Source organism: Longimicrobium terrae (genome assembly GCF_014202995.1).
Classification (GTDB): Bacteria; Gemmatimonadota; Gemmatimonadetes; order Longimicrobiales; family Longimicrobiaceae; genus Longimicrobium; species Longimicrobium terrae.
This window is the reverse complement of record NZ_JACHIA010000025.1, coordinates 1-99,419: the sequence shown is the minus strand read 5'-3', so window position 1 is coordinate 99,419 and position 99,419 is coordinate 1. Positions and strand designations below refer to the sequence as shown.

The 99,419-nt window shown below is 68.4% G+C and carries 80 protein-coding genes, 1 other RNA gene and 3 pseudogenes; 39 read left to right on the top strand and 45 right to left on the bottom strand.

Translation table 11 applies throughout. The annotated features are described in order from the left end of the window. Window positions 1–630: 630 nt before the first annotated feature. The 7 genes from HNQ61_RS25435 to HNQ61_RS25405 form a co-directional block, all read right to left on the bottom strand. Complete coding sequence (locus tag HNQ61_RS25435) at window positions 631–2,907, bottom strand: Tex family protein (RefSeq protein WP_240978867.1); 2,277 nt, start codon at window positions 2,905–2,907, stop codon at window positions 631–633. Window positions 2,908–3,231: 324 nt separating this feature from the next. Continuing rightward, window positions 3,232–5,316 (bottom strand): ATP-binding protein, encoded by a 2,085-nt coding sequence (locus HNQ61_RS25430; RefSeq protein ID WP_170038418.1) that lies wholly within the window; start codon window positions 5,314–5,316, stop codon window positions 3,232–3,234. Between the two features lie 16 nt (window positions 5,317–5,332). Next, complete coding sequence (gene kaiC / locus HNQ61_RS25425; RefSeq protein WP_170038420.1) at window positions 5,333–6,850, bottom strand: circadian clock protein KaiC; 1,518 nt, start codon at window positions 6,848–6,850, stop codon at window positions 5,333–5,335. Beyond that, the gene (locus HNQ61_RS29370; RefSeq protein WP_170038422.1) at window positions 6,847–7,152 is read right to left on the bottom strand and encodes a circadian clock KaiB family protein; all 306 of its coding nucleotides are present in this window, start codon (window positions 7,150–7,152) and stop codon (window positions 6,847–6,849) included. The genes kaiC and HNQ61_RS29370 overlap by 4 nt, the downstream gene beginning before the upstream one ends. A gap of 290 nt (window positions 7,153–7,442) precedes the next feature. Then, window positions 7,443–8,024 carry a fasciclin domain-containing protein gene (locus HNQ61_RS25415; protein ID WP_205762017.1) on the bottom strand — a complete coding sequence of 194 codons (582 nt, stop codon included), beginning with the start codon at window positions 8,022–8,024 and terminating at the stop codon, window positions 7,443–7,445. A 168-nt stretch (window positions 8,025–8,192) separates the two neighbouring features. Further along, window positions 8,193–8,609 (bottom strand): hypothetical protein, encoded by a 417-nt coding sequence (locus HNQ61_RS25410; protein ID WP_170038424.1) that lies wholly within the window; start codon window positions 8,607–8,609, stop codon window positions 8,193–8,195. A 116-nt stretch (window positions 8,610–8,725) separates the two neighbouring features. Beyond that, window positions 8,726–9,442, bottom strand: coding sequence for a ribonuclease HII (locus HNQ61_RS25405; protein ID WP_170038426.1), 717 nt, complete (start codon window positions 9,440–9,442; stop codon window positions 8,726–8,728). A gap of 320 nt (window positions 9,443–9,762) precedes the next feature. Between HNQ61_RS25405 and HNQ61_RS25400 the strand changes: the two genes are divergently transcribed. Next, window positions 9,763–10,038, top strand: coding sequence for a hypothetical protein (locus tag HNQ61_RS25400; protein ID WP_170038428.1), 276 nt, complete (start codon window positions 9,763–9,765; stop codon window positions 10,036–10,038). Between the two features lie 2 nt (window positions 10,039–10,040). Continuing rightward, on the top strand, window positions 10,041–10,661 hold the full coding sequence (locus HNQ61_RS25395; protein WP_170038430.1) for a hypothetical protein: 621 nt from the start codon (window positions 10,041–10,043) through the stop codon (window positions 10,659–10,661). A gap of 11 nt (window positions 10,662–10,672) precedes the next feature. On the opposite strand, the gene HNQ61_RS25390 is transcribed toward HNQ61_RS25395, so the two are convergent. The 7 genes and pseudogenes from HNQ61_RS25390 to ffh all read right to left on the bottom strand — a co-directional run bounded on the left by HNQ61_RS25390 (window position 10,673) and on the right by ffh (window position 17,289). Continuing rightward, on the bottom strand, window positions 10,673–12,373 hold the full coding sequence (locus tag HNQ61_RS25390; protein ID WP_170038432.1) for a potassium/proton antiporter: 1,701 nt from the start codon (window positions 12,371–12,373) through the stop codon (window positions 10,673–10,675). 12 nt (window positions 12,374–12,385) lie between these two features. Then, window positions 12,386–12,925 carry a DUF3124 domain-containing protein gene (locus tag HNQ61_RS25385; protein WP_170038434.1) on the bottom strand — a complete coding sequence of 180 codons (540 nt, stop codon included), beginning with the start codon at window positions 12,923–12,925 and terminating at the stop codon, window positions 12,386–12,388. A gap of 432 nt (window positions 12,926–13,357) precedes the next feature. Beyond that, on the bottom strand, window positions 13,358–13,708 hold the full coding sequence (gene rplS / locus HNQ61_RS25380; RefSeq protein ID WP_170038436.1) for a 50S ribosomal protein L19: 351 nt from the start codon (window positions 13,706–13,708) through the stop codon (window positions 13,358–13,360). 71 nt (window positions 13,709–13,779) lie between these two features. Then, window positions 13,780–14,478: a tRNA (guanosine(37)-N1)-methyltransferase TrmD gene (trmD, locus tag HNQ61_RS25375; RefSeq protein ID WP_170038438.1), complete on the bottom strand. Its 699-nt coding sequence runs from the start codon at window positions 14,476–14,478 to the stop codon at window positions 13,780–13,782. Next, window positions 14,478–15,020 (bottom strand): ribosome maturation factor RimM, encoded by a 543-nt coding sequence (gene rimM / locus HNQ61_RS25370; RefSeq protein WP_170038440.1) that lies wholly within the window; start codon window positions 15,018–15,020, stop codon window positions 14,478–14,480. The genes trmD and rimM overlap by 1 nt, the downstream gene beginning before the upstream one ends. Window positions 15,021–15,523: 503 nt before the next feature. After that, window positions 15,524–15,760 (bottom strand): annotated as a pseudogene (rpsP, locus tag HNQ61_RS29935) (30S ribosomal protein S16); the annotation flags it as partial. Between the two features lie 176 nt (window positions 15,761–15,936). Next, window positions 15,937–17,289 carry a signal recognition particle protein gene (ffh, locus tag HNQ61_RS25360; protein ID WP_170038442.1) on the bottom strand — a complete coding sequence of 451 codons (1,353 nt, stop codon included), beginning with the start codon at window positions 17,287–17,289 and terminating at the stop codon, window positions 15,937–15,939. Between the two features lie 687 nt (window positions 17,290–17,976). On the opposite strand from ffh, the gene HNQ61_RS25355 reads away from it, so the two are divergent. Beyond that, window positions 17,977–18,915: a protein kinase domain-containing protein gene (locus HNQ61_RS25355; protein ID WP_170038444.1), complete on the top strand. Its 939-nt coding sequence runs from the start codon at window positions 17,977–17,979 to the stop codon at window positions 18,913–18,915. Between the two features lie 194 nt (window positions 18,916–19,109). Beyond that, complete coding sequence (locus tag HNQ61_RS25350) at window positions 19,110–19,691, top strand: type 2 periplasmic-binding domain-containing protein (protein ID WP_170038446.1); 582 nt, start codon at window positions 19,110–19,112, stop codon at window positions 19,689–19,691. 113 nt (window positions 19,692–19,804) lie between these two features. On the opposite strand, the gene ssrA is transcribed toward HNQ61_RS25350, so the two are convergent. From ssrA to HNQ61_RS25330, 4 genes are all read right to left on the bottom strand, one after another. After that, window positions 19,805–20,178, bottom strand: a transfer-messenger RNA (tmRNA) gene (ssrA, locus tag HNQ61_RS25345). Window positions 20,179–20,644: 466 nt separating this feature from the next. Further along, on the bottom strand, window positions 20,645–22,150 hold the full coding sequence (locus HNQ61_RS25340; RefSeq protein WP_183685850.1) for a hypothetical protein: 1,506 nt from the start codon (window positions 22,148–22,150) through the stop codon (window positions 20,645–20,647). Between the two features lie 163 nt (window positions 22,151–22,313). Further along, entirely contained in the window at window positions 22,314–26,153 is a 3,840-nt protein-coding gene (locus tag HNQ61_RS25335) for a bifunctional RecB family nuclease/DEAD/DEAH box helicase (protein ID WP_170038450.1), read from the bottom strand. Between the two features lie 293 nt (window positions 26,154–26,446). Continuing rightward, a complete protein-coding gene (locus tag HNQ61_RS25330; RefSeq protein WP_170038452.1) occupies window positions 26,447–27,397 on the bottom strand; it encodes a hypothetical protein in 951 nt (316 codons plus the stop codon). Between the two features lie 200 nt (window positions 27,398–27,597). Here HNQ61_RS25330 and HNQ61_RS29360 point away from each other — a divergent pair, with 200 nt between their 5' ends. Beyond that, window positions 27,598–28,113 carry a hypothetical protein gene (locus tag HNQ61_RS29360; RefSeq protein WP_170038454.1) on the top strand — a complete coding sequence of 172 codons (516 nt, stop codon included), beginning with the start codon at window positions 27,598–27,600 and terminating at the stop codon, window positions 28,111–28,113. Between the two features lie 89 nt (window positions 28,114–28,202). Here HNQ61_RS29360 and HNQ61_RS25320 read toward each other — a convergent pair whose 3' ends face one another. The 7 genes from HNQ61_RS25320 to HNQ61_RS25290 form a co-directional block, all read right to left on the bottom strand. Beyond that, entirely contained in the window at window positions 28,203–28,898 is a 696-nt protein-coding gene (locus HNQ61_RS25320; RefSeq protein WP_170038456.1) for a hypothetical protein, read from the bottom strand. Window positions 28,899–29,554: 656 nt separating this feature from the next. Next, window positions 29,555–31,198, bottom strand: coding sequence for a hypothetical protein (locus HNQ61_RS25315; RefSeq protein WP_170038458.1), 1,644 nt, complete (start codon window positions 31,196–31,198; stop codon window positions 29,555–29,557). Further along, window positions 31,195–31,953, bottom strand: coding sequence for a DUF4159 domain-containing protein (locus HNQ61_RS25310; RefSeq protein ID WP_170038460.1), 759 nt, complete (start codon window positions 31,951–31,953; stop codon window positions 31,195–31,197). The genes HNQ61_RS25315 and HNQ61_RS25310 overlap by 4 nt, the downstream gene beginning before the upstream one ends. Then, the gene (locus HNQ61_RS25305) at window positions 31,950–34,253 is read right to left on the bottom strand and encodes a hypothetical protein (protein WP_170038462.1); all 2,304 of its coding nucleotides are present in this window, start codon (window positions 34,251–34,253) and stop codon (window positions 31,950–31,952) included. Before HNQ61_RS25305 ends, HNQ61_RS25310 begins: the two co-directional genes overlap by 4 nt. Continuing rightward, a complete protein-coding gene (locus tag HNQ61_RS25300) occupies window positions 34,250–35,632 on the bottom strand; it encodes a BatA domain-containing protein (protein WP_170038464.1) in 1,383 nt (460 codons plus the stop codon). The genes HNQ61_RS25305 and HNQ61_RS25300 overlap by 4 nt, the downstream gene beginning before the upstream one ends. Window positions 35,633–35,636: 4 nt before the next feature. Beyond that, window positions 35,637–36,533 (bottom strand): DUF58 domain-containing protein, encoded by an 897-nt coding sequence (locus HNQ61_RS25295; RefSeq protein WP_170038466.1) that lies wholly within the window; start codon window positions 36,531–36,533, stop codon window positions 35,637–35,639. A 484-nt stretch (window positions 36,534–37,017) separates the two neighbouring features. Continuing rightward, window positions 37,018–38,055 (bottom strand): AAA family ATPase, encoded by a 1,038-nt coding sequence (locus HNQ61_RS25290; protein ID WP_420816138.1) that lies wholly within the window; start codon window positions 38,053–38,055, stop codon window positions 37,018–37,020. A gap of 365 nt (window positions 38,056–38,420) precedes the next feature. Here HNQ61_RS25290 and HNQ61_RS25285 point away from each other — a divergent pair, with 365 nt between their 5' ends. The 5 genes from HNQ61_RS25285 (at window position 38,421) to HNQ61_RS25265 (ending at window position 42,692) form a co-directional block, all read left to right on the top strand. Continuing rightward, window positions 38,421–39,944, top strand: a complete 1,524-nt coding sequence (locus HNQ61_RS25285; RefSeq protein WP_170038468.1) for an APC family permease — start codon at window positions 38,421–38,423, stop codon at window positions 39,942–39,944. A 199-nt stretch (window positions 39,945–40,143) separates the two neighbouring features. Then, on the top strand, window positions 40,144–40,359 hold the full coding sequence (locus HNQ61_RS25280) for a hypothetical protein (RefSeq protein ID WP_170038470.1): 216 nt from the start codon (window positions 40,144–40,146) through the stop codon (window positions 40,357–40,359). A gap of 56 nt (window positions 40,360–40,415) precedes the next feature. Next, complete coding sequence (locus HNQ61_RS25275) at window positions 40,416–40,823, top strand: hypothetical protein (RefSeq protein ID WP_170038472.1); 408 nt, start codon at window positions 40,416–40,418, stop codon at window positions 40,821–40,823. A 98-nt stretch (window positions 40,824–40,921) separates the two neighbouring features. Next, complete coding sequence (locus HNQ61_RS25270) at window positions 40,922–41,992, top strand: 6-bladed beta-propeller (RefSeq protein WP_170038474.1); 1,071 nt, start codon at window positions 40,922–40,924, stop codon at window positions 41,990–41,992. A gap of 133 nt (window positions 41,993–42,125) precedes the next feature. Then, window positions 42,126–42,692: an RBBP9/YdeN family alpha/beta hydrolase gene (locus HNQ61_RS25265; protein WP_170038476.1), complete on the top strand. Its 567-nt coding sequence runs from the start codon at window positions 42,126–42,128 to the stop codon at window positions 42,690–42,692. A 72-nt stretch (window positions 42,693–42,764) separates the two neighbouring features. Here HNQ61_RS25265 and HNQ61_RS25260 read toward each other — a convergent pair whose 3' ends face one another. The 3 genes from HNQ61_RS25260 to HNQ61_RS25250 form a co-directional block, all read right to left on the bottom strand. Beyond that, window positions 42,765–44,870 (bottom strand): FG-GAP-like repeat-containing protein, encoded by a 2,106-nt coding sequence (locus tag HNQ61_RS25260; protein ID WP_170038478.1) that lies wholly within the window; start codon window positions 44,868–44,870, stop codon window positions 42,765–42,767. A 358-nt stretch (window positions 44,871–45,228) separates the two neighbouring features. Next, window positions 45,229–47,367 (bottom strand): FG-GAP-like repeat-containing protein, encoded by a 2,139-nt coding sequence (locus HNQ61_RS25255; RefSeq protein WP_170038480.1) that lies wholly within the window; start codon window positions 47,365–47,367, stop codon window positions 45,229–45,231. A 361-nt stretch (window positions 47,368–47,728) separates the two neighbouring features. Then, window positions 47,729–49,867, bottom strand: coding sequence for an FG-GAP-like repeat-containing protein (locus HNQ61_RS25250; RefSeq protein ID WP_170038482.1), 2,139 nt, complete (start codon window positions 49,865–49,867; stop codon window positions 47,729–47,731). 510 nt (window positions 49,868–50,377) lie between these two features. On the opposite strand from HNQ61_RS25250, the gene ytxJ reads away from it, so the two are divergent. Next, window positions 50,378–50,695, top strand: coding sequence for a bacillithiol system redox-active protein YtxJ (gene ytxJ, locus HNQ61_RS25245; protein WP_170038484.1), 318 nt, complete (start codon window positions 50,378–50,380; stop codon window positions 50,693–50,695). A 531-nt stretch (window positions 50,696–51,226) separates the two neighbouring features. On the opposite strand, the gene HNQ61_RS25240 is transcribed toward ytxJ, so the two are convergent. After that, window positions 51,227–51,436 carry a CsbD family protein gene (locus tag HNQ61_RS25240; protein WP_221305282.1) on the bottom strand — a complete coding sequence of 70 codons (210 nt, stop codon included), beginning with the start codon at window positions 51,434–51,436 and terminating at the stop codon, window positions 51,227–51,229. Between the two features lie 171 nt (window positions 51,437–51,607). Beyond that, entirely contained in the window at window positions 51,608–51,847 is a 240-nt protein-coding gene (locus tag HNQ61_RS25235) for a DUF4235 domain-containing protein (protein ID WP_170038486.1), read from the bottom strand. 240 nt (window positions 51,848–52,087) lie between these two features. Between HNQ61_RS25235 and HNQ61_RS25230 the strand changes: the two genes are divergently transcribed. Next, entirely contained in the window at window positions 52,088–53,866 is a 1,779-nt protein-coding gene (locus HNQ61_RS25230; RefSeq protein ID WP_170038488.1) for a DUF885 domain-containing protein, read from the top strand. Window positions 53,867–53,869: 3 nt separating this feature from the next. Here the strand turns inward: HNQ61_RS25230 and HNQ61_RS25225 are convergent, their stop codons facing one another. The 3 genes from HNQ61_RS25225 to carB all read right to left on the bottom strand — a co-directional run bounded on the left by HNQ61_RS25225 (window position 53,870) and on the right by carB (window position 58,549). After that, window positions 53,870–54,112 (bottom strand): hypothetical protein, encoded by a 243-nt coding sequence (locus tag HNQ61_RS25225; RefSeq protein WP_170038490.1) that lies wholly within the window; start codon window positions 54,110–54,112, stop codon window positions 53,870–53,872. A gap of 160 nt (window positions 54,113–54,272) precedes the next feature. Further along, window positions 54,273–54,764: an SRPBCC family protein gene (locus HNQ61_RS25220; RefSeq protein ID WP_170038492.1), complete on the bottom strand. Its 492-nt coding sequence runs from the start codon at window positions 54,762–54,764 to the stop codon at window positions 54,273–54,275. A gap of 545 nt (window positions 54,765–55,309) precedes the next feature. Then, window positions 55,310–58,549: a carbamoyl-phosphate synthase large subunit gene (carB, locus tag HNQ61_RS25215; RefSeq protein ID WP_170038501.1), complete on the bottom strand. Its 3,240-nt coding sequence runs from the start codon at window positions 58,547–58,549 to the stop codon at window positions 55,310–55,312. Window positions 58,550–58,792: 243 nt separating this feature from the next. Between carB and HNQ61_RS29930 the strand changes: the two genes are divergently transcribed. The 4 genes from HNQ61_RS29930 (at window position 58,793) to HNQ61_RS25195 (ending at window position 61,509) form a co-directional block, all read left to right on the top strand. Continuing rightward, a complete protein-coding gene (locus HNQ61_RS29930; RefSeq protein ID WP_420845255.1) occupies window positions 58,793–59,305 on the top strand; it encodes a DUF2752 domain-containing protein in 513 nt (170 codons plus the stop codon). Next, window positions 59,239–59,571: a TM2 domain-containing protein gene (locus HNQ61_RS25205; protein ID WP_170038505.1), complete on the top strand. Its 333-nt coding sequence runs from the start codon at window positions 59,239–59,241 to the stop codon at window positions 59,569–59,571. Before HNQ61_RS29930 ends, HNQ61_RS25205 begins: the two co-directional genes overlap by 67 nt. A gap of 373 nt (window positions 59,572–59,944) precedes the next feature. Further along, window positions 59,945–61,000, top strand: coding sequence for an AAA family ATPase (locus tag HNQ61_RS29355; protein ID WP_170038507.1), 1,056 nt, complete (start codon window positions 59,945–59,947; stop codon window positions 60,998–61,000). Beyond that, on the top strand, window positions 61,000–61,509 hold the full coding sequence (locus HNQ61_RS25195; RefSeq protein ID WP_205762035.1) for a cysteine--tRNA ligase: 510 nt from the start codon (window positions 61,000–61,002) through the stop codon (window positions 61,507–61,509). Before HNQ61_RS29355 ends, HNQ61_RS25195 begins: the two co-directional genes overlap by 1 nt. Before the next feature lie 17 nt (window positions 61,510–61,526). On the opposite strand, the pseudogene HNQ61_RS29970 reads toward HNQ61_RS25195, so the two are convergent. The 5 genes and pseudogenes from HNQ61_RS29970 to HNQ61_RS25175 form a co-directional block, all read right to left on the bottom strand. Further along, window positions 61,527–61,650, bottom strand: a pseudogene (locus HNQ61_RS29970) (carbamoyl phosphate synthase preATP-grasp domain-containing protein); the annotation flags it as partial. Between the two features lie 201 nt (window positions 61,651–61,851). Continuing rightward, window positions 61,852–63,471 (bottom strand): S8 family peptidase, encoded by a 1,620-nt coding sequence (locus HNQ61_RS29925; protein ID WP_420845256.1) that lies wholly within the window; start codon window positions 63,469–63,471, stop codon window positions 61,852–61,854. Between the two features lie 4 nt (window positions 63,472–63,475). Continuing rightward, on the bottom strand, window positions 63,476–64,315 hold the full coding sequence (locus HNQ61_RS25185) for a hypothetical protein (RefSeq protein WP_170038511.1): 840 nt from the start codon (window positions 64,313–64,315) through the stop codon (window positions 63,476–63,478). 136 nt (window positions 64,316–64,451) lie between these two features. Then, window positions 64,452–65,243, bottom strand: a complete 792-nt coding sequence (locus tag HNQ61_RS25180) for an AAA family ATPase (RefSeq protein ID WP_205762038.1) — start codon at window positions 65,241–65,243, stop codon at window positions 64,452–64,454. 368 nt (window positions 65,244–65,611) lie between these two features. Then, window positions 65,612–65,845: a hypothetical protein gene (locus HNQ61_RS25175; RefSeq protein WP_170038515.1), complete on the bottom strand. Its 234-nt coding sequence runs from the start codon at window positions 65,843–65,845 to the stop codon at window positions 65,612–65,614. Window positions 65,846–65,999: 154 nt separating this feature from the next. Here HNQ61_RS25175 and HNQ61_RS29350 point away from each other — a divergent pair, with 154 nt between their 5' ends. Both HNQ61_RS29350 and HNQ61_RS25165 read left to right on the top strand, forming a co-directional pair. Next, complete coding sequence (locus HNQ61_RS29350) at window positions 66,000–66,254, top strand: helix-turn-helix domain-containing protein (RefSeq protein WP_170038517.1); 255 nt, start codon at window positions 66,000–66,002, stop codon at window positions 66,252–66,254. A 132-nt stretch (window positions 66,255–66,386) separates the two neighbouring features. Beyond that, on the top strand, window positions 66,387–67,085 hold the full coding sequence (locus tag HNQ61_RS25165; RefSeq protein WP_170038519.1) for a YoaK family protein: 699 nt from the start codon (window positions 66,387–66,389) through the stop codon (window positions 67,083–67,085). Window positions 67,086–67,367: 282 nt separating this feature from the next. Here the strand turns inward: HNQ61_RS25165 and HNQ61_RS25160 are convergent, their stop codons facing one another. Then, complete coding sequence (locus HNQ61_RS25160) at window positions 67,368–68,849, bottom strand: metallophosphoesterase (RefSeq protein ID WP_170038521.1); 1,482 nt, start codon at window positions 68,847–68,849, stop codon at window positions 67,368–67,370. Between the two features lie 195 nt (window positions 68,850–69,044). Beyond that, the gene (locus HNQ61_RS25155) at window positions 69,045–69,878 is read right to left on the bottom strand and encodes a methyltransferase domain-containing protein (protein ID WP_205762040.1); all 834 of its coding nucleotides are present in this window, start codon (window positions 69,876–69,878) and stop codon (window positions 69,045–69,047) included. A 147-nt stretch (window positions 69,879–70,025) separates the two neighbouring features. Here HNQ61_RS25155 and HNQ61_RS25150 point away from each other — a divergent pair, with 147 nt between their 5' ends. The 4 genes from HNQ61_RS25150 (at window position 70,026) to HNQ61_RS25135 (ending at window position 72,730) form a co-directional block, all read left to right on the top strand. Continuing rightward, on the top strand, window positions 70,026–70,832 hold the full coding sequence (locus tag HNQ61_RS25150; RefSeq protein ID WP_170038525.1) for an AraC family transcriptional regulator: 807 nt from the start codon (window positions 70,026–70,028) through the stop codon (window positions 70,830–70,832). A gap of 142 nt (window positions 70,833–70,974) precedes the next feature. After that, window positions 70,975–71,400, top strand: coding sequence for a VOC family protein (locus HNQ61_RS25145; RefSeq protein WP_170038527.1), 426 nt, complete (start codon window positions 70,975–70,977; stop codon window positions 71,398–71,400). Between the two features lie 174 nt (window positions 71,401–71,574). Next, window positions 71,575–72,327 carry a DUF2314 domain-containing protein gene (locus HNQ61_RS25140; RefSeq protein WP_170038529.1) on the top strand — a complete coding sequence of 251 codons (753 nt, stop codon included), beginning with the start codon at window positions 71,575–71,577 and terminating at the stop codon, window positions 72,325–72,327. Between the two features lie 94 nt (window positions 72,328–72,421). Continuing rightward, window positions 72,422–72,730 (top strand): hypothetical protein, encoded by a 309-nt coding sequence (locus HNQ61_RS25135; protein WP_170038531.1) that lies wholly within the window; start codon window positions 72,422–72,424, stop codon window positions 72,728–72,730. Between the two features lie 65 nt (window positions 72,731–72,795). Here HNQ61_RS25135 and HNQ61_RS25130 read toward each other — a convergent pair whose 3' ends face one another. Further along, complete coding sequence (locus tag HNQ61_RS25130) at window positions 72,796–73,401, bottom strand: tetratricopeptide repeat protein (protein WP_170038533.1); 606 nt, start codon at window positions 73,399–73,401, stop codon at window positions 72,796–72,798. Window positions 73,402–73,882: 481 nt separating this feature from the next. Here HNQ61_RS25130 and HNQ61_RS25125 point away from each other — a divergent pair, with 481 nt between their 5' ends. The 12 genes and pseudogenes from HNQ61_RS25125 (at window position 73,883) to HNQ61_RS25070 (ending at window position 86,963) form a co-directional block, all read left to right on the top strand. Further along, the gene (locus HNQ61_RS25125) at window positions 73,883–74,350 is read left to right on the top strand and encodes a hypothetical protein (protein WP_170038535.1); all 468 of its coding nucleotides are present in this window, start codon (window positions 73,883–73,885) and stop codon (window positions 74,348–74,350) included. A gap of 462 nt (window positions 74,351–74,812) precedes the next feature. Further along, window positions 74,813–75,811: a hypothetical protein gene (locus tag HNQ61_RS25120; protein WP_170038537.1), complete on the top strand. Its 999-nt coding sequence runs from the start codon at window positions 74,813–74,815 to the stop codon at window positions 75,809–75,811. Window positions 75,812–75,916: 105 nt separating this feature from the next. Further along, entirely contained in the window at window positions 75,917–76,276 is a 360-nt protein-coding gene (locus HNQ61_RS25115; protein ID WP_170038539.1) for an Imm7 family immunity protein, read from the top strand. 132 nt (window positions 76,277–76,408) lie between these two features. Beyond that, window positions 76,409–77,608 carry an RCC1 domain-containing protein gene (locus tag HNQ61_RS25110; protein WP_221239730.1) on the top strand — a complete coding sequence of 400 codons (1,200 nt, stop codon included), beginning with the start codon at window positions 76,409–76,411 and terminating at the stop codon, window positions 77,606–77,608. Between the two features lie 135 nt (window positions 77,609–77,743). After that, window positions 77,744–78,082, top strand: a complete 339-nt coding sequence (locus tag HNQ61_RS25105; protein WP_170038543.1) for an MliC family protein — start codon at window positions 77,744–77,746, stop codon at window positions 78,080–78,082. Between the two features lie 434 nt (window positions 78,083–78,516). Next, window positions 78,517–80,196: a DNA repair helicase XPB gene (locus tag HNQ61_RS25100; protein WP_170038545.1), complete on the top strand. Its 1,680-nt coding sequence runs from the start codon at window positions 78,517–78,519 to the stop codon at window positions 80,194–80,196. Between the two features lie 3 nt (window positions 80,197–80,199). After that, complete coding sequence (locus HNQ61_RS25095; RefSeq protein ID WP_170038547.1) at window positions 80,200–82,245, top strand: helicase-associated domain-containing protein; 2,046 nt, start codon at window positions 80,200–80,202, stop codon at window positions 82,243–82,245. A 41-nt stretch (window positions 82,246–82,286) separates the two neighbouring features. Then, window positions 82,287–82,685: a hypothetical protein gene (locus HNQ61_RS25090; RefSeq protein ID WP_170038549.1), complete on the top strand. Its 399-nt coding sequence runs from the start codon at window positions 82,287–82,289 to the stop codon at window positions 82,683–82,685. Beyond that, window positions 82,682–83,413: an ATP-binding cassette domain-containing protein gene (locus HNQ61_RS25085; protein ID WP_170038552.1), complete on the top strand. Its 732-nt coding sequence runs from the start codon at window positions 82,682–82,684 to the stop codon at window positions 83,411–83,413. Before HNQ61_RS25090 ends, HNQ61_RS25085 begins: the two co-directional genes overlap by 4 nt. 95 nt (window positions 83,414–83,508) lie before the next feature. Further along, on the top strand, window positions 83,509–84,819 hold the full coding sequence (locus HNQ61_RS25080; RefSeq protein WP_170038554.1) for a toll/interleukin-1 receptor domain-containing protein: 1,311 nt from the start codon (window positions 83,509–83,511) through the stop codon (window positions 84,817–84,819). A gap of 186 nt (window positions 84,820–85,005) precedes the next feature. After that, entirely contained in the window at window positions 85,006–85,962 is a 957-nt protein-coding gene (locus HNQ61_RS25075) for an SGNH/GDSL hydrolase family protein (protein WP_170038556.1), read from the top strand. Between the two features lie 108 nt (window positions 85,963–86,070). Continuing rightward, a pseudogene (locus tag HNQ61_RS25070) lies at window positions 86,071–86,963 on the top strand (NmrA family NAD(P)-binding protein). Window positions 86,964–87,218: 255 nt separating this feature from the next. Here the strand turns inward: HNQ61_RS25070 and HNQ61_RS25065 are convergent. From HNQ61_RS25065 to HNQ61_RS25055, 3 genes are all read right to left on the bottom strand, one after another. Beyond that, window positions 87,219–87,902: an Ig-like domain-containing protein gene (locus HNQ61_RS25065; protein WP_170038558.1), complete on the bottom strand. Its 684-nt coding sequence runs from the start codon at window positions 87,900–87,902 to the stop codon at window positions 87,219–87,221. Window positions 87,903–88,105: 203 nt separating this feature from the next. Next, window positions 88,106–88,336 carry a hypothetical protein gene (locus tag HNQ61_RS25060; protein WP_221239729.1) on the bottom strand — a complete coding sequence of 77 codons (231 nt, stop codon included), beginning with the start codon at window positions 88,334–88,336 and terminating at the stop codon, window positions 88,106–88,108. A 112-nt stretch (window positions 88,337–88,448) separates the two neighbouring features. Beyond that, complete coding sequence (locus HNQ61_RS25055; RefSeq protein ID WP_183685848.1) at window positions 88,449–89,609, bottom strand: 6-bladed beta-propeller; 1,161 nt, start codon at window positions 89,607–89,609, stop codon at window positions 88,449–88,451. A gap of 469 nt (window positions 89,610–90,078) precedes the next feature. Between HNQ61_RS25055 and HNQ61_RS25050 the strand changes: the two genes are divergently transcribed. The 5 genes from HNQ61_RS25050 (at window position 90,079) to HNQ61_RS25030 (ending at window position 98,644) form a co-directional block, all read left to right on the top strand. After that, a complete protein-coding gene (locus HNQ61_RS25050; protein ID WP_170038564.1) occupies window positions 90,079–91,851 on the top strand; it encodes a multicopper oxidase family protein in 1,773 nt (590 codons plus the stop codon). Window positions 91,852–91,871: 20 nt separating this feature from the next. Beyond that, complete coding sequence (locus HNQ61_RS25045) at window positions 91,872–94,013, top strand: tyrosinase family protein (protein ID WP_170038566.1); 2,142 nt, start codon at window positions 91,872–91,874, stop codon at window positions 94,011–94,013. 193 nt (window positions 94,014–94,206) lie between these two features. Beyond that, entirely contained in the window at window positions 94,207–97,095 is a 2,889-nt protein-coding gene (locus HNQ61_RS25040) for a LodA/GoxA family CTQ-dependent oxidase (RefSeq protein WP_170038568.1), read from the top strand. Continuing rightward, on the top strand, window positions 97,092–97,526 hold the full coding sequence (locus tag HNQ61_RS25035) for a hypothetical protein (RefSeq protein WP_170038570.1): 435 nt from the start codon (window positions 97,092–97,094) through the stop codon (window positions 97,524–97,526). Before HNQ61_RS25040 ends, HNQ61_RS25035 begins: the two co-directional genes overlap by 4 nt. Continuing rightward, on the top strand, window positions 97,526–98,644 hold the full coding sequence (locus HNQ61_RS25030) for an NAD(P)/FAD-dependent oxidoreductase (protein WP_170038572.1): 1,119 nt from the start codon (window positions 97,526–97,528) through the stop codon (window positions 98,642–98,644). The genes HNQ61_RS25035 and HNQ61_RS25030 overlap by 1 nt, the downstream gene beginning before the upstream one ends. A 181-nt stretch (window positions 98,645–98,825) precedes the next feature. On the opposite strand, the gene HNQ61_RS25025 is transcribed toward HNQ61_RS25030, so the two are convergent. Further along, on the bottom strand, window positions 98,826–99,419 hold a 594-nt coding region (locus tag HNQ61_RS25025; protein ID WP_221305281.1), incomplete at its 5' end, for a transposase.

Sequence of the window (99,419 nt, the reverse complement as noted above, 5' to 3'; positions counted from 1 at the left end):
GGACGTGTTGCCTCCGGCTGACTCCACCACGGGGCGCCTGTTTACAAAAGCACTCCCAAGACCCGAATTGTCAATTTCAGAATCCCGCGGACCAAAGCCCGCTTCGTTCGTTCTGCTTCATGGCAACCAGACCAGTTTCACCCGGTCCGCCGCGTCCGCCCGTCGCCGCGGGCAGTCCTTCAAGCTAACAGCGTTGCCCTGCTTCGTCAACCCCTCGGCTTCAACAACTTTTTCGCTTTCGCGAAACCCGCCGTGCGCCGAACTCCTTCAAGCTACTGGGCTTTTCCGATTCCGTCAAGGGGCGGTTTTCCAAATTTTTTCTTTTCCGCCCCGCCGCCGCCATTCAGGCGACAGCCCTACAAGGTACATCACCCGCACCCCGTCGTCAACCCCTGATCGCGATCGCTTCGGAATCGCTTCGGCCGGGGTTCCGTGGAGGGCGCCAAGTATACACCGCGTACCGGAGCAGGTCAAGGGGTTTGTTTCCGTCGTGTCACCAGTCCGGCACAGGCGGGCACCATCTACACCGTTTCACGCGGAGGACGCGGGGGTGGCGGAGGGGCGCGGGGGAACTGATGGGGGGAACGGAAGAGGAGGAGAGCATCGGATCGCTCTCCTCCTCTTCTCGCGTCAGCGGCGGGTCTTGATGCGCATTCCGTTGGCCGCGACGCCATCCCGTGGCGGCTCAGGCTTGGGCGGCGCCTTCGGTTGCGGGCGCGGCGCGGGCTTCTCCTGTCCCCCGCCCTGCCGCGCCCCACCCGCGGAACGCTGCGCGCCCGGTGACTTCATCGACAACGCGATGCGCTGGCGCGGTACATCTACCGACAGCACACGAACAGTCACGCGATCGCCCACCCGCGCGGCTTCTGACGGATCGCGGATGAACTTGTCCGAGAGTTCCGACACGTGCACCAGGCCGTCCTGGTGCACACCGATGTCGACGAACGCACCAAAGGCGACCACGTTGGTCACCGTTCCCTGCAGCGTCATTCCCTCCTTGAGGTCTTCCACCTTCTGCACGTCGTCGCGAAAAGAGGGTGCCTCGAACTGCTCGCGCGGGTCGCGGCCGGGCTTGCGCAGTTCCGCCACGATGTCCTGAAGCGTGGGGAGTCCCACGCCGTTCCCGACATAGCGGGTCAGGTCGATGTGGCCGATTGACGCCTCGTTCCCCACGAGCGTCGTCATGTCCACGCCCAGATCGCCCGCCATTCGCTCTACCAGGCCGTAGCGCTCCGGATGCACGGCCGAGGCGTCAAGCGGATGGGCACCGCCGCGCACGCGCAGGAAGCCGGCGGCCTGCTCGAACGTCTTGGGACCCAGGCCCGGCACCTTCTTCACCAGCTCCGCGCGCGAGCGGAACGGGCCGGCCTGGTCCCGCTGCTCCACGATGCGCTGCGCCACGGTGGGGCCGATGCCCGCCACGTAGCCCAGCAGCGCGGCCGACGCCGTGTTCAGCTCCACGCCCACACGGTTCACACAGCTCTCCACCGTCTCGTCCAGCCGCCGCTTCAGCCGCGTCTGCGACACGTCGTGCTGGTACTGGCCCACGCCGATGGACTTGGGATCGATCTTCACCAGTTCGGCCAGCGGGTCCTGTAGCCGGCGCGCGATGCTGACCGCGGATCGCAGCGTCAGATCCAGATCCGGAAATTCGTCACGCGCGGTGTCGGATGCGGAGTAGACGGAGGCGCCCGCTTCGTTGACCATCACCACGGCGGGACGCGGATCGATGGAGGCGTCGCGGACGGCTTCGCGCGCCATGCGGTCCGATTCGCGGCTCGCCGTCCCGTTCCCGACGGCGACGAGCTCCACGCCGTGCTTTTCGATCAACCGTGTCAGTTCCCGCCGCGCGCGGTCTTCCTGGTGCAGATAGACGACGCCGGTCTCCAGCAGCGCGCCGGTGCGGCTGACGACGGCCAGCTTGCAGCCGGTGCGGTATCCCGGATCGACGCCCAGCACCGTCCGTCCGCCGGCGGGAGGCTGCAGGAGGAGCGCCTCGAGGTTGCTGCCGAAGATGGCAATCGCCTCCTCATCCGCGCGCGTCTTGAGCTCCATTCGCACCTCCACCTCCGCGGAAGGCGACAGCAGGCGGTTGTACGCGTCCTCTACCGCCAGGCCCATCTGCTCCGGCGCGCGGTGCCCGTCCAGAAAGCGGTTGCGCAGCGCCATGACGATCGCCTCGTCCGGCGCCAGGATGCGCGCGGTCAGAAAGCCCTCCGTCTCCCCCCGTCGCACGGCCAGGATGCGGTGGCTGGGAAGATCGCGGACGGGACCGGTGAAGTCGTAGTAATCCTGGAACTTGCTGACCTCGTTCTCCTTGCCGCGCGCCGCCTTGCTTTCCAGCACGCCGCGGGTGCGCACCTGCTCGCGCACGTATGCGCGCGCGGCGGCGTCTTCGGAGATGCGCTCCGCGGCCACATCGCGCGCGCCGGCCAGCGCGTCCGCCACGGTCGCCACGCCCTTGTCCGCATCCACGAACTCCGCGGCGCGCGCGGCGAGGTCGCGGTCGGACGCCGCGCCGCCCCAGAGCGCTTCCGCCAGCGGCCCCAGCCCCCGCTCCAGTGCGATGGTGGCGCGGGTGCGGCGCTTGGGCTTGTACGGGAGATAAAGATCTTCCAGCGCCGACTTGGTGACGGCGCCTTCGATGGAGGCGCGCAGCGCGGGCGTGAGCTTGCCCTGTTCGTCGATGGACTTGAGGATGGCGGCGCGGCGGTCGTCCAGTTCCGCCAGGTACTCGTGGCGGTCGCGCAGGTCGCGCAGCTGCACCTCATCCAGCTCGCTCGTGGCTTCCTTGCGGTAGCGGGCCACGAACGGAATGGTGTTTCCCGCCAGCAGCAGTTCCAGCGCGGCGGCTACCTGCGGCGCGCGCAGCCCCAGTTCAGCGGCGATTTTTTCAGCGTACGGCAACAGATTTCGTCCGGTGTGTGGTTCGGTCGTTCGCGGCGTCCCCTCCATCGCCGCGGGACGGAAACGTAACCGCGCACCGGTCCGCCGGGCTACGGTCGCGGGGCCGGATGTCGTCGTATGCGGATGATCGATCGAGGCGCGGCTCCCTTTCCGTCATCGATCGAAACCTCGCGAACCAGTTCCGGGCGAAACGGCACAATCGGCGGAGCCAGCAATCATCCTGGACCCTCGCGCAGCACGCTGGTCCACTTCCCGTCATCCACCGGAAACACCAGAACGGCCCCAACAAGTGCTGGGACCGTCGAAAGCGCAAGCCGGGCGGGCTCAGTCCGCCGGAGAGCGGCGAAAGCGCGACAGGCTGACCGCTTCCCCTTCCGCCAGCAGGCGGCTGAGCACCTCCACCGCGGCGGGATGGTCCACCGCCGGCTCGGCGGCCGCCACGCGCAGCACGATGTCGCGCATCAGGTCGTGCTCGCGCCGCAGGTCGTCCGCGTTCCACCCCAGGCGGATGCGCTGGTCCGCGTGCTTCCAGGCCAGCAGGCGCTGGATCTGGTGTCCGTCGCGCAGGAGGACGGGGTCGCCGCCCGCCTCATCCAGCGTCACCATCGTCTTGCCGACGTCCAGCAGGTAGGTGGCGAGATGATTCTCCAGCTCCATCCGCGTCAGGCGCGCGATGCCGGGCACGCGCAGCTCGCGCGGAAGCCGGCCCGCCAGTTCGCGCGTCACCCGGTCGGCGCACTCGGCGATGCGGCGGCCCAGCTCTCCCAGCCCCGGAACCTCCCCCGCGGCCGTGGGCCAGCGCGGCGCGGCGGCCGCCTCCTCCGCATCCTCACGCGGCTCCGAGACCTCCACGGCGGATCCCGGCGACGCGGCGGATCGAAGCCAGAGGGAAAAGCGCGAGCCCGCGCCGGCTTCGCTTTCCACCCGCAGGTCGCCGCCCATCAGCCGGGCCAGGCGGCGGCTGATGGCCAGCCCCAGCCCCGTTCCGCCCTGCTCGCGGGTGTGCCCGCCCTCCACCTGCACGAACGGCTGAAAGACCGCGTCCAGCTGCTCAGGCGCGATGCCGATCCCCGTGTCGTCCACCTCCAGCACCACCCACGCGCCGCCGTCGCGCAGCTCCGAATCCGGCGGGGGATGGAGAGCCGTGCGGCAGCAGAGCGTGACCGTGCCCCCCGGCGGCGTGAACTTGACGGCGTTGGAGAGCAGGTTGATGAGCACCTGCTCCACGCGGTCCGGATCGCCCAGGCATCCCTCGTCTTCCGCGCACTCCCACGCGCGCCGCAGCCGCACGCCCTTGGCGGAGGCCAGCGGCGCGACCAGGTCGGCCGCCTGCTCCCCCGCGTCGCGCACCGGCAGCGGGTCGCCCCGCACCACCATCTCCCCCGCCTCGATCTTGGACAGGTCCAGGATGTCGTTGACGACCACCAGCAGGTGCCGGCTGCTTTCCTGGATGCGATCCAGGTAGTTCTGCGCCGGCGCGCTCAGCGGCCCGGCCAGCCCGGCGTCCAGCAGGTCCGCGTAGCCGATGACGGCGTTGATGGGGGTGCGGATCTCGTGGCTCATGGTGGCCAGAAACTGGCTCTTGGCCACGTTGGCGGCCTGCGCGTCCGCGTACAGGCGGGCGCTTTCCACCGCGAGCGCCGCGCGGTGCGCAAGCTGCTCCGCCAGCACGAGTTCCGCGTCTCCGTACTCCCGCGCGGCCCCGGCGCGGCCCAGCGCGAGGACGGCGACCGCGCGGTCGCGGGCCATCACCGGCAGCGTGAGCCCGGCGGCGTCGCCGGCCGTCCAGCGCACCGCGCCTCCCCGCTCCACGCGCGCGGCGTCGCGCCCGGCATCCGCCGCCGCGGCCAGCCACCCCCGCCCCGGGCCGGGGGGACGCGCCGCATCCGCCACCCGCTCCACGGTTCCATCCTCGTGCACGGCGTGGACGGTGGCGAAGTCGGCCAGAAAGGGGACGGCGAGCTCCGCCAGGCGCGGCAGGGCGTCGCCGGCCTCCAGCGACGCGGCCAGCACGGCGCCGGCGCGGGCCAGGAACTCCGCGCGCTCCGTGGCGGCTTCTGCCTCCCGCTGCGCCGCGGCCGCGCGGATCAGCTGCCGCTCGCGCTCTTCCGCGCGGCGGCGTTCGGTGATGTCGCGCAGGCTGACCACCAGCGCGGGATCACCCTCCCAGTTCAGCGGCGCAGAGCGGATTTCCACCGACACGGCTTCGCGGCCGCGCACCACGTCCACCTCCGCCGACTCGCCCTCCAGCACGGGAAGCCCCAGGTCCGCGCCGGTGATCTCCTCGCGCGTGCGGCCGAACAGCGCGGCGGCGGCCGGGTTGGCGAACCGCACCCGGCCGTCGCGCTCCAGGATCAGGATTCCGTCCGAGCTGGCTTCCACCAGCGCGCGGAAGGAAGCCTCGTTCACGCGGCCCTCCAGCGGTTCACGCGCTTTCTCCACTCGCCACGGTGCTGGCGTCGTCGTGCCCCATGTGCGTGATGTTGCCGGACAGAATGCCGCTGGTGTTGCGGAACGGCTCGCCCAGGTGCATGCCGTTGCCGTCGATGGTGTACTCGCGGATGCTGGTGTCGTGGGCCGACCCGCGCATCTTGAGCACCAGCAGCCCGCGCTTGAGCTGGCCGAACGTTTCCACGTAGCGCAGCAGCAGGATGGTATCCGTCAGCGTGCTGATGTGCTTTTCCGTCACCGACGGCCCGCCGCTGATGCTGGTGGCGGTGGACGTGAGCATTCCCGCCGTTTCGCGGTGCTTGAGCATGCTGGTGAGCCCCAGGATGAACTCCCGGAAGCTGCGCATGGAGCTGATGCGCTCCAGCGCCGACAGGCTGTCCACCACCACGCGGTTGGGGCGGAACTCCTCGATGGCCCAGCGCATCCGCAGCAGGTGGTCTTCGATGGGCATGGCGTGGGGATACACGGGGATGATCTTGAGCGACCCCTCGCGCTCCATCGTCTCGAAGTCCACGCCCCACCCGCGCGCGTTGCGGATCAGCTGCTCGCGGCTTTCCTCGAAGGCGAACAGGAGCGACCGGTCGCCCGCGCGGTGCCCGCCGTCGATGAAGTGCGTGACGGTGAGCGTCTTGCCCGCGCCCGTCGCGCCGGAAAGGAGGATGACGCTGTCGCGGAAGTAGCCGCCGCCCAGCATCTCGTCCAGCCCCTCCACCCCGCTGGTCACCCGCTCCTCGCTGGAGCGCTGGGTGAGCTGCATGGCGGAAAGGGGGAGCACCACCACCCCGCGCTCCGCCGCGATGGTGAAGGGAAACTCGCCGCGCTGGTGGTTGGTGCCGCGGAACTTGACGATCTCCACCGTGCGCCGCCTGCGCTCCTCGTGCAGCGTGTTGCGCAGGAGGACGACGTTGTCGGCCACGAACTCCTCGATGCCGTGGCGCGACACCTCGCCGTAGTCGTCCGTGCGCTCGGAGGTGACGATGGTGGTGACGCCCAGGTCGCGCAGCGCGCGGCTCACGCGGTACAGCTCGGCCCGCAGCCGCTCCGGCTGCGGCAGGCGCGAAAAGAGCGCGTTCACCGAGTCGATGGAAACGCGCCGCGCGCCGGTGGCTTCCAGCGCGCGGGTGATGCGCACGAGCATGGCGCTGAGGTCGAACTCGCCCACCACTTCGGTGGCGTCCTCGTCGGGCGAGCCGTCCACGTACGCCCACTTGCCATCCCGCTCCCACTGCGGCACGTCCCAGCCGAAGGCCGCCAGGTTGCGCGACAGTTCATCCGGGCTTTCCTCGAACGTCACGAACACGCCCGACTCGCCCTGCTGGATGGCGGAGGCCAGGAACTGGGCGGCAAAGATGGTCTTTCCGCTCCCCGCCGTCCCTCCGATGAGCGTGGTACGCCCCCGCGGCAGCCCGCCTTCGGCAATGATGTCGAAGTCCTCGATGCCGGTGGGCAGCTTGGGAAACGGCAGCGGCTCGGCATTGCGCGGGCTGCTCATGGACGGGTCTCCGTCGGGGTGGAGGGGGAAAGGCCCAGGGCTTCGGCCACGCGCCGCCCGGCGCCAAGGTCGCCCACCACGCGCCGGGCGGGGAGCGGATGCTCGCGCACCAGCGTAGGGGTCAGCAGCACGCGCGCGGCGTCTGCCCGGTCCGGCTGGTCCAGAACGTCCACGATCTCCGCCTCTACCGGCTCGCGCACACCCCCGCCCTGCATCCACGCGAGCGTGTCGCGCGCGGAACGGGTGCGCGGCGTGTCACCAGCCACGTACAGGACAAGGCGAATGGTCACCGGAAGGGTCACGCGGACGGCGGAAAAGGAGGCGGGGAACGGTGGACCGCCGGCGGCGGCGCAACCTGGGAAAAGGCAGGCGCGGGCCGCCGGGGTTCTGGACCCGCGGGGACGCAAGAATTTCGCCGCCGCGCCGGGCAGGAGCGGGGCGAATGCTGGCCCGGAGAGTGATTTTCATGCGGGACATGCGTTTCCGCGAATGGGACCGGCGGAAGCCCGGGCGGCGGACCGTCGTTCCCGGAACGGCGAAGGGGCGCGCCGGAGATTCCGGCGCGCCCCTTCATCCATCCACCCGCCCGTGGTCAGTTGGGCATGAGCACGCGGTTGATGACGTGGATGACGCCGTTGGACTGCAGTACGTCGTACGTGGACACGCTGGCCACGCCGCCCTTTTCATCGCGCAGGACGACGTTGGCGGGGCCGTTCATCATCGCCGTCAGCGTGCCGCCGCTCACGGTGCGCAGCGTGGCCGTGCCGTTGCCCGCGCGGATCATGCGCATGATGTCCGCGGCGGTGTGGCGGCCGGCGACGACGTGATAGGTGAGGACCTTGGTGAGCGCGGCCTTGTTCTCCGGGCGCAGCAGCATCGCCACGGTGCCGTCGGGCAGGTTCTCGAACGCGTCGTTCACGGGGGCGAACACGGTGAACGGCCCGCGGCCCTTGAGCGTCTCCACCAGGCCGGCCGCCTGCACCGCCGCCACCAGGGTGGTGTGATCCGCCGAGTTCACCGCGTTGTCCACGATGTCGCGCGTGGGCAGCATGGCCTGCCCGCCCACCGTCACCGGCCGCGCCGCCGTGGCGTGCGCGCCCTGCGCCACCGCCGGAGCCGCGCTCACCACCGCGGCCGCCATCAACATCCCGATCATCCGCTTCATCGTCGTCATCCCGTCGTCTGGTTGATGATTGTCCAATCTTCGTACAAGGATACGCCGGGTGCGCGCGGATCGGATTCATCCGGTCAGGGTGGATGACAAAACGCGGCCCCGCCGGGATGGGCGGGGCCGCGCGATCTTCATCGATCAGACAACGTTTCCTGCGGATCCGGACGGCGGTCAGGGCCGGGGAACGGCTGCCCGCCCGGCGCGCGAGCCGATGTGCGCGCCCACCGCCGCGGCGATGATCTGCACCAGCAGCCCGCCCGCGTAGAGCGCCGGGTTGATGGTGTCCCACGTGCTGGCGTCAAACAGTTCGCCGACCAGGTTGGCCACGAGCCACACCACGACGGAAAACAGCCCCATCGCCACGCCGTGCAGGATGGGCGCGGTGCCGGTGCGTGCGCCGGTCAGGTATCCGCCGAGCGTGAATCCGATCAGGATGGCCACGACGCTCCATGCGCCGGTACCGCTCTGGTCGCTGATCATCCCCACCGCGCTCATGGCCAGCAGCAGCAGCGAGGTGACGGCCACGCTCACGAACCAGCCGAATACGACCCACGACGGACGGACGTTCTGCAGATGCTCGGTATGCATGCGATTCAAGGATCGTGGGACAGGCGGAGAAGCCCTCCGCATCGTTCAACGCCTGATTCACGCAGAAGGCATTCCGTCCCGCGACGCCGCCGCTCGCATACGTACGGATTCCGTTCTCAGGATGACGGGATGAGGATCTCCGTGGACGCGTCCAGCAGGTCGTCCGCCAAGTCCAGCTGGCAGGGCTGAAAACTGCGGCGGTGGTGCGGGGTGGCGCCGTGGCGGCCCAGCGCGTCCAGGTGTTCCGGCGTGCCGTACCCCATGTTGCGCTCCCAGCCGTAGCCGGGATAGCGCGCGGCCAGCCGCGTCATCAGCCGGTCGCGCGTGACCTTGGCCAGGATGGAGGCGGCGGAGATGCAGTGCACGCTGCCGTCGCCGCCCACGATGGCGGAGTGCCGCTCCAGCCCAAGCTCCGGCACCGCCAGCCCGTCCACCAGCAGATGGTCCGCGCCGCCCAGCCGCGCAATGGCCCGCTGCATGGCCAGCGCCGTCGCCCGGCGGATGTTGAGCCGGTCGATTTCCGCGGCGGACGCGGCGCCCACGCCAAAAGCCAGGCAGCGCTCGCGGATCAGCACGTCCAGCCGCGTGCGCCGCTCCGCGTTCAGCTTCTTGCTGTCCGCCACCCCGTCGATCCAGCAGTCCGTCGGGAGAATGACCGCCGCGGCCACGACGGGGCCGGCCAGCGGCCCGCGCCCCACCTCGTCCACCCCGGCCACGCGCATCATCCCCTGTTCCCAGCACATCCACTCACGCGCCAGCAGCTTGCGCAGGCGCTGCGGGGACGGCTTGCGCTTGCGCGGCGTTGCGGTCTTGGAAGCGGTTCTGGGTGACATGGGGGAAGTGCCTGCGGTGCCGGGTGTTGCGATGTGTGCACTGTGTACGCGTGAGGATAAGCGAAGTGCCGCTCGCACACAACCGTGCGGCGGCGGGAGTTCGGCTCCGCTTTGTCCTTTCAACGCGCACTCAGCGGGATTGCGAACCCTGGGACGGAGAAGAAAAGCACGTCCGTGTCGTAAAATGGACAGAGCTTGCGGCGAGGGCTGCAGGACTGCTAACTGGACAAATGGAACGGGAGGAGAAACCTTGACGGCCGTACGGCTATTGTCGTACATTGGAGGAGCATATGGGGCTGCGGGACGTAAGGGTTCTGTTGGTGGATGCGCTGGAAAGCGGGCGCTACCAGCACCAAGCTCGGCAGGCTCAGTCCGAGAAGAACCTGCTGGCCACGGAAGAAATATCCGCAGCCGAGGTGGTGGCGCTACTGCACCGGTGCCGCGGAAGCGAATACAGCACCAGCCCGCTGCACTTTGATCCGGCCACCACCTGCCATGTCTTCCGGCCGGTGCAGCGCGGAGAGCGCTGGTACATCAAGGCCTACTTCCTATCCAACGACGCAGTATTCATCAGCGTCCACCGAGCGGAGCACTAAGCATGCACTTCTGGAAGGAAGGCGATCGATCCGAAGCCATCTGCGAGCGCTGCGAAAAGCGGGTTGTCACCCGGTTCGAGCCGCGTACGCTGCGCCTGGAGCAGAGCGCCATCGATGTGCCCAACGTGCTGGTGGGCGTGTGCACCGAGTGTGGCGAAACGGCGTCGGTGCCCGCGCAGTCCACGCCCAAGATCAAGGAGGCGCGCGAGCGGCGGAAGGCCGAAACGCTGGAAGCGCGCATTCCCCTGCACTTGGACGACATGCTCCACGCGTTGGCGGATTACTTCCACACCGCGGTCGAGGGCTTCCGCGCCGACCTGCTTCGCTTCTACATGCGCGAGGTGGCAGATGACGCGGCGTTCGCCGAGCGCGTTCGCTCGCTCGCCTCGTCGGAGCTGGCCGGAGGACGGGCGCGATCACGCATCTCGCTCCGCGCGCCCACCGCGCTGCTGGAGCAAGCGCGGGCAAGTGCCGCCCAGGCGGGAATGAGCGACGCGGAACTGATCCGCGGCATCATCGTCGCCGCCAAGGAAGATGTGTTGGAGGCGGGCTCTCCCGCGCGGGTGGCGCGGCTGGGAGGCGCAGCCCAGGCGGAAGGGGCACCCCGGCTCGCCACCGTCTGAACCGCGAACGGTCAGAGCAGACGGAGGCCTACTTCGTCCACGCGGGTTCCGTGAAGGCGGCGGATGTGCAGCTTCACCTCGCCCGTGGTGATGCCGCGCCCCTCCGCCACGCGCTCGCCCAGGCGGGCGTGCATCAGGTCGTCCAGCGTCCACTCGGGGTCGGCCTCCACGTGGACGCCGTAGAACTCCTCCAGTTCCGCCAGCGTCGTATCGCCCGCGAGCGGAAACTCGGTGCCGCCTTCAGGCGCGGTGGCGTGGCTCCCCGCCAGCACGCGGTCCATCACCCGGCGCGCGCTGGAGTTCAGCACAAAGAACAGCCGGTCTCCCGGCTCCACCCGCGTGCTGCCGCGCGGCGGAATGATGCTTTCACCGCGCGTGATCATGGCCACCACGGCGCCCGCGGGGAGCGCCACGTCCCGCAGCGACCGTCCCGCCATCCACCCGCCCTCATCCACCGTGTACTCCACGATGTCGGCGTCGGCGTTGCGCAGGGTGGTGATTTCCAGCGTGGCGGGCGCGTTCGCCACACCGGGCTGCTGCAGCCCCAGGGCGCGCGCCACGGCCGGCAGCGTCCACCCCTGCGTGACGGCGGAAACGAGCACCACAAAGAACACGATGTCGAACAGGCGCTCCCCCCCGGGCAGCCCCAGCAGGAGCGGATAGGTGCCCAGCACGATGGGCACGGCGCCCTTGAGCCCCGCCCACGACACGAAGGCCAGCTCGCGCCCCGTGAACCGCAGGGGAAAGAGCGCCACCAGCACGGCTACCGGCCGGGCGATCAGCACGAGGACGGCGGTCACCAGCAGCCCGGGGCCGGCCACCTCCATCAGCCGGCTGGGGTAGATGAGCAGGCCCAGCAGCACGAAGAGGGTGATCTGCGACAGCCACGCCATCCCGTCCAGAAACTGCAGAATGCCGCGCTGAAAGGGGACGCGGCCGTTGCCCACCACGATTCCCGCCAGGTACACGGCCAGAAAGCCGCTCCCGTGCAGCTCCGCCGCCAGCCCGAAGGCCAGCAGCCCCGCCGCGGCCGCGAACACCGGGTACAGCCCCGCCGCGGCAAGCTCCACCTTTACCAGCAGAAGGTGCGCGATCCGGCCCACCAGCAGCCCCACCGCGGCGCCCACGCCCATCTGCATCAGGAACAGCCGCACCAGCGGCCAGCCGGGCTCAATCTGCCCCAGCAGCAGCTCCAGCACGCCCAAGGTCAGGAAGACGGCCATGGGATCGTTGGAGCCGCTTTCCAGTTCCAGCGTGTTGGCCAGGCGCTCGGGAAGGCGCAGCCCGCTGAAACGGAGGACGGTGAACACCGCGGCCGCGTCGGTGGACGCCACGATGCTCCCCAGCAGCAGCCCTTCCAGCGGCCGCAGCCCCAGCACGTACATGGCCGCGGCGCCGGTGATGGCCGCCGTCACCAGCACGCCCACGGTGGCCAGGGAAAGGGCGGGCGCCAGCGCGGGGCGCAGGGTGGAAACGTGCGTCCGCAGCCCGCCGTCAAAGAGGATGACGGCCAGCGCCACCGTCCCCAGCCCGTGCGCCAGGATGAAGCTGTCGAAGCTGATCCCCCCGATCCCTTCCGACCCCGCCAGCATCCCGATGGCGATGAACAGGGCCAGCGCCGGCATCCCGAAGCGGGACGAAAAGCGGCTGGACGCGATGCCGATGAGAACCAGCACCGCGCCGCTCAGAATCAGTCCTTCAACCGCGAACATCGGTTCCCCGGCTCAGTGGCGCACGAGGGCGCGGCCCTCGCTGACGAATGAAATGCCCTGCCCCGCCTCCGTGCCGATGTTCACCGCCTGGATCACCGGGTCCGTCACGCGGGCGGGCGCGCTCCACTCCACCAGAAAGCTGGCGCCCGAGCCGCCCTCCGTGTCCACCGCCTCCACCACGTACTCCGCCGCGGCCAGCGGGGCCAGCGTGCGCGGCGTGCGCTGGTAGGTGCGCACCAGCCGCCCGTCCGTCCCGTAGTACTGCACGCCGGCGATGGTGAGCGACCGCTCCGGATCGGTGTTGCGGATGCTGAGGATGACGGCCAGATCGAACGTGCGCCCGTAGTCGCGCGAGTACACGTGGGAGTACGCGGGAACGTACACCACCTGGCGCACGGGCCCGGCGCCGCTGTCCGCCGCCGCGGGCGGAAGCGCGGGCGGGCGCCCGGGAAGCGTATCGCCCGACGAGGCGGAGGCGTGCCGTCCCTCGCCGCCGCCGCGCGAGCAGGCGGACGCGAGCAGGAGCAGGGCGATGACGATGGATCTGGGCAAGGGCCGTCCCGCTTCGGGTGGGGGTGTGCGCTGACCGATCCTACGTTCCCGCGGTGCGGCGGGGCAAGGCGCGCGTCGGCGCGGGGGTGGATCGGCCGGCGCGCAGAACGTCGATGGCGGTCTGCGGATCGGGAGGACGGGAATGGGACACTCCCGATCGTGTGGCGGGATCTCGCTCATCGCCGGCCTGGGAGGCCCCTCTCCCGGCCCCTCCCCGTGCAAACTGCCGCACGGAGAGGGGAGAAACTCACGCCGGGTGACGAGATGTCGTGCGGGTGACGACTGACATGCGCTCGTGGGGTGTTCTGGCGTTGGCGCGACAGCATCGGCGCTTTCGCAACCGGCATAAAACGGCCGAACGTGGCGCAAAGAAAGAGCGGGGCGCGCCCGGTTGGGCGCGCCCCGCTCTTCATCCACCGGTACCGGCCGCGATCAGCGGACGACGCGGCGCTCGCGAATGCGGGCCGCCTTGCCGCGCAGCGCGCGCAGGTAGTACAGCTTGGCGCGGCGCACACGGCCGTGGCGCACCAGGTCGATGCTGCCGATCATGGGGGAGTGCAGCGGAAACGTACGCTCCACGCCGACGCCGCCGCTGATCTTGCGGACCTTGAAGGTCTCCTGGACGCCGCCGTGCTTGCGCGAGATGCACACGCCCTCGAACGCCTGGATGCGCTCCTTTTCACCTTCGCGGACGCGAACGTTCACCCGCAGCGTGTCGCCGGGACGGAAGTCCGGAACGTCGCTGCGAAGATATTCCTTCTGAGTCTCAAAAAACGGATGCATGAGTCTGGTCCTCGTCGCTTGAAAAGTGGAGAGGTTGGGACGGCCGGCTGCTCCGGCGAACGAACCCAACATCAACTGTGTTCCGGAGCCTCCCAGAGGTCCGGCCGCCGCTCGCGCGTCAGGCGCTCGGCCTGCTCGCGGCGCCACGCGGCGATGCGTGCATGGTCTCCGGAAAGCAGTATTCCGGGAACCTCCCGTCCGCGGTACACCGCGGGGCGGGTGTACGAGGGTGCGCTCAGCAGCCCGTCGTAATGGCTGTCGGTGGACGCCGACTCGTGGTCCGAGATGGCGCCCGGCAGCAGCCGGACAGTGGCGTCGATGGCCGCCAGCGCGGGGATCTCGCCGCCGGAAACGATGAAGTCTCCTAGCGAAAGCTCCTCCGTCGCCAGCCCTTCGGCCACGCGGTGGTCCACGTCCTTGTAGTGCCCGCACAGAAAGGTGATCTGCGGCTGGAGCGAAAAGCGGACGGCGTCGGCGTGCGTGAACCTGCGTCCGCGCGCGCTCATCAGCACGATGGGGCCAGAGGGAAGCTCCTCTCCCTCCGGCGCCAGCGACTGCACCGCCTCCCAGAACGGCTCCGGCTTCATCACCATTCCCGCGCCGCCGCCGTAGGGCAGATCGTCCACCGTCTGGTGGCGGTCGTGGGTAAAATCGCGCAGCTGAACCAGGTTGTACGTCACCAGCCCCGCGGCCGCGGCCCGGGCCGGAATGCTCAGGCCCAGCGGCCCCCGGAAGAAGTCGGGGAACAGCGTGACCACGTTGACGCGCATCACAGCTCCAGCAGCCCCGCGGGCAGGTCCAGCTCCAGCACCCCCTCGGCCGCGTCGATCCGGCGGATCATCTGCTGCACGAAGGGGATGAGCAGTTCCCCGCGTTCCGCGCGGCGCACGGCCAGCAGCGGCCCGCTGGGCGCCTCGTAGAGGTCGGTCACGACCCCCACCTCGCCCTCGGCCTCCGTCATCACCCGCATCCCAAGGAGCTGGTGATAGAAGACCTCGCCCTCTTCCAGCGCCTGGGCCTCGCCGCGCGGAACCAGCAGCGCGCGGCCGCGGATTTCGTCCTGCGCCGGCGAGCGGCCGGTGAACTCCAGCGCCTTGACCAGCATGCCGCCCTTGAAGGGGCGCGCGCGCTCGATGGTGAGGACGCCGGACTCCAGCGGGTTGCCGTCCGCCGTGCCCAGGCGAAGGACGCGCCCCGGCGCGAACGCCGCGCCGGGACGGTCCGTATCAAGCCGGACGAAAAGCTCGCCCTTGATGCCGTGGGGCTTCTGTACCGTTCCCACGATCAGGAACGGAGGCTCGTCGCCGGCCATCGTCCGGCCGATCAGCCCTGCGTGGGCTCGGTGGCCTCGGCGTCCGCCGCGACTTCACCGGCGGAGGCCGGCTCGTTGGCCTCGGGCGCCACGGCGACGTTGTCGCTGCCGGTGGCGTCGCCGCTGACGGCGTCGGGCGTGGCGGCGGCGTCATCGCTGCCGCCGGTGACGCGGTCGGTGACCGACTCCACGGCGCCGCTCACGGCACCCGCGACGGCGGAGGCCGCCGAAGAAACCGCCGAAGCGGCCGAGCTCACCGCGCCGCTGACGGCCGAGGTGTCGACCGACGACACGGCGCCGGCGACGGCGGAAGCCGCCGAGCTCACCGCGCCGGTGACGGCGGAGGTGTCGACCGACGACACGGCGCCGGCCACGGCGGACGCCGCCGAGCTGACGGCGCCGGCCACGGCGGACGCGCCGCCGCTGACGGCCTTGCCGGCCTTCTTGGCCGCTCCGGTGACGGCGGCGGCGGCCTGCTCGGCCACGTTCGGCGCGTCGCCGAACACGCCGGCCTTGCGGAACAGCGAGTTGACGGTGTCGGTGGGCTGCGCGCCCTTGGCCATCCAGGCCAGCACCTTGTCGCGGTCCACCACGAGGGTCATGGGCGTGGTGGTGGGGTTGTAGTGACCCACCTTGGCGACGAAGCGGCCGTCACGGGCCATGCTGCTTTCGGCGACGACGATGCGGTAGTGCGGGGCCTTCTTACGGCCCATGCGGCGGAGACGGATCTTGAGCGCCATTGTGTTCCCTCGTGGGATGTTGGTTGCGTCCAGGAGGGCGGCGTAGGCCCGCTCCGGACGATCGAAAAGAGGAAGTGCGTTAGTGCTATGTGCGTTAGTGGTTCGGCTCCGCGAGCGATTCGTCTCGCAACGCCGCACTCACGCACTAACGCACCCCGCACTCACGCACTTTCCCTCTACCGCATGCCGCCGAACGGCAGCTTCGGCATTCCTCCCCCGCGGGGCATCATGCCCTGCAGGCCCTTCATCTGCTTCATGAACTTCTGCATCTCCTTGAACTGCTCCAGGAGACGGTTGATCTCGCTCACCGGGCGCCCGCAGCCGCGGGAGATGCGCACGCGGCGCGAGCCGGTCAGCATCTCGGGGCGCTTGCGCTCCTGCTTGGTCATCGAGGTGATGATGGCCTCGATGTGCTTCATCCGCTGCGGGTCGACCTTGACGTTCTTCAGCATCTTGCTGTTCACGCCCGGCAGCATCTTGAGCAGATTTTCCAGCGGCCCCAGGTTCTGAAACTGGCGCAGCGCCATCAGGAAGTCGTCCAGGTCGAAGCGGCCGGCGCCCATGACCTTGCGCTCCAGCTTGGCCGCTTCTTCCTGGTCAAACGAGCGCTGGGCCTTTTCCACCAGCGACAGCACGTCGCCCTGCTGCAGAATGCGGCCGGCCATGCGCTCGGGGTGGAATTCCTCCAGCCCGTCCAGCTTTTCACCCACGCCCAGGAACTTGATGGGCTTGCCGGTGACGCCGTAGATGGAAAGGGCCGCGCCGCCGCGGGCGTCGCCGTCCATCTTGGTGAGCACCACGCCGGTGATGTCGAGCGCGTCGTCGAAGCCCTTGGCCACGTTGACGCTCTCCTGGCCGATCATGCCATCGGCGACGAACAGGATTTCGGCCGGCTTCAGCACCTCCTTGAGGCGCTTCAGCTCGTCCATCAACTGCTCGTCGATCTGCAGGCGGCCGGCGGTGTCGAAGATGACCACGCGGTCGCGCTCGCTCTGCGCCAGCTCCAGCGCCCGGCGCGCGATGCCGACGACGTCCTGCGAGCCCGGCTCGGCGTAGACGGGAACGCCCACCTGCTCGCCCAGCGTCTGCAGCTGCTCCACCGCGGCGGGACGGTACACGTCGCACGCCACCATGCGCGTCTGGCGCATCTCGCGCTTCATCTTGCGCGCGATCTTGCCGGCCGTGGTCGTCTTACCGGAGCCCTGCAGGCCGACCATCATGATGACGGTGGGCGGAATGGGCGCCAGCGCCAGCGGCGAACGGCGCTCGCCCAGCATGCTGGTGAGCTCTTCGTGAACGATCTTTACCAGCTGCTGCCCGGGCGAAACCGCCTTGAGCACGCGCTCGCCGAGCGCCTTCTCTTCCACGCGCTTCATGAAGTCGCGCGTGACCTGGAAGTTGACGTCGGCCTCCAGCAGCACGCGCCGGATCTCGCGGAGCCCCTCGCGAATCATGGGCTCGGTAAGAACACCGCGCTGCCGCAGGCCGCTGAATACGCCCTCGAGCTTGTCGCTGAGCTGATCGAACACGCTGTCTGCCGGTTTCAATGAAGCCGAAAACCCCGCTCACGCCGGATTCCGGCCGGGCGGGAGAGGCATAGCCGGGAAACTTACCATCGCGAGCGGGATTTGCCAAGTCTGGACACGCTCCGGGCGCCCCGGACGGCGTTCCGGAACGCGCCGTGTCACGGTTGCGTAAACATTCATCAACGTGTATACTTACGCACGACGGACGGAACGCGCTGCACCCGGCGATCCGGCCGCTTTTTTGTGCCCGGAAGTCGGGGATCGGACGGAGCGCGGAGTTCACGGCGGCCCCCACCCGGGCTCGTACTACTCTCCCACCCTCCCGCACGAGAGCGGATGATCCGCGCTCGAACAGCGGGAACCCCCGACTCGCGGCCGCTGACGCGTCCACGATCGGGGCTTCAACCGCCTGGGAACACGAGCAGAGCCGGCGTAGAGTCCGCGCAGGCGGACTTCGTGTTGTTCGAGGCGCGGTTTCAACCGCCGGTCGGGGGGGTCGCCGCGGTGCACGGACGTTCTCCATCCCGACAACGCAGTTCATCCCTTCTCCGACACCGATCGGACGAAGAATCAGCAGCATCCCGGGCCAGCTCCGGCCCGCTTGCCACGTCGTCAAAACCCGAGGGTATCGACCGGACGCCGCGCTTTGCGGCGATCGTCGCCATCCCGTTTTCGCAGTCGAGGACCGCCATGCCGCAGACCGTCATCAACCTGTCCGCGCCCCGCATTCCCGGATGGCGCATCGTGCGCCCGCTCAGCGACGGGGCGCAGGCGCACACCTACGTGGTGGCGCCGGAGTCGCGCCCGTCCGACGAGTGCGCCGTCGCCAAGGTGATGCGGCTCAAGGGGATCGAGGGCTACGCGCTTTCCCCCGAGGTGCAGCGCTGGCGCATGGAGCGCGAGGTGCGCGCCCTGCGCACGCTGCAGGACGCCGGGTGCGAGGGTGTGGTGCGCGTGCTGGACCACGGCTCGCACACGGAAGGCACCGGGCAGCCGTGGATGGTCATGCACCGTCACGCCGGCCCCGCGCGCTCGTTCGACGGCACGGGCTTCGTGTACGCCGAGCGCTTCCGCGGCCGCGTGACGCGCGTGATGTCGATGACGGAGTCGCTGGCCCGCACCCTTGCCGTCATGCACGGGCACGCCGAGCGCATCGTGCACCGCGACCTGCACCTGGGCAACGTGCTGATGGACGGCGTGGGCAGCCGGCCCATCCTGGGCGATTTCGGAATCGCGCACGTGGCGGGGCACTCGCCGCGGCCGGGCTTTGACGACGCCGTCATCTCCGGCGCGTGGCACTGGCGCCCGCCCGAGCTGAACGCCGGCGACGACGGATCCCCCGCCTCGGACGTGTTCATGCTGGGCGGGCTGGTGTTCGAGGCGCTTTCCGGCGGGCACGTGCTGCCGTACGCGGGCGACTGGGGCAGCGCGTGCGTGCACGCGCGGCCGGAGCACCACCTGGGCCGGTGGACCACGGATTTCCGCATCCCCATGGTGAACGCGCTGCTGGACCGCATGCTGGCCATCGATCCGGCCGCGCGGCTGGACGCGGCGGAACTCGTGGAGCGCTGCCGGGAGATCCGCCTGGCGGGCACCCTGCGCGGACGACCGGTTCTGGCCACGGCCTGAGCATCTTCATCGACCGAAAACAACGACGGCGGGCTCCGGAATCATCCGGAGCCCGCCGTTGTTTCTCCGTCAGATGACCGATGGCCCTGGCTTGCGCCGCGGGAGAGATTTCATCCGTCGTGCACTCCTGACGGGCGATGCTCCCGCCGGCGAACCTCTCCGCCGGACCGATCCGCTGAACCGACAATCATCTGATGATCAAGCGAACGCTCGTCACGGCTGCGCTGGCCATCACCTCTGGCGCCAGCACGGCCCACGCGCAGTCCCGCATTCCGTTCACGGTGGAAGGGCGTGTCGATCGCGTGTCGCCCATGGGGAAGTTCGACGAAATCTCCGCGGCCGGGTTCAGCACGGGCGTCGCCGCGTCGGTGCAGGTGCGGCCCGGGCTGGGCGCGTACGCCAGCTACAGCTACGCCGTGTTCGGCCCCAAGCTCTTGAGCGACTTCGACGACGCGACCGACCAGGGCGTGTCCGTCGGCCTGACCGCGGCTGTCCCCGCCGGGGCCACGCGCCTGAAGCCGTACGTGGCGGCCGGCGTGGTGGTGCACCAGTTTACGCTGTACGACCAGGTGGAAACGGATGAGGACGTCGGCTTCGAGGTCGGCGCCGGCGTGGCGGTTCCGGTGATCGGGCGCCTGCGGCTCACGCCATCCGTATCGTACCGCACGTACAACGTGGATCCGCGGTTCGGGGACAGCGACGTGCCGCAGCCGGGCGATGATGGTTTCGCGGTGCGCTACTTTTCCGCGGGCGTGGGGCTGAACTTCGCGTTCTGAGTGGAGGATGAACGAAAGCGGCCCGCGCCGGATTGCCGGTGCGGGCCGCTTTTTCTGTGCTGATGAACGACAAAACGCCGGACCGGGCACGAAGCCCGATCCGGCGTTTTGTTGTATGGAGCTGGCGGGAGTCGAACCCGCGTCCGCCTACAGATCCCCCGCAGCGTCTACGTGCGTATTGCTCTGTTCCTTTCTCCTCGTCCCCTCATCGGCCAGAGCAAGGCCCATCAGGAACCAGCCGTAAAGTTCTCACCCGCGCCGTTACGGCGCCGAACGCGGGCCAGCTCGATTTTAGCGACATCTACCGACCCGCCTCGAGCAGGGCTGATCGGCAAATGGGAGGTAAGGAGCCGTTTAGGACTCTACTTACGCAGCCAGGGCGAAGTTATCGTTCGCGGTTACAATTTCCCGGAGGTTTTACGAGTGCTCCGAGCACCTCGGCACGCAGCCACGGCTTCACCATACACGTCGAAACCATGACAGCCCCAAACCCGAATTTTCAACCGACGCCATCAATCTAGCCGCGACGCCGCCGTGTGTCAATCCCTTTGCGATCAAACGACTTAGGGGATGAGGACCAGCCGCGCCGGCCGTCGGATGAGATGTGTATCCAAGCTCCGGCCCACCAATCCGCGCGATCGCCCCTGTTCCCAGCCTAATGTGGACGCCGTCGCTTGCGCACCACGCAGCGTAGGTCGCGATCCTGGCTCGTCTCCGGCTAGATCCTCCGCTCGCCCCTGGTTCGGCGCGGCGGAGAGTCCGGCGCCGGACGGCACACGGCGACACACCATGCGCTGGTTCCAGACAAGGATAGACGGCCACACGGCTGTGCCCCTCAGCCGTTACATGGCGGAAAGGGTTCCGGGTACATCGCTCGGAACGCGTTTTCCACCACCGATCACTGTATGGGGATCGCCAAGGAGATCAATCAAGCACTGGATCAGCGAATCCGATCAGCGATGATCAAGATGGCGCCCACAGTGCCCGATCACGATGAGCTCCCGTTCTGGATCCCAGAGAAAGTGGATCCGAATCGTCTCCGTCACGCTGTCCTTTACGCCGATTTTTAAGTGGGCCATCATCTCAACAGCCTCGCCCTCATAGAGAAACGTTCTTAGCTGCTTTGCGCGTTTGTTCTTCTTCACCGTCTCAGACTCCGTCGAAGCGAAACTGCTCCCAAACACGCTCCGAGCTCCAGAATCACCGCCGCCGGATTTCAACATATCCCAGTAGGAAGTCACGAGTAGTCGAAGAAGGCGGAAAGCCTCGCCTCCCTTGTTGAAACTCGTAGATTCCTGAGCAGATTTCCAGCCAGTCTCGAGTATGGTGACACGCTCCGGGTAAAGAGCAGTCAGTGCAAGAAGCGACTGGGTTGGAGTAGGATTAGCTCCACACACTTCACGAAGTGCATCCCTGACATCGGTCTCGTAGTCGATTCCCCTTGAACGTTGATGAACACCGGCTAGCGCCTCTGTTAGACTCTTGTTGGAATACTCCAAAGCGCGCAAACCATCATCTTGCTCTGCACGCGTCAACTCTGCGGCATCCAATGCCGCCTCAAGGCGAGCAATCTCTTCCTCATGCTCGTTGTAGGCGTGTTGCAAAAAGCTGAGAAGAGCACTCTCTTCACCTAAACGCTGGCTGTCGTGCAGGCGCCGTTCAAGTTCCCTCTTACGGTCTCGACTTTCCGAAACTCTGGCCACCGCAAGAGGGCTGACGTGTGCTCTTGAGGCCGCGACATTCGAACTGTGAACAATCTCACTAAGAACCTCGCTCTTCTTAGGTCCTACCTGTGATCCTAGGCTCTCCAAATCGGCAGCATAAAGCCGACGATAACGGATCACTGCATCATTACGGACGTTTCGCGGGGGGCGAAGGATGTTCACAGCACCTCGCCAAGCGATATTTTCTCGGCCACAGCGCCGTTCAAGCTCGTACGTGTCTTCACCGTCTGGAATTACGTAGAGCTCTCCCAACCCCACCAACGCGGCCGAGAGTTCGGCGGGCGGAATCAGGTACCCACCTTCCAGGAGCGGGCTGAGAACCACAATAGGATGGCGCCGGTCCAATCGATTGACGTTCTCTAGGAAAGACGCGGAATCTGTGAGCGACAAACGGTTTTGTCTCTGCCCAACGGTTTGGGAAGATACAGGACACCTGTTGTATATCTGACCGATCAATCGGGGTTGTGTAACGAATATGGGAGCCTCAACTCGCGGGCTGATATCATTGACCTGCAATAAGAGCGTGCAGCGTATCTCAGAATCTGCTGAAGCCTGCTCCAAGCCAAATTCGGTGACCCATTCCCGACCTCCTACCCGGGTGTCGGGATGAGTATACCTGAAAGAAAACAATACGGGAAACTCGCCGTCAGCAATCCACGTTTCTAAGCGGTGCCTGTTCGCAGCAATACGGGTATCAGTCTCTTTCAACGAATCTGCGGTGATTTCGGAATGCATTCCCTTCGAGAGCCAGTTAGCAGCGAGTTGAAGCGGAGTGTCCAGATTACACTTAGATTCCAGCGTTAGTACTGTAGAATAGACAATCACCGTTTCGACCTCACGGATAGCGGGGGAATCGTGACCGGGATGCCGGTCCCTGAAGAGTTGTCAGCAACCCTGTCTATGTTCTTACTATGAGACGTACGGGGGATGCTCCCGTCACCTCTACCTCGATGACGCGCTCGTGGCGGAAATGGGCCGGGTAGCCCTTGATCGCCATCGATTCCGTAAGCGTCTGCTCGTCGCGCGGCATCGTCCGCAGCACGTCGTCGCTCATCAGCACCACCAGCTTGGAGCGCGGGCGGGTGATGGACACGTTGAAGCGGTTGGGGTTCAAAAGGAATTCCGCCTCGCGCTCCGCGTATTCCCGGTCGGCGACGGCATAGGATACAATGATCATCTCCCGCTCGTTGCCCTGCATCCGCTCCACCGTGTCCACAACCGGGAGTTCGCCGCGCGGCCAGCCGCCGGACACCAGTTCGCCCAGGATGGCCGCGTTCTGCGCGCGGTGCGGAGACAGGATGGCCAGCCCGTGCGCGCGAAACGCCTCGGCCGTGTACGCGGCGCCCGTCTCGGGATCACGGATGCCGACACGGGCGAGCCGGGCCAGACGCGCGGCGAGACCCGCCTCGAACGCGTTGCGGGCCGTGGCGCGCACGCCGGCGTAGGTGCAGAAGACCGCCGCGTCGCCCGGCCGCAGCAGCACGTCCCACAGCAGGCGGTCCACGGGATCATCGATCTCGATCGCCTCGTTTCGCGCCAGCCGACGGTGCGGGTCCATCGACACGAAGCCGGGATAGAAGAGCCGCGCCGGCCACCGCACCAGCGCGCGGTTCATCCGCCGGCTCTCCCGCAGCGCCAATCTCCCGAACCGCTCGGCGAAGTGCGTAAACGCCGATCCGAAAAGCGTTTCCTCCCGCGGATAGCGGCCGTACAGAATGGGCGGAAGCTGCCGGTCGTCTCCGCACAGGACCACGCGGCCACCGGGCCGCAGCGACGAAAGGGCGATCAGCGCCTCCGGCACCTTCATCTGCGACGCCTCGTCGATCACCACCACGTCGAACAGCGGGCGGATGGGCACGGTGGAGTCCGCCTCCTCGTCGTCGTCGTCGCCATTCATCTGGCGCATCTGCTTCCACAGCGACCACACCGTGGAGCCGGCCACGAGCGGCAGTCCGTCCGCATCCGAAGCCGCCAGCGCGCGGGGAAGATGGTCGTCGCGGATCACCTCCACCTCCAGCGCGGCCAAGTCGTCGTCCGCCTCGCTTCCCCGCCCCGCCAGCTTCACCGCGCGCAGCGGCGAGTCCAGCCCGGCGGACGCCAGTTCGCGCGCCAGCCGGGCCAGCACGTTCACGACGGCGCGGTGCGTGGCCGCGGTCACCAGGATGCGAAGCGGCCGCCCCGCCGCCCGCGCCGCCGCCGCCATCCCGATCAGGATCCACGCGAGCAGGTACGTCTTGCCCGTTCCCGGCGGCCCCCAGATGACGGAAACAGATTGGCCGAACGCGGCGCGCCAGGCCGCCTCCTGCTCGGCGTTGAGCGCGTAGCCGCGGCGTGCGTGCGCCACATCCACCGTTTCCCGCCACCCGGCGTCCGCGTCCAGCGGCGTGGCCCACCCCGGCGCCTGGCCGGCCAGCAGTGCACGCACGGTGGCGGATTCTCCGTGGTCACCGGCCAGGGCGCGCAGGCTCTGCACCACGCGGCGCGTGTTGAAATCCACCGAAGCGCGGTCCAGTACGCAGACGCGGTTCAGGTCCAGCACGGGGCGCCCGTCGTACCGGTCGAAGGCCAGCTTGTCCCACGCGGTGTCGGGCGCCAGCGTGATCCGCGGCGGGGACGAGGCCAGATCGTAGTCGATCAACTCCACCATCAGCTTGCGGCGCAGCCACGGCTTCGCATCCGTTTCCGCCAGCATGCGACCATCGTCGTTGGTCAGCACGAGGGCGAAGTCGCCGGGGCGGAACTTGGCCTCGCGGCAGGCGGGATCGAATTCGAACACCGCGTGCCCGTTCGGCAGCCGTTCGACGAGGTTGAGGCCGGAAATGGATTCAAAGCGGCGCGCGCGGTCCGCCGTCGGCAGCGCGTGCAGGGCGCGGATGCTGGCCGCCTGCTCCGCCGCCTCCGCCAGCGTAAAGAGGCGAAGCTGCTCCAGCACGGGATCCGCGATGGGCCCGCCACCCTCTGCGAACGCGGCGGAATCCATCCGCAGCATGGGATCGCGGCGGCGCGCGGCGTGGTCGCGGATGGCGCGGATGACGGAATCCACTCCCGCCAGCTTGCTGCCCACCGCGCGGACAATCTCCGCCCGCACGCGCTCCGGCGCTTCTTCCCCGCCCGCGACGGGGTGCGGACGCTGGCGCCATACGTCATGGATGCGCTCGAACGCCACCTGGCTGCTGAACGGCCAGCCGTAGTCCGGGCGCGTGCGGTGCACCCACGCCTTTTCCGCCGGCTGCAGCTCGTCCGAGACGGAGGCCAGGTCCCACGCGTAGGGGATGGGGAGGGCGAAAAGCTCGCCGACCACGTCCAGCACCACCGTCCCCGGCGGCGGCGCGCCCGCGTCCCCACCGGGAAAGAGGAGGCGCGCCACGCCCGCGATCCCCGGCTGCGTTCCCGCGTCGCCCAGGTGCCGCTGCAGGCAGTCGCGCAGAAGCTCCGCCTCGCCCGCGTCCCACAGGTACACATGCGCCCCCGGCCCGCGCCGCCGCCCGCCGGTCTGTGCCTCGCGCGCGCCGGCTTCCGCGTCGCCCACGATCTCCGCCGCGCGGGTCAGAAAGCGGCCCAGCATCTCCCGCTCGCCCTCCTCACTCCCCGATTCCGACACGAACACGTCCGTCCGCGCCGGGCCGCCGGACCGCTCCGCGCGGATGCCGAGGGCGAACACCGTTCCGCTCACCGGATCGCTTTCCGCCGTCACCAGCACGCGCGCGGCCTCCGCGACCGGCATGCGGAAGCTCTGCTTCTCCCCCTCCTTGAGCTTGCCGAAATCCAGCGCCTGCACGCGCTTCTTGAGCACGGACTCCGCCGATTCCAGCGCGTGGGCGCCGGTGTACACGCCGCGCTTGAACTCCGCCGTCCGAAGCTGGCGCACGTTGCGAATGCCGCGCGACCGAAGCTGGCTTGCCGCCAGCGGTGTCAGTCCCACGACGCGCGACAGGTGATCGGTGCGGTCCGCCTCCGCGCGGCAGTGCGCGAAGAACGCGCACGAGGTGCATCGCGGCCGGAGGTGCCACTCCGCTTCCGCCGCGGATGCGGCGGCGATGCGCGGCAGTTCATCCCGCAGAAACGCCTGCACATGATGGCGATACGCGGCCAGCGGAAACCGTTTGGGTCCGCGGGACCCGCGCGTCCACAGCCACCCCCAGCGCGTGTCCACGACGGCCTCGATCCCCTCCGCGCGGCAGATTTCCTCCAGCAGCAGCGAGTAGAAGGCGACCTGCGCAAAGTGCTGCAGCGCGCCCTCGCGGCTCCACTTCACGTCCGCCACGCCCAGCCGCAGCCGCCCGCGCGCGTCGCGTCCAAGGCGCACCAGGTCCGGCTGCGCGGGCGCGACCCGCACATGCACGGGAATGCCGAAGCGCTCCCGGAAACCGTCAGGAACGCGCAGTTCCGGCTGCACCAGCCAGCGAGCCTCGCCCGGATCGCGCAGCGCACGCACGACGGCGGCATACGGCAGGCGCTCCGTCCGCCCCTCCGCGTCCCGGTCCGCCACCACGACACGCTCGCCGAAGTGCGCGATCAGCCGGTCCATTGCGCGCGCTTCCCAGCGGCGGCCGGCGCGCGTCAGCAGCTCCATCCCCGGCCGCTGGCCGATGAGCGGGCCCGCCGCGGGGTCGGCGTTGGGCGCGGGCACGTCGCCGCCGCGCAGGGCGGGCGGCACCATCTCCCACCGCAGCTGCCGGTCGCAGTCGAAGCGGAAGTACTGGGCGAGGAGCGTTCCGGAAAGGCGCAGGTCGGTCAAGACGGGCAGTGCGTGAGTGCTGGGTGCGTGAGTGCGTGAGTGCGCCGGCGCCGGGATCGGCGGGGGCGGTCGCAGCGATTCGCTGGGTTCGGTGCGGGGAAGGTATACGGAGGGCGCGACGGGCGGCAGGGGCCCTCACCCCGCGCGCTTCGCGCGACGACCCTCTCCCACAAACAGACGTGGGAGAGGGAGCAGACCCCAGTCTGGCGCGGGTGGCGGAATGAGGATGATCGGCGATGTCCGCCGCGGCGCTGCCCGCGGATCAGCGGTGGCGGCTTCGTGGAGTTGCGCGGTCAGGCGGGGTCGATGGCGGCCAGCGCGTGGATATGCTGGATGACGGCACGCGCCGTCTCGGGCGCGGCGTATCCGCCTTCCAGGGTGGAGACGAGGCGGCCGGCGGCGTGTTGATCCGCCCACTCGCGCACCACCGTCGTGATGGCGTGGATGTCGTCCGCCTGAACGGCGAGCGGGCCCTGCGCGTCCGCAGCCAGGATGTCGAATCCCGCCGCGAGCAGGACGAAATCGACCGGCTTATCGGCGTCCGCCAGCGCGGCGCGGAGCGCGGCGGCGAACGCATCGCCATCGCTGCCGGGCGCCAGCGCCGCTCCGCCGATCAGGGGATGATCATCCGCGGCGGGATCCGGATGGGGGAATGATCGCGGATGTGCGTGGATGGAAAGGAGCTGAATCCCATCCTCCTCCGCCAGCAGTCGGGCAAGCGCCACCGGCGGACGCGCGCCCCACGCCACGACCAGCACGCGTTCTATCCCGTAAAGCCCCCGCAGGTGCCGCGCGGCGATGGCGACGTGGTTGATGAGCGAAAACTCGCCCGCGGCGTCCGCGCCCGCGCCGCGCCCCAGCGGACGGGTGAGCGCAAACGCATTCCGCACCTCGCCTTGCAGCACCGCGTGCACGGCGGTGAGCGCGCATCCGGCGGCAGCCGTCGCTGCGTCCCACGAGGCGCCTGAGACGGGAACGCCGTCCAGTTCCAGCGTGCGGCCCTGCGCGCGCGCCTCGTCACTCGTTCTCCGAAGGCGCTCCAGGTACGCGGGCGTGTGGACGAGCAGCAGATCGTTTTCAGTCGCCGGTGTGCCTTCCAGCTGCAGCACGGGGTCCCAGAGCGCCACCATGTCGCGCTGCACCGCGCGCACGATGGCGGGAAGGCGCCCCTGATGGTCCGGGTGATTCCACCCGGTGTCGTGAAGGGAACAGTCTTCGTTGCTGACGAACGCGGTGATCTTCACGCCGACTCCAGGCTGGGGGACAGGCGCGGCAATATGGGCGGATGGAGGCGGCGGGGCGAGTGGGAATCGGTTCCCGCCGCCGTCGGACGGCGAACCGCCCGTCGCGCGATCACCCCGTCTCCAGATGACGAAGAGCGCGTCCCCGCGGGCGAACAACTTGCGTAGCCCGCGCCGCCTGAACCCATCACCGGAGGATGACGATGCAGCAGGAACGCGATCAGATCGGCGGCGACGAAGGGCAGGGCTTCGGAGGCGGACGCGGCGGCGCGGCTCCGCAGGGCGGCGGCGACCTGGGCGGCAGCGCCTCGGGCGCGGGTGGCGGTGATCTGGGCGGATACGGCGGGGGGGCCGGCGGGCGCGACCTGGGCGGCGCACCCGCCGACGACGGTGCCGATCATCCCAACAACGCGGACGCCGCGGGCGAGCTGGACGCGCCGGGGCACGGCGACGCGGGTGCCACGCACCACCGCCACACGCAGGGTGCAGCGGGCCACGCGGGCGCGTCGGAGACGGACGGCAACGCGGGAAGCGGGCTGCAGGACGGCCCGGACGGTGACGCCGGCCTGGCCTCCAACGACATCGGCGGCGGCGGCACGAGCGGGCTGGGCGACCCGGACGTCTTTCCCCGGCAGCTGGGGCTGGACGCGGGAACCGGCGGCAACGCGGGCGGCGGAACCGCGACCGGCGGCACGTTCAACGACAGCAACGGCCGCTGATCCACGACTGGTGTTTTTCGGCCGATGACGGGAACGGGGCTGCATCCACATCGGATGCAGCCCCGTTTGTCATCAGAACATTTTTGCGATCAGGTGCAGAGCGCGCGGGCGGCGGCCACCGGATCCAGCGGCGTGGGTGCGGGCGCGGCTTCCACCTGCGGAGGCGGGGGCGCGGCGATGGTGTCCGGCGCGACGGAATCCGCCGCGACGCCCAGCAGGCGCCGGCCACCCGTGACGGAGCGCGGCCGGGGACGCGGAGCCGCGGCGGCGGCCGCCGCGGTCGCTGCCGCACGGCGCGCCATCTCCGCCTCGTAGCCCGGGCCGGTGTAGCGGATTTCCGCGCCGCGCGCCCCATCGCCCTGTGGCCGTCGCAGACGGACCTCCAGCACGGTGCTGTCCAGGGCCCACACGGCGTGGTCAGGGCGGCGGCAGTACGGCGGACCATGCACGCGCTCTGCCGTAGTGAGCGCCTGCGCGAACAGATCGCGCGCCGTGGCGATGCCGTTTTCCGCGTGAAAGTACAGCAGCCCCACCAGCGTGTCGCGCGACAGAATGGCGACGGCCTGCAGCGGCGTCTTCGTGGAAATCGCGTACACCTCCCGTCCGGCGCGCGTGGTGGCGATGCGCATTTCGCCGCCCGCCTGCAGTTGCGTGGAGGCCTCGGCGCCCGTGATTCCCCACGGCAGCACGCGCGGCAGTGCTTCCTGCGCGCGCGCGGCCCGTGCGCTCAGAAGCGGGATAAGGACAAGCGCGGCGATCCGCGGGATGCGGTTGATTATGGGCACGGAACGGGGTGCGGCTGTGGGGATCGCGATGATGATAATCTTCCATCATCCTTGATGGAAGACAAGTGTCTGATGCGGTAGCAGCGGATGATGGACAGACCCCGCGCATCGAGCGGAGGGCGGGCGGAGGCGGATAACGTACGGTGGCGTCAGATTCTCGGTGCGAAAGACGGGTCGAGTGCAGGCGGCCGGCGGTGGCCCTCACCCCGCGCGCTCCGCGCGACGACCCTCTCCCACGAACGGATGTGGGAGAGGGAGCACACACCAGGGCCGTGCGGGTGGCGGAGTTCGGCGCGGCGGCGGGCTCCCCCCTCCCCCCAGCCCCCTCGCCCCGCAAGCGGGGGAGGGGGAGCCGTTCGGCGCGGCTGAAAGTTCGGCGCGACACGCGCGGCATCGGCAGTTGAAGCCCCGATCGTGGGCGCGTCAGCGGCCACGAGTCGGGGGTTCCCGCTGTTCGAGCGGCGGATTTATTCGCTCAACAGAACCCGCTCCGGCGCCAATCTCCGCCAAGCACGCCGCACTTTCCGTCGCGAACAACCCTCCCCCAGTCTTTTTTGGGGGAGGGTGGGCGAGTAGTACGAGCCCGGGTGGGGGCCGCCCTGACGCACGCGCCGCAGCTCAATCCATCCTTTCCAGCTACCTGTCCCACCACCGACCTACGCCGCGCCGCGCAGCCGGCGAATCGCCCACTCCGCCGCCGCGGCGAGCAGCACGGCGCCAAAGAGCAGCGCCGCCAGTGGCAGCCGCGATCCGTCCGACGCGCCTGCGGGGGTGAGCCGCTGCATCGCACCGCGCAACGAATCCGCCGGCAGCAGCCGCCCGCCAGACGCCCCCGCGATCATCGCTAGGCGCGCCCATCCATCCTCCGCCGCGCCAGTGCCGGCGGTGGCGCGAAAGGCCGCGCTCGTGCCGCGGCCCGCAAAGGCGACGGTGTACAGTCCCGTGTCCGCGGGGACGAAGGCGGCGCGCAGCACGCCCGCGCGCGCCGGGTCCGCCGCGAGCGCCAGCGTGTCCGTCCCACGACCGGGCGAGCGGACGATGAGAGCGGGCACCTCCGCCGCGGCGTCCGGCGCGGCGTAGACGATCAGTTCCCGCCGCGCGCCGGCCGGCGCGACCGGCTCCGGGAGTTGGATCGTGAGCGGGTCGCGCGGCGCGGAGGCGAGCCAGTCCACCAGCGCGCGCCAGAACTCCCGGTGCTCCACGATACGCCCCGCCTCCATCCGCCAGCGCCACGTTTCCGTCAGCCCCAGCGCCGCCGCGCGTCCCCGCCCCAGCGGCCGCAGCGCGAGCACGGCGCCGCCTCCCGCCGTCGCGCCCACGGCAGTGCCAGGCCGCACCGCGCCGTACACCGTTGCCGCGGAGCGCACGCGATCCGCGGGGAGCGCGGCGAGTTCCGGCGGCAGCGTCCACGCCACCGCGGGCCCGTCCACCGCGCGCGCCTGCCCCGCGTCGGCCGCCACGCCGAACGCCCGCGCCCCGCCCTGCCCGCCGACTAAAAGAACGCCGCCGCCCCGCGACGCCGCCCAATCCGCCATCACGCGCCGCTCGCCCTCGCCGACCGGCGTGGCGTCCAGCACGACTGCGGCGTCCACGCGGGCGAGCCGTTCCGGCGTCGCGGTCCCTCCCCCAGCCGCCACGGACTGCCCGCGGCCCAGATCGAACGCCGTCTCCACCACCGCGCCCGACTCCTCCAGCGCGCGAACGACGAACTTGGATTCCCAGTGCGGAAATCCCGCGCGGACCAGCACGCGAGGCGGCTCGGCGGAATCCACCCATGCCCCGGTGCGCACCGTCTGTCCGCCCGCATCCACCGTCCATTCCCGCCACCCCGCGCGCGGCGGACGCACGCGGAACGCACCGCTCGCTGCGCCGGACGGATCCAGGCGCACGGCGACGCTGTCCAGCACGCCGGTCTCGTCCGCCACCCGAACGCGCACGCTGTCCCCCGGCGCACCGTGCACACGAAAGCCGACAGCGGCCGCACGGCCGGAGAGGGCGCGCGCGGGCGGCTGCGCCTGCACGGTCGCGGCATTGCGCGGCAGCGCGGCATAGAGCGGCGCGCGGCGGGAAGCGGCGGCCAGCAGTTCCAGTTCCCGCGCGGTCGGCGCCTCCGTGGACGCACGTGCGATGGCGGGAGGCGCACGCCCGACGAGAAGGGAATCGCTCCGCGCCTCCAGCGTCCGCGCGTCCGCCAGCCAGGCGGGGGCGAGCGCGCCGGTGCGCGTGCGCCATACGGGAAGCGCCAGCGCGGCGACAAGAAGGACGAGCACGATCGCGCGGAGCGCGGCGGCGGCCTTCATCGGGTAAGCGCGTACACGACGATGTTCACGCCGAAACGGGTGTTATCCACGGATTGGAAGCGCTTGTTGCGCGCGTGGAAGTTCCACTCCGAGGCGTAGTCCTTGTTGCTGTACAGCACGCCCAGGCGCCCGTTGACTTCCACCCCCATCAGGTTCTCGTGCACCAGCCCGTCACCCCAGCCGTTCAGTTCGTGGCTGGTGGTGGGCGGACCTTCCGGAAAGAGAAAAAAGGCGCGGTAGAGTTCGTGATTGTTGGGGATGTTGCGCAGCGAGTTCGCCCCAAAGATGCGGCGCAGTTCGGCGACGGCGGTCTTGTGAAAGCCGCCATCGATGTCATGACTGTGGTCTTCCACGTGCAGCAGCCCGCCCCGCTCCACGTACGCCTTGAGGTTGGCGCTTTCCTGCGGGTTGAAGCGCAGCGGCAGGTGGCCGGTAAGGAACAGGTACGGAAAGCGGAAGATCTCCGGGCTGCTCAGGTCCACCAGCACGCCCTGTGACGCAACGGGAATGGACGTGTACTGCGCCACGGAGTGGAGGATGTTCGTGGGCACGAGCGGCGCCGAGTCCCAGTTGCCGCTTTCGTACTTCGCCGTGGCAAAGGTGAACGCCTCCGGCCCGCGGGTGGGCGCGGCCTGCACCGGCAGCGGCGCCGGCCCGCGCGCCACGGCCACGGCCGGCGCGGAGCGGACGTTCGGCGCGGCGGTGGCGAGCGCGATCAGCACCAGCGCCCCGCGGCGGAAAAGGACGTGTTTCATCCGCCCCTCCCGATGCGCCGGAAGTACTCCGCGGCAGCCGGATCCGCCGTCGACGGCAGCGGCCGTGCGCCCGCCCCGGCGGAGGGCGCGAGCCGTCCGCGCGCGCGGCGCAGCAGATCGCGCGCACGGTCCGCGCGCCCCGCGCCCGCCTCGCCGGAGGCCTGCGAGATCAGCGCGGCGGCCTGGCGGTCCGCGCCGGCTTCCAGCGCCCGCGCCGCCAGCGACGATACTTCCAGCGCGGACTGGCGCGGCGCACGGCGTCCCAATCCCGCCGCCACCCGGTCCAGTTCCGCCAACAGCGGCCCCATGCTGGCCAGCGCCGTCCCGCGGCTGCGCGCCACGGGGCCCACGTCGTCCATCTTTCCCTGCCCGCGCGCCTCGGCCACGTTGATGGGGTCCACCGCGACGTTGCCGCGCGGGAACACGCGTTCCGCGCGCTGCATGGCCTGAATCATCCGCAGCGCCTCGTACTGGTGCGGCAGCGACGAGTCGGGCCTGATGAGCTTGAGCTGCCCCTCCGCGCTCCACATCAGATTGTGGAGGGTGAGCAGGTCGCGGTTCACGTCCAGCAGGTCGCCCTCGTCGTGCTTGTGGCTCACCTCGTCGATGGTGCCCTGCCCCGTCGCCTCGGAAGCCGCCTCAAGCGTGGCTTCCGGCGTGCGCTCGGGGGCGGCGGGTTCTGAGCCGTGCGCGGCGCCTTCCGTGTGACCCGCGCCGCCGCCGGACTCCAGGTAGCCGAAGTCCACGTCCTGTCCCTGGACGGCACCGCTGGACCCGCGCACGTAGATCTGCTCGCCCACCACTTCGCGCAGCCGGCCCTGCTCGGCCGCGATGTCGTTGCTGCGCGACTGCAGTTCCGCGCGGGCCAGGCGGGGAGCGTCGCGTACCAGGCGCTCGGTCATGAGAATGATCATCCGCTGGCTGAGAACGGGATCCTTGGGCAGTTCCGAGGGGAGCCCCAGTTCCGTGTTCACCTGGTCGAACTCGTCCGGCCGGGCGATGCGGACAATGCGCGTGCGCGACACGCTTTCCCCCGGGCCGGTAACGTCGTTGCGGTCGCGGGCCGTGGCGCGGATGTGCATGACGTCACCCGCCTGCAAGCCCATCGTGGCGAGGTCGATGGAAAACTCGCCGGACGCGGTCTTTCCATTTCGCGCCACGCGCGTGAACTGCCAGTCGCCCTCGGTGAACTCGTACGATTCACCGCTTCCCCGGCTGCGCGTCCAGTGCAGCCACAAGGCGCCGACCCCGTAATCGTCACCCGCGCCGGCGCGAACCGTGAGGCGGCCGCTCGGCTGGGCCAAGACGAGATCGGCGTCCGGCGTCGTCAACTGGACGTCCGGCGCCTGGTCCGCGAGGGGGATCAGCGGCACCACGCGGCGGTCCACCGTTTCATCTCCCGCCACCGCCTCCAGCGTGAGTCCCTTGGCGTCGGCGGGCATGGTGTAGTCGACCACCCACTCCTCGCCCTCGCGGCGGACGGCGACGGGTGCGCCGCCGATGGCCGCGGCGCGCACGGCGTCCCAGCGGTCCGGAAAGCGGCTGCGCAGGCGCACGCGGCTGCCGGGAAGCGCGCTCACCGGCTCGTCGCCGCGGCCTTCCTGCACGGGGAGTCCGGCGTACGCGGGCGGCTGCACGCGCCAGCGGAACTCGTCAAACATCGGCATGGGCGCGGGCGGCACGTTGGGCAGCGTCGTGCCGCGGACCTCGCGCCACTTGCTGGCGTAGGCATCCGCCGGGTGCATCCACCGGCCCAGCGCTTCCCGCGCGGCGCCGGGAAAGGAGAGGGCAAAGAGCGCGGCGACGGCCAGCGACGCGGCGAGGACAATCACCGGCACACGGACATTCAGCGGCGCGACGCCCCGCGGTCCGGCCGCCTGCAGCCGGCGCTCCGCATCCGCCACGAACGCGCGGCCCACGATGCCGTCCGGCACCGTTTCCGCCATGTCGAACGCGGTCAGCAGGCGGTTGTCCAGCGCGGGAATGCGTTCCTCGGCCAGCAGGGCGAACGTGCGCGGAGTTGGCGGATTCAGAACGCGGTAGATCGCGTATCCCACGACGCCCAGCCCCAGCAGCGGCGGCAGCCAGCGCAGCGTCTCGCGCAGCACGGCGCGCATGGGGATGAGCAGGTCGACCAGCACCAGCGCGACGGCCACGGACGCGAAGAGCGCCGGGCCGATGACGAGCGCGCGGAGCAGCACCGATCGCCGCCACGCGGAGCGGACGCCGTCGATCAGCCGGTCCGCGGGTGCGCGCAGCGGGCGGGAAGTGGATGGCGGAGCGTGGGCGAGCGTGCTCATGCGGCGGTCCTGCGGCGATAGGCGAGCAGCGTTTCCAGCAGCGCGGCCAGGATGGCGGCCGCCAGCAGCCAGCGGCCGAAGGCGAATCCCCCGCCCGCGGCGCCCAGGCGGTTGGCGGCGATAGTCCGCGCCCCGGTTCCGCGCAGCAGCGAGAGAGCGCCCGAATCCAGCGGCCGCTCCGCCGTCGCCGCGGCGTCCTCGCAGCCGCGCGCGAGGCGGCCGAGCATGGCGGGGTACTCCGCCTGAAACGGCAGTTCCCCGCCCTCCAGCGCGGTTCCCGCCACGACCACGCAACCGCGTCCGATTTTCCGCGCGGCGGCCGCGGGCCGTCCATCATCCCAAGCCGCCACGACGTGCGCGTCCGATGCAGGCGCGCCACCCGCACGTCCAGCCGCGCCGCCGATCCGCAGTTCCGGGCCGAACCACATCGTTCCGCCGCCGGACGCGGAGGCCGCTGAGCCCGTCCACGGCAGATCGCGATTCCCATCCACCGCGCCCGCGGCAAAGACGACGGTCGCTCCGGCGCGCGCGCGATCCATCAGCCCGGCCGGCGATCCATCCAGCACGATGATGACGTCTTCGGGAATGGATGCGGATGCCGCGGGAGCGATGGTCCGCGCCGCGTATCCCAGCGCACCGAGCGCGGCCGCGGCGTATCGTCCGCCCTCGGTGGCGATGACGGCGGCGGAGCGGGGCGTCCCGGCTGTGTCGGAAGAAGCGCTGTCCATCCCCATCCGCAGGGGCACCAGTTCCAGCGAGCCCGGCCACGCGGCGCGGCGCAGCGGAGCGAGGCCGGCGGACCATCCGCTCTGCGGAAAGGCGGAAATCACCCGAACCGCGACGGAGTCCGCGCCGCGCAGGTCGCGCGCGGCGAGCGGGACGGCGCGCAGGCCGGCGGCCAGTTCGGAGCGTCCCCGCCCCGGCCCGTCGCTCGCCAGCTTCGCGAAATACGCCATCGTCAGTTCAGCGCGTGGCACGTGCACTGCGGCCGTGTCGAACAGCAGCAGTTCGCCGACGGGCTCACCGTCGGGGCCGATGACGGCCTGACGCGCCGTCGCCACCGCGCGCGGCCACTCCGCGGCGGACGCGGCGCCGCGGTCCAGCAGAACGACGTTCGCCGTCCCCTCGCGCGCCGGAATCCACGACGGCCGGGCCAGCGCCGCGCCCAGCAGCGCGAGGAGGAGCATGCGCAGCAGGAGGAGCGGAACGTCCGTCGGGCGGCTGACGCGGATGGCGTTGCGCGGGTCTTCCGACAGAAAGCGCGCGGTCGGCAGCGCGGCGCGCATGGGCGGACGGCGGCGGATAAGGTGCAGCGCGAGCGGCACCAGCGTGGCCAGCAGGCCGGCGAGAAGGAATCCGGGAGCCGCGAGAGTCAGCACGCCGTCACCCCCGCCGCGCGTTGGCCCACGCCACCAGCGCCTCTTCCACCGGCTGCGCGGTGGTGAGCGGCACGTACTCCACCGCGCGCTCGCGCAGACGGTCCGCCAGCGCGTCGTAGTAGGCGCCCACGCGGCGGCGGTACCCGGCGTCCGCGTCCGGTGTGGCCGGGAGTTCGGCGCCGGGCTTTTCCGGATCGTAGAACAGCCCCGCGCCCGGCGCGCGCTCCCCCGACTCGGCGGGGGTCAGGACGCGCATCACCACGACCTCGTCCCCGCGCGCGCGCAGCCGGCCGAGCGCGGTGGACACGGCGTCTCCGCCATCCTCCTCCAGCAGATCGGTGATGAGGACGATGCGCCCGCGACGCTGCAGCGCGCCGCCCACGCGGTCGAGCACGGGCGCGGCGGAGCCGGAGCCGGACGGCTTCATCCGCTCCAGTTGCATCAGCAGGTCGTGCAGGTGGCCGCGGCGGGAACGGGGGGCGAGAAGCAGCCGCGGCTCCACGCCGAACGTGGCCAATCCCACCGCGTCGCCGTGGCCCAGCATGATGTGCGCGAGCGCGGCGGCCACGTAGGCGGCGTAGCGGTGCTTGGACACGCCGCCCGGCTCCGCGTAGTCCATGGACGCGGATTCATCGACGACAAGGAAGCACTGCAGGTTGCTGCGCTCCTCGAACTCGCGGACGTACAGGCGGTCCGTGCGGGCGTACAGCTTCCAGTCCAGGTAGCGGACGTCGTCGCCCTGCTGGTAGTCGCGGTGCTTGGCGAAGTCTTCGCCCACGCCGCGCTGGGGCGAGCGGTGCACGCCGGACTGAAAGCCGCGCACGACGGTGCGGGCGATCAGGTCCAGCCCGCCCAGGCGCTCCAGCAGCTGCGGGGGAAGAAACTGCGCGGCGGTGTTCATCGGCGCGCGCGTGACGGAAGGCGTGTGGTCGACGACGGAGGACGGCCGATCGTGGATGGAACGCGCGTGGCGGTTGATGAACGTCCATCGACAGCTGAGGAACGGCCAGTGAGGGCTGTCGAACGTTCGATCAGCGGGATGGCGTGCGGCCGCGGGCTGTGGCCCTCACCCCGCGCGCTGCGCGCGACGACCCTCTCCCACGAACGGATGTGGGAGAGGGGGCACACTTCAGTGCCGTGCGGGCGGCGGAGTGCGGTGTGGCGGCGGGCAGGCCCCCCATCCCCAGCCCTTCCCCCCAAAAAACCCTGGGGGGAAGGGAGCACCGGGTACGCGCTCCACACTCTCGCGCGCGCCCCAACCCTCCCCCAGTCTTTTTTGGGGGAGGGTGGGCGAGTAGTACGAGCCCGGGTGGGGGCCGCCGTGATCTCCGCCGCCCGCACGCGCACTGACGCACTCACGCACCCAGCACTCACGCACTTCCCTTTCACAGCCCGCTCCGCGGCGGCGCCACACTCTCCATCAGCCGCGCGATCACCTGGTCCGGCGTCACGCCCTCCGCCTCGGCGTGAAAGTTCACCAGCACGCGGTGGCGCAGCACGGGAGCCGCCACGCGGCGGATGTCGTCGGGCGTCACGTGAAAGCGGCCGCTGAGCAGCGCGTTGGCCTTGGCGCCCAGGATCAGCGCCTGCCCCGCGCGCGGCCCGGCGCCCCAGCGAATCCATCGCTTGACGTCCTCGTGCGCATCCGGGCCGGTGGGGCGCGTGGCGCGGACGAGGGAGGCGGCGTAGCGGAACACGTTGTCCGCCACCGGCACCTCGCGCGTCCACCGCTGCAGCGTCATGATGCGCTCCGCGTCCAGCACCCGCTGCACCGGCGCATCCGCCACGCCCGTGGTGGCGCGCAGGATCTCCACTTCTTCCTCCGCCGAGGGATAGTCCAGGCGGATGTCGAACATGAAGCGGTCCAGCTGTGCCTCGGGAAGCGGATACGTTCCCTCCTGCTCCACCGGGTTCTGCGTGGCCAGCACGAAAAAGGGGCGCGGCAGCGGCATGTCTTCGCCGCCGGCGGTCACGCGACCCTCCTGCATGGCCTCCAGCAGCGCGGCCTGCGTCTTGGGCGGGGTGCGGTTGATTTCGTCCGCCAGCAGCACCTGCGTAAAGATGGGCCCGCGGATGAAGCGCGCCGCCCGCCGCCCCGTGGCGCGGTCTTCCTCGATGACTTCCGTGCCGGTGATGTCGCCCGGCATGAGGTCCGGGGTGAACTGCACGCGGCGAAAGTCCAGCTCCATCGCCTCGCTGAGCGTCTTTACCAGCAGCGTCTTGGCCAGACCCGGCACGCCCACCAGCAGCGCGTGGCCGCCCGCCAGCAGGCACATCAGCACCTCGTCCAGCACCGCTCCCTGGCCCACGATGCGGCGGCGCACCTGCTCGCGCAGCCGCGCGGCGTCGGAAAGCAGCGTGTGGACTTCCTGTTCGGCTGTGACCAGGGGAACCTCCGGACCGTTGGGGATGGGAGTCGGGATGAGCGGACGTCCCGCCGCGTGGAGTGCTAATTGTCTAGCACACCCAAACTAGCGGCGCGGGGCGCCAGCGGGAAAGTAGGGGCGCGCCCCGCGGCGGGGCAGTGCCCGCCGTGCGTGGCGCGTACGGGGGATAGGATGCGGAAGGCGGGGATTTCGTTGGTGCGGGACCGCTCACGCGTCGCCCGAACGGACGTCCGCATCGCGCCGCATTGACGGAAGCCGCCGCGCCCTGCACTTTGTCGCGCCTGCCCGAGCCCCATCACCTGCATGGCCGGCGCGCTCCGCGCCGGTTCGGGTCCGTGCGGCACCGTTCCCGACGCCCGTTCGGAGCCGTGCCGCTTCGTCCTGAAACCCCACCTGCCAACATGCAACTGTTCCGAAGAAAGCCCATCGCGGAGCTGATCGACGAGTCGGGCAATCCCAATGCGCTCAAGCGCGAACTGGGTGCCGGCGACCTGATCATGCTCGCCATCGGCGCGGTGATCGGCGCGGGGATCTTTTCGTCCATCGGCACGGCCGCCGCGGGCGAAATCCTTCCCAACGGCGTGGTGGTGCGCTACGGCGCCGGACCCGCGCTGGTGATCTCGTTCATTCTGCTGGGCGCCGTCTGCGGGCTGGCCGCGCTCTGCTACGCCGAACTGGCGTCCATGATTCCCCAGGCAGGCAGCGCGTACGCGTATTCGTACGCCACGCTGGGGGAGCTGGTGGCGTGGATCATCGGCTGGGACCTGATCCTGGAATACGCCGTGGGCAACGTGGCCGTGGCGGTGGCGTGGAGCGGGTACTTCAACTCGCTGCTCAGCGGCTTCGGCATTCACCTTCCGGACTACCTCACGCACGGCTACCGCGCGGTGATGAAGAGCTCGGACCCCGAGGTGCAGGCGCTGATGCAGTCCGCGCCGCGCTTTCTGGGCATGCCGGTGCTGCTGAACCTGCCGGCGTTCGCCATCGTGGCCGCGGTCACCTGGCTGCTCATGCGGGGCGTGCGCGAAAGCGCGCGGGCCAACAACATCATGGTGGTCATCAAGCTGCTGGTGCTGCTGCTGTTCGTGGTCGTGGGCTCCATGCACGTGGACATGAACAACTTCACGCCCTTTGCGCCCAATGGATGGCGCGGCATTCACCAGGGCGCGGCCATCGTCTTCTTTGCGTACATCGGCTTTGACGCCATCAGCACCGCGGCCGAGGAAACCAAGGACCCGCAGCGCAACCTGCCCATCGGCATTCTGGGCGGCTTGGCCATCTGCACCGTCATCTACGTGATCGTGGGCCTGGTGGCCACCGGGCTGGTGCCGTACGAGCAGCTCCGGGGCGCCGACCCGCTGGCCAAGGCGCTGGATGTGGCGGGGCTGCACACGGCGGGATGGATCGTTTCGGCCGGCGCGGTGGTTTCGCTCACGGCAGTGCTCCTGGTCTTTCAGTACGGCCAGCCGCGCATTTTCTACGCGATGGCCCGCGACGGTCTGCTTCCCCGCTGGGCGGCCAAGGTGAGCGGCAAGGCGCGCGTTCCCTACATCACCACGCTGCTGACGGGCGCCGCGGTGGCCGTGGGCGCGCTGTTCGCGGATGAGAACGAGATCTACGACCTCACCAACATCGGCACGCTGTCGGCGTTCGCCATCGTGTGCATCGGCGTGCTGGTGCTGCGCATCATCGACCCGCACCGCCACCGCCCGTTCCGCGTGCCGTTCGTCTGGCCGGTGACCCTCCTGGGCGCGGGCGCCTGCATCTACGTGATGTCGGGGCTGCCGCCGCACGCGTGGGAGCGGTTCGCGATCTGGCTGGCGCTGGGTCTGGCCGTCTACTTCCTGTACGGAATCCGCCATAGCACGCTGCAGCACGGCGACCGCGGCGACGAGATTCCGCCGCTGGACGGCCCGGCGCACTGATGCCGTTTCCGCACGCACGATGACGCCAAGGCGGCGGTCCTCTCCGGACCGCCGCCTTTTTCTTTCCGGGGACGATGATCCTCATCCCCGAATTATGGTTTGTCCCCTTGCGCACTATCTCTATCCGCCTCTATTCTTGTGAACGCATTCAGAATGGACGGATGCGACACGTGCACAATCTTGATTGTGAGGCACAATGATGACACCCATCCGCAAGGCGATTCTCACCTTTGCCACGGCGGCGCCGCTGGTGCTGGGGATGATCGCGGTGTTCGGCGCTCCGTCCTCCGCACAGCAGATGACAGTCACCTGCTGGAAGACGGTATGCGTTCAGAATCCGGAGACGAAGGAGATCTCCTGCATGAGCCACACGATTCCGTGCCCTCCCGAGGAAACGGAAATCGTCCATCCTTGAATGCTTCCGGAGCGCGCCCTGGCTCCGCTGGCGATCGACTACCGGGAGAACTCTCAATGATCCACTTGTCCATGATGTGCCGCGCGGCCCCGCTTGCCCTTCTGCTGATGGCCGGCTGTGAGCCCGCACGCACGCTGCAGCCCGCTGCCTCACCAGTTCCGGCGGTAACCCTGTCCGCTGGGGATGAGGAGATGCTTGAACGGCTGCTGCTGTTGCAGTCGGGCGGGCGTCCGGTGGATCCGAAAGTTCGGAGTACCTACCGCCAACTGCTCGCGGTCGCGCTCGCCAATCCGCGCCCTCCTGTGTTGACGGGATCGGCAACGACTCCCTCGCCCGCGGCAGAGCGCGCGCTGCGTGAACTCCAGACGAGTCCGGGGACGACGGCGGACATGCAGCGCATCCTGCTGCAGTACATGGCCGATGAGCGGGCCGCGCGCGACGCCGCAAACTCTGATCATCCGTGATGGAATTGCGTCAGCGCGGCGCAGGTAGCTCATTCGTTCTCCTCAGCGCCCTTCTTCTTCTCGCCGGCTGCGGGCAGCGGAAGGGCGATGATGCAGGCTTGGCTGAAAAGGACGCGCCCGCCGCCGTGTGGAGCTTCGCGGGTGAACCCGCGGTGGAGATGGACGCGGGCGCCGATCCGTTCGTGCAGGTGACGTCCGCCACGCGGTCCGGCAACACGGTCGTGGTCGGCGATGCGCGCGCCAACCGGGTTTCGATCTTCTCGGCGGACGGAAAGCTCGTGCGGACGATCGGCCGCGCCGGGCAGGGTCCGGGCGAGTTCCAGTACGTGGGCTGGGTGGGGATGACGGCGGACTCCATCCTGGCGTGGGACCCGCTGCTCGGGCGGCTCTCCGTCTTTTCCGCGGATGGCCAGCTGCGGCGGGAAGCGACGGTTTCGCTGGCGGGCTTTCTTCCGTCCATCCACGGACGTTTCGCGGATGGCTCGATGCTCGTCTCCGTGCCGCCGCTCACCGGCAAGGCTCCGGTGGCGCGCGGCCGTCCATGGCGGGATACGGTGATGTACGTGCGCGTCGCCGCCTCAGGCCAGGTGCTTGATACCGTCGGGCGCTTTCCGGGGATGGAGCAGTACGAATCTCCCTCGCCCGACAAGCGTACCTTTCGCACGATGTCCGCGCCGTTCGGCCGATGGACATACGCGACCGTCTCCGGCAACCGGTTCTTCGTCGCGACGGGGGACGCGTACCGGGTGGATGGATACACGCCAGACGGGCGACCTGACCTCGTCGTCCAGCGCGCCGCGGCGGAGCTGCCGGTGACGCGTGAAGAGCGGGAAGCATATACGCGGCTGGTCGCGAACGCTGCGGGGGCCCGGGGCGCGGAAGCAGCGCGGGAGCTGGAGACGGCGCCGTTTCCGCGAGCCATTCCGCCCACCGGCGCTGTACTCTCCGACAGTGAGGGACGGCTCTGGGTGCAGGACGCGCGGCGGACCGCGGATAAGGCGCGCGGCAGCCGCTGGTCCGTGTTCGACGCAGGCGGAAAGTGGATCGCCCGGGCGGAAGGCCCGCCGCGGTTCACGGTGCACCAGATCGGCCCGGACTGGGTGCTGGGCCAACTTTACGACGAGGACGGCGTGGGACACATCCGCATCCAGCGCCTGCGGCGCCGCTGAACAGATCCACACGGGATCCATCGACGAGGCGAACGGGCGGGACCGGCGGCGGTCCCGCCCGTTTTGCGTCCCGTCCACACATCCGCCAGGTTGACGCGATCGAGAGCGACCACACCCCGGACGGATGACGCGGATGAGCGAGGTGGCGACCCTGATCCTTCCCGGCCTGGGCGATTCCGGGCCGGAGCACTGGCAGACGTACTGGGAGCGGATGGACCCGTCATGCCGCCGCGTGCATCAAGCGGAGTGGGATGCGCCGCGTTGCGTGGACTGGGCCGCGGTGCTGGACACCACCGTCGCCGCGCTGGACGGCGAGGCGGTGCTGGTGACGCACAGCAGTTCCTGCGCGCTCGTGGCGCACTGGGCACGTACTGCGGCACCGGAGCACCTGGCCCGCATCCGCGGCGCGCTGCTGGTGGCGCCCAGCGATCCGGAGGCGCCCGTCTATCCGCCGGAGCCGACGGGCTTTGCGCCGGTGCCCATGGAGCGGCTTCCCTTCCCCACCATCGTCGTGGCCAGCACGGACGACGAGTACGTGACGCTGGACCAGGCGCGCGCTTACGCCCATGCGTGGGGGAGCGAGTTCGTGAACGCGGGCGCGCTGGGGCACATCAACAGTGCCAGCGGGTTGGGCGAGTGGCCGTTCGGGTATGCACTGCTGCAGCGGTTGCGCGCCGGACCCGCTGCGCGGCCCGGCTGAATCGAAAAGGAAAACGGCCCCGCGGCGTAAGACGCCGCGGGGCCGTTCAGTTCATCCACCGAGCGCGACGGCTCAGTACGGCACGGCGTCCGCTTCGTTGGACGCGGCCGAGTAGCGGGTCCCGTACCCCGTGTTGATCGCCGCGCGGACCCGGTAGTAGTAGCGCACCCCGGCGGTCACGCTGGTGTCCGCGCGCCCCGCGGAAAGGCCTACGAACTTCCACGCCGTCTCGAACTCGGACCGGCGCTCGGCGGCGAAGTACGTTTCGTTCGGGCTGTTGTCCGTCCACGACAGCGTCACCCGCCCCGGCCCCGCCGTGGCCACCAGATCGGTGGGCCGCGCGAACACCTGCGTGGTCACGCTCGTCTCCGCAAATGGCCCGCAGCCCAGGTCATTGCAGAGCTGCACCCGGTACCAGACCGTGGTCGGGGTGTTGGTGTTGACGTCGGGGTCGATGCACCGCTCGCTGCTGGTCACGTTGCAGAACACGGGCGTCCACGCACCGTCCGGCGTGGTCCGGGACTCCACCTTCGCGTACTTGGTGTACCAGTTGGCCGGCAGCTTCCAGGTGAGCGAGACCACCGTGTTCGGCGTAAAGGTGGCGGCCAGGTCGATCGGGGCCGGCGGCGGGGACACCGTGAAGGTCTGCACCGCTCCGTAGGTGGTTCCCGCGGCGTTGCGGGCGACGATGCGGTAGTGGTACGTCGCACCCACCGTCAACCCAAAGAACGGCCGCGCGACAAAGACAGGCGTGCTGGTGGAGCCGGCAAATACGGTGTCGGAGCTTGCGGGGCTGGTCATTCCCGCGTTGTCATCCAGCTCCACCCACGCCGTGGTCGACAGCCCGTTGGCGACGACGTTGCCGCCGGGCGTAACGACCTCGGCGTTCAGCTCGTACACCGGGGTCGAGGTGGTCGCCGTGGGCGCGGAGGCCGAGGTCACCGCCGTGGCGGTGGGCGACGGATCGCCGCACCCCGTGGGGTTGCAGGCCACGATACGGTAGGTGTACGGCACGCCGACGACCACGCCCGTATGCGCGTACGTCGTGGTGTTCTCCGGCAGCGTGGCCAGCAGCGTCCACGTGGTGGCCGTCCCCGCGCGGGACTCCACCCGGTACGACGTTTCCAGCGTGCCGCGGTCCTGCCACGCCAGGTTGATGCGGCTGCCCACGTCCGGCGTGGCGGTGAGCCCGGCGGGCGGGGGCGGCGGCGGATCGAAGTCGGCCACGCCCGCGATGGACCACTCCGGGTGCACCGACGGCAGGTTGGCCTGGTCGCCCTCGGTGTACGAGGTGCGCTTCATGGCCCAGATCACCACATCGCGCGACGTGGGGTGGCGCCACACCAGGTCCGCGTTGCCGTCGCGGGTAAAGTCCGCCACGCCGCCCAGCACCCAGGCGCCGGTCACCGGCCGCAGCGCGATCTCGCCCGTGCGCTGCACGCCGTTCATCTGCCACACCGCATTGGCGCCCGTGCTCTGCCGGCGGATGACGATGTCCAGCTTGCCGTCGCCCGTCATGTCCGCGATGCCGCCGACCGTCCACGTGCTGTCCAGCGCGGGGAGCGCGACGATGTCCCGCAGCGTGGTGCCGTTCATCATCCACAGAACCACGCTGGATGTGGACGGGCGGCGCCACAGGATGTCGGGCGAGCCGTCGCGGTCAAAGTCGCCCGCGCCCGCCATCTTCCACTCGGGCGCGGCGGTGGGCAGCGCCACGATGTCGCCCACGCTGGACAGGCCGTTCATCATCCAGATCACGTTGCTGGACGTGGACGGGCGGCGCCACAGAATGTCGGGCCGCGCGTCGCGGTTGAAGTCCGCGATGCCGCCTACTTCCCAGTTGCTGGCGGCGGTCGGAAGGCTGACGCTAGACCCGTTGTAGGTCACGCCGTTCATCCGCCAGACCAAGTTCTCGCCGCTGACGGTGCGGCGCCACAGGATGTCCGTGTGCGGGCCGCTGGTGGGGATGGGCGCGATGGCGGCCGCGCCGGCGCTCGGCGGGGCGGCGGTCACCACCATGGACGACTGCGCCGGCACCGGGCCGGGCCGCAGGATGTCCGTGGTCAGCGGCCCCACTTCCATCAGGTCCGAGCCGGGAACGGCCTGCGGCGAATCAGTGATCTGCCGGTCGCACGCGGCGAGAAGCGCCGTGGCGGCCAGAAGGCGGGTCCATTTCATGGGCGTCCTGGGAGGGGTGATCCGTACCGTACAGCTTGAAAGAACGCGCCGAACCGCTGCAACGTCAAGCGGTTGCAGGGTTCCGCCCGCTTCTGCCGATGGAAGCGCGCCGCACGCTCCGATCCCCAGCGGACATCCCGGCCTGGGCGGGCATTGTCACCGCGTAACCGGCCGCGAGCGGCGCCGCGCCATCCCGTGTGCGCAACGACTGTTCATCCCGTTACGAACATCATTTTACGACCAAACGGGGAAGGAATAATCCCCGATGAAAAAGCGGAGCCGGGTTGCCCCGGCTCCGCTTTCAATGTTCATCCCACCCACCCGGCGCGCGGTTTCCCGCGGGGGACGGCGAGGCCGGTCAGTACGGAACGGCCGTGGCCACGTTGGAATAGTCCGAGTACTGGTACTTGAACCCGCTGCTCATGGTGCCGCTGGACGCAAAAGCCTCAACCCGGTACTCGTAGCGCACGCCCGGCGTTACGCTGTTATCCGTCACCGTGGTGACGTTGGGGTCCACCTCGTTGATGCTGTGCCACACCGAATCCGCCTCGGAGCGGCGCGAGATCCGGTACGAGTCTTCGCTGGAGGTGTTGTCCTGCCAGGTGAGCGTCACCTTTCCAGCCCCGGCCGTCGCGACCAGGTTGGTGGGCGCCGCGAACACCTGGGTGGTCACGCTGGTCTCCGCCCAGGGACCGCAGCCCACGCCGTTGCACAGCTGCACGCGGTAGACGTACGTGGTGGGCGTCCGCACGTTGATGTCGTAATCGCCGCAGTGCCCGTTGCCGGCGCTGCCGCAGAACGCCGGTTCCCGCCAGTCACGGGTCGTCCACGTGGTTTCGTCGCTGCGCCGGCGCTCAATGCGGAACCCGTCGACGGAGTAGGAGATTCCGTAGTTGTCCGGGAACGTCCAGTCCACCGAGTTGGCCAGGCTGCTGGTGATGAACGTCGCGTTCAGCCCCACGGGCGCGGGCGGCGCGGCGACCACGAAGCTGCGCGCCGAGCCGTAGGTCGTCCCCGCGCTGTTCCGCGCCACCATGCGGAAGTAGTAGGTGCCGCCCACCGTCAGGCCGCTGAACGAGCGCTCGATCCCCTTGGGCGCCGACGCCGAACCCAGGCTGGCCGTGTCCGACGAAGCCGGGCTGGTGAATCCCGCGTTGTCATCCAGTTCCAGCCAGCCGACGGTCGGCAGGCCGTTCGGCACGGCACTGCCGGACACAGTGGTGGTGGTCCCCAGCGCGGTGACGATCCCCGTGTCGGCGGTGGGTGCGGACTGGCCCGGCGTCGCCGACACAATGGCGGAGGGCGCGGAGCAGGCACTGCCGTCGCACGCGATCACGCGGTAGCTGTACTGCACGTTCACCACGGTGTTCGTGTGCGAGAACGTCGTCGTGTTGGCCGGCAGCGTGGCCAGCAGGGTCCACGTGGTGGACGAGCCCGCCCGCACCTCCACCCGGAACTCCGTCTCCAGCGCCGACGAATCCGCCCACGCCAGGTCCACGCGGCTTCCGCTCACCGCGGTCGCCGTCACGGACGACGGCACGGGGGGAGGCGGATCGAAGTCGGCCACGCCCACGATGGACCACTCGGGGTGCACTTCCGGCAGGTAGGTGTAGACGCCGGTGTACGTGGTGCCGTTCATCACCCAGATCACGCTCTTGCGCGACGTGGGGTGGCGCCACACCAGGTCCGCCTTGCCGTCGTCCGTAAAGTCGCCGGCGCCGGCCAGAATCCACGGCCAGGCCAGCGGCGCCAGCGTGATCTCTTCCGCCTTCTGCACGCCGTTCATCCGCCACAGCACGTTGGTCCCCGTGCTCACCTTGCGGGTGAGGATGTCGGGAAATCCATCGCCCGTCATGTCCGCGATGCCGCCGACGGACCATGTACTATCCAGCGCGGGGAGCGCCACGATGTCGGTGAGCGTCGCGCCGTTCATCATCCACAGAACCACGCTGGATGTGGACGGGCGGCGCCACAGGATGTCGGGCGAGCCGTCGCGGTTGAAGTCGCCCGCGCCCGCCATCTTCCACTCCGGCGCGGAGGTCGGGAGCGCGACGATGTCCGCCACGCCGCCCGCGCCATTCAGGATCCAGATGACGTTGCTGGAGGTGGACGCGCGCCGCCACAGGATATCCGGCCGCCGGTCGCGGTTGAAGTCCGCCACGCCGCCCACTTCCCACGCCGTCGCCGCGCTGGGCAGGCCGATGGCGGAACCGGTGTACGTGGTGTCCTTCATCCGCCAGACCGTGTTCTCGCCGCTGACGCTGCGGCGCCACAGCAGGTCCGGGTTGGGCCCCGTGGTCATCACCGGCGCGGCGGTGGCCGACATCAGCCCGTCGCGCTCCAGCGTGGGCACGCGCGGACCGGGCTGAAGCAGATCCGTCGTCAGCGGGCCGACTTCCATCAGGTCAGACTCAAAGGGCGTCTGCTCGGGCGTGGTGATCTGCCGCTCGCATGCGGCCAGCAGCGGCAGGGCGACCAGAAGGCGGGGCCATTTCATGGATCGTTCAGAACGGGTGGGACGGCATGGCGGAACGCTGAAAGAACGCGGTAATCCCCTGCAACGTCAAGCGGTTGCAGCGTTCGCATCCCTGCCCCCGGCGGACTCCGATTGGGCGTCCGACACCCAGCGGACATCGCGGGTCCGCGACGCATCGCGGCGGCGCACGGAACCGCGAGTCACGCCGCGCCCGCCGGTTGCGACGGGATGGTCCACCGGCGCAGACGCGTCCTTTTCACGACACGCTGCCGATAGTCATCTGCACGAAAAAGCGGAGCCGGTTGCCCGGCTCCGCTTTCCATGTTCATCCCCATCTACCCGGCACGCTTCATCTTGCCGCGCGGCGGATGGCGGCTTTCGATCAGTACGGAACCGCCGTGGCCTCGTTGGAGAAGGGCGTCGTGGCGTAGTAGTAGAAGGTCTCCCCCCGTTCGGTGGAGGTAGACCCGTAGACCCGGTAGTAGTAGCGCACGCCCGGCGTCACGTTGGTGTCGCCGTACACGGTGTTGTTGGCGTCCGTCCTGCCGATCCTCTGCCAGGTGGAGTCCGCCTCGGAGCGGCGGCTGATCACGTACGCGCGCTCGGCGTCGGTGTTGTCCTGCCAGGTGAGCGTGACCCTGCGCGCGCCCGCGGTGGCGACCAGATTGCTGGGAGCCGCGAACTCCTGCGTGGTCACGCTGGTTTCCGCCCACGGACCGCAGCCGACGTTGTTGCAGACCTGCACCCGGTAGAAGTACGTGGTGGGCGTTCGAATGTTGATGCTGTAGTCGCCGCAGTGGCCATTGCTGATGGTGCCGCAGAACGCCGGATCCGTCCAGTCACGGGTCGTCCACGTGGTCTCGTCGCTGCGCCGGCGCTCGATGCGGAAGCCCTCGAGGGACTGGGGAACGCCGTAGTTGGCGGGCAGCGTCCAGTCCACCGAGTTCGCCAGTGCGCTGGTGATGAACGTCGCGTTCAGCCCCACGGGCGCCGGCGGCACCACGATCACGAAACTCCGGGTCTGGCCGTAGGTCGTCCCGGCGCTGTTCCGCGCCACGATGCGGTAGTAGTAGGTGCCACCCACCGTCAGCCCGGCGAACGAGCGCGACAGCGTCTGCTGCGCCGACGCCGATCCCAGGCTGGCCGTGTCGGACGAGGCCGGGCTGGTCATCCCCGCGTTGTCATCCAGTTCCAGCCAGCCCACGGTCGCCAAGCCATTCGGCACGGCGGTTCCGCTCACGCCGCTCGTCGTCCCCACCAGATACGGGCTGCCCGTGGTGGCGGTCGGCGCGGACACCGGGGGCGTCGCCGTCGCGATCATGGAGGGCGCGGAGCAGGCGCTACCGTCGCAGGCGGTGACACGGTAGCTGTACTGCACGTTCACGACGGCGTTGGTGTGCGAGTACGTCGTCGTGTTCGCGGGCACGGTGGCCAGCAGAGTCCACGTGGTGGACGAGCCCGCGCGCACTTCCACCCGGAACTCCGTCTCCAGCGCCGACGAATCCGCCCACGCCACGTCCACGCGGCTTCCGCTCACCGCGGTCGCCGTCACGGACGACGGCACGGGCGGCGGCGGATCGAAGTCGGCCACGCCCACGATGGACCACTCGGGATGTACTTCCGGCAGATAGCTGTACACGCCGGTGTAGGTGGTGCCGTTCATCAACCAGATCACGGATTTGCGCGACGTGGGATGGCGCCACACCAGGTCCGCCTTGCCGTCATCGTTGAAGTCGCCCGCGCCCGCCAGCACCCACGGCCAGGCCAGTGGAGCGAGCGTGATCTCTTCCGCCTTCTGCACGCCGTTCATCCGCCACAGGACGTTGGTCCCCGTGCTCACCTTGCGGGTGAGGATGTCGGGGAAGCCGTCGCCCGTCATGTCCGCGATGCCGCCGACGGACCACGTGCTGTCCAGCGCAGGGAGCGCCACGATGTCAACCAGCGTCGCGCCGTTCATCATCCAGAGCACGACACTGGAGGTGGACGGGCGGCGCCACAGGATGTCGGGAGAGCCGTCGCGGTTGAAGTCGCCCGCGCCCGCCATCTTCCACTCCGGCGCGGAGGTCGGGAGCGCGACGATGTCCGCCACGCCGCCCGCGCCGTTCAGGATCCAGATCACGTTGCTGGACGTGGACCCGCGCCGCCACAGGATGTCCGGCCGCCGGTCGCGGTTGAAGTCCGCCACGCCGCCCACTTCCCACGCGGCCGCCGCGGTCGGCAGGCCGATGGCGGAACCGGTGTACGTGGTGTCCTTCATCCGCCAGACCGTGTTCTCGCCGCTCACACTCCGGCGCCACAGCAGGTCCGGGTTGGGCCCCGTCGTCATCACCGGCGCGGCGGTGGCCGACATCAGCCCGTCGCGCTCCAGCGTGGGCACGCGCGGACCGGGCTGAAGCAGATCCGTCGTCGCCGGGCCGACTTCCATCAGGTCAGACTCGAAGGGCGTCTGCTCGGGCGTGGTGATCTGCCGCTCGCATGCGGCCAGCAGCGGCAGGGCGACCAGAAGGCGGGGCCATTTCATGGGCATTCCTGGATAGGTGGGCGGTCCTGTTCAGCATTGAAAGAACGCGGGCCCGGCCTGCAACGTCAACCCGTTGCACAGCACGTCTCTTCGCAGCCCGCCGGCTCTCCCCTGCGGCCGCGCCCCAGTGGACATCACGTGCGGAGTAGGTCTCACAAACCACTGCAACGCTTGATATGAACCACACGGTACCGCTCAGGGTGCGTACCCTTTCATGACATCTTCAAGGCGGGCGATGTTTTGATGACGGATCGGCGGTGTGATGACGGGATAAGCTGTCCGAAGCGGGGCGCGAACAAGCCGGAGCGGGGGATTGGGACGTGCGCGCCCCACCCTCGATCGCTCCAGCGGCCCGCGCGAGGTGGCCCGCGCGAGGCGGCGGGCCGGGGCGGAGCCGCGGGGGCGCGGCGCCCGGGCCGCGGGAGACGGTATGCGGATTGCGCCTGCGCGGGCTCATTGGCGGCGCCCGGCCGGGTGCGCCGTCCCCGGGGTAACCTACTGGAGGGCAGGATGAAGCAGATCGCGACGACTCAGGACGTGGACGAGGCGCTGAGCGCCGACACCGCCATCCTTTTCAAGTACAGCATGACGTGCCCCATCAGCGCCAACGCGCGCGGCGAGATGGAAGCGTTCCTGGAGCGCCAGCCGGATGCGCCCGTGTACCGCCTGGACGTGCACCAGGCGCCCGAAGCCAGCGTGTACGTGGCGGAAAAGACGGGGATCGAGCATGAGTCGCCGCAGGTGATCGTGCTGCGCAATGGCAAGACGGGGTACACCGCCACGCACTTTGACGTGCGCGCCAAGGACTTGGAAGAACAGCTCGCCTGATTGGTGATCGGCGGGCGGGAAGTTGAGACGGGTTCCATCCGCGATCGGGGATGGAACCCGTCTCGTATCTCGGGTTGGACGTGAGGAAGAGACTGTCGAGGGCGCGACACACCCGCATCCGAGCCGCATTCCCGTTGAGCGAATTAAACCGCCGCTCAAGAGGAGGAACCGGCCGGACCATCCGCCGCGCAGGCACCTGGCGCCAGCGAAGGATCTGCTCGTCGCCGAGCCAACAATGCTACGCGCGTCGAGCCTTGCCGCCGCACATGCAGTTGAAGCCCCGAACCGGACGCGCCAGCGGCCGGTTCGGGGGCTTACCGCTTCTGGAGCGGCGGATTCATTCGCTCTAGCGGACTACGCGCGCACGTCACGTCGGCCGACGCACACCGAACCCGCCGCCCGGCCGGTGGTGCCGACCCGAACGGGGGCCACTCTCGGGCCGGCCCGGCGCGATCACCAAATGAGGCACAACAAAAGAGCGCGGCGGCCCGAAGGCCGCCGCGCTCGTTGCTGCTGGCGGTTAACGGCGGATTAGAGCTTGTCGATGCCGCGCTGTACGTCGCCAAGCTTGTCCTGCAGCTTGCCCTCGAGCTGGTCGCCCTTGCCCTCGGCCTGCAGGCTGGTGTCGCCGGTAAGGCCACCCACCGCGTCCTTCACCTTGCCGCCCAGATCCTTGAGCTTGCCGGTGAGATTGTTGTCGAGACCGCGGTCGGTCAGATTGCGCTCGTCCATGGTCGTCATCTCCCTTTGAGGTCGTTTCCGTCGTCGCAGGAGAGAAAAGCAAGAGGCGTACCGCGTTTCCGGAGGCAGACAACTTGCTGCTGTGCCACCGCTTGCCCGCGATCAGGGTACCTGGACAAAGAAGCGGCCGCACCCCGTCGGGATGCAGCCGCCGTCGTCTGGCGCGCGGGTTCAGCGGGCGTGGGCGGAGTCCTTGCCCTGCTCGGTGAGCACGTCGGCGATGGCCAGGATCACCCCCGTGGCGACCGCCCAGCCCAGCATCATCCCCATGCCGTCCTGGCGGCGTGCCTTGCGGGGCAGCCGGGGCGCGCCGTCATCGCGGTGCAGCGCGGAACGCGTGTAGCTGCGCGCCATCTTGTTGGCGGCCGTTCCCGCGATGGCCCACATCAGCTTGCCTCCCAGCTTGCCCATCCGTCCCTCCTGCATCGGGTTTGCGATGTTCCCAGGCGGTGACCGGCGTGCAGGAGCCGGGCCAGCCGCGCACGATCCCTCGCCAGAGCCCGTGCGGATGGTCCCCGTTGTCAGGCCAGGCGAACGTCGGTCCAGCATCGTACGCCACCTCGGTCGATTGACCGTTTGCGCGACGACCGCCCCTCGGCATAATGATGATGCCCCGCGGTTCGCCATCCGCCTACTCCGCCCTTCCGTCCCATGATCGCCCGCAACATCCCCGTCCAGCTCGCCGCCTCGCTGCTCCTGGCCCTCGCCCTGGTTCCCGCGCGGCCGCTCGCGGCGCAGACCACGCCCGCCGGTGCCGCGGAAGTGCGCGCGGTGGCGGACGAGTTCCTCCGCGCGTCGGTGGTGCGTGACCCCGCGGTTGCCGCCGAGGTGGGCGACGCCACGCCGCCGGACCGGTGGCCGGACCGCTCCCCCGCCCCGCTGCGCGCGTGGGAGCAGCGGCAGGACGACTGGCTGGCGCGACTGCGGCGCGTAAACGCCGACGCGCTCTGGGGCACGCCGGAGTGGCTGACCCACGGCATGCTGGCCGAGCACCTGGAGGCCGCGGCCGGCGAGCGCGTCTGCCGGCGCGAACTGTGGGGCGGCATGGACCAGATCTTTGGCTGGCACCTGGGTCTGGCCACCGCCGCCGCCCGCCAGCCGGTAGGCTCCCCCGCGAACCGCGCCGCGGCACTGGCCCGCTGGCGAGACCTCCCGCGCTTTGTGGACGTGGAGATCGCCAATGTCCGCGCCGGGCTGGCGGCGGGGTACGCCGCGCCGCGCGACAACGTGCTGCGCGTGGCGGAACAGGTGCGTGGAATGCTCCCCGATTCCGTGGAGAACTCGCCGTTCTGGAGCCCCGCGCGGCGCGATGCGGACGCCACCTTCGTCCAGGAATGGCGCGCCGAACTGCGGGGCAGCGTGTACCCCGCCCTGCGGCGCTACCTGGCGTTCGTGGAAACGGAGTACCTGCCGCGCGCCCGCGCCCAGGCCGGGCTGTCTGCGCTCCCCAACGGCGCCGCGTGCTACCGCGCCACCGTGCGCGCCCTCACCTCCGTGGACGTCGCGCCCGAGGAGATGGTCGCCCGCGCGCGGACGGCGAGGGCCGGGATGGAGTCGGAACTGCTCGCCATCGCCGGGCGGCTGACCGGCGAAACGGAGCTGCGCCGGGCGCGCGAGACGCTGCGGACGGATCCGCGGTTCCTGTTCGCCACGCGCGAGGCCAAGATGGAGGCCACGCGAGCGCTGATCGCCCGCATCCACGGACAGCTTCCGGCCGCGTTCTCGCGCGTGCCGCCGGACTCGCTGGTGCTGGAGGCCGCGCCCGAGTGGTCGGAGCGCTCGCGCCCGCCGGCGTGGTACGAAGCGCCCGCGGTGGACGGCTCGCGTCCGGGAACGTACGTCCTCAACCTGTTCGGCGCGGAGGGCAGCCCGCGCATGGACATCTCCTCGTCCGTGACGCACGAGGCCTGGCCGGGGCACCACCTGCAGATCGTGTGGACCGGCGAACGCCCCGGCCAGCACCCGGTCCTGCGCCTGCTCGGCTCCGGCACGGGCGGGCTGGTGGAGGGCTGGGGCATGTACGCCGAGCGCCTGGCCTGGGAGTCCGGGATGGTGGATGACGATCTGCTCCGCTCGGGGCTGCTGGCCCACCTCACCGACGCGCTGGTGGGGATGGAGATCGATCCGTCCATGCACGCGTTCGGGCTGTCCCGCGCGGCCGCGGTGGATTCCATGATGGCCATCTCCGCCCGCCCGCGTGCGCAGGCAGAGAGTTACGCCGACCGGCACGCCGCCACGCCGGGGCAGATCGTGACGTACATGACCGGGTACCTGGAGATCATGGCCATGCGCGACGAAGCCCGCGCCGCGCTGGGCGACCGCTTCGACCTGCGCGCGTTCCATGATGTGGTGCTCGCCGAGGGCGCCATGCCCCTCCCCATGCTCCGCGCCCGCGTGCGCCGCTGGATCGCGGACCGCCGCGGGGTGTGATGGTCAGGCCGCCAGACTCCGGATGTGCATGGCTTTCACCACGCCTGAACCGGCATCCACATCGATGGTTCTGTACACTCGCGGCGATGCGTGAACTTCGCGGTGCGGCGCGGCGGCCGACGCGCGCTCGTGCACGGCGGATTCCAGCCAGCCGAGAGTGATGTGCCATGTCTGCTCACCATCAGATAATTCCACCTCCTCAAGCCGGAGATCGTTCAACCCGCCTTCCGGGTGCTCGCCAATCACCCAGTTTCGCGCCGTGAAAAGGCTTCCTTGACGGTCAGCATCAGCAGATGTCGTGGTGGGTAGTCCGTCCACATTGCTTCCGCAAATATGGCCGGACGTCGCGCCACGCACAATCAATATCTCCCGCCACCGCTGGCACAGGGAACGCTGTCGCGCAGGGTTACGCCGACGCCTCCGTGACAAGAAATTCCCGCCACCGATCGGACTCTGCGACGCGCTTCAACTCCGCGTTGCGCACCTGCAGAAAGCGCGTCATGTAGCGCCGCAGCAGGGCGCGTTCGGCGATGCGGCCCAGGACACCGAGCGGCGCGGCGAACCGAAGCACATCGCGCATCACGGTGCCGCCGCGCGGGCCGGGCGCGAACGCGTGGTCATGCTGCATCCACGCGAAGGCGCCGTGCACCATCGTGTCCTGAAAGAACTTCGGACGGTCGAACGCGGTGATCTGCGCGGTCAGGTGCTGGCGCACGCCCAGATGCCGCGCGGGCCACGTCACCGTCTCGCCGAGGCCGATCAGCCCCGACGTGCGCCCCGCGACCGCCTGCTCGTCCGTGTGCGCCAGCGAGCGGCTGTGGAAATCGATGCTGCGCGCCAGGTCGAACACGCGCTCAACCGGCGCATCGATCTGTATGGAGAGGTGGATGACGATCATGATGGAATCGCGGCAGGCTGGCGTTTGGCGAGTTGTCGGAATGACTGCGCGTCGTCATCACGTGACGAACGCACCTGTCCCGACAGTTTGCGTGATGAACCATTGTCCGTGCATCTTGGTCGCGGGCCCTCGATGACGCCGGAGATCGGCGCCATTCAGCGCCCGACGTGCAAACGGTTGAAGACGCAGCCCACCTCTCTCAAGACTGCGCTCCGGCCGCGCGCCACGCACCCTCTCAATGAAAGGTACTCCCATGCTCGCAGAACTCATCATCGTACTGCTCACCGTCGATACGTCCAAGCTGGATTCGATCCTCAACCTGATCCGCTGACCAACCAGGTCGTACGGAGAGGACCCGGGCTGACCAGAGCAGCCGTACGGGCATTCCGCTCGCGCAGCCGGCGGTGCGCGCGTGCGATCGGGCGCACGATCAGAGAAAAGAAACGGCGGGCCCGCATCACACGATGCGGGCCCGCCGTCGATTCAGAACCCGACACCAAGGTGTCAGGGCTGCGCGTCCGGCGAGGTGTCGGACAGGTGCGGCTTCATGCGCCGAAGCCGGCCGTCCCCGCGCCGGTGCGCTCCTGAATGCTGCGCACCTCGCGCGTGCGGCTGCGCAGCGCGCTGATGGCGTCCGTGGCAGCCGCCGCGGCCGACATGGTGGTGATGTACGGCACGCCGTACTGAATGGCTGCGCGGCGCGTGGCGTAGTCGTCGTACTGGCTCTGCTTGCCCAGCGGCGTGTTCACCAGCAGCGCCACCTCGCCCGAAATGATCTGGTCCACCATGTTGGGCCGCCCCTCGTTCACCTTGAACACCACCTCACACGGCACGCCGCGGGCGCGCAGGTAGCGCGCGGTGCCGCTGGTGGCCTGAATGCGGAAGCCCATGTCGTGAAAGCGCCGGGCGATGGGCGTAACCGTCTGCTTGTCGTGCTCGTTCACGGTCAGAATCACCGTGCCCGTGCTGGGCAGGTTGGTGCCCGCGCTGATCTGCGCCTTGGCGAACGCCATCCCGAAGCTGTCGTCAAAGCCCATGGCCTCGCCCGTGGACTTCATCTCCGGCCCCAGCAGCGGATCGACCTCGGGCAGCTTGTTGAACGGGAAGACGGATTCCTTTACCGCCACCCCGTTGACCGGGATGTAGTCCGGCAGCCCGAAGTCCGCCAGCTTCTCTCCCCCCATCAGCCGCGCGGCGATCTTGGCGATGGCCACGCCGGTCGCCTTGCTCACGAACGGCACCGTGCGCGAGGCGCGCGGGTTGACCTCGATCACGTACACCTCGCCCCCGAACACGGCGTACTGCACGTTGATCAGGCCGATGACGCCCAGTTCCAGCGCAAAGCGGCGGGTGTGCTCGCGCATCGCCTCAACCGCCTCGTCCGACAGCAGGTACGGCGGCAGCACGCACGCCGAGTCGCCGGAGTGGATGCCGGCTTCTTCGATGTGCTGCATCACGCCCGCGATCACGACCGTCTCGCCGTCGCACAGCGCGTCCACGTCCGCCTCGAACGCGTCTTCCAGGAAGCGGTCGATGAGCACGGGGCGCTCGTGGCTGACGCTCACCGCTGTCTGGAAGTATTCCTTGAGCCCGGCGTCGTCGTACACGATCATCATCCCCCGCCCGCCCAGCACGTAGCTGGGGCGCACGAGAACGGGGTAGCCGACGCGCGACGCGATCTCCGTCGCCTGCTCCAGGCTGGTGGCGAGGCCGTTGGGCGGCTGGCGGACGTCCAGCGCGCGCGCCAGCTCCTCGAAGCGCTCGCGGTCTTCGGCGCGGTCGATCGCCTCCACGGACGTGCCGAGGATCTTGACGCCCAGCTTCTGCAGCGGCTCCGCCAGCTTCAGCGGCGTCTGCCCGCCCAGCTGCACGATGACGCCTTCCGGCTTTTCCAGCCGGACGATCTCGATCACGTCTTCCAGCGTCAGCGGTTCGAAGTACAGCTTGTCGCTGATGTCGAAGTCCGTGGAGTTCGTCTCGGGATTGCTGTTGACCATGATGGTTTCCCACCCGGCCTCGCGCAGCGCCAGCGCGGCTTGCACGCAGCAGTAGTCGAACTCCACGCCCTGGCCGATGCGGTTGGGCCCGCTGCCAAGGATCACGACCTTCTTGCGGTCGGACGGCTCGGACTCGTTCTCGTCGGCGTAGGTGCTGTAGAGATACGGAGTTTCCGCCGGAAACTCGCCGGCGCAGGTGTCCACGCGGTTGTAGACGGGATGGATGCCCATCTCCCACCGGCGCTCGCGGACGGCGTCTTCCGGTTCGCTCCGCAGACGGGCGAGTTGCACGTCGCTGAAGCCGAAGCGCTTCATCCGGCGCATCTCATCCGCGTCGACGGAATCCAGCGCGGCGTACTCGCGCTCCGCATCCACCAGCTGGGCCAGCTGCGCCACGAACCACGGATCAAACGCGGTCAGCTGCGCCACTTCCTCCTGCGGCATGCCGGCCAGGAGCGCGCGCTTGACGTGAAAGACGCGCTCCGGCGTGGGGCGGCGCAGGGCGCGGCGCAGCGTTTCCACCGATTCGTCGTCGAGACGGTCGTCCTTGAGCGAGCCGACTTCCCACCCGCTGCGGCCGATCTCCAGCGCGCGGATCGCCTTCTGCCACGCCTGCTTGAACGTCCGGCCGATGGCCATCGACTCGCCGACCGCCTTCATCTGCACGCCCAGCGTGCTGTCCGCGGCGGGAAACTTTTCGAAGGCGAAGCGCGGAAACTTGACGACCACGTAGTCCAGCACCGGCTCGAACGACGCGGGCGTGGTGCGGGTGATGGCGTTCGGCAGTTCATCCAGCGTGTATCCGACGGCCAGCTTGGCGCCGATGCGGGCGATGGGATACCCCGTCGCCTTTGACGCCAGCGCCGAGGAGCGCGACACGCGCGGGTTCATCTCCACGATCAGCATTTCGCCGTTCGCGGGGTTGAGCGCGAACTGCACGTTGCACCCGCCCGCCTCCACGCCGATTTCGCGGATGATGGCGATGGCCGCGTCGCGCATCTTCTGATATTCCACGTCCGACAGCGTCTGCGCCGGCGCCACCGTCACCGAGTCGCCGGTGTGCACGCCCATCGCGTCGACGTTCTCGATGGAGCAGATGATGACGACGTTGTCCGCGCCGTCGCGCACGACCTCGAGTTCGTACTCCTTCCAGCCGATGACGCTGCGGTCGATCAGAACCTCGTGCACGGGGCTGAGATCGAGGCCGCGGCGGATCATCTCCTCGAACTCCGCGCGGTTGTAGGCGATGCCGCCGCCGGTGCCGCCCAGCGTAAAGCTCGGGCGGATGATGGCGGGGTAGCCGGTGTCCTCCACGATGCGCAGCGCCTCGTCGAACGACCGCGCAAACCCGCCGTGCGGCAGCTTGAGGCCGATGCGGTCCATGGCCTTGGCGAACTCGCTGCGGTCCTCGGCCATGCGGATGCTCTTGGCCTTGGCGCCGATCAGCTCCACGCCGTGGCGGGCCAGGACCCCGCTGTCGTGCAGTTCCAGGGCGACGTTGAGCGCGGTCTGGCCGCCCATCGTGGGAAGGATGGCGTCGGGCTTTTCCTTTTCGATGACCCGCTCCACCCACTCGGGGGTGATGGGCTCGATGTAGGTGGCGTCGGCCAGGTCCGGGTCCGTCATGATCGTGGCCGGATTGCTGTTGACCAGGATGACGCGGTACCCCTCTTCCTTGAGGGCGCGGACGGCCTGCGTGCCCGAATAGTCGAATTCGGCCGCCTGGCCGATGACGATGGGCCCGGAGCCCAGGATCAGGATGCTCTGCAGGTCGGTGCGCTTGGGCATCTATCGCTACAGTGGGGCGTGGTCGCTGTGCGAGCGCCGGCCGGTTCCGGTGAGGAACGGGCCGGCGCGCGGGTGCCGAACAAGCTGTCGGTCGGGGCGGGAATATAGGGAGAGGATGCGGGCCGGGAAAGGACGTCGGGCGTGAAAAGCGACGCGCCTGTCCTACAAAAGAAATGAGGCCGCAAGACACGGTTCTCCTCTGCGCTTACGCGCCCCCGTCTCCGAGCAGAGAAGGATTCCGTCATGACCAGCACAACGGGAGAAAGAGGGCTCAACCGAGGTCCGGGGCAGGCGCAGCTGCCGCGCGGGTCAGGAGTTCGCACCGGCTTGCGGCGTGGGGCGTGTCACACGACGGAGTGCCCGGCCGCCCGAGCACCTCCGAGACATCTGGATGCGCCCAGTGGCCGGAGGGTTTCGCCACTCTCCATCCGCACGGCCATGCTCCCCGGCCTGATCGTGTACGGCTGGGCGGCGACCCCTTTCGCCGCGGGCGGTGCACTGCCCTGCCTGTGGCGCCTTCTGCTCGGGTTTCCCTGCCCCGGTTGCGGGCTTTCACGAGCGAACGCGTTGTTCCTGCGTGGCTCCATCCGCGAGGCGCTCGCCATGAACTGGCTGGTGCTTCCGCTCTGGGCGATCGCGATCTGGTCATTCATTCAAGTATTCGCACCCACCATTCTGAAAGGCACATCATGGCTGAACTCGGCGCCGCGGAACTCGCGCAACTCGTCAAGAATCTCGACGACTCCAAGAAGCTGATCTTTCAATCGCAGTTCGGCTCGGAAAAAAAGGACCGCGGGACCGCCACGATCCTGGCGCTCTTTCTGTATGACCGGATCTGGCTGGGCGACATCGGGCTGGGGGTCGTAAAGCTCATCACCGGCGGGCTGTGCGGCATCTGGTGGCTGATCGACGTCTTCACCGCCTCCTCCCGCGCCGACGACTACAACCGGCAGAAGGCCAAGGAGATCATCGACGCCCTCAGTGTGGGGCACTCGGCGGCCACGCTCCCGTCCGGCAGCTAACGCGCCGCCTGCTACAAAACAAAGCTGGCCGCCACGCCCGGTTGGGTGTGGCGGCCAGCTTTGTTTCATCGACCAGTAGGAGTCGCCATCCCCGCGGCCCGCCTCACCCTCCACCGAGCCGCGGGCGCTGTGCGAGCGCCGGCCGGTTCCGGTGAGGAACGGGCCGGCGCGCGGGTGCCGAACAAGCTGTCGGTCGGGGCGGGAATATGGGACGGCTACGCCGCTGAGGGAAGAAGAGCGGGTGCTGAGCAGATGCAGAGCAGGAGGCGAGCCCCACATGGTGGATTCGCGTGAATTCGTTAGGTTGTACCCGGTCTTTGTCGGACCCGCGCTCATCCAGCGCGAATCCCCCACGGCGTAAGGAGCGGTTCCGGTGATTCGTTCACTGACACTGAGCAACTTCACAGCGTTCAAAGCGGCTGACCTGAACTTCGCACCCGGACTGAACATGCTCGTCGGGGAGAACGGGACGGGCAAGACGCATCTTTTGAAGCTCGCGTATTCGCTTGCGTATGTCACCGCGCGCGGGGGACGGGACATAGACACGGGCCCCGCAGTCAAGGGACAACTACAGTTCGCGATTGCAGACAAACTGACGGCCGTGTTCCGGCCGGATGAACTAGGACGGTTAGCTCGCAGAGATCGGCGTGGACGGCAGAGGTGTGAGGTTTCGTGCGTATTCGACAACCCTGTCGACGGGTTAGAGTTCGCCTTCAACACGACCAGCAAAGCAGAAGTCTCAGTCAGGCGCTTGCCTTCAGGATGGATTGACGAGCTACCTGTGTACCTCCCTACGCGCGAACTTCTAACGTTAGCACCGGGGTTCGTTTCCATCTACGAGACCGTTCGCCTGCCGTTTGAAGCGACGTGGCGTGACACGAGCATCCTTCTGGGCGCGCCCCTCGCCCGCGGACCACGAGAAAAACGAATTCGTGAGTTGTTGGAACCGCTGGAGCAGGTAATGGGCGGGAAAGTTGAGATGGACGAAGCGGGACGGTTCTACCTGAACGCTGGCGGGGTGAATATGGAGATGCACCTTGTGGCGGAGGGGCTTCGGAAGCTGGCGATGGTTGCGCGCCTGATCGCTACGGGCTCGCTGGTGGACCGCGGTCTCCTTTTCTGGGACGAGCCGGAAGCCAACCTGAACCCCAAGGTGATCAAAGGAATCGCTCGCACCATACTTCACTTGGCCGCGGGTGGCGTACAGGTCTTTGTTGCCAGCCACAGTCTGTTTCTCATGCGTGAGCTGGACATCCTGCTGAATTCCCCCCAGTTCGCAACGACGCCGAGGTGCTTCTTCGGGCTGCACCGGGGCAGGGATGGTGTGCGGGTAGATCAGGGAATGAGCGTGGACGATATCGGTGAGATCGATGCCCTTCAGGAAGAATTGGCACAATCAGATCGCTATCTGGCTGCCGAGGGATCCTGATGCCCGACATTACGGAGGGAGATCTCACATTCGAGTTTCCGGCAGAGTGGGCCGTGTCTAAGCTCGACGGCTGGAGCTTCTATCGGAACCAGTTTACCAATGTCGGCGGGGGTACGAAGTCCGTTGACATTGTGGCCTCGGAGCCGCAAGGCCGCTGCTTGTGGTTGATCGAGGTGAAAGATTTCCGACAACGAACGCGAGAGAAGGTTCTGCCGCTTGCGGAGGAGTTCGCGTTGAAAGTGCGGGATTCCCTCGCTGTACTAGCCGCAGCTCGGTTCAACGCCAACGACGACGACGAGAAATCGTTCGCCGACAAGGCGCTACGGGCTCATGGATTACGAATCGTACTGCACCTTGAGCAGACCGCCCGGCCATCGAAGCTGTTTCCCCGCGCCGTAGATGCGGCAGACGTGCTCCAGAGGTTGAAACAGATTACCAAGCCCATCGACCCGCACCCGGTAATCTGCAGTCGGTCAGACCTCGGCAGGGTTCGCTGGCTCGTGAAGTGAAGGCCACGAGAAGACTACCCCTCTCCCTTTTGCGCGCGGACGGCCTGCGTGCCCGAATAGTCGAATTCGGCCGCCTGACCGATGGATGGGCCCGGAACCCAGGATCAGGATGCTCTGCAGTTCGGTGCGCCTAGGATCTATCGCTACAGTGCGGTGTGGGCGCTGCGCGAGCGCCGACCGGTTCCGGTGAGGAACGGGCCGGCGCGCGGGTGCCGAACAAGCTGTCGGTCGGGGCGGGAATATAGGATGCGGGACGGCGGGGGGAAAGACGTTTCCGCGCTACCGGGCGAGTTCAATGACGGGAGCCCACAAGATTAGAAAGCCCCGCTAGCCAACTCGCGTTCAAGTTGTCCTTACACCCACGGCGACCCGGGCGCGGATTCGATCTCGGATCTCTTGATAGATTGGAATCTGAACCTCTGGTGCAACTTCTAACGTCACCGCAATAGCATATGGCACAGGGACGTCGAGCCTACCGGCCTCGGCTGCGCAGTTGACTTGGATCTTCAACTCGTCGCCATCAACGAAGCCGGTAGCTTGCGCGCCATCGAAAACCTCATGCTGAAGCGTACCACGCCTCACTGACTGCCACGGGGCATCTGTCCGCGCCAAGCTCAGCATCTCGTCATATGCACCATCCCCCCGAACTGCCCCGTAGGGTTCGAACCACAGCGAGGCGCCCCTGTATGCACGGTGTTTGTGGTTTACCGGGCTCAGCCACGCGAGCGTGACAGTCAGAGCGCGCCACTCGGCGCGTCCACTGAGAGACGGAAGAAGCGGCACCGAGTATCGGTGGGCTTGGCCGTCCCCAATCATACTGGCGCCTATGAGTGTGCCCCTGAAATCGGTGCACTCGAACACTCGCGTTGGATCGGGTCGACCGTATCCTAGGAGGCGCGCGAGAAGATCCTTATCCGTTCCAAGTGACCTCCGAAGAGCGTCGGCACTGGCGCCCCAACGTGCGCCGTGGACAAGCAGTGCCTTCAATAGAACAGCCGTGAATCGGTCCTCGAGCCCCTGTTCCGGAGTATCCTCTCGCAGTGAGTCCAACACATCGTGAATCAAGCCCGCCGTTCGGGCTGCAAGCGCGGTCGCGTTGCTGGTGCCGCGCATGTAAATTGTAGCAGTAACGTCCCCGGGGCGTCGCCCCGGAGTGGCGACTTTGTGACCCGGAGCGAGGATCGCTTGGTCGATCACCAAAGTGCAATCAGCGTGCGTATTTCCGGGCTTTTCCTTATAAAGTTGCCGGCCGCCCGCAAACAGCACCTCGGGCTTCATTGAACGTCTGAATCCCGGACCTGTGGCGTTGAATGGGCTTGGTAGCCCAGCAGTAACATACGGGTTGGTACGGTGCGCCACAGCTGGTACGGGTGCAACGTCGTCATGAACCGCACCCACGGTAAGTGCGTTGAGCGCCTCAGCTGGTGATAAAAGCCTTCGATTCCACCCGCCCGAAACGATGGCCTTCAGAACCTCGGATTCCAAACGTTGCGGATCACCACGTAAGGCATCGAAGTCTCGTCGGGGAACATCGAGCACAATTTCGCTGGCGTGGTTCCCGGCGCTAACGATAAACAAGATCTGATACTTCCACGCCAGGTAGTCCAGAAGGCGAGCCCAAGAACTCATGGTGAGGGCAAACTGCCGTGAGCGGTCCCCGATCGAGACACTTATTACGCGTACAGACGGCGCCGCACCAGCTAAATCGCCGTCCTTCTCATACAGTCTTCGAACCGCGCGATGGAAGAGGTCAAGAGGAAGTACATCCTCCGGGATGCATTCCCCTGCATTGTACCAGCCGCGCCGATCAGGACGCATGATCGGCCGCGTATAAAGAGGCCTGCCGAGGGGAGGTTCGGGTGATTCTAGATCACCATGCAGGATGAGCGAAGCCATAGCCGTACCGTGAACCCTCCGCGCCGGCTCGTAAGAATCAGCCCATCCGTCTGGATCGTCGACGATCAGCCTACCGGCAAGCCATTGGTGGTTTTCGAGAAGGCAGTCCGTCCAGAAGGGCTATCACAGGGCTACCAGCAACATCTACATCGCCTTCAGGCCCATCTGACGAAGCGGGTTCGCCTTCCAAAGCTGGCACGGCAGACTGACCCACCGGGCGGAAGTACATCACCTGATCGGCATATGCCAAGCGTGCATTTCCGCCCTCCAGCAACGTCCCGACTTGCTCAATCGGAAGTTCCAACAGCAGTGCGTGATAGGATATACCTTCAATCACGGCTTCCGAGATAAGCTCACCGCCGAGTTCTTCAGCAGCTTGTCGGATGCTGTTCGACGCACGCTGTCGCAACTGTGGGTTACCCCGGAACCAAAGCTCAACCTCAACTCTCACCCGCTCTTCTCCGGCAGCTAAGCGCTCCTGCCAGTCTTCGATTATACCTGTCTCAAAAAGCCGATCGTTGAAGTCCCACGGACGAATCTCGCGGAGTTGAAGGAACATATTGCGCCACCGACCCTTACCCCATGCAAAGCCAGGGTCTTCCGGATTAACTCGGAACTTCTGCCAAAGAGATAACAGGTCACGCATTCCTTGCTGATTCGACATCAGCAAGTAGAGCCGACCACTGAGCTGCTTGTCCGGCTTTTCACGATCGAAAAACAGGTCCGGCTCGGGCGGAATATCATACTCGTCCCATTCAGTCAACCACTCTAACCCAGCTAGTCCCCTAAGAGCGCGAAAAAAATCTTCTACTCGCCCGACTGTCTCCAGGACGAGCACCTTCTCGGGCTCCACACCTTGAGCATTCCCCAACATAGCCACATCGCGAGCAGCCGCGAAGGCTTGTTCCAACCGTTCAATCTGGGGAAGCAGTCGATCCCTCTGCGTGCGAGGTGATGGAAACTGCACAGTAGGGCGACCGGGATTCCGGTTGCGTCTAGCAGCGACCACTGGGTCAGGAAAGATCAGTATTGGCTTTGCAGGCATATCACTTGGACGGATAAACTATGGACCGCGCCTTCCATTGCACTAGAAGCTCACGGATGATTGATGGAGTGTCGGCCGCAGGAAGGGCAAGAACGTATCGCCGCAAGATATCGCTCCCAAACTCTTCCACTTCTGCGAAACTAAGCCCGTGCAGCTTATCTGCAAGTGTGCGAGGCGCATAGCCCAGGGGAGACGGAAAATCCTTCGCGAACTTACAAAACCAGAGCTCAAGTTGCTGGCGGGTCGGGAGCGGGAAGTTCATCCGCAGCTGAAATCTTCGCCAAACTGCCCGATCAAGCAACTCAGGATGGTTGGTCGCTGTCACAACTATCACGTAAGGAGGTAGTCTATCAATCTGAAGAAGTAGCGAACTGACTACTCTCTTGATCTCCCCTGTTTCGTGCTGATCACCCCGCTCTTTCCCAACAGTGTCAAATTCGTCGAAGAACAGTACGCAGTGTTGAGTACGTACATGATCGAAAAGCAGCTTTAAGCGCGCGGAAGTTTCACCTAAATAGCTTCCGATCAAACCCTCATAACGTACGGTTAGAAGAGGAACCGCTAGCTCAGTCGCAAATGCTTCGGCTACGGATGTCTTACCATTGCCGGGAGGGCCAGTGAGTAGTATCCGATTCCGTGCATCCAAACCATAGGAGTGCAACAGGTCACGGCGATTTTGCTCTTCGACAAGCTCAATACACGCGGTACGAACAGTATCGGCGAGAATCAGGTCATCGAAACGCTGCTTAGGCGTTTGCTCATACAACAGCCCTTGGACCCGATCATCTACCACGCTCCCTCGCGATGGAGCAGGCCGCGCTACCCCATTCGAACCGACGTATTCCGCGAGGCGATCCGCTAATACGTGATGCTGCTTCCGCCGCTCATCCGCTACAACGGCCTCCAAGACTTTATGGAATGCGAGTTGATCGCCCCGGCTGGCGGCACGAACTAGGTTCAGAAGCAAGTCTGAGCGTGGCATCGGAAGATTGCTGGGCGATGTTCGGACGTCTCTACCCCTAAGTCTAATGCGCCATCTACAGTCGTGCGACCCTTGACGTCAAACTGAGATCTGACCTCTCCGCAGAGATGACGACTGGTTCTTGTCAGTCGAAAGGAGAACGATCTCCCACGGTGTGGCGTAACACACCTCCACTCACGTCAGATTCTACTCTGTTTGTGTGCCGCCACCCTCGACGCCTTGCGTAATTCGTCCCCGAACTCAAGGATAGCTTCGGCCACGAGCAAGTCCATCGAGAGTTCATCTTCCGGGACGTGGCGGGCGAGCTTGATGGAGGACATCGCGATTGCCTCGAAGGCGCCGAAGCGGTCCGTCAGCATCTCCAGCAGGCGCGCCGGGGACGGTTGCTTGTCGCACGCAGGTCCGGATCTCATCTCGCTCCTCCTCATCCCGAGTCAAAAGCCAGTGCTTCCGTTGCGGCTCGGACGGTCCGCGACATACGTTGCGGAGCGTTCCAGCTCCACGGCCGGCAGCTGAACGTAAGCTAAAATCATTGACGTTTATCGTCAAGGCTTTCCGCTTACATTTGTGGAGGACGCGCTGAGCAAGGAAGAGCAGGATCTACAGGCGCTCGTTCGCGATATCGTGGACGCGAGCGGGATTTCGCAGGCGCAGCTCGCGCGCGATGCGGGGCTGAGCTACGCGGCGCTGCACGCGTGGATCACCGGCATCCGCTCGCCGCGGCCGGGGAGCCTGGTGCAGCTGGCGGACGGGCTGGAGAGCCGGTCGGAGGCGCTGCGGCAGCTGGCGGCGCAGCTCCGGCGCGCGGCGGAGCGGACGTGAGAGCCGCGATCCCGGCGACAGCACGCCGGGAGACTACCGGATCAGCGGAGGCATCTTCGATGGCGGGATCGGGGCTGAGCCGCGAGAATGATGCACTCACCCTCTGAGCCGTCCCCCATCCGCCAGATCCCCATGCCGCACCTCCGCACCAACGTTCCGCACCGCACCAAGCCCTTTGAGCGGGGACCGGTGTTCGCGGGTGCCGTGTCGCTGGCGGGGATGGCCGGATACATCAACGTGGTGGTACTCGGCTTCTTCAACGTTCCCGTGAGCCACATGAGCGGGGCCGTGTCGCGCCTCAGCATCGATCTCACGACCTCCAACCACCCGGACCTCATCGTGGTGGATTCCATCATCGGCGGGTTTCTGGTGGGCGCGGTCGTGTCCGGGATTGTGATCGGCGGCCAGAAGCTGCTGCCCGGACGGCGCTACGGCCTGGCACTGCTGATGGAGGGCGGCGTGCTTGCCGGCGCCGTGGCGCTGCTGCGCGCCGGAAACCCCCTCGGCGTGGCGCTCGCGGCCATGGCGTGCGGCATCCAGAACGGCATGGGCAGCAGCTACCGCGGGCTGGACATCCGTACCACCCACGTGACCGGGACCGTCACCGACCTGGGGGTGATGATGGGACACTGGATCCGCCACCGCCGCGTGCCCCCCTGGAAGTTCGTGATGCTGCTTGGCATCGTGACCGGCTTCTTCGCCGGCGGCCTGACCGGCGCGCTTGCCTTTCGGCGGTTCGGCGTGACCGCGCTGGCGTTCGCCTCCGCCGGGTGCCTGGCGGCTGGTACTACGTACTTTGCCTGGTTGCAGAGGCGGACCGCCCGGAGCTAACGTGACCACGGATCGAGGGGCAGTCGGAGGCGCCGCACGGCGCCGGCGCAGTTCCGGCGCGCGGTCAAGCGGGAAGACTCGGGCGAAACGGCCCGCTGCGCTGTCCCGAAGGAGCTCTCGACAGCGCAGAGCGGCAATGAACAAGCGTCAGGGCACCCCAACTTTGATGAAAACACGGATAGAGTTGAGGGTCGTTCACAATGTCCCTCTTACACTAATCCGTCGGAGTGCAACCTCCTCGATTCTCGGGTTCAACGATGGCTCGGCGAACAGGCCATCATGTCAGAGTCTGGGTCGCCCGCCTACTCTCTCGTACCACGAGCCGACAAACCCAAGGCACACCCATGCATCACTAAGGGTAGCCGCATGGCCGGCCGTAATAGCTTCTGCAGCCAAGAGCCGAGCATTGTTGTAGGCAGCCACTCTGTCACGCTCGCCGTCTCGGTACTGCTGATAGCTCCGATCCAGGCCAAAGAGTACGATTCCGTGTTCGTGCCCGTTGACAATGCCGTAACGCCTTCCTGCGTTCGCCGCTTCTTTCTTGATTAGATCCATGAACGTCCCGCATTTCTCGCCGAGATAAAACGGCACGACTGTCGTGGACCGTCCAACATAGGCAATTGCCGAGTGGGGCCACCAATCCGTGGTAGAACCCACGTTAACCTCTTCGTGGAGTGCCGCTTCACAAATTCCTTGACGACAGTACTTAAGTGCTGGATCATACAAATCGGTTGTTGGCTGAGCCGTATGCGTGTGACCATATACCCAGTGATTTCCTAGCTCTGGCTCGGGATTTAGATACTGGCTAGGGATCCCCACCAGAGTGCCCGGCTTGAACAGCAAGAGGTTCCAGCGCATCCCATCTAAGTTGTAATGAGACGCAATGATCCTGATCTTCGGCGCAATCGCAGGCATGTGCTTCCGGAGCCACTCGCCTTGCGACGTGCTATCGTGGAAGGATACAGATCCGCGCAGACCAGCGAACTCTGCACGCGTGAGCCGCCGGAACTCAGTCGGCCGGTGCTCTACATCGGCGTAGTCGGATGAGTCAAGCAGAAGAATCTGCTCACCGTTTTCAAGGGAAATGACTCCGCTCAAGAAACATCCAGGCTTCAGATGTTGATCCTGCGGGTCGATTCCCCTGCCAGCATTCGCGTTCTCACAAGATGCAACTGTGAGTTCCGAGAAGCTGTCCACGAAACTGGAACCTACGCCAAGCAGCGGGAGGTTCTCTTGATTGAACGCGTGAGCACGTCGAATAAGATCCAACTTGGTCAATGGACGGTTTCCCTCACCGCATAATGGATTCCGATGGTTGAGGTTTGAGGTGTTACCCGCACCTAGGTAATCATGGTTACCGATTACAAAAAACAGCGGTACCCGAGTTCGGCTTCGAAATGCTGAGAGAACTTCAAAAGCTTCTGTGATTTCATCCTCGCACCCGTTGTTAGCCGCGTCGCCGGTGTAGATGATGATCTCAGAATCCGAAAGGTGCTCAAGTTGCGCTTCCATCATGAATCGACCTGCAATATCTACTGCGGGCGGGCGAAGTGCGACGGCAACGAGATGATCATCTAGTCTCCGCCGCAAGAAAGCAATCTGCCCCGGAGCCTTTAGGGTTTGGAGTTGAGAATCAGAAATCAGCCCGAGCCTGAGTTCATAACTGCCTGGGGTTGGCGGCAGCGGTGCGGGAGCGGGGCGGGTAAGAACTGGTTCCGCGCAGGCGGACAGTGCTACGAGGGTGATGGTCGTGGCTATTCTCATTATTATACTATGGTAGAAAGGAATGGAACTATGTACCCCACACGATTAAGGTGAATGGCGGCCAGAGTCAACCTTTTTGACACCCATGAACTCGTAGCGGAGTGCACTCACAAGGTCAGATCCGTTTTGTAGATAGGTCAGCCATTTTAGCCCTGTGAACTGCGGCTGCCCTCCGATGGGGGTTCAGAAATTTGTTCAACGAGGAGCAGTTGAAGTTGCGGAGCGGATGGCAGGCGCCCTCATAGCCCTCCACGCTCCCCCGCCGGCGACGCTGCCGCTCATCCCGTCGCCGGTAACGCGGCCGGAGAGGCGGCGGGTGAGCGGGCGCCCGTTCACCCGTTCCGTCAAGGTGATGTCGATCCGGTCGCCCACCAAGCGTCCGCTCACGCCGGGGCCGGTGAAGCGCTGGTACTGCTGCCGCAGCTGCAGCGTGACCCGGCGTCCCTCCGGTGTGGTGAGCGTCCACCGCCCCGCTATCTGCGCCGGGATTGTCCAGGCGTACACCATCGCCCGGCCCACGCCCTGGTTCACCCGCACCGCCACGACCGTGTCCGGCGCCCAGTCGCCCATGTGAAAGGCGTGCGACACCACCCGGGTGCCGGGGCGCAGCTGCTCAAACAGCTTCGGCCGCAGCTCCAGGTTCAGGTTGGGGAGCAGGTACAGGGTGACGATGCTCGCCGGGCGAAGGTCGGTGGCGAACAGGTCCTGCCGGCGGAAGCGCACCCGGTCCTGCACGCCGCGCCTGCGGGCGTTATCGGTGGCTTCCTCCACCCGCACCGGATCGATGTCCACGCCCAGCCCCCGCGTGCCGAACCGCCGCGCCGCCTCGATGACGATGCGCCCATCCCCGGAGCCCAGGTCGTACAGCACGTCGTTGCGCGTGGGCCTGGCGAGCGCGAGCATCTGCGCGACCACTTCGGGTGGCGTGGTGACGTAGGGTACGTCGATCCCGGGCGGCTGCTGCGCGGCCAGGGGGAGTGCCAGGAGCGCCGCGACGGCGGCCCAGCAGAGTCGAACGGCGGTGTGCACCCGTGTTCCTCCGGAAGAAGTGGCGAAGCCGGAAGATACGCCGCCGCGTGATCCCGCGGCCATGGCTCGCCCGGCGCCCGGCTCCACCACCGGGTTTTCGCGGCTCCGGTCTTCTGGGCTGATCCGGCGCGCGGTAGATTCCCCTCCATGACCGCGACTCGCTACCGGGAACACACCCCGCCCGCCGTTCTGGCCCCCTTCGTCGACTGCATCTGGACTCTCCGTTCGGAAGCGGCGATCGACGCGCCGGTGCGGAGCCGCGTGCTGCCGGACGGGTGCGTGGACATCATTCTCGACTTTGGCGACCATCCCGCCACCGATCGCCGCCCCCTGCGCAGCTACCTGGTGGGCGCGATGACGCGCGCGGTCACGGTAGACCAGGCCGGGCGAGTGGACATGCTCGCCGTACGTTTTCGGCCAGGCGGGGCATCCGCTTTCCTCCGCGTTCCGCTCGGCGAGGTGACGGATCACGCGGTCGATGTGGATGCGCTGGGGGAGCGATGGGGCGCGCCCGCATCCCGGATCCACGCGGCGGATTCCGCGGAGGAGCGGATGGCGCTGCTGGAGCAGGAGCTTCTGCTCCGGCTCCGGCACGCGGAGGATGTCGACGGGACGGCGGCGCACGTCTGGTCTCGGCTGGAGCAGACCGCGGGCGCATTGACCGTGCGGCAGATGGCGGGAGAGATGGGGTTCGGAGAGCGCCGCCTGCAGCGCCTGTTTCACGACCGCGTGGGGCTCTCGCCCAAGGAGGCGGCGCGCGTCGCACGGTTCCGGACGGCCCTGGCGCACATGCGCCGCACGCCGAACCGGCCGCTGGGCCGCATCGCCCTCGATTCCGGCTACTACGACCAGCCGCACTTCAACCGCGAGTTCGCGCGGATGGCCGGCGTCGCGCCCGCGGCGTGGATGCGGGAGCGGGCGGCCTCCGCGCCTGCTCCGGACCCTGCCGGCTGACGCCACCGGCCGCACTCTTCCAGGCCGTGTCGGATTCGTACAAGCGCGGATCGGCGCTCCCGTGTAGCATGAAGGTGCCGGTGCGCACCGCACTCCGAATCCGCCGCGGCCGGCATCCTTTTTCATCCATGGAGATCACTCGATGCAGAACGACCACGCCCCGTCCGCCGCCCCGCTCCTCAAGCAGCTCACGCCCGTCATCCTGGTCGACGCGGTGGAGCCGTGCCTTCCGTTCTGGGTGGACCGCTTCGGCTTCACCGTCGATGCGGAGGTGCCCGGGCCCGACGGCGCGCTCCAGTTCGCCATCCTTTCGCGCGACGGGATCGAGGTGATGTACCAGACGCGGGCGAGCGCCGTCGCCGACCTGCCCGATTCGGACGATGACCTGACCGGACACTCCATCGGCCTCTTCATCAGCGTCGACGACCTGGACGCGGTGGAGCGCGCGCTGGACGGAGCGCCGGTGGTAAAGCCCCGGCACCAGACCTTTTACGGCAGCAGCGAGATCTACGTCCGCGAGCCGGGCGGCAACACCGTCGGCTTCGCGCAGATGGGCGCGGAGGCGTAACGGCGGCCGCCCGCGCCCTCATTGCGTACCGCGTGAGGGCGCGGGCGATGAGTCGGCCGGGTGCGCTCGGCGGATGGCGCGGCTCAAGGGTGGCCGTGCGGGGTGACTTGCGCCCGGACATCGCGGGGTGCATCGTCGGCCGTCCCGCGACCACCCAACGCGCAAGGAAACCAGATGAGTGACGACCAGTCCCCGGTGTTCATGGCCGACGACAGCGATCCGGAAATGCAGCGGGCGTACGAGCAGGCCCGCGCCTCGTTCCGGTACTTCTGGCGGGAGGTGGCGATGGATCAGCGGCGGATCGTTCCCGCGCTGGACCTGGCCTACGTCAAGGCGCCCTTCAGCGACGGGCCGGATGCGGGCACCGGAGAGCCGGGCGAGCCGGAGTACATGTGGCTGGACGAGATCGGGTTCGACGGCGAGTTCGTGACCGGCGTGCTGCTCAACGAGCCGAACTGGGTGACGTCCATCCAGGAGGGCGACACGGCCCGTGTTCCGCTCGCCCGGATCAGCGACTGGATGTACTCCATCGACGGAAACGTCTACGGCGCGTACACGGTCAACCTGCTGCGCGCGCGGATGAGCGCGCCGGAACGCCAGGAGCACGACGACGCGTGGGGCCTGAACTTCGGCGATCCGCTCCGGGTGCGCACCGGTCACGGCGGCGAGTCGCACGCCGCGGATGAGACGATGGCGGCGTCGCTCAGGGAGCACCTGGCGAAGAACCCCTCGCTCGCGTCCGTGACGGGCGACCACGGATGGACGCTCCTGCACCAGGAAGCATCCGCGGGGAACGCGGCGACGGTCAAGGTGCTGCTGGACGCCGGGGCGGATGCGAACGCGGTGGCGGAGAACGGCATGACGTCGCTGCACCTCGCGAACGCGCTTGGCTGGGAGTCGGTGGTGGACCTGCTGTCTCGCCGGTGATCACGTGCAGAGCGCCGCGCCACTCCACGTGCCGCGGCGCTTTCGCCCATGCCGGCCATCAGCCTGACCGGCCCTGCCCTGACCAGCGATCGTGATGGAACCGACAGACCTGGAGCGCTATCTCCAGAGCGCGATCACGGAGCACCTGGACGGCGACGCATCGCGCTTCGAGGAACTGTGGGAGCGCGTCCCCGGCTTCGGGCAGAAGGCGCGCGACCTGACCCGGGACATCGGCGACGTGCAGTGGAGGGACCGCACGCTCGATGGTTGGTACTGCGTGGACACCGGCTCCGGGTACGAGGTTTATACCCAGGAGCGTGGCATCAAGTCCGACACGCACAGCTTCTCCACCGGGGCTGAGGCCACGACGTACTTTCTGCGCTCGCTCGGCTATCTGCGGTGAGGCGGGAACGGTGCCCCTGCGTCACAGCCGGCGCCGAAGGGAATCAGCGCGACCGCTCGCGTACGTCAGCCGAATAACAAGCTGCGCGGACTGGAGTACAGCCTGCGCCAGAGTTCATCCGTGGCGGGCGCATCGGGAGCAGCGTCCATGAGGATCTTGAATGACGTCTCCGCAGCGTCGCGATCTCCGGTCTGCAGGTGGTAGCGCGTGACGACGTACAGGTAGCCCGTGAGTTCCGACACATGGATGCGCTTTCGGCCTCCGAGCAGAGCCAGGATGTTGAACCCCTCGCCCAACGCCTCGCGCACACCCTCAAGGTTTCGCTGGTCGAGGCAGAGCTGGGCGTAGTTTACGCGCGCAAAAACGTACCGCGGATTCCGCCGATAGTTTTCGCGGATGGTATCCTCCATGGCCTGCAGGTCTCCGAGCGCGCCGTAGGCCGTACCGAGCCAGTTGAAAAACATCGGCAGGGGGTCACGCTCAATCCACGTCCGCAGTTCCGCGATCGCTAACCGGGGATCATCCTGAACCAGGGCATGCACCCGCGGCAGCGCATCCCGGATCTCCTTTGGCAGACGCGCAACCGCCGTATCCCGCATGGATCCGTGGACAATCTCCAGGAGCTGGTTCGGCGACTTGCCGCTACGGCGCATCTTACGTTTGGTGGACATCGGGCAGGCATCAGTCCGTGGATGGCGTTCTGGGCGTGACGCAGCGCACGCGCCCCGGTGCATGCAGAATCAGCGCGGATCAACTTGCGGCTTTCCGGCTGTTGATCACAAGATGGGCTCGATTCCAACGCTCGTGTGCGCAGCACGACCCGTTCCTCCGCACCAGACCTCCGCGGGCCGACATGGACACAGGACGCACGCGGACCCTGGCGGCTTCCGGCGCCGGTAGCTGTTGAAGGTTGATCTCGGCCCGTCGATCCGCGAACGTCCCCAGTGTTCCACCTCGGCGCGCGGGCCCGGACCACGAACCAACGCACGCGCGGTGACGGCTTCTGGGACGAGTATCGGGCCGCGCCCTCCGCGATGCACATCATCTGTCGGAGATAGATGATGGTGCCGGGCTCTTTCGAGGAAGGAGCCCGGCTGTTTATCCTGCGCACCATGCCCCGCCCGCGCGTCCCCCCCGACCGGAAGCGACACCGTGGACGATCCCACCCTGTTCGTGGACCTGGCATTCCCCGCGTTCCACCTGATCCCGCCGGGCAAGGAGGCGGAGTTGCGGCTGGTATTGCGCAGCAACCGCGTTCCCGACGAGATCATGGACGACATCATTGCGTTCGTGCCGCTGGCCTTTGGGCGCGTGCTGCTGGACGGCACGGGCGCGCAGCTCTCGCCCGACTACGCCACGATGGACGCGGCCGGAACGATGCGCGACGCGGGCCGGCTGGTGGATCACCCAGTCTATGCCGCCGCGCACAGGGCGGCCACGGAAATCATTGCCCGGCAGGAGCTTGGGGAGATGGTGGTGAGCGCAGCCCTGTGGAGCAGCGAGTTCCGGGCTGTCCAGGAGGCCCTGGCCGCGGGCTCCGACCCCGCCGACCTGGTGGGCGCACCGCCCGTGATCACGCGGCCGGCGGCGGCTCGCCCCTGGTGGCGGTTCTGGAGATGACGGGCGTCCGCGAGCCAGCCTGATCCGATCGCGGATGGGTGCCTCGCCCGCACGGCAAGCGCTCTCCGTGGTGATGATGACGTAAACGGCACCAGAAATCAGCAATCCGTCGTCCCGGCCGCTCCCGCATCCCGTCTCGCCACGTTCGGCCCGACCGCCCTCCCCTGCCCCGTGGCCGCTTCGCCCCACGTCTGGCCGGGGTCTTGTCCAAAGCTCATGATGTCCGCGACATTGCGCCGCCGTGCTGGGAAAGGCGCGCCGTAGATGGCCTGTCCATCGATCCCGCGGCTCCTTCGTTTCCCGCCTCCCGAGGATCGTGGCGCCCCCGGATCCCCCAGCGGTTGCGGGCGGGAAGTGAAACATCCGGCGCGCTGCGGCCGTTCCGTCATCCGCCCGCGACGGCGTGGCCGCGCGGATGCCGGCTCCTCATCGTGTACGAACGCTCCGCGACCTCGATTTCTGATGATCTTCAACTGCCCGGTCTGCCACACCCCCGCGGGAGAACTCGCGGCGTCGGGTACGCAGACGCTCTTTTGCGGCAACTGCCGGTTCAAGTACCACATCACGGCGGGCAGGCTGGAGAGCAGAGGTTCCCGCGAGATCGTGCATTCCGCGCAGACGCACCAGAGCGCCGCACGCACCTCGCGCGAGTACGAGTTCCGCATCGCGCAGCCGGAGGGACTGCGCACCATCACGCTGCGCATCCCCGGCCGCGAAGACCGGTTCATCGCCCACAAGAACGATAAGCTCGCCATCGTTCACGCCATGCGCGGCGATGTCGCGGAGAATGCAATTGCCGTCATCAACCAGACCACCGGCAAGGAGGTGGTCATCGGCAAGCCGGGGCAGACGACGCTCTTTGGCTCCGTCGTCAGCGGGATGGCGGCCGGCCTCATCACCCTGTTCGCGCTCGCCGCGCTGGACGTGTCGGGGACCATCGCGGCGCTGCTGTCGGTGCTCCTGGCCGGCATCGTCGCGTACACTCTGCAGGAGAAGCTGAAGCCGCGGCACGCCATCAGCGCGGCGCAGCAGTCCGCGCTGGGCCGGTCCACGCAGCTTCTGCTGCAGAAGTCGGGGCTGGAGCAGCGGATTCAGGAGGTGACGGCAGACCGGCGCCAGCGGATGGAAATCCGCGAAAAGCTGCTGGGGCTGCAGGCCAAGATGCAGGAGGTGGGCGCCGACCTGTACCAGACGCGCATGGATCGCATCCGCGGCGCGCTCCCGCTGCTGGACGAGCAGCTCGCCCTGGATGACAAGCTTCTGCACGCCTACCGCCGCACGCAGCTGATGATGGAAATCGAGCTGGAATCCAGCAGCGCGGCGGATGCGATCCCGGAAAGCCTGCCGGGCGAATTCGGCGCGCGGCAGGCGGAGATCGAAGCGATCGAGGCGCGCACGTCCGACCTGAAGCTGCTGCTGTCGGCAAACGAGGAAGTGGAGCGCTTCATCCGCGGGGAATGAGGCGGCGCGGGGAACCCCGGGCCCGTTCCGCTCCCCACTTCTCAGACCGGGTTCGCGCTGACTCCGGTCGCGCAGTTTCATCATCCTCCCGCGAGACTTTGAGCCGTGTTTGAATACCATCTGTGGGCGGTCGTGACCGCGGACGGCGGATTGGAGGCGGATGGCGCGCTGCTGGACGCGCTGCGGTCGCGGATCGCGGGGCTGTCAGAGGCGGTGCGCGAGTCGTTTCACGTCACCACGCTGAACGAGACGCACGTGGTGGCGACGGGGCTGCGGAACCGCCGCGAATGGGAGGTCGAGGACACGTTCCGGTGGATCGCCGAGCACTCGCATTCCGGTTATGGACTGCTGTACCTTCGGAGCGAATACCCGGACGCGGACGGCCAGACCCACTTTCGCGTTCAGCGGATGAGCCTCGGTCGCATCGAGGAACTTGAGGACAGGTACCTGGAGGGCCTTGCCTGAACTCCCTGCCCCGCTTCCTCGTGTGATGGACAAACGGCCCGTTTCCGCCAGAAAGGGCCTGCGCGGAACCCTTGTCCGCGCGAGCTGGTACCAGCGCGCCTCGCCGCCCTCCCCCTGATCGGAGTCCGCATGGTGCGCCGCCCGTCTTCCCCACCCCGCCGCCTCGCCATCGTCCCGCTCCTGCTCGCCCTGATCACCCTGCTTTTCGCCGGGCCCGCGCGCGCGCAGGAGGTGCGGTGGGCGTCCGTGAGCGTGGGCGACGATCACGTGTGTGCGCTGGACGAGCAGGGCCGCGCCTGGTGCTTCGGCAACAATCACACGGCGCAACTCGGCCTCCGCACTCCCGAACGGTGCGGCACGGTGAGCGAGAGCGGCCGACGGGACTGCTACATGACTCCGAGCGCCGCGCCGCTGCGCGCGGGCGGCGACACGCGGTTCGCATCGGTCACCGCCGGGCGCTACCTCACCTGCGGAGTGGACGCGGAGGGCCGCGGCTTCTGCTGGGGCGCGGCCATCGGCGACGCGGACGCGTACACGGACCGTTGCCTGAACGGGACGGCTTGCAGTGTCCGTCCCCAGCCGCTGCTGCCGGAGCGCCGGCTGACCCGGGTGAACCTCAAGGCGCGCTGCGCGGTGGATGTGGATGGCGCGGCGCTCTGCTGGGGCGACGGCGCCCGCGCCGCCGGCCGGATGACGGAACCGTGGCCGGGGATGGCCTCCGCGCAGGTGGATGGCGATCCCGAGGCGCGGACGCTGTGCGCGGTCATGCGCGACGGACGGGCCTTCTGCCGCGGCGAAGCCGTGTTCGGCGTGCGCGGAACGGGGAGCGCCGATTCCGCGGAAGCGATGAGGCCCGTCGCCGCGGCAGAGCGGTTCGCGCAGGTGGCCGCCATCGGCAACTGGGCCTGCGGGCTGGATGATGCCGGGGCCGCGCACTGCTGGGGCGCCGCCGGCTACGGCGACGTGGCGCGCGATTCCGTACCGCGTCCCGGGCGTGAGCAGTGCGTGCGGTGGAGCGTCCGCACCTGGTGCAACCTGCGGCCGGCGCGCGTGGAGGGCGGGCAGCGCTTTTCCGGGATCACCGCCGCGGTCCGCGGTACGCTGCCCACGGTCTACGAGATGATCGGCGTGACGCCCGGGGGCGCGGCGTACGCGTGGGGCGGCGACCGGGTGCTTCGTCCTTGGCACGCGGAGGGCCGATGGCGGTCCGCCGCCGCCGGAGATTGGGGGCAGTGCGCGATTTCGATGGATGGCGATCTGTTCTGCTGGGGCAGCGATCCGAAGGGCGACGTGCAGGGCCGGATCCCGCATCCGGAGGCGCGCGCTAGATGACCGGCAATTCGCAGGGCGATGGTCGCAGATGGGAGAACGCGGTGCGCGCCGGATCACTCCGTGGGACAGGCGAGTTTCTGGGATGCGGCCCACAACACCGGGCGCGCATCCCCGATCGCGATCCGGGTCGCCGTGATGGCGGCACTGACCGCCATCGTGCCCGCCGGATGCGCACGGACGACCTTGAACGCGGCTCCCCAGCGCGACGCATCGTGGGTCGCGTACCAGTGCGAGAGCGGGCGCGAGGTGACGGCTTCGTATCCGGACGAGAGCACGGCGCGGGTGCGTTACCAAGGAGCGACCATCGCCATGAACATCGCCCTTTCCGCCAGCGGCGCGCGGTACACGGGCGGCGGCTACGAGTGGTGGACGCGCGGCTCGGGCCCGGGCTCCACCGGCAGGCTGAGCCGCTTCGCCGGGCCGGAGCAGACCGCGTCGGAGCCGCTGGAGGAATGCTCCGTCCCCGCCAGGTAGCGCACAGCGTATCCAATCCTGCCGCGAATCCGCCAAGCGCGCGCTGTCATCCGGCGTGAGCAACTGAAGTTGCCGCAACAGCAGCGAAACGCCTCGCGGACAGACCTGAGTCTTCATCTGCACGAAACCTGGATTTCCTGGTGTGAGTTCTCCCCTCTCCGTGCGGCAGTTTGCACGGGGAGGGGCCGGGGGAGGGGCCTCCCAGCCCGGCGCCAAGCGGACCATCCGGATCACATGAGAGGTGTCGAGCAACCCGGCCCGCTTTGATCCAACCTGCCGGCCGTGAATCTGAAAAAGACCTCGTACGCTGCCAGCATCCAAACTCCGCGTTCACAGCGGGCACTTTCATCCCGCCCGCGCGCCCGCTACTCTTCCGCCGTCCCGCGCCCCGCGCGCGCCCGCACACGACGACGCACGGCCGTTTCCGCAATCGAATGAGCGAGTACCGCCCGGAAAATCCCCTGATCGTGCAGGGCGACCAGAGCGTGCTGGCCGAGGTGGGCAGCCCCCGCTTCGCCGAGGCGCGCGACCGCATCGCCCCGTTCGCGGAACTGGTGAAGTCGCCGGAGCACGTGCACACCTACCGCATCACGCCACTGTCGGTATGGAACGCCTGCGCCGCGGGCACCCCGCCCGACGAGATCGTGGACGCGCTGCGCGAGTACGCCAAGTATCCCGTTCCGCCCGTGGTGGAAGCGTCCATCCGCGACGCGGCCACGCGCTACGGCCGCCTGCGCATCTCCCGCGACCCGGAGGGGCTGACGCTTACGGCCGATGAGCCGGAGCTGGCGGAAGAGATCGGCCGGGTGCGCGGGGTGGCGCCGTACCTGGGCGAGCGGCTGTCGCCCGACTCGTTCCGCGTCCCCTCCGCCGAGCGCGGCCGGCTGAAGCAGGCGCTGGTCAAGGCGGGATGGCCCGCGGAAGACCTGGCCGGCTACACCGCGGGCGAACCGCTCCCCATCTCCATGCGCGAAGTGACGCGCGAGGGCGAGCCCTTCACCCTGCGCACCTACCAGTCAGACGCGGCGGGCGCCTTTCACGCCGGGGGCAGCGAGCGCGGCGGCAGCGGCGTGGTCGTACTCCCCTGCGGCGCGGGAAAGACGGTGGTGGGGATGGAGTGCATGTCGCGCGTCGGCAGCTCCACGCTGGTGCTGACCACCAGCGTGACGGCCGTGCGGCAGTGGATCCGCGAAGTACTCGACAAGACGACGCTCACCGAAGACCAGGTGGGCGAGTACACGGGGCAGGCCAAGGACGTGCGCCCCGTCACCGTGGCCACCTACCAGGTGCTCACCCATCGCGACAAGAAGGATGCCGCCTTCAAGCACCTGGAGCTGTTCGACACGCGCGACTGGGGATTGATCGTGTACGACGAGGTGCACCTGCTCCCCGCCCCGGTGTTTCAGGTGACGGCGGCGCTGCAGGCCCGGCGGCGGCTGGGGCTTACCGCCACGCTGGTGCGCGAGGACGGGCGCGAGGACGACGTGTTCGCCCTGATCGGCCCCAAGAAGGCCGAGGTGCCGTGGAAGGTGCTGGAGGGACAGGGGTGGATCGCCACGGCGGAGTGCACCGAGGTGCGCGTGCCGCTCCCCAAATCGCTGCGCATGCCGTACGCGGTGGCCGAGCAGCGCGACAAGTTCCGCATCGCCAGCGAGAATCCCGACAAGCTGGCGGTCATCCGCCGCATCCTGGAGCGGCACCCGGACGAGCCCACGCTGGTCATCGGCCTCTACGTGGAGCAGATCGAGGGGATCGCGCGCGATCTGGGCATTCCCGTGCTCACCGGCACCACCGCGCAGCGCAAGCGCGACGTGATCTACAAGGACTTTCGCGAGGGGCGCATTCCGGTGCTGGCGGTGAGCAAGGTGGCCAACTTCGCGGTGGACCTTCCCGACGCGGCGGTCGCCATCCAGGTGTCCGGCACCTTCGGCTCGCGGCAGGAGGAGGCGCAGCGGCTGGGACGCATTCTCCGCCCTAAGAAGGGAGCCAACCAGGCCCACTTCTACACCCTGGTGAGCCGCGACACCACCGAGCAGGAGTTCGCCCTCAAGCGCCAGCTCTTTCTGTGCGAGCAGGGCTACGCGTACCGCATCGCGGACCCCAAGGACATCTGACGGATGAAGCTGGCTGAACTGGACTGGGAGGCGGTTCTGGCCGAACTGCCGCGCTGGGAGCGGCTGTCGGTGGAGGCGCGCCGCGCGTTTCTGCGCATCACCCCGGGCATCGCCATCTCCCCCGACGCGCTGGGCGCCGCCGCGGACGAACTGGTGGCGGAGGGGATGATCTTTCCCCCCGGGCCGCGCGGGACCAACTATCCCCACGCGCCGGAAGTGCGGCCGCTGCTGTCGGCGCTGCGGGCCATGCACCGCACCCAGCCGCTGGGCGGGGCCGGAGGGCGGCTGCCGCAGCGCTACCTGCAAGACCAGTTCACGATTGCCGAGGTGCAGGCGTTTGCGTCCCAGGGCGGCTTTCGCTACTGGGCCGACCACTCCCAGATCGCCGCGCTCGCCTCGTCGGTGGACTGGGTGAAGTCCTTTCTGGACGCGGGGACGGGCGCGGGCGCGGCGCGGTGGGCAAAGGCGCGGCAGAAGTCGACGGACGCGCAGCCCCTGGGCTCGCCCGCGGTGGCCCGGTCGCTCCGCGAACTGGTAGAAGCGCTCGCGGGGAGTCCCGCCGGCGCGCCGCTGGGCACGCTGGACGCGCTTCTGCCGAATGCCGTGCAGTCGACGCAGACCGCCGCGCTTGCCGCGGGGTTGCGGTACCTGCTCGTCTTTGCTTCGCTGGATGACCGGACGCTGGAGGCGCGGATCGGGCTGCTGCCCAACGTCATCCGGAAGATGGGCCCGCCGCCGTCTCCGCCGTCCGCGGTGGAGGTGAGCGCGGCGTGGGACGCGCCATTCCGGCTGACCGACATGACGACGGTGCTGGTGGACGCCGCCGTGGAGCCCCTTCCCGTGCGCGGCAGCGATGGCGGGCTGTACGTGCGCACCCTGCGCGCCCTTACCGCGCGGCTGCTTCCCGTGCCCGCGTGGGTGGAGGACTTTCTGCTGGCGCGGGTGCAGACCGGCGCGTACGTGGAGGCTCCCGCGGAGGACGTGGAAAGCCGGGCGGAACTCCGCATCACCGGCGCGCTGAATACGTTGTCCCGCATGGACTTCGCGGAGGTGAAGAAGGCCAGCGAGCGGTACCAGCTTTCCGCGCTGCCGCCGGGGCGCGCGTGGCTGGCGCTGGGCGAGGGGGAACGGCTGAAGCAGGTGCTGGACGCGGTGCGCGGTTCGGCGCAGCGGAACCCCGGCGACTGGAGCATCGGCACGGAATCGGTGGACTTCTTCGGCACGCGCTTCGGGTTCAGCGTCGCTGAAGATGTGGATCTGCGGACGTCGCTGGCCGCCGCGTTCCTGTCCATCCCCGCGGGGGAGTGGGTGGAGGCGGATCCGTTCATCCAGTATTACGCCGAGTCCGCGAACCCGCTGCTGGACCGGGCGGGGCCGCTCAGGCACCGCAACTCTTCGTACGGCGCGTCGCCATCCACCCGCGAAGCGTGGGAAGAGGTGTGGGCGCAGGTGCTGCTGGAGTTTCTGCGGCAGCGCCTCGTTCCGCTGGGCGGCGCGCGTCTGGGCCGGGGCCCCGGCGGAACCGCGTTCACGCTGACGGACGCGGGCCGCTACCTGCTGGGCGCCACGGACACCTTCTCCTTTGCCGCGCCCACGGAGGGCGACGTGCTGGTGAAGCCCGACTTCGAGATCGTCTTTCTTGCGCCCGCGCCGCGGCTGGAGGCGGAGTTCGGGCGTTTTGCCGAGCGCACCGGCAGCGGGGTGGGAACGCTGTTCCGCATCACCCGCGCGTCGGTTCTGCGCGCGGCGGAACAGGGGCTGGCGGCCGACGCCATGCTCAAGACGCTGGGCGCGGCGTCGCGCACGCCGGTGCCGGCCAACGTGGCGCGCCAGATCAAGGACTGGTTTGGCGCCACGCGCCGGGTGCGCGTCCGCCCCGCGGTGCTGGTGGAGTGCCCCGACACCGAAACCGCCGCGCGCGTCGCCGCGCTGGGGGGCGAGCAGGTGACGGCCATCACCCGTACCGTGCTGCGCCTGGACGGCGATCCCAGGTTCATCGCCACGCTCACCAAGAAGCTCCGGGCGCTGGGGATCTTCGTGCAGAGCTGAGGCTCATCCCCGTTCGCCATCCCTCCGATCTCCTCATCCCCATGGCGCTGTCCCGGCACCTGCTCGTCGCGCCGCTCGCGGGCGTGCTCATCCGCCGGGCGGTGGCGTACTGGGTGCTGCTGCACCTGATGCGCATCCTGATCACGGTGATGGCGGCGGCGTCTGCCAGGGTGCCCGTGGCGCCCGCGGACCTGCTCCCCGGCGGCAATCCGCTGATCGTGGCGCTCACCGTGGTGCTGGGCATGGTGGAGGCGCGGCGCCGGGATGAGGACCTGTTCCTGGCCAACCTGGGCTACGGGTGGTCCACGACCGCCCTGTACCTCGTGCTCCCCGCCCTCGGGCTGGAGGCCGCGTTCACCGCCGCGCACGTTGGATGGGGAACGCTGGCGGCCTATGCGGCGCTCCCGCTCGCCGGCCTCGACGTCGTGTTCCGGTCGTGAGCGGCACGGCGGAGACGCTCCTGGCCGCGGACTGCATCGGCAAGCGGTTCGGGGAGCGCGCCGTGCTGTCCGCGGCGACGCTGGCGGCGGACCGGGGCGTGGTGACGGCGCTCGTGGGACGGAACGGCGAGGGAAAGAGCACGCTGCTGCGCATCATGGCGGGGCTGATGGCGCCGGACCACGGCGTTCTGCGCGTCCGCGGCCAGGTGTACACGCGCACGCGGCTTTCGCGGCTGGCGATGCAGGGCGTATTTCTGCTTCCCGCGGACCGCTGCACCCTCACCCGCACCCTCACGTTGCGACAGCACCTGGATGCGCTGCGGCGCCGCTTCGGCCTGCCCCCGCGCGACGAAGTGCTGCAGGAACTGCGGATCACCCACCTGCTGGACCGGGGCGTCGGCACCTACTCCGGCGGCGAGCGGCGCCGCGCGGAACTGGCGCTGGCGCTGGTACGCGCGCCGGAGTGCCTGCTGGCGGACGAACCGTTTCTGGGCATCACGCCAGCGGATACGGAGCTGTTCACCGCCGCGTTCCGCTCGCTGGCGGCACGGGGATCGGCCATCGTGCTCACCGGGCACGAGGTGCCGTTCATCTTTGCCGTCGCGGACCGGGTGACGTGGATGACGGGCGGAAGCACGCGCCCGCTCGGCGACCCGGAAACCGCCCGCCGCGACTGGCAGTTCCGCCGCGACTACCTGGGCCTCGCCGCCCGCCCCGCACGCGCCTGACCCAGGTCGAGGTGGGCGGGCCGGGAAAAAGGGACCGCTGGCGAACGAGTACACTGGAAGAGCCATTGTCCCGCCTTGGAAAGCGGCGTAACGTGATGAGCATCAACAGCGATTCTCATCCGCACGCACCTGCAATGGAACGGCTGCGTTTCATGATTACTGGAAACAATGTTTTCATTTCCTACAGCCACGCAGACGTCGACTGGCTGAACCGGCTGCGGGTACACCTCAAACCCTTGGAACGAGACGGCGTCATTTCGCTTTGGGACGACACTCGTCTCCAAGCAGGCTCGCAGTGGGAGCAAGAAATCGCGGAAGCGCTCGCTCAGGCTGATGTTGCGATCCTGATGATCAGCGCGGATTTCCTGGCGTCAGACTTCATCACCAGGAACGAGTTGCCACCATTGCTTGTCGCAGCGGAGCAACGGGGCACGCGTGTGCTACCCGTGATCATAAGCCCGTGCAGATTCGAACAGACGCCCGCACTGGCCCGCTTCCAGTCCGTGAATCCGCCCTCTGAACCTCTCGTCAAGCTCCGCCGGGCCAAGCGAGAAGCGGTGTACGTGAAGTTGAGCCGAATCATCGAACAACTGCCGCAAAGTCGGCGAGCAGAGCCGGCAGAGCTTCTCTCGACCAATCCGGTTGCGAGCGGGACGCACGACATTGCAGTGCTGTTCAGCAGATACCGTGATCCCAAAGCGGAACTGCCTACCGCGGACGGTGAACGGGAAGCGATCGCAGAGTTTTTCCTCAACAGAGGGGAGACCGATGATTTCGTACGGATCCACAGCAGGCTGCGAAGTGATCAATCGAAGCTCCAGTTTGTGAATAGACTGCTGACACAGAAGGACTTCCAGCTGGCTATGACGATCGCCTGCAACATCCAGGATGCGGGCCATCTGCAGGAGATTACCCGGCAGGTTATTCATGCGGAGGCAACGGGTCTGCCCGAGTTCCACATGCTTGTCACCGAGCTTCTGCAGCGAAATCAAGCTGAATTCCGGAAGGTACTGACCGACCTGGTGGACGCGGGCAAGGGAGACTCAGCGCTGTTCAGCGAGTTGGCTGGAACAATGACGAATATGGCCGAAGCGAGGAAGGTAGCCGAATCTCTTGTGCAGAGACGCAGGGAATTAAGCCAAGGGCTACCACTTCTTGTGGGACTGATCGGCAGTCAAAATCGAGCTGAGCTTAGGAAGCTTGCGGTGACCTTCGTTCACAATGGCCTGCAACGCGGCGCCCTTTTTTATGATGCCCTGACGATCCTCGCAGCTGAAAACCAGCGCGAAGCGGAGAAGGTCCTGCAGGTCCTTATTGTCGTGGATCGAGAGCGCTACGAAGAAATTCTAGCCTCGGGGATCATTACGCAGGATGAGATACTCAAACGCCTTCGCTCGCTCGAGTAGCGGCCTTGGCCATTTCGGGCGGGCCAAAGCTCCCCGATCAATCGAACGGATGCCAATGAAAATTGCAGGGTGGGTCAGCCCGGCGGCTGTGGGTGCCCGGCCTTGCTTTGGGGAGTTGCACGACGGGAAGGCGCGTGCTAACTCCTTTTCGCCCACACGTTCCGTCGCCCGCGTGACCACCGCGTGATGCCCGCAAACACCATCCCGAGCCATCATTCCTGGCCCATTCTGCTCGTTCTGGCCGCCGTCCCGCTGGGGGGGTGCGGCGATTCATCGACGGGCCCCGCTCCCATCGCCAGCCTCGCGCCCGCCGACACGGTGCGCGTAACGACGTTCGGCGACTCCAACACCGACATGGCGTGGAGCTTCGCCGAGCCGCACGTCCTGGCGCGCTCATACGTGTCCGACGCACCGCCGCGCCCGTCCGCCGCGGCGGGCAACCACGGCGAGCAGCTGGCCGGACGCATGGAGTTGCGCTGGCGCGCCCTTCAGCCAATGCCGATCCGGGTGGTGAACCATGGCATCACCGGCACCACCACGGGGGGCGGCGACCACGGCGGTCCCGACCGCAACGGCAACGGTTCGCCCAACGCGCGCGCGATGGTGAACGGCATCACCCGTTTCCAGGCCGAGGTGCTGGGGATGGGCGCCCCGTGGTCCGGCGGGGAGCCGTTCGGCACCGCGTTTCCGCAGGGCGGCATTGTCCGTGTGAACGCGTACGTTCCCGACTCTACTGACTTTGCGTACGTCTCGCTGGGAACCAACGATTTCGGCAGCGGGATCGCGCCCGCGCGCACGATTCAGAATCTGGAGTGGATGATGGATCAGTGGATGGCGGCCGGGCACGCCGCCGACCACCTGGTTCTGACCACGCTGGCGCCCCGCCCGGGCCTTGAACAGGGCGACGCGATCGCGGAAGTCAACGCCGGCATCCGCGAGATGGCGGCCCGCACCGGGGCGGGGCTGATTGACCTGGGCGCGTTCGCGACGGCGGACGACGGGCTCAGCTGGCGCGCCCCGTGGATGCACATCGGGGACGGCGTGCACTACACCACGCCGGTACGCGACTGGATCACCGAGCAGATGGTGAGCTACATGGCCTCACGGATCCCGTCACGGAACGGCGCGGCCCCGCACCCGTGAGGACGCGCCGCCGCGGCCGTGGATGGGAATCGCGGCGCGGAACGTGAAAGGTTGGTTCAGGGTTGGGCGGGCAGATGCGCCTTCCCCGGATTCCTGAACGGATCATCGATGACAACGCAGCCCATTCTGCTGGCCGGCGGCACCGGCGACCTTGGCGGGCGCATAGCCCGGGCGCTGGTTGACCGCGGCGCGGCGGTGCGTGCGCTGGTGCGCCCCGGCGCGGCGGCGGACAAGGTGGCTCACCTGCGCGGGCTGGGCGTGGAGATCGCCGAAGCGGAGTACGACGACCCGAGGCGCTGCGCCGGGCGTGCACCGGCGCGGCATGCGTGGTGTCCGCGCTCAGCGGGCTGCGCGAGGTGATCGTGGAAGCGCAGACGCGGCTGCTGGAGGCGGCGGTGAGCGCCGGCGCACCGCGCTTCATTCCGTCGGACTTCGCCATCGACTTTACCACGCTGCCCCCCGGCTCCAACCGCAACCTGGATCTGCGGCGCGAGTTCAAGGAGCGGGTGGACCGGGCGCCCATCGCGGCGACGTCCATCATGAACGGGGCGTTCGCGGACATGCTGACCGGGGTGGCGCCCATCATCCTGTTCAAGCGCAGGCGGATTCTGTACTGGCAGGATGCCGATCAGCGGATGGATTTCACCACCAAGGACGACGTGGCCGCCTATACCGCCGCTGCCGCGCTCGATCCGTCCACGCCGCGCATCCTGCGCATCGCGGGGGACCAGGTGAGCGCGCGCGAGCTGGCCGCGCTCATGACGGACATCACCGGCGAGCGGTTCCGGCTGTTCCGCGCGGGCGGGCTGGGGCTGCTGGGCGTGCTGATCAAGGTTGCGCGCACCGTGGCACCGCAGCCGGACGAAATCTATCCGCCGTGGCAGGGCATGCAGTACATGTACAACATGTACAGCGGCCTGGGGGCCTTTCGTTCGCTGGACAACGGCCGCTACCCGGAACTGCGGTGGACGAACGCGCGCGACGTGCTCACCCGCCACTGACCGCTGTCCCTGAAAACATCGACACCCCCGGCGAGACGGACTCGCCGGGGGTGTTTTGATCGTCATCCAGGAACGGCTGCCAAGGGTCACGCGCCGCGGCGGAGGACGGAGCCGAACTCCTCCGTGACCTCCGTGCATCCTCCGTGGCCTCCGTGTGAAACGGCAGTTCCTCCCGATGCCGCGGACGAATCGGCCGAACAAAAAAGACCCGGGCCGCCAATGGCAGCCCGGGTCCTCGTTTCGTGCGATCCGCCGCTACTGCACGGATAGCGTGTAGCTGCCGTCCGCCACGTTGAAGCTGTTGGCGGCGATCACGTACGTGCCCGCGGACAGCGTGCGCGTGATGGCGGCGTCGCGGCCACCGCCGGAGTCGTTGTCCTGCGCAATCACCTGCGCATCGGACGACAGCAGGAACAGGTAGGCATCGAACGCCGACGAGCGCAGGGTGATGGTGACCGTGCGCGTGGACGACACTGTAAAGGCGTAGAAGTCGAAGTGCGTTCCGTCGTCCAGGGCGCAGTCGCTGGTGGACAGCGTTCCCGTCGCGGTGGAGCCGATGTTGATGGCGGTGATGGGGCACTCGTCGCCATCGTCCACCGGGGGAACCACCTGAAAGCTCTGCGTGTCGAACTCGCCGCCCACCTCGGCGGTGATGGCCACCGTCCCCAGCGACACGCCCGTGAGCAGGCCCGATGCGCTGACGGTCGCCACGGACGGGTTGCTGGACGTCCACTCGATGTCGTTGCGGTTCAGCGGCTCGCCGTCGTCGTCGTACGCCGTCGCCTGAAGCTGAAGGCTCTGGCCCACGGTGACCTCGGAGTCGTCGGCCTCGATGATGACCGTGTCTACGTTGGAGCCGCTGGTGCTGCTTTCGCAGGCGGCGGCGAACGCGGTGAACGCGAGGACGCAGAACGTCCGTACTGGGGTGCGGATCTTCATGATGGAATCATCGCGGGAAGAAAGGCCGGCGGGTTATCGGCCACCAAGCGCGAAATCTGCGCCACTTCCCCGCCAAACCGGCCCCAAACCCAAGGGATGAGACCCGTCATCCCGCGCACGCCGTCCACCTCGCCACCGCCCGCCGTTCATCATCCGCCCCGTGAAGCCCCAGCCTCGGACGCGCTCGTGCCGGCCGGAAACGATCAGGAATTATCGACAGCTTTGATGATTTCCGTGTGACAATCCGGATAGACCAGCAGAACGCCCACCAGATTTCCGGATGCATCTATGATCTTGTAGACTCCAGGTTGCAGAACACACTGCGAAGCACCCGCAGCGGCGGACGAAATTTCCGCAGCCCAGGCCTGTCGCCCCGTCAGCCCCAGACCCAGCGAAACCACGGAAAGCCCGATCACGATCCTGCCGATTGTCATTCTCATGAATCTGCTTGGTAACCCGTGATGGGGACGGAAGGGTGTTGCTCCCCGGGATTCCTGCACCATCAAACAAGGCATTCTGATCGTCGGAATTGCCGCAGGCACCGTTTCAGATGCGTACGACGACGACTCGCTGGACCCCGTTTTCGTCTTCGCGGATGTACGCGGCGCGCCCGTGTGGGCTGAACGCGTCCGGAAGCCGCCAGCCAGCGAGCGTCCTCAAGTAGCGGCCGGCCGGGGTGACGATGTCGACGCCGCCGCTCTGCTCCATCGACGGTCCAGCACGCTCGATCCACAGATTTCCCGCCGCATCCACGCCCATGCGGCGGATGACCGGCATGACATCCGCGAACTCCACATCCCGCAACTCCTCGCCAACACGGCGGAGGACGGGAGCCGGGATGACGGCGCCGCGCGGGCCCACGATGCGGATTCCGCCGCTGGAGGCCAGCGACTCCCGCCAATCCATCTCGTGTTCCCGGTCGCGCGCGGTGACGCGGCGCGGTGCGATGGGCCGCTGAAGCACGCGCAGCACCCGCCCGCTCGAATCCAGAATGCGGATGGCGTACGCCGTCCCGTCCGCGACCGCGACGCCGCCGTCCGCCAGCACCGCGAAGCGGAACGACGGCGAAAAGGCCGGTCTTTCGCGAGACCCCGCGCTCCCTGCCCCACGGCCGCGGGGCGTGCTCACGCTGGCCAGCGTGCGCGACGCGCCTGCGCCCGTGGGGATCCAGAGCAGCGTTTCTTCGCCGATCGCGTTCGCCCCGCCCGCCGCCGGATTGCCCATCGCGAGGCTGACCACGCCGCCGCGCGGATGGGGCGCGAGCGTCCGGCCCATCAGCGTGCCCACGCCCGGATAGCGGACCGAGCGCGCGCTTCCGTCCCGCCCGAAAATGATCAGCGCGCCGTGCCCCGCGTCGGAGACGATGACCTCGCCCGCGCGCGTGACGGCCATCTGCTGCGGAAGGGAGAACTCGCCCGGCCCCCCGCCCCGCCGCCCCAGCGTGCGCACGAACCGGCCGGCGGAGTCGAAGACGGCGACGCGCGCGTTCACGCGGTCCAGCACGTACAGGTTCTCCGCGCCGTCGAACGCCACGCCGGCCACCCCGCCGAACACGTCCGCTCCCCGCCCCTCCGCCGCGCCCACGGCATGGAGCTGCCGCGCCTCCCGGCGCAGCGCTTGGTCGCGTGCGTCCATCCTGACCACCGGCTGGGAACCCAGCGGCGCCGTTGCGACCACGAATGCGCCGGCGACTGCGGCGAGCCACATCGAAATCGTCCTCACCGTCTCCCCAGTCCTGAATCAAGGACGCCCAGCACGCGAGCACAATAGGACATAAAACATGAATAGCTGGGTCGGGACCGGTCCGCAAGATCGTTGGTCCGGACGCGCCGCACAGGTTTACGGGCACCCGCCAAACCCTGAACCAACCCTCAATACGACAGTAGTTGACGAGAGCGGTTGATTTCACTAACCGCGCATTCCATGCACCTCTTCTGTCCCACCTGCCCGATGTGCGCCCCACTCGGGCCACCGAAGCAGCAAGTGAACGCATGACGCCAGATCCGCTGCATCTGTGATACGTCGCAGATACTTAGGTTGATTGCGAAGCCGGGCCGTACCCGAAGGAATCCCGCTTGCACCCCCTTTGTGCCGGAACGCTCCCCAGTGCCGGCGCATCCTGACCCGCCGCTTGCGACTTCCCCTTCCCATCCCCGAACGAGACCGGCTCAATCCCATGCGAACCCATCGCAGTGCCTCCGCGGCCGCTCTGGCGACCGTCTGCCTGTTCGCCGCCTGCGCCACCGCGCAGGGCCCCCGCCCGGGCGGCGCGCCCGCGCCCGCCGCCGCCAACCCCTGCGCGTACCGGCCCATCAACGTCGCGCCGCGCAGCCAGGGCGGATACGGACAGGAACCCTTTCGCAACCCGCCGGAACTGCTCGCGCGCAACGGCGTGCTGACCACCGACCTGCGGGTGCAGTACACGGACAAGGCCACCACCTCCATCGGCGGCTGCCCGGTGCGGCTGCGCAGCTACAACGGCGCGCTGGTGGGCCCCACCCTGCGCGTGCGGCCGGGCGACACCATCGCCCCGCTGCTCAACAACCGCCTCCCCGCCGAAACCCCGGCCCAGGTGCGGAGCCAGTTCCTGCAGGAAGACACGGTCGCGTTCCTGGACATGCGGCCGTACTCGTTCAACACCACCAACCTGCACACGCACGGGCTGCACGTTTCGCCCAACGGCAACAGCGACAACGTGCTGCTGGCCATCCCCCCGCAGGACACCCTGCGCTACAGCATCGCGCTTCCGGCGGACCACACGCGCGGCAGTTACTGGTACCACGCGCACACCCACGGCTCCACCGCCATCCAGGTGGGGAGCGCCATGGCTGGCGCGCTGGTGGTGGAGGACGATCCCAACACCATTCCCGCCTCGCTGCGCGCCGCCAACGAGCGCGAAAAGGTGCTGGTCATCCAGACCATCCTGTACGACACGGCGGGCGAATCGGAAAACATCGCCGCCTTCTTTCCCGACGGCAGCAACAGCCCCGCGCTCTGCGCCCAGGGCTCCCCCAACTGCACCTGGCTCAGCTCCAACCGCCAGGTGACCATCAACGGGCAGATCGTCCCCGTCATCCGGATGCGGCCGGGCGAGGTGCAGCGGTGGCGGCTGGTGGACGGCTCGTTCCGCGAAACCATGGCGATCCGCCTGCAGGGCCACGCGCTGCACGAGATCGCCACGGACGGCCTGTACACCGGCCGCGTGGACACCTGGCGCGACGGCCAGCCCATCATCCTGTATCCGGGCTACCGCAGCGATGTGCTGGTGCAGGCGGGCATGCCGGGCCGCTACCAGCTGGTGGACGATTCGGCCAGCGCGGCCAAGGGGCTTCGCGGCGTGGCGGAAGACGCCAACCTGATCGCCATCCTTGAGGTTGCGGGGCCGCGCGTGCCCATGCGCCTTCCCACGACGGCGGAGATGGCGCCGCTGGCCCCGTTCGCCGGGGTGGACCTGTCCACCACCGCCACGGGCGTGCAGGAAGCCGTCTTCAAGCTCGGCAGCGGAATGCAGTCCGCCAATCCGCGCAACTCGTTCGAGATCAACTACTCCGCGTTCAACGAGAGCCGCACCCGCTACCTGGAGCTGGACAGCATCGACATGTGGTCGCTGACCACGGTGGGCGATCCCGCGGCGGTGCAGGGCGGCAACGGAATCCCGCCGCTGCCGCACGTGTTCCACATCCACATCAACCCGTTCCAGGTGTCGCGCACGGGGCCGGACGGGCGGGCGCAGTGGGTGTGGAAAGACACGCAGTTCATCCCCGGCGGCGACACGGTGACCGTGTACACGCAGTACACCGACTTCACGGGGAGCTTTGTGATCCACTGCCACATCCTGGACCACGAGGATCTGGGGATGATGGAAACGGTGGAGGTGGTAAAGGAGATGCCGCGCCCGCACCCGCGCCCGGACGGCGCGCCCGCCGGACACGCCCACGGATCGCACTGAGGCCAGGGAGAACATCACCGATGGAGCAGAACGCAACGACGCGCTGGGAGCGCGTCCGGCAGATCCTGGACACGGCCGCGGGCGCCAGCACCTCCGACTACGGCGGCGTGGGCCGGCCCTGGCACTTGACGCTCGGAGAGCTGGCGGCGGTGGAAGTCTACGGCGTCCGCATGATCGCCCCGGCCGCGAAGCCCGCCTCCGCCGCCAAGACGGGATGTGGCTGCGGATGCGCGGTCACCGCGGAGCGTCCGGACGGCGCGGTGGTGGGCGCGGAGTTCCCCGCCCACCCGGGCCGGGGCGCGGCCAGCGGCCTGGTGCGCGGCATCCGCGGCCAGGCGCCGTACGACGGGTCCGTCTTTCCGCGCCTGCCCTGGGGCGGCGCCGCGGTGGCGGACGAGGACGCGCAGTTCATCAGCGACTGGATCGACGACGGGCTCCCGGGGGACGACCGCGAGTTCTCCGTGGCCGCCACCGCGGAGGCGGAGGGCGCGGCGGGAACGGTGCGGCTGGACGCGGCGCCGGTGGAAGCCGTCATCACCCGCGTGTACGGCGCGCAGGAAGAGGCGCGCCCCGCCCCGGGCGAGCTGCGGCAGCGGGTGAACCTGGACTGCATGACGCCGCACCAGGTGGAGGAGCTGCGTACCGCGTTCCGTGAACTGTACGCGCTGAACAAGTGGCCGGCGGACCGGCGCAGCTACAACAACATCGCCCTGATTCACCAGGACCACTGCCAGCACGGGTGGGAGCGCTTTCTTCCCTGGCACCGCGTGTACCTGTACGAGTTCGAGCAGGCGCTGCAGGACGTGGTGCCCGGCATCAGCATGCCGTACTGGGACTTCACCATGCCCCAGTACCGCCCGGAGTGCCCGGACAAGGGGCAGATCATCCCCCTATCCTATCAGGCGTACCTGACCGGCGCCGCGGTGGACTGGCTGGAGTACGACGCCGACCCCGCCCTGCCGGCGGAGGTGGCGGAGCGCGTGCGCGGAATGACGGGCCGCCACTACGCCTCGCTGTTCCGGTTCTTCACCGCGATGAAGACGGAGTTCGGCGTCGCGGAGGAGTACACCCAGGGCGAGTACCGCAACCGGTTCATCGACGCGCTGATGGACGTGAACTCGCTGTGGTACCCGCTGCGCTACCCGGCCGAGTACAACAGCAACGGCAAGCCGGTCACGCTCAACCAGAAGGTGCACTACCACTATCCCACCGCGGGCGACATGGCGCAGATCATGGCGCTGCGGACGTTCCGCGACTTCGGCGGGGGGAGCCTGTACAACGACTCCTTCGGGTTTCTGGACCAGAACCCCCACAACACCATGCACCTGTGGACGGGGGGGATGAACCCGGACTATCCCGGCGCGCTGGACCCCGCGGGGGCGGCGGCGCTGGCGGGGGACGCGGGGACGTCGCGCAACCGCGCGGTGCGCGTGCAGGACCGGCGCATCCACACGCGCGAGGACATGCATGTGCAGCAGCAGTTCGGCGACATGTTCAGCAACCTGACGGCGTCGTTCGACCCGGTGTTCTGGCCCATTCACGTGAACATCGACCGCGTGTGGGCCGAGTGGCAGCAGCTGAACCCCGCCGCCAGGCCGGCGGACCTGGATTCGGTGCTGACGCCGTGGAGCTACACCATGGCGGACACGCTGGACATCTCCCGTTTCGGCTATGAGTACGTGAAGAGCACCTGCCTGATCCCGGTGGGCGCCGAGATGCCGGTGGGCCGCTTCGTCTCCCGCCCCATCACGGTGCCGGAGCCGGTGCGCAGGGGATTCCGCTCGGCGGAGGTGCGGCTGCACCGCGTGCCGCAGCTGGACCGCTCGTGCTTCGTGCGGGTGTTCCTCAACCTGCCGGACGCCAACGCCGACACGCCCATCGACCATCCGGCGTACGCCGGCTACCTGGCCATCTTCGGCCACGGCGAGTGCATTGGCGGTCCGGGGCACTGCCGCGTGCCGGAGCGGCGCCCGTTCGACCTTCGCCCGCGCAGCCACAACACGCCGCGCAACCACCGCGTCAACGTCACCCAGACCGCCGCCGACCTGGTGCGCAAAGGCGCCAGTTCGCTGCAGATCACGCTCGTCACCATCGGCGCGGACTTCTGCGAAGACAACGAGCTGCTTCGGCTGGAAAGCGTGTCGCTGAACTTTCTGGACTAGGAGGGGAAGTGCGTGAGTGCGGGGTGCGTGAGTGCGTGAGTGCGCCTCCAGCGGAGGATCCGGCCCGGTCAGCCCGCCTGACCGGTGCCGGCCACCCGCGCCGAAGCCGACCGACCGCCATCCGTCGCACTCACGCACCCCGCACTCACGCACTCACGCACTTCACTTTCGCACTTCCTTCACTTCCGCGCCCATGCCGCCCATCTACCGAATCCACCCCGCCATCGGCATCGCCCGCCTGGGGAACAGCCCGGATGGCTTCTACATCTCGCCGGAAGCGCCCGCCGCCCTCCCCATCGCTTGCGACGCGGCGGGAAACGCGCGCCTGTCGCCGGATGGCAGGACGGAGCAGACGGTCACCGCCTTCAAGGACGAAGAAGGCCGCGTAAAGCGCCAGGCCGCGCGCTTTCAGATCTACGTGTATGACGACGAAAGCCCCCAGGGACGCCCGCTGCACCTGGGCGACGGGGTGGCCGGCGGCGGCAACCAGGGCACCTTGGTGGACGTGGAGTGGCGCGTCTGGCCGGCCAACAAGAAATCGTCATGGTACGAGTTCAAGCAGCAGGAAGGCGAGCACGGCTACGCCAAGGACCACCCGCGCCGCAATCCCGGCATCAAGGGCAAGCACGCCCGCCGGCAGCTGATGATCGACCCCGGCCCGCGCACGGTGAACACGACCACGGCGCGCGCCGCCCGCTTTGACCGCGACGGCGGCAGCCAGTACGCCACCGTCTTTCCGCCCAAGCTCAAGCCGCATTCCATCGACACGCTGGGAGAGATGCGGACGGACGACGCCGGGCGCCTGATCTTTCTGGGCGGCCACGGTAACGCGGGGACGTGGAAGTACGGCGATTTCGGGCAGCCGCGCATCGACCACTACGCCAACAACGACGGCTGGTTCGACGACACCAGCGACGGGCCGGTGATGGCGCGGCTCGTCATGCAGTCCCCCGCGGCGGAGGGGTCGCTGCGCTACGTGGACGTGGAGTATCCCGCGTGGGTGATCTGCGGATATCCGGGCTACGTCCCCGAGATCCTGGACATGATCACCATGGACGAAGTGGTGGAGGACCTCAACATCCGCCAGTTCGCCACGCGCACCGACATGTACGGCCAGTCGGGCACCTTTGGCGCGCCGCAGCGGGTGAGCGAGTCCGATCCCGAGGCGCTGGCCATGTGGCGCGCGGGGCGGCTGCAGTGGAATCCGGACTACCGCCCGTGGTTCTACCGCGACATCTGGAACATCCTCTTTCGCCCGGACGAGTTCAGCTACCTGAGCGACATCCTGGGCCTGTCCAACTTTCCGCACAACCAGTCCACCCGCGGCACCTTTGACCCCGACAAGCTGGGCGTGCCGCCGGAGGTGAACTGGAAGCGCGTGCGCGAGGCCGAGGCCGCGTGCATCGAGCGGCTGCGCACGGGCGACCTGTTCGTAGAAACGCTGCAGCCCACGCTGGACGTGCTGGAAAAGCAGGCGCAGGCGGAGCTTGCCGGCGCCCGCGCACGGTCCGGCCAGGCGGCGGGGGAGATGGAGGGCGGCCTTCCCGGGCTGCTGACGGAAGACACGGCGGATGCGCTCCGGGCCGCGGTGGCGGCGTACGTGGCCGCGCTGGCGGGCGCCGCGGGCGAAGGCGGCACCGCGCGGCTCGACCCCATGACCGCGCCCGACGCGCTGGCCGAGGCGGGGACGGCGGCGCAGCCCGTGGGCGAACTGGTGGGCGAGGGCGCGGCCGCGGAGCCGGGGATGCACCCCGGCGACACGGCCGGGCTGGACGGCTGGCTGCGCGCGTTCCGGCAGGCGGGCCCGCGCCCGGAGCTGGCGGAGGCGCGCGCCCGGCTGGACGGCCGGGTGGACGAACTGCTGGCTCCGCTGGGCCAGGACCCGGCGGACGGGCGGGACGCGGGCGGGCAGCTCTTTCGCGGCGCGCCGCGGATGGCGGATGCCGCCGCGGACGGACCGGGCGCGGAGGGCGAGAACCAAGCGCGTGCGCACATGGGCGCCGGCCTGCGCACCGCGCTGCGCGACCACCTGCGCAAGCTGCACACGGGGCGGCTGCTGGAAGAGTGCCGCGAGGCCGCCATCGTGGCCAACACGCACGACCCCAACCGCGCGTACCGGCAGTTTCTGTTCGATCTGCTGCGCCCGCCCGGCGAGGAAAATCGCTTCTTCGCCGGCGGCAGCCCGGAGATGCGCACCCACAACCTGCCACTCATGCCGCTGCTGGCGGGTGACAATCCCATCAGCAACACGCTCACGTCCAAGTTTCTGCGGCTGACGGACACGCAGTACTTCCTGCTGCGGCAGTGGGCGGCGGGGCGGTTCTACAACGAAAAACGCGAAGGGTGGGGCGACCCCGACCCCTGGGCGCCGTACGCCGGCTGGGTGAACCGCACCGGGCGCGACCTGGACCGCGGCGTGTTGAGCAACATCGTGGGCGGCGCCTTCTGCCCCGGCGGCGAGGTGGGCTGGGTGATGAGGAATCCCTCCATCTACCAGCGCCCGTGGCGCATCAAGGCCGATCCCGCCTTCTACGTCTTTCAGGAGACGGCGGCGCAGAGCAACACCGGCACCGGCGCCAACGAGCCGGAGTTCACCTCGTACATCTCCAAGCCGCTGGGGCACAAGAACGACTTCGACGTGGGACTGCAGCCGGGAGACCTCACCAAGTCCATGGCGCTCCCCTGGCAGGCGGACTTCAACGAGTGCTCCACGCAGAGCATCGACGTCACCTACGCGCAGTGGAACGTGCTGTATCCCGAGAGCGACGGCGACTCGGCCATGACGCGCGGCCAGCGTATGTGGGAAACGCTGTGGTGGCCCGCGCACCGGCCCATGGACGTGTTTTCCGCCAACGGCCCGCTGAGCCCCACCGCGGACTACCAGTGGGGCGTGTGGGCCCGCGGGGTTCCGCAGACCAAGGAGGGCGACCTGAAGATGGTTACGGAGTGGTGGCGGCTGGGCTTCGTGATCCGCAACCCGTTCGCGCAGCGCAACATGCTGGGCAACATCGTGCCGCCGCCACCCATTCCGCCGTACGTGAGCACCGAATACACCCCTCGCAATCAGGAGAACGACGAATGAGCAGCCCCAACCCGTTCGTGGGAAGCTGGACCTACCGCAGCTTCTACAACGACCCGGAATTTCATCTGGACAAGGACGGCAACGACGACTTCAACGTGCTGCAGCTGGGCTTCGGCACGCTGGTGATCGAGGAGGGCGGGCCGGAGATCCTGGCCGGCACCATCGGCGGGGACGGATGGTCGCTGGCGCTGCAGGGCTCCATGGCGCCCGGCAACCCGGGACAGGTGCGCTTTCAGGGCAAGGGCGTCATCGGCGGCAACGAGTGGATCTACGACTACATCGGGTGGCTGGTGCCGGCGTGGCCCAACGGCGTGCAGCAGCGCCGCGCCATCGTGGGCTCCATCGTCCGCACCATCCCGCACCCCTCCAGCGGGGGCGGAATCTCGCCCGCCGGCGTGGTGGGATCGTGGTACGCCGTGCTGCAGGACTGATGGTGCGGGAACGTGTGGATGTGGCGATCGCCGGAGGCGGCCCCGCGGGGTGCGCGGCGGCGATCACGCTGCGCGCCCACGCGCCCGGCCTGTCCGTCGCGCTCATGGAGGCGTCGGACTACGCCGGGCCGCGCGTGGGCGAAACGCTGCCGCCGCCCGCCACGGAGATCCTGGAGCACCTGGGCGTGGCGGAGGCGTTCGCCGGGCAGTGCCATCACCCGGCGTACGGAACCGCCGCGGCGTGGGGCTCGGAGCGGGCGCATGAGAACGACTTCGTGTTCCACGTGCGGCAGGTGGGATGGCACCTGGACCGCGGCGCGTTCGACGCGATGCTGGCGGACCGCGCGGAGGCGGCGGGCGTTCGCGTGCTGCGCGGGGCGCGGGTGGCGGAGGCGGCGCGTACGGAGGATGGATGGCGATTGTCGCTGTCCACCGGGGCGGCGGTGGACGCGAGGTTCGTGATGGATGCGACTGGCGCCGGGGCCGCGCTGGCCCGGCGCGCGGGCGGCGTCCGGTCGGTCGCATTCGACCGGCTGGCGGGGTTCGTCCGCTTCTTTCGCCAGCCCGATGGAGGGACGCCGCACACCCTGGTGGAGGCGTTCGAGGATGGATGGTGGTACACGGCGCCGCTCCCGGACGGCCGCCGTGTGGTGGCGTGCATGACGGATACGGACATCGCGCGGGGGATGCGGCTGCACCGGGGCACGGCGTGGCGCGCGCTGCTGCGGAGGAGCGCGCCGCGGGTGATGGAGGCGCTGGACGGCGCCGCGGCGGAGGGCGAGCCGCTGGTCCGCGCCGCCCGCTCGCGCCGGCTGACCGCCGCCGCGGGGGAGGACTGGCTTGCCGTGGGCGACGCGGCGTCCACGTTCGACCCGCTCTCGTCCCAAGGGATGACCAAGGCGCTGCGGGGCGGGATCTTTGCCGCCTACGCCGCGGGCGACCTGCTGGCCCGGGGCGACGATGCGGGAATCGCGCGCTACCGCGACTTCATCCGCCGCGAGTTCGACGGCTACCTGGCGTCACGCGCCCGCTACTACGCGGACGAGCAGCGCTGGCCCGCGCACGAGTTCTGGCGCCGCCGCCACGCCCCCGTCCGCACCTCGGCGATCGCGGCCTGACCGCCGTCTCCCGCGGACCCGCCCGCCCGCTGTCCGATTCCGATCGGCCGGAGAAGGCTCTGGCCGCGCGGAAAACCGTCGTCGCGCTGCCGTCGGGGACGCGCACCCGGGCTGCCGCCGCAGTCCGCGAAGGCGTAATACCATTCACCTAAGCACCTCGACGACACGCGGGTCGATCTTCTCAGACGGCTCGCTCCGGCGCCGGACGGGGTAGCGGCTCTGCTTGCGCTTCACGCCCCGCTTTGCCTTCCGGTGGCGACGCTCGCCGACGTCCACGTCCAGAATCTCTTCCAGCACGGCTTCGTGGTGCCGCATCCACCCCCGAGGGGGGAAGGGCCGCGAAGCCCGGCAGGGTTCGGCGGACCACGTTCACCGTGTGGGTAAAGGATATCCGGTCCGGATCCCGCCCGCCCCTCAGCGCCGCCTCGTGCATCAGGCCGCGCAGAGCGAAGTGGGCCAGAAGGATTCCGTACACCTCCTGCCTGACCAGCTCTGGCGTCTGGCTCCGCAGCACCGTCCGCGCACCGCGCAGGTGCGTCTTGAACTCGTCCAGCGCGGTCTCGAACTCCCACCGCTCGTGGTACAGCGTCGCGAGTTCCTGTGCCGGCGCGGCCTCGGGGTCCAGGATCGAGGTGATGATCCGGATGTTCTCCCCGCCGCCCGAGACCCGATATTCGATCACCCGCACCGGGATCGGCTCGCCCACGGGCCCGCCCTTCGCCCGGCTGGGCTGAAAGTGGCTGAGCCACGAGCCGTCCGGCAGCCGCTTCTCCAC

Excerpts from the sequence above, each read along its gene's own strand:
- HNQ61_RS25035 (WP_170038570.1), top strand. The coding sequence starts at position 97,092 with ATGAGCAGCCCCAACCCGTTCGTGGGAAGCTGGACCTACCGCAGCTTC.
- HNQ61_RS25280 (WP_170038470.1), top strand. The coding sequence starts at position 40,144 with ATGACACCCATCCGCAAGGCGATTCTCACCTTTGCCACGGCGGCGCCG.
- HNQ61_RS25120 (WP_170038537.1), top strand. The coding sequence starts at position 74,813 with ATGATCTTCAACTGCCCGGTCTGCCACACCCCCGCGGGAGAACTCGCG.
- HNQ61_RS25310 (WP_170038460.1), bottom strand. The coding sequence starts at position 31,953 with ATGAAACACGTCCTTTTCCGCCGCGGGGCGCTGGTGCTGATCGCGCTC.
- HNQ61_RS25145 (WP_170038527.1), top strand. The coding sequence starts at position 70,975 with ATGCAGAACGACCACGCCCCGTCCGCCGCCCCGCTCCTCAAGCAGCTC.
- HNQ61_RS25130 (WP_170038533.1), bottom strand. The coding sequence starts at position 73,401 with ATGTCCACCAAACGTAAGATGCGCCGTAGCGGCAAGTCGCCGAACCAG.
- kaiC (WP_170038420.1), bottom strand. The coding sequence starts at position 6,850 with ATGAGCAGCCCGCGCAATGCCGAGCCGCTGCCGTTTCCCAAGCTGCCC.
- HNQ61_RS25150 (WP_170038525.1), top strand. The coding sequence starts at position 70,026 with ATGACCGCGACTCGCTACCGGGAACACACCCCGCCCGCCGTTCTGGCC.
- HNQ61_RS25395 (WP_170038430.1), top strand. The coding sequence starts at position 10,041 with ATGCACTTCTGGAAGGAAGGCGATCGATCCGAAGCCATCTGCGAGCGC.
- HNQ61_RS25090 (WP_170038549.1), top strand. The coding sequence starts at position 82,287 with ATGGCGCTGTCCCGGCACCTGCTCGTCGCGCCGCTCGCGGGCGTGCTC.
- HNQ61_RS25265 (WP_170038476.1), top strand. The coding sequence starts at position 42,126 with ATGAGCGAGGTGGCGACCCTGATCCTTCCCGGCCTGGGCGATTCCGGG.
- HNQ61_RS25045 (WP_170038566.1), top strand. The coding sequence starts at position 91,872 with ATGGAGCAGAACGCAACGACGCGCTGGGAGCGCGTCCGGCAGATCCTG.
- HNQ61_RS25350 (WP_170038446.1), top strand. The coding sequence starts at position 19,110 with ATGATCAAGCGAACGCTCGTCACGGCTGCGCTGGCCATCACCTCTGGC.
- rplS (WP_170038436.1), bottom strand. The coding sequence starts at position 13,708 with ATGCATCCGTTTTTTGAGACTCAGAAGGAATATCTTCGCAGCGACGTT.
- HNQ61_RS25250 (WP_170038482.1), bottom strand. The coding sequence starts at position 49,867 with ATGAAATGGCCCCGCCTTCTGGTCGCCCTGCCGCTGCTGGCCGCATGC.
- HNQ61_RS25055 (WP_183685848.1), bottom strand. The coding sequence starts at position 89,609 with ATGTGGCTCGCCGCAGTCGCCGGCGCATTCGTGGTCGCAACGGCGCCG.
- HNQ61_RS25100 (WP_170038545.1), top strand. The coding sequence starts at position 78,517 with ATGAGCGAGTACCGCCCGGAAAATCCCCTGATCGTGCAGGGCGACCAG.
- HNQ61_RS25405 (WP_170038426.1), bottom strand. The coding sequence starts at position 9,442 with ATGTCACCCAGAACCGCTTCCAAGACCGCAACGCCGCGCAAGCGCAAG.
- HNQ61_RS29360 (WP_170038454.1), top strand. The coding sequence starts at position 27,598 with ATGCAGCAGGAACGCGATCAGATCGGCGGCGACGAAGGGCAGGGCTTC.
- rimM (WP_170038440.1), bottom strand. The coding sequence starts at position 15,020 with ATGGCCGGCGACGAGCCTCCGTTCCTGATCGTGGGAACGGTACAGAAG.
- HNQ61_RS29930 (WP_420845255.1), top strand. The coding sequence starts at position 58,793 with ATGACCAGCACAACGGGAGAAAGAGGGCTCAACCGAGGTCCGGGGCAG.
- HNQ61_RS25065 (WP_170038558.1), bottom strand. The coding sequence starts at position 87,902 with ATGAAGATCCGCACCCCAGTACGGACGTTCTGCGTCCTCGCGTTCACC.
- HNQ61_RS25075 (WP_170038556.1), top strand. The coding sequence starts at position 85,006 with ATGCCCGCAAACACCATCCCGAGCCATCATTCCTGGCCCATTCTGCTC.
- HNQ61_RS25135 (WP_170038531.1), top strand. The coding sequence starts at position 72,422 with ATGGAACCGACAGACCTGGAGCGCTATCTCCAGAGCGCGATCACGGAG.
- HNQ61_RS25095 (WP_170038547.1), top strand. The coding sequence starts at position 80,200 with ATGAAGCTGGCTGAACTGGACTGGGAGGCGGTTCTGGCCGAACTGCCG.
- HNQ61_RS25305 (WP_170038462.1), bottom strand. The coding sequence starts at position 34,253 with ATGAGCACGCTCGCCCACGCTCCGCCATCCACTTCCCGCCCGCTGCGC.
- HNQ61_RS25240 (WP_221305282.1), bottom strand. The coding sequence starts at position 51,436 with ATGACGACCATGGACGAGCGCAATCTGACCGACCGCGGTCTCGACAAC.
- HNQ61_RS25355 (WP_170038444.1), top strand. The coding sequence starts at position 17,977 with ATGCCGCAGACCGTCATCAACCTGTCCGCGCCCCGCATTCCCGGATGG.
- HNQ61_RS25195 (WP_205762035.1), top strand. The coding sequence starts at position 61,000 with ATGCCCGACATTACGGAGGGAGATCTCACATTCGAGTTTCCGGCAGAG.
- HNQ61_RS25040 (WP_170038568.1), top strand. The coding sequence starts at position 94,207 with ATGCCGCCCATCTACCGAATCCACCCCGCCATCGGCATCGCCCGCCTG.
- HNQ61_RS25410 (WP_170038424.1), bottom strand. The coding sequence starts at position 8,609 with ATGCATACCGAGCATCTGCAGAACGTCCGTCCGTCGTGGGTCGTATTC.
- HNQ61_RS25080 (WP_170038554.1), top strand. The coding sequence starts at position 83,509 with ATGAGCATCAACAGCGATTCTCATCCGCACGCACCTGCAATGGAACGG.
- HNQ61_RS25050 (WP_170038564.1), top strand. The coding sequence starts at position 90,079 with ATGCGAACCCATCGCAGTGCCTCCGCGGCCGCTCTGGCGACCGTCTGC.
- HNQ61_RS25175 (WP_170038515.1), bottom strand. The coding sequence starts at position 65,845 with ATGAGATCCGGACCTGCGTGCGACAAGCAACCGTCCCCGGCGCGCCTG.
- HNQ61_RS25220 (WP_170038492.1), bottom strand. The coding sequence starts at position 54,764 with ATGATCGTCATCCACCTCTCCATACAGATCGATGCGCCGGTTGAGCGC.
- HNQ61_RS25230 (WP_170038488.1), top strand. The coding sequence starts at position 52,088 with ATGATCGCCCGCAACATCCCCGTCCAGCTCGCCGCCTCGCTGCTCCTG.
- HNQ61_RS25105 (WP_170038543.1), top strand. The coding sequence starts at position 77,744 with ATGGCGGCACTGACCGCCATCGTGCCCGCCGGATGCGCACGGACGACC.
- HNQ61_RS25295 (WP_170038466.1), bottom strand. The coding sequence starts at position 36,533 with ATGAACACCGCCGCGCAGTTTCTTCCCCCGCAGCTGCTGGAGCGCCTG.
- HNQ61_RS25315 (WP_170038458.1), bottom strand. The coding sequence starts at position 31,198 with ATGAAGGCCGCCGCCGCGCTCCGCGCGATCGTGCTCGTCCTTCTTGTC.
- ytxJ (WP_170038484.1), top strand. The coding sequence starts at position 50,378 with ATGAAGCAGATCGCGACGACTCAGGACGTGGACGAGGCGCTGAGCGCC.
- HNQ61_RS25165 (WP_170038519.1), top strand. The coding sequence starts at position 66,387 with ATGCCGCACCTCCGCACCAACGTTCCGCACCGCACCAAGCCCTTTGAG.
- HNQ61_RS25260 (WP_170038478.1), bottom strand. The coding sequence starts at position 44,870 with ATGAAATGGACCCGCCTTCTGGCCGCCACGGCGCTTCTCGCCGCGTGC.
- trmD (WP_170038438.1), bottom strand. The coding sequence starts at position 14,478 with ATGCGCGTCAACGTGGTCACGCTGTTCCCCGACTTCTTCCGGGGGCCG.
- HNQ61_RS25340 (WP_183685850.1), bottom strand. The coding sequence starts at position 22,150 with ATGCATTCCGAAATCACCGCAGATTCGTTGAAAGAGACTGATACCCGT.
- HNQ61_RS25160 (WP_170038521.1), bottom strand. The coding sequence starts at position 68,849 with ATGAGAATAGCCACGACCATCACCCTCGTAGCACTGTCCGCCTGCGCG.
- carB (WP_170038501.1), bottom strand. The coding sequence starts at position 58,549 with ATGCCCAAGCGCACCGACCTGCAGAGCATCCTGATCCTGGGCTCCGGG.
- HNQ61_RS25415 (WP_205762017.1), bottom strand. The coding sequence starts at position 8,024 with ATGACGACGATGAAGCGGATGATCGGGATGTTGATGGCGGCCGCGGTG.
- HNQ61_RS25205 (WP_170038505.1), top strand. The coding sequence starts at position 59,239 with ATGGCTGAACTCGGCGCCGCGGAACTCGCGCAACTCGTCAAGAATCTC.
- HNQ61_RS25275 (WP_170038472.1), top strand. The coding sequence starts at position 40,416 with ATGATCCACTTGTCCATGATGTGCCGCGCGGCCCCGCTTGCCCTTCTG.
- HNQ61_RS25030 (WP_170038572.1), top strand. The coding sequence starts at position 97,526 with ATGGTGCGGGAACGTGTGGATGTGGCGATCGCCGGAGGCGGCCCCGCG.
- HNQ61_RS25235 (WP_170038486.1), bottom strand. The coding sequence starts at position 51,847 with ATGGGCAAGCTGGGAGGCAAGCTGATGTGGGCCATCGCGGGAACGGCC.
- HNQ61_RS25140 (WP_170038529.1), top strand. The coding sequence starts at position 71,575 with ATGAGTGACGACCAGTCCCCGGTGTTCATGGCCGACGACAGCGATCCG.
- HNQ61_RS25390 (WP_170038432.1), bottom strand. The coding sequence starts at position 12,373 with ATGTTCGCGGTTGAAGGACTGATTCTGAGCGGCGCGGTGCTGGTTCTC.
- HNQ61_RS25285 (WP_170038468.1), top strand. The coding sequence starts at position 38,421 with ATGCAACTGTTCCGAAGAAAGCCCATCGCGGAGCTGATCGACGAGTCG.
- HNQ61_RS25255 (WP_170038480.1), bottom strand. The coding sequence starts at position 47,367 with ATGAAATGGCCCCGCCTTCTGGTCGCCCTGCCGCTGCTGGCCGCATGC.
- HNQ61_RS25060 (WP_221239729.1), bottom strand. The coding sequence starts at position 88,336 with ATGACAATCGGCAGGATCGTGATCGGGCTTTCCGTGGTTTCGCTGGGT.